Annotated in this window: 108 protein-coding genes, 2 tRNA genes and 3 pseudogenes (2 of these 113 cut by a window edge); 48 read left to right on the forward strand and 65 right to left on the reverse strand. The window is 61.7% G+C overall.

Annotation, left to right across the window (positions count from 1 at the left end; genetic code table 11):
• Positions 1-1378 carry the 5' portion of a dipeptidase gene (locus AC245Y_RS22800; RefSeq protein WP_026157532.1) on the reverse strand. Its footprint begins 11 nt before the window's first position, so the window shows 1378 of its 1389 coding nt (coding positions 1-1378); the start codon lies at positions 1376-1378; its stop codon lies beyond the left edge, outside the window.
• 214 nt (positions 1379-1592) lie between these two features.
• On the opposite strand from AC245Y_RS22800, the gene AC245Y_RS22805 reads away from it, so the two are divergent.
• Complete coding sequence (locus AC245Y_RS22805) at positions 1593-3932, forward strand: bifunctional diguanylate cyclase/phosphodiesterase (protein WP_012759679.1); 2340 nt, start codon at positions 1593-1595, stop codon at positions 3930-3932.
• A 118-nt stretch (positions 3933-4050) separates the two neighbouring features.
• Here the strand turns inward: AC245Y_RS22805 and AC245Y_RS22810 are convergent, their stop codons facing one another.
• Positions 4051-4467 (reverse strand): MarR family winged helix-turn-helix transcriptional regulator, encoded by a 417-nt coding sequence (locus AC245Y_RS22810; RefSeq protein ID WP_003544385.1) that lies wholly within the window; start codon positions 4465-4467, stop codon positions 4051-4053.
• Between the two features lie 544 nt (positions 4468-5011).
• Here AC245Y_RS22810 and polA point away from each other — a divergent pair.
• Positions 5012-8011 (forward strand): DNA polymerase I, encoded by a 3000-nt coding sequence (gene polA, locus AC245Y_RS22815; RefSeq protein WP_032996756.1) that lies wholly within the window; start codon positions 5012-5014, stop codon positions 8009-8011.
• A 254-nt stretch (positions 8012-8265) separates the two neighbouring features.
• Positions 8266-10611 (forward strand): DNA translocase FtsK, encoded by a 2346-nt coding sequence (locus AC245Y_RS22820; RefSeq protein WP_012759681.1) that lies wholly within the window; start codon positions 8266-8268, stop codon positions 10609-10611.
• Between the two features lie 35 nt (positions 10612-10646).
• On the opposite strand, the gene AC245Y_RS22825 is transcribed toward AC245Y_RS22820, so the two are convergent.
• The 15 genes from AC245Y_RS22825 to phnG all read right to left on the reverse strand — a co-directional run bounded on the left by AC245Y_RS22825 (position 10647) and on the right by phnG (position 23337).
• Positions 10647-11150 (reverse strand): GrpB family protein, encoded by a 504-nt coding sequence (locus AC245Y_RS22825; protein WP_017995680.1) that lies wholly within the window; start codon positions 11148-11150, stop codon positions 10647-10649.
• A gap of 19 nt (positions 11151-11169) precedes the next feature.
• Entirely contained in the window at positions 11170-11769 is a 600-nt protein-coding gene (gene phnN / locus AC245Y_RS22830; protein ID WP_017995681.1) for a phosphonate metabolism protein/1,5-bisphosphokinase (PRPP-forming) PhnN, read from the reverse strand.
• Positions 11766-12905, reverse strand: a complete 1140-nt coding sequence (locus AC245Y_RS22835; RefSeq protein WP_026157533.1) for an alpha-D-ribose 1-methylphosphonate 5-triphosphate diphosphatase — start codon at positions 12903-12905, stop codon at positions 11766-11768. Before AC245Y_RS22835 ends, phnN begins: the two co-directional genes overlap by 4 nt.
• A 13-nt stretch (positions 12906-12918) precedes the next feature.
• On the reverse strand, positions 12919-13614 hold the full coding sequence (locus AC245Y_RS22840) for a DUF1045 domain-containing protein (RefSeq protein WP_017995683.1): 696 nt from the start codon (positions 13612-13614) through the stop codon (positions 12919-12921).
• A gap of 140 nt (positions 13615-13754) precedes the next feature.
• Positions 13755-15098 carry a phosphonate ABC transporter, permease protein PhnE gene (phnE, locus tag AC245Y_RS22845; RefSeq protein WP_017995684.1) on the reverse strand — a complete coding sequence of 448 codons (1344 nt, stop codon included), beginning with the start codon at positions 15096-15098 and terminating at the stop codon, positions 13755-13757.
• Between the two features lie 7 nt (positions 15099-15105).
• Positions 15106-16065 carry a phosphonate ABC transporter, permease protein PhnE gene (gene phnE / locus AC245Y_RS22850; protein ID WP_012759686.1) on the reverse strand — a complete coding sequence of 320 codons (960 nt, stop codon included), beginning with the start codon at positions 16063-16065 and terminating at the stop codon, positions 15106-15108.
• Positions 16066-16193: 128 nt separating this feature from the next.
• Positions 16194-17099 carry a phosphonate ABC transporter substrate-binding protein gene (phnD, locus tag AC245Y_RS22855; RefSeq protein ID WP_017995685.1) on the reverse strand — a complete coding sequence of 302 codons (906 nt, stop codon included), beginning with the start codon at positions 17097-17099 and terminating at the stop codon, positions 16194-16196.
• Between the two features lie 86 nt (positions 17100-17185).
• Positions 17186-18031, reverse strand: a complete 846-nt coding sequence (gene phnC / locus AC245Y_RS22860; RefSeq protein ID WP_032996508.1) for a phosphonate ABC transporter ATP-binding protein — start codon at positions 18029-18031, stop codon at positions 17186-17188.
• A 117-nt stretch (positions 18032-18148) separates the two neighbouring features.
• Positions 18149-18766: a DapH/DapD/GlmU-related protein gene (locus AC245Y_RS22865; protein ID WP_017995687.1), complete on the reverse strand. Its 618-nt coding sequence runs from the start codon at positions 18764-18766 to the stop codon at positions 18149-18151.
• On the reverse strand, positions 18763-19470 hold the full coding sequence (gene phnL, locus AC245Y_RS22870; RefSeq protein WP_003544411.1) for a phosphonate C-P lyase system protein PhnL: 708 nt from the start codon (positions 19468-19470) through the stop codon (positions 18763-18765). Before phnL ends, AC245Y_RS22865 begins: the two co-directional genes overlap by 4 nt.
• A gap of 26 nt (positions 19471-19496) precedes the next feature.
• Entirely contained in the window at positions 19497-20273 is a 777-nt protein-coding gene (phnK, locus tag AC245Y_RS22875) for a phosphonate C-P lyase system protein PhnK (RefSeq protein WP_003544413.1), read from the reverse strand.
• Entirely contained in the window at positions 20270-21145 is an 876-nt protein-coding gene (locus tag AC245Y_RS22880; protein WP_012759691.1) for an alpha-D-ribose 1-methylphosphonate 5-phosphate C-P-lyase PhnJ, read from the reverse strand. Before AC245Y_RS22880 ends, phnK begins: the two co-directional genes overlap by 4 nt.
• Positions 21142-22248, reverse strand: a complete 1107-nt coding sequence (locus tag AC245Y_RS22885; protein ID WP_017995688.1) for a carbon-phosphorus lyase complex subunit — start codon at positions 22246-22248, stop codon at positions 21142-21144. The genes AC245Y_RS22880 and AC245Y_RS22885 overlap by 4 nt, the downstream gene beginning before the upstream one ends.
• A 4-nt stretch (positions 22249-22252) precedes the next feature.
• Positions 22253-22861 carry a phosphonate C-P lyase system protein PhnH gene (phnH, locus tag AC245Y_RS22890; protein WP_017995689.1) on the reverse strand — a complete coding sequence of 203 codons (609 nt, stop codon included), beginning with the start codon at positions 22859-22861 and terminating at the stop codon, positions 22253-22255.
• Positions 22861-23337: a phosphonate C-P lyase system protein PhnG gene (gene phnG / locus AC245Y_RS22895; RefSeq protein ID WP_017995690.1), complete on the reverse strand. Its 477-nt coding sequence runs from the start codon at positions 23335-23337 to the stop codon at positions 22861-22863. The genes phnH and phnG overlap by 1 nt, the downstream gene beginning before the upstream one ends.
• 118 nt (positions 23338-23455) lie before the next feature.
• On the opposite strand from phnG, the gene phnF reads away from it, so the two are divergent.
• The gene (gene phnF, locus AC245Y_RS22900) at positions 23456-24193 is read left to right on the forward strand and encodes a phosphonate metabolism transcriptional regulator PhnF (RefSeq protein WP_017995691.1); all 738 of its coding nucleotides are present in this window, start codon (positions 23456-23458) and stop codon (positions 24191-24193) included.
• A gap of 39 nt (positions 24194-24232) precedes the next feature.
• Here the strand turns inward: phnF and AC245Y_RS22905 are convergent, their stop codons facing one another.
• The 6 genes from AC245Y_RS22905 to mepA form a co-directional block, all read right to left on the reverse strand.
• Entirely contained in the window at positions 24233-24868 is a 636-nt protein-coding gene (locus AC245Y_RS22905) for a 2,3-bisphosphoglycerate-dependent phosphoglycerate mutase (RefSeq protein WP_012759696.1), read from the reverse strand.
• Positions 24869-24889: 21 nt separating this feature from the next.
• Positions 24890-25714 carry a 4-hydroxy-tetrahydrodipicolinate reductase gene (gene dapB, locus AC245Y_RS22910; protein WP_017995692.1) on the reverse strand — a complete coding sequence of 275 codons (825 nt, stop codon included), beginning with the start codon at positions 25712-25714 and terminating at the stop codon, positions 24890-24892.
• 15 nt (positions 25715-25729) lie between these two features.
• Positions 25730-27517, reverse strand: coding sequence for an ABC transporter ATP-binding protein (locus AC245Y_RS22915; RefSeq protein WP_017995693.1), 1788 nt, complete (start codon positions 27515-27517; stop codon positions 25730-25732).
• Positions 27518-27667: 150 nt separating this feature from the next.
• On the reverse strand, positions 27668-28693 hold the full coding sequence (locus AC245Y_RS22920; RefSeq protein ID WP_017995694.1) for a glucokinase: 1026 nt from the start codon (positions 28691-28693) through the stop codon (positions 27668-27670).
• Between the two features lie 17 nt (positions 28694-28710).
• Positions 28711-29091, reverse strand: coding sequence for a methylglyoxal synthase (locus AC245Y_RS22925; RefSeq protein ID WP_017995695.1), 381 nt, complete (start codon positions 29089-29091; stop codon positions 28711-28713).
• Positions 29092-29218: 127 nt separating this feature from the next.
• The gene (mepA, locus tag AC245Y_RS22930; RefSeq protein WP_017995696.1) at positions 29219-30295 is read right to left on the reverse strand and encodes a penicillin-insensitive murein endopeptidase; all 1077 of its coding nucleotides are present in this window, start codon (positions 30293-30295) and stop codon (positions 29219-29221) included.
• A 312-nt stretch (positions 30296-30607) separates the two neighbouring features.
• Between mepA and AC245Y_RS22935 the strand changes: the two genes are divergently transcribed.
• The 7 genes from AC245Y_RS22935 (at position 30608) to pncB (ending at position 39355) form a co-directional block, all read left to right on the forward strand.
• Positions 30608-32440, forward strand: a complete 1833-nt coding sequence (locus tag AC245Y_RS22935; protein WP_017995697.1) for an extracellular solute-binding protein — start codon at positions 30608-30610, stop codon at positions 32438-32440.
• Positions 32441-32590: 150 nt separating this feature from the next.
• Positions 32591-33679, forward strand: a complete 1089-nt coding sequence (locus tag AC245Y_RS22940) for a microcin C ABC transporter permease YejB (protein WP_017995698.1) — start codon at positions 32591-32593, stop codon at positions 33677-33679.
• Entirely contained in the window at positions 33679-34827 is a 1149-nt protein-coding gene (locus AC245Y_RS22945) for an ABC transporter permease (protein WP_012759704.1), read from the forward strand. The genes AC245Y_RS22940 and AC245Y_RS22945 overlap by 1 nt, the downstream gene beginning before the upstream one ends.
• Positions 34824-36461, forward strand: a complete 1638-nt coding sequence (locus tag AC245Y_RS22950) for an ABC transporter ATP-binding protein (RefSeq protein ID WP_017995699.1) — start codon at positions 34824-34826, stop codon at positions 36459-36461. Before AC245Y_RS22945 ends, AC245Y_RS22950 begins: the two co-directional genes overlap by 4 nt.
• Before the next feature lie 8 nt (positions 36462-36469).
• Positions 36470-37429 (forward strand): 2-hydroxyacid dehydrogenase, encoded by a 960-nt coding sequence (locus tag AC245Y_RS22955; protein WP_017995700.1) that lies wholly within the window; start codon positions 36470-36472, stop codon positions 37427-37429.
• Between the two features lie 87 nt (positions 37430-37516).
• Positions 37517-37864 carry a hypothetical protein gene (locus AC245Y_RS22960; protein ID WP_017995701.1) on the forward strand — a complete coding sequence of 116 codons (348 nt, stop codon included), beginning with the start codon at positions 37517-37519 and terminating at the stop codon, positions 37862-37864.
• A gap of 186 nt (positions 37865-38050) precedes the next feature.
• Positions 38051-39355 (forward strand): nicotinate phosphoribosyltransferase, encoded by a 1305-nt coding sequence (pncB, locus tag AC245Y_RS22965; RefSeq protein ID WP_012759708.1) that lies wholly within the window; start codon positions 38051-38053, stop codon positions 39353-39355.
• Here the strand turns inward: pncB and AC245Y_RS22970 are convergent.
• The 3 genes from AC245Y_RS22970 to AC245Y_RS22980 form a co-directional block, all read right to left on the reverse strand.
• Entirely contained in the window at positions 39337-39576 is a 240-nt protein-coding gene (locus AC245Y_RS22970; RefSeq protein WP_012759709.1) for a CrpP-related protein, read from the reverse strand. The two genes, pncB and AC245Y_RS22970, sit on opposite strands and share 19 nt — an antisense overlap.
• A 413-nt stretch (positions 39577-39989) precedes the next feature.
• Positions 39990-40199 (reverse strand): KTSC domain-containing protein, encoded by a 210-nt coding sequence (locus AC245Y_RS22975; protein ID WP_012759710.1) that lies wholly within the window; start codon positions 40197-40199, stop codon positions 39990-39992.
• 242 nt (positions 40200-40441) lie between these two features.
• Positions 40442-40975: an RBBP9/YdeN family alpha/beta hydrolase gene (locus tag AC245Y_RS22980; protein WP_017995703.1), complete on the reverse strand. Its 534-nt coding sequence runs from the start codon at positions 40973-40975 to the stop codon at positions 40442-40444.
• 127 nt (positions 40976-41102) lie between these two features.
• On the opposite strand from AC245Y_RS22980, the pseudogene AC245Y_RS22985 reads away from it, so the two are divergent.
• Positions 41103-41577 (forward strand): annotated as a pseudogene (locus tag AC245Y_RS22985) (Lrp/AsnC family transcriptional regulator).
• A 103-nt stretch (positions 41578-41680) separates the two neighbouring features.
• On the opposite strand, the gene AC245Y_RS22990 reads toward AC245Y_RS22985, so the two are convergent.
• Positions 41681-41770: transfer RNA gene (locus AC245Y_RS22990), tRNA-Ser, on the reverse strand.
• Positions 41771-41999: 229 nt separating this feature from the next.
• Here AC245Y_RS22990 and AC245Y_RS22995 point away from each other — a divergent pair.
• The 9 genes from AC245Y_RS22995 to deoA all read left to right on the forward strand — a co-directional run bounded on the left by AC245Y_RS22995 (position 42000) and on the right by deoA (position 50686).
• On the forward strand, positions 42000-42317 hold the full coding sequence (locus tag AC245Y_RS22995; protein WP_003555860.1) for a hypothetical protein: 318 nt from the start codon (positions 42000-42002) through the stop codon (positions 42315-42317).
• A 295-nt stretch (positions 42318-42612) separates the two neighbouring features.
• The gene (locus AC245Y_RS23000; RefSeq protein ID WP_012759713.1) at positions 42613-43605 is read left to right on the forward strand and encodes a BMP family lipoprotein; all 993 of its coding nucleotides are present in this window, start codon (positions 42613-42615) and stop codon (positions 43603-43605) included.
• Positions 43606-43693: 88 nt separating this feature from the next.
• Positions 43694-45205: an ABC transporter ATP-binding protein gene (locus tag AC245Y_RS23005; protein ID WP_012759714.1), complete on the forward strand. Its 1512-nt coding sequence runs from the start codon at positions 43694-43696 to the stop codon at positions 45203-45205.
• Positions 45206-45212: 7 nt separating this feature from the next.
• Entirely contained in the window at positions 45213-46316 is a 1104-nt protein-coding gene (locus AC245Y_RS23010; protein ID WP_012759715.1) for an ABC transporter permease, read from the forward strand.
• A gap of 10 nt (positions 46317-46326) precedes the next feature.
• A complete protein-coding gene (locus AC245Y_RS23015) occupies positions 46327-47298 on the forward strand; it encodes an ABC transporter permease (protein ID WP_012759716.1) in 972 nt (323 codons plus the stop codon).
• 1 nt (position 47299) lies between these two features.
• Positions 47300-47689 carry a cytidine deaminase gene (locus tag AC245Y_RS23020; RefSeq protein WP_003544464.1) on the forward strand — a complete coding sequence of 130 codons (390 nt, stop codon included), beginning with the start codon at positions 47300-47302 and terminating at the stop codon, positions 47687-47689.
• Positions 47686-48486 (forward strand): purine-nucleoside phosphorylase, encoded by an 801-nt coding sequence (locus tag AC245Y_RS23025; protein WP_012759717.1) that lies wholly within the window; start codon positions 47686-47688, stop codon positions 48484-48486. The genes AC245Y_RS23020 and AC245Y_RS23025 overlap by 4 nt, the downstream gene beginning before the upstream one ends.
• 114 nt (positions 48487-48600) lie before the next feature.
• Positions 48601-49377 carry a deoxyribose-phosphate aldolase gene (deoC, locus tag AC245Y_RS23030; protein WP_012759718.1) on the forward strand — a complete coding sequence of 259 codons (777 nt, stop codon included), beginning with the start codon at positions 48601-48603 and terminating at the stop codon, positions 49375-49377.
• Between the two features lies 1 nt (position 49378).
• Positions 49379-50686, forward strand: a complete 1308-nt coding sequence (gene deoA, locus AC245Y_RS23035) for a thymidine phosphorylase (protein WP_012759719.1) — start codon at positions 49379-49381, stop codon at positions 50684-50686.
• A gap of 6 nt (positions 50687-50692) precedes the next feature.
• Here the strand turns inward: deoA and AC245Y_RS23040 are convergent, their stop codons facing one another.
• The 7 genes and pseudogenes from AC245Y_RS23040 to AC245Y_RS23070 all read right to left on the reverse strand — a co-directional run bounded on the left by AC245Y_RS23040 (position 50693) and on the right by AC245Y_RS23070 (position 56246).
• A complete protein-coding gene (locus AC245Y_RS23040) occupies positions 50693-51262 on the reverse strand; it encodes a TIGR02281 family clan AA aspartic protease (protein WP_017995705.1) in 570 nt (189 codons plus the stop codon).
• 125 nt (positions 51263-51387) lie between these two features.
• Positions 51388-52017 (reverse strand): uracil phosphoribosyltransferase, encoded by a 630-nt coding sequence (gene upp / locus AC245Y_RS23045; protein WP_017995706.1) that lies wholly within the window; start codon positions 52015-52017, stop codon positions 51388-51390.
• Positions 52018-52110: 93 nt separating this feature from the next.
• On the reverse strand, positions 52111-53079 hold the full coding sequence (locus AC245Y_RS23050; protein WP_012759722.1) for an adenosine deaminase: 969 nt from the start codon (positions 53077-53079) through the stop codon (positions 52111-52113).
• Entirely contained in the window at positions 53076-54296 is a 1221-nt protein-coding gene (locus AC245Y_RS23055) for a phosphopentomutase (RefSeq protein ID WP_017995707.1), read from the reverse strand. The genes AC245Y_RS23050 and AC245Y_RS23055 overlap by 4 nt, the downstream gene beginning before the upstream one ends.
• Positions 54297-54505: 209 nt before the next feature.
• Positions 54506-55087: a TadE/TadG family type IV pilus assembly protein gene (locus tag AC245Y_RS23060; RefSeq protein WP_020487053.1), complete on the reverse strand. Its 582-nt coding sequence runs from the start codon at positions 55085-55087 to the stop codon at positions 54506-54508.
• A pseudogene (locus AC245Y_RS23065) lies at positions 55087-55720 on the reverse strand (TadE/TadG family type IV pilus assembly protein). The gene AC245Y_RS23060 and the pseudogene AC245Y_RS23065 overlap by 1 nt, the downstream one beginning before the upstream one ends.
• Before the next feature lie 115 nt (positions 55721-55835).
• On the reverse strand, positions 55836-56246 hold the full coding sequence (locus tag AC245Y_RS23070) for a pilus assembly protein N-terminal domain-containing protein (protein WP_017995710.1): 411 nt from the start codon (positions 56244-56246) through the stop codon (positions 55836-55838).
• Between the two features lie 380 nt (positions 56247-56626).
• Between AC245Y_RS23070 and AC245Y_RS23075 the strand changes: the two genes are divergently transcribed.
• The 10 genes from AC245Y_RS23075 (at position 56627) to AC245Y_RS23120 (ending at position 66380) form a co-directional block, all read left to right on the forward strand.
• Positions 56627-56815, forward strand: a complete 189-nt coding sequence (locus AC245Y_RS23075) for a Flp family type IVb pilin (RefSeq protein ID WP_003555874.1) — start codon at positions 56627-56629, stop codon at positions 56813-56815.
• Positions 56816-56940: 125 nt separating this feature from the next.
• Positions 56941-57453 (forward strand): A24 family peptidase, encoded by a 513-nt coding sequence (locus tag AC245Y_RS23080; RefSeq protein WP_017995711.1) that lies wholly within the window; start codon positions 56941-56943, stop codon positions 57451-57453.
• Between the two features lie 110 nt (positions 57454-57563).
• A complete protein-coding gene (gene cpaB, locus AC245Y_RS23085) occupies positions 57564-58379 on the forward strand; it encodes a Flp pilus assembly protein CpaB (protein ID WP_012759728.1) in 816 nt (271 codons plus the stop codon).
• A gap of 10 nt (positions 58380-58389) precedes the next feature.
• Positions 58390-59889 (forward strand): type II and III secretion system protein family protein, encoded by a 1500-nt coding sequence (locus tag AC245Y_RS23090; protein ID WP_012759729.1) that lies wholly within the window; start codon positions 58390-58392, stop codon positions 59887-59889.
• On the forward strand, positions 59886-60641 hold the full coding sequence (locus tag AC245Y_RS23095) for a CpaD family pilus assembly protein (RefSeq protein ID WP_017995713.1): 756 nt from the start codon (positions 59886-59888) through the stop codon (positions 60639-60641). Before AC245Y_RS23090 ends, AC245Y_RS23095 begins: the two co-directional genes overlap by 4 nt.
• A 14-nt stretch (positions 60642-60655) precedes the next feature.
• Positions 60656-61933, forward strand: a complete 1278-nt coding sequence (locus AC245Y_RS23100) for a CpaE/TadZ family protein (protein WP_012759731.1) — start codon at positions 60656-60658, stop codon at positions 61931-61933.
• Between the two features lie 132 nt (positions 61934-62065).
• Positions 62066-63535 (forward strand): TadA family conjugal transfer-associated ATPase, encoded by a 1470-nt coding sequence (locus tag AC245Y_RS23105; RefSeq protein ID WP_017995714.1) that lies wholly within the window; start codon positions 62066-62068, stop codon positions 63533-63535.
• A 5-nt stretch (positions 63536-63540) separates the two neighbouring features.
• Positions 63541-64548, forward strand: coding sequence for a type II secretion system F family protein (locus AC245Y_RS23110; protein WP_012759733.1), 1008 nt, complete (start codon positions 63541-63543; stop codon positions 64546-64548).
• A gap of 15 nt (positions 64549-64563) precedes the next feature.
• Positions 64564-65550 (forward strand): type II secretion system F family protein, encoded by a 987-nt coding sequence (locus AC245Y_RS23115; RefSeq protein WP_012759734.1) that lies wholly within the window; start codon positions 64564-64566, stop codon positions 65548-65550.
• A 197-nt stretch (positions 65551-65747) separates the two neighbouring features.
• Positions 65748-66380, forward strand: a complete 633-nt coding sequence (locus AC245Y_RS23120) for a LysE family translocator (protein ID WP_012759735.1) — start codon at positions 65748-65750, stop codon at positions 66378-66380.
• Between the two features lie 48 nt (positions 66381-66428).
• Here the strand turns inward: AC245Y_RS23120 and AC245Y_RS23125 are convergent, their stop codons facing one another.
• The gene (locus AC245Y_RS23125) at positions 66429-67265 is read right to left on the reverse strand and encodes a tetratricopeptide repeat protein (protein WP_012759736.1); all 837 of its coding nucleotides are present in this window, start codon (positions 67263-67265) and stop codon (positions 66429-66431) included.
• Between the two features lie 144 nt (positions 67266-67409).
• On the opposite strand from AC245Y_RS23125, the gene AC245Y_RS23130 reads away from it, so the two are divergent.
• The 3 genes from AC245Y_RS23130 (at position 67410) to AC245Y_RS23140 (ending at position 70191) form a co-directional block, all read left to right on the forward strand.
• Positions 67410-68801, forward strand: coding sequence for a leucyl aminopeptidase (locus tag AC245Y_RS23130; protein ID WP_017995715.1), 1392 nt, complete (start codon positions 67410-67412; stop codon positions 68799-68801).
• Positions 68802-68971: 170 nt separating this feature from the next.
• On the forward strand, positions 68972-69322 hold the full coding sequence (locus AC245Y_RS23135) for a MarR family transcriptional regulator (RefSeq protein ID WP_003544522.1): 351 nt from the start codon (positions 68972-68974) through the stop codon (positions 69320-69322).
• A gap of 11 nt (positions 69323-69333) precedes the next feature.
• Positions 69334-70191, forward strand: coding sequence for a C40 family peptidase (locus AC245Y_RS23140; RefSeq protein WP_017995716.1), 858 nt, complete (start codon positions 69334-69336; stop codon positions 70189-70191).
• Here AC245Y_RS23140 and AC245Y_RS23145 read toward each other — a convergent pair.
• The 12 genes from AC245Y_RS23145 to AC245Y_RS23200 form a co-directional block, all read right to left on the reverse strand.
• Positions 70184-71575: an amidase gene (locus tag AC245Y_RS23145; RefSeq protein ID WP_017995717.1), complete on the reverse strand. Its 1392-nt coding sequence runs from the start codon at positions 71573-71575 to the stop codon at positions 70184-70186. The two genes, AC245Y_RS23140 and AC245Y_RS23145, sit on opposite strands and share 8 nt — an antisense overlap.
• A gap of 36 nt (positions 71576-71611) precedes the next feature.
• Positions 71612-72475: an ABC transporter permease gene (locus AC245Y_RS23150; RefSeq protein WP_017995718.1), complete on the reverse strand. Its 864-nt coding sequence runs from the start codon at positions 72473-72475 to the stop codon at positions 71612-71614.
• A gap of 3 nt (positions 72476-72478) precedes the next feature.
• The gene (locus tag AC245Y_RS23155) at positions 72479-73426 is read right to left on the reverse strand and encodes an ABC transporter permease (RefSeq protein ID WP_017995719.1); all 948 of its coding nucleotides are present in this window, start codon (positions 73424-73426) and stop codon (positions 72479-72481) included.
• A gap of 274 nt (positions 73427-73700) precedes the next feature.
• Positions 73701-75230, reverse strand: coding sequence for an ABC transporter substrate-binding protein (locus AC245Y_RS23160; protein WP_017995720.1), 1530 nt, complete (start codon positions 75228-75230; stop codon positions 73701-73703).
• A gap of 149 nt (positions 75231-75379) precedes the next feature.
• Positions 75380-76300, reverse strand: a complete 921-nt coding sequence (locus AC245Y_RS23165) for a LysR substrate-binding domain-containing protein (protein WP_012759744.1) — start codon at positions 76298-76300, stop codon at positions 75380-75382.
• Positions 76301-76414: 114 nt separating this feature from the next.
• Positions 76415-77410, reverse strand: a complete 996-nt coding sequence (locus AC245Y_RS23170; protein WP_012759745.1) for a P1 family peptidase — start codon at positions 77408-77410, stop codon at positions 76415-76417.
• Between the two features lie 228 nt (positions 77411-77638).
• A complete protein-coding gene (locus AC245Y_RS23175) occupies positions 77639-77833 on the reverse strand; it encodes a hypothetical protein (RefSeq protein WP_003544544.1) in 195 nt (64 codons plus the stop codon).
• Positions 77834-78354: 521 nt separating this feature from the next.
• Positions 78355-81276: an aminotransferase gene (locus AC245Y_RS23180; protein WP_017995721.1), complete on the reverse strand. Its 2922-nt coding sequence runs from the start codon at positions 81274-81276 to the stop codon at positions 78355-78357.
• A 113-nt stretch (positions 81277-81389) separates the two neighbouring features.
• Positions 81390-82274: a formyltetrahydrofolate deformylase gene (gene purU / locus AC245Y_RS23185; RefSeq protein WP_012759747.1), complete on the reverse strand. Its 885-nt coding sequence runs from the start codon at positions 82272-82274 to the stop codon at positions 81390-81392.
• Positions 82275-82489: 215 nt separating this feature from the next.
• Entirely contained in the window at positions 82490-83509 is a 1020-nt protein-coding gene (locus AC245Y_RS23190) for an acyltransferase family protein (protein ID WP_017995722.1), read from the reverse strand.
• A 159-nt stretch (positions 83510-83668) separates the two neighbouring features.
• Positions 83669-84961 carry a hypothetical protein gene (locus AC245Y_RS23195; protein WP_017995723.1) on the reverse strand — a complete coding sequence of 431 codons (1293 nt, stop codon included), beginning with the start codon at positions 84959-84961 and terminating at the stop codon, positions 83669-83671.
• 2 nt (positions 84962-84963) lie between these two features.
• A complete protein-coding gene (locus tag AC245Y_RS23200) occupies positions 84964-86013 on the reverse strand; it encodes a glycoside hydrolase family 5 protein (protein WP_017995724.1) in 1050 nt (349 codons plus the stop codon).
• A gap of 134 nt (positions 86014-86147) precedes the next feature.
• On the opposite strand from AC245Y_RS23200, the gene AC245Y_RS23205 reads away from it, so the two are divergent.
• Both AC245Y_RS23205 and AC245Y_RS23210 read left to right on the forward strand, forming a co-directional pair.
• A complete protein-coding gene (locus tag AC245Y_RS23205; protein ID WP_017995725.1) occupies positions 86148-87761 on the forward strand; it encodes a GumC family protein in 1614 nt (537 codons plus the stop codon).
• 59 nt (positions 87762-87820) lie between these two features.
• On the forward strand, positions 87821-88153 hold the full coding sequence (locus AC245Y_RS23210; protein WP_017995726.1) for a hypothetical protein: 333 nt from the start codon (positions 87821-87823) through the stop codon (positions 88151-88153).
• A 330-nt stretch (positions 88154-88483) separates the two neighbouring features.
• Here the strand turns inward: AC245Y_RS23210 and AC245Y_RS23215 are convergent, their stop codons facing one another.
• Positions 88484-89242, reverse strand: a complete 759-nt coding sequence (locus AC245Y_RS23215) for a cephalosporin hydroxylase family protein (RefSeq protein ID WP_012759754.1) — start codon at positions 89240-89242, stop codon at positions 88484-88486.
• Positions 89243-89274: 32 nt separating this feature from the next.
• Positions 89275-90423, reverse strand: a complete 1149-nt coding sequence (locus AC245Y_RS23220) for a DegT/DnrJ/EryC1/StrS family aminotransferase (protein WP_017995727.1) — start codon at positions 90421-90423, stop codon at positions 89275-89277.
• A gap of 285 nt (positions 90424-90708) precedes the next feature.
• Between AC245Y_RS23220 and AC245Y_RS23225 the strand changes: the two genes are divergently transcribed.
• Both AC245Y_RS23225 and AC245Y_RS23230 read left to right on the forward strand, forming a co-directional pair.
• The gene (locus AC245Y_RS23225; protein WP_012759756.1) at positions 90709-91461 is read left to right on the forward strand and encodes a cephalosporin hydroxylase family protein; all 753 of its coding nucleotides are present in this window, start codon (positions 90709-90711) and stop codon (positions 91459-91461) included.
• A gap of 81 nt (positions 91462-91542) precedes the next feature.
• A complete protein-coding gene (locus AC245Y_RS23230; protein ID WP_017995728.1) occupies positions 91543-92121 on the forward strand; it encodes an acyltransferase in 579 nt (192 codons plus the stop codon).
• Positions 92122-92129: 8 nt separating this feature from the next.
• On the opposite strand, the gene AC245Y_RS23235 is transcribed toward AC245Y_RS23230, so the two are convergent.
• The 8 genes from AC245Y_RS23235 to AC245Y_RS23270 all read right to left on the reverse strand — a co-directional run bounded on the left by AC245Y_RS23235 (position 92130) and on the right by AC245Y_RS23270 (position 98349).
• Positions 92130-92279, reverse strand: coding sequence for a hypothetical protein (locus tag AC245Y_RS23235; protein WP_157628347.1), 150 nt, complete (start codon positions 92277-92279; stop codon positions 92130-92132).
• Between the two features lie 76 nt (positions 92280-92355).
• On the reverse strand, positions 92356-93594 hold the full coding sequence (locus AC245Y_RS23240; protein ID WP_017995729.1) for a glycosyltransferase family 2 protein: 1239 nt from the start codon (positions 93592-93594) through the stop codon (positions 92356-92358).
• Positions 93591-94133, reverse strand: coding sequence for a dTDP-4-dehydrorhamnose 3,5-epimerase (gene rfbC, locus AC245Y_RS23245; protein ID WP_017995730.1), 543 nt, complete (start codon positions 94131-94133; stop codon positions 93591-93593). The genes AC245Y_RS23240 and rfbC overlap by 4 nt, the downstream gene beginning before the upstream one ends.
• Complete coding sequence (locus tag AC245Y_RS23250) at positions 94130-95365, reverse strand: class I SAM-dependent methyltransferase (RefSeq protein ID WP_017995731.1); 1236 nt, start codon at positions 95363-95365, stop codon at positions 94130-94132. Before AC245Y_RS23250 ends, rfbC begins: the two co-directional genes overlap by 4 nt.
• Positions 95362-96426, reverse strand: coding sequence for a CDP-glucose 4,6-dehydratase (gene rfbG, locus AC245Y_RS23255; protein WP_017995732.1), 1065 nt, complete (start codon positions 96424-96426; stop codon positions 95362-95364). The genes AC245Y_RS23250 and rfbG overlap by 4 nt, the downstream gene beginning before the upstream one ends.
• Positions 96417-97190: a glucose-1-phosphate cytidylyltransferase gene (rfbF, locus tag AC245Y_RS23260; protein ID WP_026157534.1), complete on the reverse strand. Its 774-nt coding sequence runs from the start codon at positions 97188-97190 to the stop codon at positions 96417-96419. Before rfbF ends, rfbG begins: the two co-directional genes overlap by 10 nt.
• A gap of 549 nt (positions 97191-97739) precedes the next feature.
• On the reverse strand, positions 97740-98024 hold the full coding sequence (locus tag AC245Y_RS23265) for a hypothetical protein (protein WP_017995735.1): 285 nt from the start codon (positions 98022-98024) through the stop codon (positions 97740-97742).
• Between the two features lie 238 nt (positions 98025-98262).
• Positions 98263-98349: transfer RNA gene (locus tag AC245Y_RS23270), tRNA-Leu, on the reverse strand.
• 169 nt (positions 98350-98518) lie between these two features.
• Here AC245Y_RS23270 and AC245Y_RS23275 point away from each other — a divergent pair.
• Positions 98519-98938 carry a BA14K family protein gene (locus tag AC245Y_RS23275; RefSeq protein WP_017995736.1) on the forward strand — a complete coding sequence of 140 codons (420 nt, stop codon included), beginning with the start codon at positions 98519-98521 and terminating at the stop codon, positions 98936-98938.
• 9 nt (positions 98939-98947) lie between these two features.
• Here the strand turns inward: AC245Y_RS23275 and AC245Y_RS23280 are convergent, their stop codons facing one another.
• On the reverse strand, positions 98948-99241 hold the full coding sequence (locus AC245Y_RS23280; protein ID WP_003544579.1) for an Rdx family protein: 294 nt from the start codon (positions 99239-99241) through the stop codon (positions 98948-98950).
• A gap of 203 nt (positions 99242-99444) precedes the next feature.
• Between AC245Y_RS23280 and AC245Y_RS23285 the strand changes: the two genes are divergently transcribed.
• From AC245Y_RS23285 to AC245Y_RS23295, 3 genes are all read left to right on the forward strand, one after another.
• Positions 99445-100221 carry a type 1 glutamine amidotransferase gene (locus tag AC245Y_RS23285; protein WP_017995738.1) on the forward strand — a complete coding sequence of 259 codons (777 nt, stop codon included), beginning with the start codon at positions 99445-99447 and terminating at the stop codon, positions 100219-100221.
• 11 nt (positions 100222-100232) lie between these two features.
• Complete coding sequence (locus AC245Y_RS23290) at positions 100233-100781, forward strand: sugar O-acetyltransferase (protein ID WP_017995739.1); 549 nt, start codon at positions 100233-100235, stop codon at positions 100779-100781.
• 183 nt (positions 100782-100964) lie between these two features.
• On the forward strand, positions 100965-101417 hold the full coding sequence (locus tag AC245Y_RS23295; protein WP_026157535.1) for a GFA family protein: 453 nt from the start codon (positions 100965-100967) through the stop codon (positions 101415-101417).
• A 1-nt stretch (position 101418) separates the two neighbouring features.
• Here AC245Y_RS23295 and AC245Y_RS23300 read toward each other — a convergent pair whose 3' ends face one another.
• From AC245Y_RS23300 to tenA, 3 genes are all read right to left on the reverse strand, one after another.
• The gene (locus AC245Y_RS23300; RefSeq protein WP_245274034.1) at positions 101419-101658 is read right to left on the reverse strand and encodes a type II toxin-antitoxin system CcdA family antitoxin; all 240 of its coding nucleotides are present in this window, start codon (positions 101656-101658) and stop codon (positions 101419-101421) included.
• Between the two features lie 202 nt (positions 101659-101860).
• A complete protein-coding gene (gene lepA, locus AC245Y_RS23305; RefSeq protein WP_012759770.1) occupies positions 101861-103693 on the reverse strand; it encodes a translation elongation factor 4 in 1833 nt (610 codons plus the stop codon).
• Positions 103694-103769: 76 nt separating this feature from the next.
• Positions 103770-104468: a thiaminase II gene (tenA, locus tag AC245Y_RS23310; protein ID WP_026157536.1), complete on the reverse strand. Its 699-nt coding sequence runs from the start codon at positions 104466-104468 to the stop codon at positions 103770-103772.
• A gap of 136 nt (positions 104469-104604) precedes the next feature.
• Here tenA and AC245Y_RS23315 point away from each other — a divergent pair, with 136 nt between their 5' ends.
• Positions 104605-105171, forward strand: coding sequence for a helix-turn-helix domain-containing protein (locus AC245Y_RS23315; protein ID WP_026157537.1), 567 nt, complete (start codon positions 104605-104607; stop codon positions 105169-105171).
• Positions 105172-105195: 24 nt separating this feature from the next.
• Positions 105196-105714, forward strand: coding sequence for a GNAT family N-acetyltransferase (locus AC245Y_RS23320; RefSeq protein ID WP_017995745.1), 519 nt, complete (start codon positions 105196-105198; stop codon positions 105712-105714).
• 15 nt (positions 105715-105729) lie between these two features.
• Here the strand turns inward: AC245Y_RS23320 and AC245Y_RS23325 are convergent, their stop codons facing one another.
• Positions 105730-106341 (reverse strand): HAD-IA family hydrolase, encoded by a 612-nt coding sequence (locus AC245Y_RS23325; protein WP_017995746.1) that lies wholly within the window; start codon positions 106339-106341, stop codon positions 105730-105732.
• A 133-nt stretch (positions 106342-106474) separates the two neighbouring features.
• Here AC245Y_RS23325 and AC245Y_RS23330 point away from each other — a divergent pair, with 133 nt between their 5' ends.
• The 3 genes and pseudogenes from AC245Y_RS23330 (at position 106475) to AC245Y_RS23340 (ending at position 109068) form a co-directional block, all read left to right on the forward strand.
• Positions 106475-107500 (forward strand): histone deacetylase family protein, encoded by a 1026-nt coding sequence (locus tag AC245Y_RS23330; protein ID WP_017995747.1) that lies wholly within the window; start codon positions 106475-106477, stop codon positions 107498-107500.
• Between the two features lie 9 nt (positions 107501-107509).
• Positions 107510-108084, forward strand: a pseudogene (gene recX, locus AC245Y_RS23335) (recombination regulator RecX).
• A gap of 72 nt (positions 108085-108156) precedes the next feature.
• Positions 108157-109068, forward strand: a complete 912-nt coding sequence (locus AC245Y_RS23340) for an EamA family transporter (RefSeq protein WP_017995749.1) — start codon at positions 108157-108159, stop codon at positions 109066-109068.
• A 45-nt stretch (positions 109069-109113) separates the two neighbouring features.
• Here the strand turns inward: AC245Y_RS23340 and AC245Y_RS23345 are convergent, their stop codons facing one another.
• A complete protein-coding gene (locus AC245Y_RS23345; protein ID WP_003544609.1) occupies positions 109114-109581 on the reverse strand; it encodes a group III truncated hemoglobin in 468 nt (155 codons plus the stop codon).
• A gap of 226 nt (positions 109582-109807) precedes the next feature.
• Here AC245Y_RS23345 and mbfA point away from each other — a divergent pair, with 226 nt between their 5' ends.
• Positions 109808-110791 (forward strand): iron exporter MbfA, encoded by a 984-nt coding sequence (gene mbfA, locus AC245Y_RS23350; RefSeq protein ID WP_012759778.1) that lies wholly within the window; start codon positions 109808-109810, stop codon positions 110789-110791.
• Between the two features lie 162 nt (positions 110792-110953).
• Here mbfA and AC245Y_RS23355 read toward each other — a convergent pair whose 3' ends face one another.
• Positions 110954-111553: a transglutaminase-like cysteine peptidase gene (locus tag AC245Y_RS23355; protein WP_012759779.1), complete on the reverse strand. Its 600-nt coding sequence runs from the start codon at positions 111551-111553 to the stop codon at positions 110954-110956.
• A 165-nt stretch (positions 111554-111718) separates the two neighbouring features.
• Positions 111719-112467, reverse strand: the 3' portion of a protein-coding gene (locus tag AC245Y_RS23360; protein WP_017995750.1) for an alpha/beta hydrolase. The gene runs 85 nt beyond the window's last position; the window shows 749 of its 834 coding nt (coding positions 86-834); the start codon falls outside the window, past its right edge; the stop codon is at positions 111719-111721.

Genomic DNA, 112467 nt, shown 5'->3' on the forward strand with positions numbered 1-112467 from the left:
GCGCCTGAAGAATCCGCACCCAGGAGCGGATGCCCTTGTGGTAGGAGACGAGTTCGTATTTCTCGTTCGGCGAGTGGATGCGATCATCGCTGAGGCCGAAGCCGACGAGCAGCGATTCCATGCCGAGCATCTTCTGGAAATCTCCGACGATCGGGATCGACCCACCCATGCCGATGACAATGGCGGGTTTCGGCCACTCGTCGGAAAGCGCGTTCTTGGCCTTGGTCAGAACAGGTGAATCATAGGAGAGGTGGATCGCCGGCGAGCCGCCATGCGGATGGAACTCGACCGAGCAATCGGCGGGAATCTTCGCGCTGATATAGCTGCGGAAGGCCTCGCGAATGGCGGCCGGATCCTGCGTGCCGACGAGACGGAACGAAACCTTGGCCGAAGCCTTGGCGGCGATCACCGTCTTGAAGCCTTCGCCGGTATAACCGCCCCAGATGCCGTTGATTTCGGCGGTCGGCCGCGCCCAGGTGAGTTCCAGCACCGAACGGCCCTTTTCGCCGGATGGAATGGAAAGGCCGACTTCGCCGAGGAAGCTCTCCGCGGTCTTGCCGAGCGTCTCCCATGACGCCTTGATGTTTTCAGGCGTTTCCTCGACGCCTTCATAGAAACCGTCAAGCGTAATGCGGCCCGTCTCGTCATGCAGGCCGGCAAGAGCCTCGACGAGAATATGGATCGGATTGGCTGCCGCGCCGCCGAAGAGACCGGAATGCAGGTCGCGGTCGGCGGCCGTCACGACCACTTCCTCGCCGACGAGGCCGCGCAGCGCTGCGGCGATCGCCGGCGTGTCGCGGTCCCACATGCCGGTATCGCAGACCAGCGCATAATCGGCCTTGAGCTCGGCGGCATTGGCTTCGAGGAAGGGCTTCAGGGACGGCGAGCCGGACTCCTCCTCGCCCTCGAAGAGGATGGTGACGCGGCAGGGAAGCGCGCCGTTGATCTCCTTATAGGCCCGGCAAGCCTCGACGAAGGTCATCAACTGGCCCTTGTCGTCGGAGGTGCCCCGGCCGGTCAGGATCTTGCGGCCCTCGCCGACATCCTTGATCGATGGCTCGAAGGGGTCGTTTTCCCAGAGTTCGATTGGGTCGACCGGCTGAACGTCGTAATGGCCGTAGAAGAGAACATGCGGCGCATCGGCGGACGCGCCAGCATGATGGGCGACGACCATCGGATGGCCTGGCGTATCGCGCACCGAGGCCATAAAGCCGAGCGTCCCGAGATAAGCGACGAGCCATTCCGCAGCCTTTCGGCATTCGGCTTTATAAGCGGGATCGGTGGATATCGACTGGATCCGCAGAAGCTCGAACAGCTTGTCGAGGCTCGATGGAAGGTTCTGATCCGCGCGCGCAAGCACCTGACGTACATCGGTCATTTTCGACTCCTTTTTGAAATTCGGCCGGACGATAGACCAAACCAGAAAGGCAGGCGAGGCGGAAAAACAAAAAATCGGCGGCGCGAAAGACCGGCGGGGCATAGACTAATATCAAGAAGATTTGCTGGATAATATAAACGAGAATTCTAATTCAATTTACCGTTATTTAGCATAAGCTAAATAGCCTGACCGAATTCAGCTGTGCGAGGGGCAGATGTTTTCGGTCATTACATGTATTCGGGACAACCACGATTGGCGACTGGTGCTTGCGGCGGCCGCCGTCTGCCTGGTCGGCGCTATGGCGGCTATGCTGCTGCTTTCCCGTGCCCAGGAATGCGATGCCGGGCGGCGCAAGCTCTGGATCGGCGCCTCGGCCTTCGCTTTTGGCACCGGCGTATGGGCAACGCACTTCATCGCGATGCTGGCCTATGACGGCGGCATGCCGATCGGCTACCAACTGGGCCTGACGACGCTTTCTTTCCTCCTGTCGGTTGTCGGTTCGTGGGCGGCGATCCTCGTCGCTTCGGAAAGCCGCGGCAGGTTTTCTCGTATCCGCGGCGGGGTCCTGATGGCGCTCGGCATCGCCTCCATGCACCTGACCGGCATGCAGGCGATCGAAACGCAGGCGGTCATCCTTTATGATCCCTTCATGACGCTGAGTGCGGTTCTCGCAGGAGCGCTGTTGTCGAGCGCCGCCTTCCACACCTTTTTCCAATTGAAGGGACTGCGGCGGCTCCTCGCCTCGTCAATCACTTTCGTCCTTGCGATCTGCGCGCTCCATTTCATCTCGATGGCTAGCATCACGCTCGTGCCGGATCTCGGGAAAGAGGTTCCGGCAACGGTGCTCGACGCCAGCCTGCTTGCTGCGATCGTCGTGGTGGCGGCAACGATGCTCATTCTGATTGCGCTCGCCGTGGTCTTTGTCGAAAGCCACCTGACGGATCTGAGGGGGCTCGCGAATGCCTCGCAGGAAGGGCTGCTGATTCTGCGGGAAGGCCGGATCATCGATGCCAATGAACGCTTCCAGGGGCTTTCCGGCTGGAAGCTTGCCGGTCTTGCCGGTAAGGCGCCCTCGGCTGTTTTGACCGCTGTTCAGGGGACTGGGCAGAACAGATCCAGCGAGACGCTGCTCAACACCAGGAACGGCAGGGAGATCGCCGTCGAAGTGACCACGAGCAGGATCGTCTATCGCGGGCATAATTGTGAGGTGCTGGCGGTGCGTGATCTCACCGAGCGCAGGCAGGCCGAGGAGATGATCGAGCATCTCGCCCACCACGACGTGCTCACCGATTTGCCGAACAGGTCGCTGTTCGATACCCGCATCCGGCAGGCACTGCAGATGGCCGAACGAAAGAACAGCGAGGTTGCCCTCTTCTATCTCGACCTCGATCGCTTCAAGGCCGTCAACGATATCTTCGGTCATGCTGAAGGCGACCGCATTCTCCGTAAGGTCGCCTCGATCCTGCGCCGCGTGGCCGATGAGAGCGATACGATCGCCCGCCTCGGCGGCGATGAATTCGCCATCATTCAGCTCGCCGGGCAGCAGCCGGCGGCGGCGCAAAAGCTTGCGGCTGATATCCTCGGCGAATTCGCCGCCGAGATGGACACGGCACGTGACCCGACCGCCGTCGGCGTCAGTGTCGGCATCGCACTCTATCCCGCGGATGGCATGGCTGCTGAAGAACTCTGCAACAATGCCGATACTGCACTCTACCGCGTCAAGCATGACGGTCGCGGCAAGGTCTGTTTCTTCGACGCGGAAATGGATAAGGCGGCACGGAACCGCCGCCAGATCGAAAGCGAACTGCGCCATGCGATCGTCCGCAACCAGATCCATGTCAGCTATCAGCCGATCCTCGATGCGCTGAGCGGCGAGATCGGTGGCTACGAGGCCCTGATGCGCTGGAACCGGCCAGGTCACGGCTTGACCGAGCCCGATATCTTCATCCCGATCGCCGAGGAAAGCGGCTCGATCGTCCAACTCGGCGAATGGGTGTTGCAGCAGGCCTGCAGGGAGGCTGTGCGCTGGCCGCTGCCGTTGATGATCGCCGTCAATCTCTCGCCGGTGCAATTCATGCTGCCGAACCTCTGCGAGCGGATCGAGGCGATTCTCGCCGAAACCGGGCTTGCGCCCAGCCGGCTGGAGCTGGAGATCACCGAGGCGGCCCTCATTCGCGATCGCGACCGGGTAATGACGACGCTGCTGCGGCTGCACAAGCTCGGTGTGCACATCGTCATGGATGATTTCGGCACCGGTTTTTCCTCGCTTTCCAACCTGCGTTCATTCCCTTTCGACAAGATCAAGGTCGACCGCAGTTTCACCGGCGTGCTGGAACATGATGCGGCGGCGCGCTCGATCGTGCGCGCCATCATCGGCCTTGGTCATAGCCTCGGCATGCCTGTCGTGACGGAGGGCGTGGAAACCGAGATGCAGCGCCGGATCGTCGTCGAGGAAGGCTGCACGCAAGTACAGGGCCTTTTACTCGGCAAGCCGGATATCGAGCCGAGCATCAAGCTTGCCGCCCACGAAAACGTGCTGACCGCGCAGATCTAAACCGGCGTGCCGTCGCTGCGACGCGCACAGGGTGCTGGCGAGTGATCTTACAGCGCCGCGCGTCTTTTCAGACGCGCAAAGGACGCTGTCGATTCCGATTTAAGGAATTATGCAGTGGTCAGAGCGCCTTGGCGTTTTCCAGAAGCCGGCGGATATATTCAAGCGTCAGCTCGCGTTCGAAAACCCGGAAACCTTTAAACAGCGCAAGATCGGCCTCACGCGCGGTCTCAATCGCCTCGGCCTCCATGGCGCGCGCCCTCGGCGTCAGGAAGAGCAGTTGCGCCCGCTTGTCGGATGGATGCGGCCGGCGCTCGATCAGCCCGTCGCGGACCATGCGCGAAAGCGTATTGGCCATGGTCGCCTGCTCGATATCGACTCGCTCGAGAAGCTGTTTCTGGGTCAGCCCGTCCTCGGCCCAGAGTTCCAGCAGAATGGGGAACTGGCCCGGAGAAAAACCGAGCCCGACCGCGCGCTGGTGCAGCGAGCGGGCAAAACCCTTCGCCAGCTGGCTGGCAAGGTAGGCTCCCGAATCCATGCGGTTAAATCCCATGATTGCAAATTAGGCTCAAAACCATGCCGGAGACAATGCAACAAATCGCATACGATGCTCCTAAACATGCAAGCCGTGATGATAATTGCGAGTGCCTGGAAAAACAAAAGTCGCCATGGCCTGGAGGTTGGCCATGGCGACTTTAAAGTGGGGACAAAGGCCCGGAGAGGGGGATAAGGCCTTTGTCCAAGCCTGACGCGGCGGGGGACAAGCCGGTAATCAGACCCGCGACGCGATCAAGCGCCGGTGACATGGATTTGTGGCTCAGAATGTGGTTTTTCAAGGGAGGGCGATCGTTACAAATCGGTAACAGTTTGGTGAGCCAGAATTCCTGCCGCACAATTCCTGAGATCGGAATCGATGGAAGGATAAAATTATGCAGCAAAGCCAAGTGCTCAGCGTCCTTTGCACGTCCGAAAAGACGCGCGGCGCTGTGTGACGCTCCGAGCGCCATAAACCTTTTCGCGCGCCGAACTTTATGCCGAACTCCATATGGACCTCGTCCCATGCCCGCGCTATCCATGCACGCATGAAAAAAGGCGATCACCTCTTCCTAGTCGATGGTTCCGGATTCATCTTCCGGGCGTTTCATGCATTGCCGCCGCTGACCCGCAAGACCGACGGCCTGCCGATCGGCGCCGTGTCCGGTTTCTGCAACATGCTGTGGAAACTGCTGAGGGATGCGCGCAATACCGATGTCGGCGTCACGCCGACACATCTTGCCGTCATCTTCGATTATTCCGCCAAGACGTTTCGCAAGGATCTCTACGACGCTTACAAGGCGAACCGCTCCGCCCCGCCTGAAGAGCTCATCCCGCAATTCGGCCTTATAAGAGAGGCGACCCGCGCCTTCAATCTGCCCTGCATCGAGACCGAAGGCTTCGAGGCCGACGACATCATCGCCACCTATGCCCGCCAGGCCGAAGCGACCGGCGCCGATGTCACCATTGTCTCCTCCGACAAGGATCTGATGCAGCTCGTCAGCCCCAATGTCCATATGTATGACAGCATGAAGGACAAGCAGATCGGCATTCCCGATGTCATCGAGAAATGGGGCGTGCCGCCGGAAAAGATGATCGACCTGCAGGCGATGACCGGCGATTCAGTCGACAATGTTCCCGGCATTCCCGGCATCGGTCCGAAAACCGCCGCCCAGCTGCTCGAGGAATACGGCGATCTCGATACGCTGCTCGAACGCGCCACCGAGATCAAGCAGGTCAAGCGCCGTGAGACGATCCTCGCCAATATCGACATGGCCAGGCTCTCGCGCGACCTCGTGCGGTTGCGCATAGACGTGCCGCTCGATCTCGATCTCGACGCGCTGGTGCTGGAACCGCAGAACGGTCCGAAGCTGATCGGCTTCCTCAAGACGATGGAATTCACCACGCTGACGCGCCGCGTCGCCGAAGCCTGCAATTGCGATGCCGGCGCCATCGAACCGGCGATCGTCCGTGTCGAATGGGGTGAGACGGCCCGCGGCCCGGATCTCGATGCGGCCGCGCCCGAGCCTGTTGCCGGCGGCATCCCCGACGTTTCCGGCGAATCCGTGCCGGTGCCGCCGCGTGCAAAGGCGAAGACCGCGGTCGAAGGCGCCTTTTCGCCCGCCGATCTTGCCAAGGCGCGGGCCGAGGTCTTTGCGACGCTGCCCTTCGATCATTCGGCCTATGTCACGATCCGCGACCTGGCGACACTCGACCGATGGATTGCCGATGCACGCGTCACCGGCCTCGTTGCTTTCGATACCGAGACCACGTCGCTGGATGCGATGCAGGCCGAACTTGTCGGCTTTTCGCTGGCGATCGCCGACAATACCGCCGATCCCACCGGCACGAAGATCCGTGCCGCCTATGTGCCGCTCGTCCACAAGAACGGCGTCGGCGATCTGCTCGGCGGCGGCCTTGCCGAAAACCAGATCCCGATGCGCGATGCTCTGCCACGACTGAAGGCATTGCTGGAGGACGAAGCGGTTCTCAAGGTCGCCCAGAACCTGAAATACGACTACCTGCTGTTGAAGCGCTACGGCATCGAGACCAGGAGTTTCGACGACACGATGCTGATCTCCTACGTGCTCGATGCCGGCACCGGCGCGCATGGCATGGACCCGCTCTCGGAAAAATTCCTCGGCCATACCCCGATTCCCTACAAGGACGTGGCCGGCAGCGGCAAGGCGAACGTCACCTTCGATCTGGTCGATATCGACCGCGCCACCCACTATGCCGCCGAAGATGCCGAGGTGACGTTGCGCCTCTGGCTGGTGCTGAAGCCCCGGCTGGCGGCGGCGGGATTGACCAGCGTCTATGAACGGCTGGAGCGGCCGCTATTGCCGGTGCTGGCGCGCATGGAAGCGCGCGGCATCACCGTCGACCGGCAGATCCTGTCGCGCCTCTCCGGCGAGCTGGCCCAGAGTGCAGCAAGGCTGGAGGACGAGATCTACGTGCTGGCCGGCGAGCGTTTCAATATCGGTTCGCCGAAGCAGCTGGGCGATATCCTGTTCGGCAAGATGGGCCTTTCCGGCGGCAGCAAGACGAAGACCGGCCAATGGTCCACCTCCGCCCAGGTGCTCGAGGATCTGGCCGCCGCCGGTTTCGAATTGCCGCGCAAGATCGTCGACTGGCGCCAGGTCACCAAGCTGAAATCCACCTATACCGACGCGCTTCCGGGTTACGTTCACCCCGAGACAAAGCGGGTCCACACCTCCTACTCGCTGGCATCGACGACCACGGGACGCCTGTCATCGTCCGAGCCGAACTTGCAGAATATTCCGGTGCGCACCGCAGAAGGCCGCAAGATCCGCACCGCCTTCATCTCGACGCCCGGCCACAAGCTGATCTCCGCCGACTACAGCCAGATCGAACTGCGCGTGCTTGCCCATGTGGCCGAAATCCCGCAGCTGACCAAGGCCTTCGAAGATGGCGTCGACATCCATGCCATGACGGCGTCGGAAATGTTCGGCGTGCCGGTGGAAGGCATGCCGGGCGAGGTGCGCCGCCGCGCCAAGGCGATCAATTTCGGCATCATCTACGGCATCTCGGCCTTCGGGCTTGCCAATCAGCTTTCGATCGAGCGTTCGGAAGCCGGCGACTACATCAAGAAGTATTTCGAGCGTTTCCCCGGCATCCGCGATTATATGGAAAGCCGAAAGGCCATGGCGCGCGACAAGGGTTATGTCGAAACGATCTTCGGTCGCCGCATCAACTATCCCGAAATCCGCTCTTCCAATCCATCCGTGCGTGCCTTTAACGAGCGTGCGGCGATCAACGCGCCGATCCAGGGCTCGGCTGCCGACGTCATCCGCCGGGCGATGATCAAGATAGAGCCGGCGCTTGTTGAAGTCGGCCTTGCCGATCGCGTCCGCATGCTGCTGCAGGTGCATGACGAACTCATCTTCGAGGTCGAGGACGAGGATGTCGAAAAGGCGATGCCGGTCATCGTCTCGGTCATGGAAAACGCCACCATGCCGGCGCTGGAAATGCGCGTGCCGCTGAGGGTCGATGCCCGCGCCGCCACCAATTGGGACGAGGCGCACTAAAGCATGTCGCGCAAAACTGTGCGGCGGTCTTTGCGACAACGACTTGCGCGGAAATAAAGCCTAAAGCGCGAGGAGCGATCAGAGCACCTCCCCAAAATTGGCAAAGATTTTTCTCACTGCCAGAACTCATTGAAAGTGCAGCGATTTATCCCAAGGGGGCGTATCGGAACGATACGGCAGGAAGGAACTTATTAACCTTCCTTTTCTATCCCGGTAGGGTCGTAATTTGCAAAGCATGAGTGAGTAGCGGACGCATGCGTTTTCCTAGAACCAATTTGACGGATGCCGGAGATTTTTCCAGCGAGATTGAAACGGACCTTCCGGAGGAAAACCCAGGGGAGAAGCCGGCGGCACCCATCTGGCAGAGCAACTTTTCCCTCGCGCCGAATGTGCGTTTCACCCGCACGCCGGAAACGCTGATCAGCAGGCGGCGTGCGCCGAATGAGCCCGTTCGCGATGATTCGCAGATTGGACAGCAGGCAATACGGATAGAGCCGGTTGCCGTCGACGTGCCGTTCGATATCTATCTGCCGGAGCCGGACGAAATTTCCGCAGCACCGCACAGGATCGAACTGCAGCAGTCACCTTTGCTTGATGAGGCCGGCGCGCCGGCTTTCCGCGCCAGCGCCGAGCTTTCCTCCATTTCGGATTTCGCCTTCTGGGAGGTTATGGCCTTCGAAGAGGCAGAGCCGGTTCGCGCGCCGCCGTTGATATCGTTCCCGAAGACCGAGACCTCGCCCGAATCGATCACGTCGCTGTTCCGGATTATGGAATGGCGCCCCGGCCGGCCGGCCCCCGCTCCCGTCGTCTCCCGCCCGGCCCCGCAGCCCGCCGCGGTCTCCGTGAAGGTTGCCGCGCGCCCTGCGGCCGCCCCGTCCCTGGAAAAGCCCAGGCGCATTATTGTCGAGGCACCGGTCATGCTGGCACCTCAGGCTGCGCCAGCCACTCAGGTCGCGCCAGCCCCTCAAATTGCATCAGCCCCTCAGGCAGCGCCGGCGCCGCAGCGCACGCCGCCCGTCGCCGCGGTCCTGCCGTCGCCGCGGCTGGCCGTGAGGCCCGAAAGGATCGACGCATCCGGCTATGAATTCCCGCCGCGTGCCCTGTTGCAGGAACCGCCGGAACGCCTTGGCGAGATCATGTCGCAAGAGACGCTGGAGCAGAATGCCGGGCTTCTGGAAAGCGTGCTGGAAGATTTCGGCATCAAGGGCGAAATCATCCATGTCCGCCCCGGCCCTGTCGTCACCCTCTATGAATTCGAGCCGGCGCCGGGCGTGAAATCGTCGCGCGTCATCGGCCTTGCCGATGATATCGCCCGCTCAATGTCGGCGCTCTCGGCTCGCGTTGCCGTGGTGCCCGGCCGCAACGTCATCGGCATCGAACTGCCGAATGTCACGCGCGAAACCGTTTATTTCCGCGAGATGATCGAGAGCCAGGATTTCGAGAAGAGCGGCTACAAGCTGGCGCTCGGCCTCGGCAAGACCATCGGCGGCGAGCCTGTCATTGCCGAGCTCGCCAAGATGCCGCATCTGCTTGTCGCCGGCACCACCGGTTCCGGCAAGTCGGTCGCCATCAATACGATGATCCTGTCGCTGCTCTACCGCATGACGCCGGAACAGTGCCGCCTGATCATGGTCGACCCGAAGATGCTCGAACTGTCCGTCTATGACGGCATCCCGCATCTGCTGACGCCAGTCGTCACCGATCCGAAGAAGGCGGTCATGGCGCTGAAATGGGCCGTGCGCGAAATGGAAGAGCGCTATCGCAAGATGTCGCGCCTCGGTGTCCGCAACATCGACGGTTACAACGATCGCATGGCACAGGCCCGCGAAAAGGGCGAGACCATCCATGTCATGGTCCAGGTCGGCTTCGACAAGGGCACCGGCACTCCGATCGAGGAAAGCCAGGCGCTGGACCTGACGCCGATGCCTTATATCGTCGTCATCGTCGACGAGATGGCCGACCTGATGATGGTCGCCGGCAAGGACATCGAAGGGGCGATCCAACGCCTCGCCCAGATGGCGCGCGCCGCCGGCATTCATCTGATCATGGCGACACAGCGTCCGTCGGTCGACGTCATCACCGGCACGATCAAGGCAAACTTCCCGACCCGTATCTCCTTCCAGGTGACCTCGAAGATCGACAGCCGCACCATTCTCGGCGAACAGGGCGCCGAGCAGCTGCTCGGTCAGGGAGATATGCTGCATATGCAGGGCGGCGGGCGGATTTCCCGTGTCCACGGTCCTTTCGTCTCGGATGTCGAAGTCGAAAAGGTCGTTGCCCATCTGAAGACCCAGGGCCGCCCGGAATATCTCGACACCGTCACCGCCGATGAGGAGGAAGAGACGGAAGAGGAAGAAGCCGGCGCCGTCTTCGACAAGAGCGCCATGGCCTCGGAAGATGGCAACGAGCTCTACGAGCAGGCGGTCAAGGTCGTCATGCGCGACAAGAAATGCTCGACTTCCTACATCCAGCGCCGCCTCGGGATCGGCTACAACCGCGCCGCCTCATTGGTGGAACGCATGGAAAAGGAAGGTCTCGTCGGCCCGGCCAATCACGTCGGCAAGCGCGAGATCGTATCGGGACGGGGCGACGGCGAGTAATCGCCGGCGGCCAGGGCGTCTGACGGATTCCAGTTTTACGTCCTTAACGCGGCCAGCCGAACCGTCTCGCTGACAAACGTGGTCTTTCCGCCGGTGTAAAAATCCCAATCACCGCCTGCCTCCGCAGCCAGCCGGCGTTTCAGCTCGGCATAAGCCTTGGCTCTCTCGGGGTGAACCCTGAGATAATCGCGAAACAGAATGCGGTCTCGATGCGCGCAATTATTGGGTCCGCAAAGATAGAGCTTGAAGCCATAGCCGTCATGATCGCGGGTGAAGGCCCATCGTTGCTCTCCGGTATCGCCGTGGAAGACGAAGTCGGCAGCGCGCACGATCTCGATCGCCGCTGGCAGAAAGGCGTCTGATATCATCACGGCAGCAAGGTCGATCTTCGGCTTGGCCGGCAGGCCAGGCACCGACGTACTGCCGATATGATCGATGGAAAGTAGGTGGTCACGGAGCAAGGCGCAGACCTCGGTGCTGATCTCGGCAAACAGCCGCGGCCAGGAAGGATCGTAGTCGACCACCTTGATGGCGCGCATGCCCTTCCTCTCGATCTGTTCAGGGCGCCTTGGTCAGCAATCCGTCGAGGATCTCGATCATCTTCTGCTCGGCCTCTTCGAGCGAGCCGCTGTTGTCGAGTTCGGTCACGTCGTATTCGCCGCGCACCGTCAGCGGTCCGCGGGCGAGCCGTGCCATGATGTCTTCATGTGTCTCGCGTCCGCGCGCCTCCAGCCGGCCGGCGAGCACTTCGGGGCGGGCGGTGATGTTGATGACCTTCAGGTGCGGGAAGGCGGCCTGGAACCGGTGAAGCGCCGAGCGTGAACCGTTGGCGACGACAATGTGACCTCGCGACAGCGCCACCGAAACCTCGGCCGGAATGCCGTATTTCAGGCCGTGCGCCTCCCACCAGACGGCGAAGGAGCCCGATTGCTCCATGGCGGCAAAACCTTCGAGGGAGACGGAAAGATGGTCTTCGCCGCCGGCGTCACGGTGACGGGTAATGACGCGGCGGACGAAATGCACATCGTCGCGGCCCTTGAAACGCCGGGCCGCGAGGTTCATCAGCGTGTCCTTGCCGGCGCCGCTCGGTCCGACGACGACGACCATGATGCCGCGCTCGGCTCCGGCTCCTGCGTGGGGTTCGTGCGACATCGTCATGCGACACGGCGTCCCTGGCGCCATACGGAGCGTGTCACCGGCACGCCGTGCGAACGGTGGACGCGGACGAGATCGGCGCGCAGCCCCGTCGCGATCCGGCCGCGGTCATCGAGGCCGACGGTGCGGGCGGGCGTCGACGTCACCATGGCGATCGCCTTCGGCAGGCTGATGCTCTCGACCTCGTCGGCGAGGATGAACGGCGCATGCAGCAGGCTGAGCGGTACGTAGTCGGAGGAAAGCACGTCGAGCACCCCCATCTCGGCAAGGTCGCGGGCGGCGATATTGCCGGAATGGGATTTGCCACGCACGATGTTCGGCGCGCCCATCAGCACGCTCATGCCATGTCCGTGCGACGCCCGGGCGGCGTCGAAGCTGGTCGGGAACTCGGCCAGGCGCACACCGTTGTCGATCGCCTCGTCGACGTGCGAGAGCGTCGCATCGTCATGGCTTGCCACGGTGATACCGCGCTCGGCGCAGACCTTGGCGATGGCGTTGCGGTGTGGCGTCGAATTACGCGCCGATTCTGCCTGGCGCTTGGCGACGAAACGGGCGAAGGCCTCGTCGCTGAGGCCCCGCTTCTTCTGGTAGTAGAAGATATATTGATCCATCGTCTGGAACTGACGCTGGCCGGGCGCATGATCCATCAGCGAGACGAGCCGCACATGCCGGTCGTTTTCGAAGTCGGCGAAATGTTCGAGCACATTGTCGGCCGAGACCTCGCAGCGCAAATGAAGCAGGTGCTCGGCACGCAGCCTGCCTTCCGTCTCTGCCGACTGGATGGCATCGGCCATCTCGCGCATCTCGCCATGTTCGAAGCCGCCGTCCTCGTCCGCACCCATGCGCAGGCAGTCGAACACCGTGGTAATGCCTGAGGTGACGATCTGGGCGTCATGCGCCTGGATGGCGGCGGTCTTGTTCCAGCGAATGCCGGGGCGCGGCTGATAATGGCCTTCGAGATGATCGGTGTGCAGCTCGACGAGGCCGGGAATGACGTAGTCGCCTTCGAAATCTTCGCCGGCTACCGAGTTACCCCCGGAGATGTCGGCGATCTTCCCGTCGCGGATGAGGATCGAGCCCGAGAGGATGTCGTCCTCGAGAACGATGCGGGCGTTGGAAAACACGGTCTCTTTGCTCATGTCGTCAGGTCTTTCAGCTTTTGGCGCCGGCAAGCGGCAGCCAGGAATGAACTTCGAATGGCGCACCGCGCGTCTCCTCGATGAAGACGGCAAGGCCGGAAATCGAAAGCGGCCGGCCGGTGAAATCGGCAAACCGCTCGGTCAGGATCGCTTTCATCACTGCGGCGCGTGTCTCGGGCACTTGGCCGCTCAGCGTCATGTGAAAGCCGAAATCCTCCATGACGTAAGGATAACCCCAGCGCTGCAGATGGGCGCGCTGGCTGTCGCTGAGCTTCTCCGGATTGCGCCGCGCCATATCGGCCTCGGAAAGCGCTGCGCGGAACGGTTCGAAGGACCTTACCACCTTCGCGGCGAAATCCTGAAGAGGTTGATGAAGAGAACCGGGAACGAGGGCAAAAAAACGGCCGAGCTGGCCAAGTACGAGTTCAGGAATCTCGAAGGCTTGCGTGCGCTGGGCAAAATCCTCGGCAACGGTCATGAGATCTTTCTCGGTGACGGAAGAGGCGAGCGAAAAGGGCGCCTTGATCGTGGCATGAAAGCCGTAGCGGCGGGGGTCGGCGGTCAGCTCGAACTGTTCTGCAGCACCCAGTTGCTCATATTCCGGTGCCGGATAGGTCTCGCCGGTGAAAGCATTGCGGCCGAGCCAGAGCGAGGCCGCGCCGGTCAGGGGATCATCCTTCGGCGGCGAGAAATAGAGAGCGTAGCGCAAGGCTTTTATCCTGGAGATCGTCCAAACGGGGAGGGCACTGTGCAGTGATTTGGCGGCGAACCGCAAGCAGGCTCCCGGCTAAAAGATTTCCGTGACAGAATGATGATGGCGGCAACGCCGACACTGCTTTGACGGATGGATCAGTGGGCTTTCGTGCCCATCAGCCGGTGGCGCAACGCGTTCGAGGCGGTGTCGAAAATGAAGACGACGATCAGGATCAGAATGACCATGTAGGCGACGTTTTCCCAATTGGCATTGGTGCGCATGGCCTCCCACAGTTTGAGGCCGATGCCGCCGGCGCCGACAGCGCCGATAATAGTCGCGCCGCGCACGTTCGATTCCCATTGGTAGAGCGTCTGGCTGACGAAGACGGGAACGATCTGCGGCATAATGCCATAACGATGCACGAGCACGGTCTGAGCGCCTGTTGATTTGATGCCTTCCCGCGGCTTGTTGTCGATATTCTCGAGGCCTTCGGAATAGAGCTTGCCGAGCGTGCCGGTCTCGGTGAGGAAGATCGCACCGCTGCCGGCAAGCGGGCCGGGCCCGAAGGCGCGCGTCAGGAACAGCGCCCAGATCAGCATGTCGACCGAGCGCAGGAAATCGAAGAAGCGCTTCAGGATCTGGTTCAACAGGCGGTTCGGCGTGATGTTGCGCGCTGCCAGGAAGGCGAGCGGGAAGGCGGTAAGCGAGCCGAGCAGCGTGCCGAGGAATGCCATGACGATCGTCTGGAAAAGCTTGGTCCAGACGTCGCCGTGCTGCCATTCGCTGTTGTTCCAAATATCGTCGAAGGCGAGCGACAGGTTGGATTGGTCGGGCTTGATGCGCGGACCGGAGACGATGAGGCTGACGACCTCGCCGACCGGCTTGTCGAAGAAGGATGATTGCGTGTCGAAGATGAAATTCGCCCAGCCGATGAAACGTTTGCGGATCTTCACCCGGTCGACGGAAATGCTGACATTGCCGGCAAAGCCGAGATCGGCCAGCACGTTGTCGTCATAAACAGTCATCCAGCCGGGCACGGGTCCGACGACTTTCGGCGCACCGCTCGAAACGTCCACCGGGACGCTGACGCCATGCGCGGTCACGATCGTCTCGCTCTTCGAGACGGTGACGCTGCGGCTGGTGCCGCTGATCGAAACGGTGATGCTGCCGTCGGGGTTGTTGACCAGCCAGTCCGGATGCGGATTGTCGCCGAGCGGCGAGAAACGCGGATAACGGATGTCGATCGAGCCGTCATCCTCGATGCGGAATTCCGGCTGGACATCGTAGCTCACCCATTGGCAGAGATAGATGCCGACGCGCTCCCAATGCGCTTCGGCGAAAAGCTTGGGCAAGTCGAAGAACCAGACGGCATAGAGGCTGTAGAGCAGCGTTGCGATGAGGATCATCAGCCCGCCGAAACGCTGGCGGAACGACCGGTGGAAATATTCCGGATAGCGCGTTTCTATCTCGTGCATGCGGTTTGCGTCGATCACCGTCATGGCGGCCTCAATGTTGCAGGAGGAAGGCGTGCTCGCCGACAAGGCGGCGGCGCAGCCATGCGGAGAACTGGTCGACGGCGACGATCGTCACGAACAGCAGGAGAACGAGCGCCACCGTCTTGGCGCCGAAGCCGCGCGAAATCGAAAGCTTCAGCTCCTCGCCGATGCCGCCGCCGCCGACGGCGCCGATGATGGTCGAGGCGCGCACGTTGATCTCAAGGCGCAGCAGCGCATAGGAGGTGAAATTCGGCAACACCTGCGGCAGGGCGGCAAAGCGGATACGCTCCCACCAGTTGGCGCCGACGGCCTTCATGCCCTCATGCGGCTTCATGTCGATATTCTCGGCCACTTCGTAGAAGAGTTTTCCGAGCGCGCCGATCGTGTGCAGGGTGATGGCGATGATGGCGGCGACCGGCCCGATCGACAGGATCGCCGAAAACAGCCCGGCAATGACGATTTCCGGGAAGGCGCGCAGGAATTCCATCAGCCGCTTGGTGACGATGCGCAGCGGCCATGAATTTGTCAGGTTGCGAGCGGCAAAGAAGCTCAAGGGGACGGCAAAGACGAAGGCGATGATGGTCGAAATCAACGCGACGTTGATCGTGACGATCATTAGCTCGAAATATTCGGGAATGTAGAAGGCGCCCCAGACATAGACGCGGCCCCTGTCGAAATTGAATTCCTCGCCGCCCTTGTCGTTGACGCTCGCTATATCAAACAGCGCGCGCCAGACGTCGTGCCAATCCTTGGGGATGAGCCAGCTCAGGAAGTCGAAGAGATGCGGCAGGCGGTCGAAGAAATGGCCGGCATTGCTCTCATCGGCGAAGCGGACAGAGCTGACGAAAGCCGCAATCAGGATAACCAGGCCGAGAACGGTATAGAAGCGGCGCTTGGCGACCATCCGGTCCCAGGCGGTGCCGATCTCCTTGGTGCTCTGCATCTGCGGCTGTGTATTGGCAATAGTCATCAACGCCTCGCCTACTGCGCAATTCAAAGTGCTTCAGCGTCCTTTGCGGCTCTCGAAAGGACGCGCACAGTTCTAGTCACAAGATAAAGGGCGGCCGTTTCCGGCCGCCCTGCATTCGAAAAACCCCATCAGCCGCCGATGGCAGCTTTGCGGACGTCGACGACGGCATTGTAGAAGTCGTGCTTGACGGGGGCGTAACCCTTGTAGTCGCCGCCTTCGACAGCGGCGAAGCACTTGTGGTCCTTTTCCGGCAGAGCCGTGAAGAAGGCTGCAAGCTTCGTCTGCCACTCTTCGCCGAGAGCGTTGCGAACGACGAGCGGGCCGTTCGGGATCAGCGGCGAACGCCATACTTCGACCAGCTTGTTCGGATCGACGGCGCCCTTGTCGACTTCCTTGCGGAAGGTACCGGAGGTGTAGCCGTCCTTGAAGTCGCCGATGCCGGAGCTATCGTCGACGGCAATGTCGACCTTGCCGTCATAGGCAGCGAGAAGGTTGTTCTCGTGGCCGCCGTTGAACTGGGTCGAGGCGAAGAACTTGTCGTTCGGCATGCCCGTGTCCTTCGGGATCTGCGTCAGCGGAACGAGGTAACCGGAGGTGGAATCAGGATCGGCGTAGCCGAGCTTCTTGCCCTTGGCGTCCTTGATGGACTTGATGCCGGAGGACTTCAGAGCGAGGCCGATCGAGTAATAGCCCGTCGAGCCGTCCTTCTGCTGCGTCGTCAGGATCGGCGTGACAGCCTTCGGCTCCTTGATGTAGACGGCGGCATAGCCGGAGGCGCCGAGTTCGGCGAAGTCGAGCGTGCCACCGAGCAGGCCCTGGATCACGCCGTCATAGTCGGCGGCCGGGAAGAGCGAAACCTTCTCGAAGCCGAATTCCTGTTCCAGGTGGTCGGCAAGGCAGGCATAGTTGCGCAGGCGGTCGGTTTCGTTTTCGCCGCCGAGGATGCCGATGCGGAATTCCTTGAGGTCTGCAGCGTGGGCAGCGCCGGCGAGCGCGAAGAGCGCCGTTGCCGCAAAGAGTGCTTTCTTCAACATGTTCTCTCCTATTGACCGGTGTCCCCGGCCTTCCCGTTACGAAGAAGTGTGCCCTTGACGCGGGCGCTCGATCGCGGCTGCCTCTCTCAGAGGCCGGCCAGCGCCAGCGGCTGTGTGCCGGCGGATTGATTGTCTGCCCGCTCAGGGGCGATATTGATTGATGTCGAGGTCACCGTTTCATCGATGCCGGCGCCGTCCTTGTCCGTCCCGTAGATCTCCTTCACCGCTTCGGCGGTCAGTTCCGCGGGCTTGCCGTCGAAGACGACGCGGCCGCCGGCCATGCCGACGATGCGCTCACAATAGTTGCGGGCGGTGTCGAGCGTGTGAAGGTTGGTGATGACGGTGATGCCCTCGCGCTCGTTGATGTCGCGCAACGCATCCATGACGATCTTGGCGTTCAGCGGGTCGAGAGAGGCGATCGGCTCGTCGGCGAGAACCATTTTCGGGTTCTGCAACAGCGCCCGGGCGATCGCCACGCGCTGCTGCTGGCCGCCGGAAAGCGTGCCGGCTGCCTGCAGCGCCGTCTGCTCGATGCCGAGACGTTCGAGTGCCGCGATGGCATGCACACGTTCCTCGCGGGTGAAGATGTTGAGCAGGCTCATCAGCGTCGAGCGGTGGTTGAGGCGGCCGAGCATGACATTGGTGAGAACGTCGAGGCGCGGCACCAGGTTGAACTGCTGGAAGATCATCGCGCAGTCGCGCTGCCAGTTGCGCAACGCCTGGCCGCGAAGCCCGGAGACCTCGACACCGGCGAAATGAACGGAGCCGGAGCTCGGCTCCTGAAGGCGATTGATCATGCGCAGCAGCGTCGACTTGCCGGCGCCGGAGCGGCCGATGATGCCGACCATCTGGCCCTGGGGAATGGCGAGCGTGACGGAATCGACGGCGAGCTTTTTTCCGAAACGACGTGTGACATTCTTCAGCTCGAACATCATGCTCTTCCCTTGCGATCCAGGCTTTGGTCAGCATCGCATTAGTCCCGCTTGATGAACCTCGCATGTCGTTTTTGTGTAAGTCCTGTCACAATTCTCCGCCCCTATATCGGGGGTTTAACCGTGGTAACGGGACAGGAAATCTTCCGCGTTCAGGTTGCGGAAATCCTGGAGTGCCTGGCGCAGCCGGTCGTGCTCCCAGTCCCACCACGCAAGCCTGTCCATCCGTTCGCCGACCTCTCTTGGAAAGCGCTCGCGGATGAGTTTGGCCGGTACGCCGCCGACGATCGCATAGGGCGCGACGTCCTTAGACACGACGGCGCCGGCTCCGATCACCGCGCCGTTGCCGACGTTGACGCCGGGCAGGATCGTCGCCCCGTGGCCTATCCAGACGTCGTTGCCGATCGTCACGCGGTTTGCCCGCCGCCAGGCGAAGAAGTCCGTCTCCATGTCGCCGTCCGGCCAGTAGTCGGCGGCGCGATAGGTAAAATGATGCAGCGTCGCGCGCCAGGTCGGACGGTTGGTGGCGTTGATGCGCACGGCGGCGGCGATATTGACGAATTTGCCGATCGTCGCACACCAGACGGAACCATCCTGCATGATGTAGGAATAGTCGCCGAACGTGGCCTCGCTGATGCGGCAGCGTTCGGAAACCTCGGTATAGCGCCCGAAGGTGGAATCGCTGACGGTTGCCGTCTCATGAAAATAGGGCTCGATACCCAGCTTGCGGCTCATGCGGCGATCTTTCTGGGTGAGAATTGCTGGACGTCGAGGATGCGGTCGGCGACGGCTTCGCGCACTTCTTCGTCGTGGAAGATGCCGAGAAGGGCCACACCCGCCTTCTTCTTTTCCGCGATCATGCCGACGACGACGGCGCGGTTCCTGGCGTCGAGCGAGGCTGTGGGTTCGTCGAGAAGCAGGATCGTATGCTCAGTGATGAAACCGCGCGCGATGTTGACGCGTTGCTGCTCGCCGCCGGAGAAGGTGGCGGGCGGAAGCTGCCAGAGCGTTTCCGGCAGATTGAGCCTGGCGAGCAGGGCGCCCGCCTTTTCCCGTGCCGTGACGGCGTCCTCACCGCGTGCCACCAGCGGTTCGGCAACCACGTCGATCGCCGCGACGCGCGGCACGGTGCGCAGGAACTGGCTGACATAGCCGAGCGTATTGCGGCGGACGTTGAGCACGGTGCGCGGATCGGTGGAGGCGAGATCGACGATGCGTCCGTCGTGGCGGATGAGGATCTGGCCGGTGTCGACGGCATAATTGCCGTAGATCATCTTGAGCAGCGAGCTCTTGCCGATGCCCGATGGGCCACCGAGCACGACGCATTCGCCCGATGCGACCGAGAAGGCGACATCGGAGACGACGGGCAACTTGATGCCATCGCGCAGATGCATGGTGAAGCTCTTCGAGACTTCGGAAACGACGAGGGGCGTTGCCATGATTTCTTCTTCCTTGGTTTTGGGCCTCAGACTTGCAGGATCGAGGAGACGAGCAGCTGCGTATAGGGTTCGCGCGGGTCGTCGAGCACGCGGTCGGTGAGCCCGTGTTCGATGACGTAGCCGTCCTTCATCACCATCATCCGGTGCGAAAGCAGGCGGGCGACGGCGAGATCGTGGGTGACGATGATGGCCGAGAGGCCGAGATCGTTGACGAGGCCGCGCACGAGATCGAGCAGGCGCGCCTGCACCGAGACGTCGAGGCCGCCGGTCGGCTCGTCCATGAAGACGAGGCGCGGGCCGGTGACGAGGTTGCGGGCGATCTGCAATCGCTGGCGCATGCCGCCGGAAAAGGCGCGCGGCTGGTCGTCGATGCGGTCGGCGTCGATCTCGACGCGTTCGAGCCAGTCGATCGCTGAAGCGCGGATCTTGCCGTAATGCCGGTCGCCGATCGCCATCAACCGTTCGCCGACATTGGCGCCGGCAGAAACGGTCATGCGCAGGCCGTCTGCCGGGTTCTGATGCACGAAGCCCCAGTCGGTGCGCATCAGGAAACGTCGCTCGGCCTCGTTCATGCGGTAGAGATCGCGGTAGCTGCCGTCGCGCATGTGATATTCGACGCTGCCGGTGCTCGGCAGCAGCCGGGTGGAGAGGCAGTTGAGCAGCGTCGTCTTACCGGAGCCGGACTCGCCGACGATGGCGAGCACTTCGCCGGGCCAGAGCTCGAAGGAGACGTCGCGGCAGCCGATGCGGTTGCCGTAGAATTTTGAAACGTCGTGAACTTTGAGAAGCGGGGTATCACTCATTCTGCAGCCTCCCGGGCCAGCATCTCGCCGGCATGTCCGTGCGCGCGGCGGTCTTCGCAATGATCGGTGTCGGAGCAGACGAACATCCGCCCGCCCTTGTCGTCGAGAACCACCTCGTCGAGATAGACTTCCTCCGCACCGCAAAGGGCGCAGGGTTTATCGAAACGCTGGATATCGAAGGGATAATCCTCGAAATCCAGGCTGACGACGTCGGTATAGGGCGGAACCGCATAGATGCGTTTCTCGCGCCCGGCGCCGAAGAGCTGCAGCGCATCCGACATATGCATCTTCGGATTGTCGAATTTCGGCGTCGGCGACGGGTCCATGACATAGCGGCCGTGGACCTTCACCGGATAGGCGTAAGTCCGTGAGATGCGGCCGTTATGGGCGATATCCTCGTACAGCTTCACATGCATGAGGCCGTATTCTTCGAGAGCGTGCATCTTGCGCGTCTCGGTTTCGCGCGGCTCGAGGAAGCGCAGCGGCTCGGGGATCGGCACCTGGTAGACGAGCACCTGCCCGACCCCGAGCTTTTCTTCGGGAATGCGGTGGCGCGTCTGGATGATCGTCGCATCCTTGGTATGCGTCGTCACCGCGACATTGGCGACCTTCTGGAAGAAGGCGCGGATGGAAACGGCGTTGGTCGTGTCGTCGGCGCCCTGGTCGATGACCTTCAGCACGTCATCGGGTCCGATGATCGAGGCCGTCACCTGCACGCCGCCGGTGCCCCAGCCATAGGGCATCGGCATTTCGCGCGAGGCGAAGGGCACCTGGTAACCCGGAATGGCGATCGCCTTCAGGATGGCGCGGCGGATCATCCGCTTGGTCTGTTCGTCGAGATAGGCGAAGTTGTAGCTGGCCAGATCGGTCATTCGGCGGCTTCCTTCATGTCTTCGCCACCGTTGCGGGCGGCTTCGAATTCGCGGCGCATACGGCGGACGAGATCGAGTTCGGCCTGGAAGTCCACATAATGCGGAAGCTTCAGGTGCTCGACGAAGCCCGTCGCCTGGACGTTGTCGGAGTGTGAGATGACGAATTCCTCATCCTGTGCCGGTGCGGTGATATCCTCGCCGAGCTCTTCGGCGCGAAGCGCCCGGTCGACCAGCGACATCGCCATCGCCTTGCGCTCGCTCTGGCCGAAGACCAGGCCGTAGCCGCGGGTGAATTGCGGCGGCGCCTTGGCCGAACCCTTGAACTGGTTGACCATCTGGCATTCGGTGATCTGGATCGTGCCGAGCGAGACGGCGAAACCGAGTTCCGGCACGTCGAATTCCACCTCGACGTCGCCAATGCGGATTTCACCGGTAAAGGGGTGATTACGGCCGTAGCCGCGCTGGGTGGAATAACCGAGCGCCAGCAGGAAGCCCTCGTCGCCGCGGGCAAGCGCCTGCAGGCGCAGATCCCGGGTCATCGGAAATTCCATCGGCTCGCGGGTCAGGTCGCCGATCTCGTGATCTTCCGGCATGTCGCCGTCGGCCTCGATCAGGCCTTCCTCGCCGAGGATTTCGGAGACGCGCATGACGCGGCCGGTCTCGGCGGCGCGCTGAGCGGGCGTCTCGACCGCCTCGTCCGAAAGCAGCGAGGGATCGAGCAGGCGGTGGGTATAGTCGAAGGTGGGCCCAAGAAGCTGGCCGCCCGGCAGATCCTTGTAGGTCGCCGAGATGCGGCGTTCGATCGTCATATCAGCGGTGTCGAGCGGCTTCGAATAGCCGAAACGCGGCAGCGTCGTGCGGTAGGCGCGCAGCAGGAAGATCGCCTCGATCATGTCGCCGCGTGATTGGCGGATGGCGAGGGCTGCGAGTGTGCGGTCGAAAAGCGAAGCCTCGGCCATGACGCGGTCGACGGCGAGCGCCAGCTGCGCCACGATCTGTTCGATGCCGATCGCCGGTAGCGCACGGTCGCCGCGGCGGCGGTCGGCGAGCAGGCGATGGGCATTGGTGATGGCAGCCTCGCCACCCTTGACGGCAACATACATGAGCTCAGATCTCCGTTGCTGTGATCTTGGTGGTGCGCGGCAGGCAGAGGAAACGTTTGCCCGCCGTCAGCACGATGTCGACGCCGCGCGGGAAGAGCGCACGGTTCTCGGTCCAGAGCCGCAGGAAGGTCTCCGGCAGGCCGATAGGCGCGATCTCCGTCACGCTCTGGATGCCTGGGCCTATCAGCGCCAGCCTGCGGCCGCCTTCGAGTTCGGCGAGTTCGATGATGAGGGTCGTCGAGCGGTCGGGATATTCCTGCGTGCCTGATGCAAAGAGACCGAAGGAGGAAAGGGCGGTGCCGGCCTCGGTGAAGGCAAAACGCGCCTCGGCCTTTTCGCTAGTCAACGACGCGCCGGTGTGGAAGCCGAGCCACTCCGGCACAGCGGATCTCGCCAGTCCCTGGGAAAGCCAGACGGGCGTGTCGTGGTCGCAAAGCGTCAGCGCGATCGTGCCGGCGGCGATGCCAAGCGGTGCCGGCGGAGCGACATCGGGCTGAACGGTCTGGATCGTGCCGGGGCGGGCCATACCGTCCATCAGCATCTTGAAGACGCTTTGGGCATGAAAGACCGGCTCGGCAAAGCCGCCGGTCAGAGCTTCTGTCTTCAGACCCATCAGTTGTCTCCCCGCACCATGGTGAAGAAATCGACGCGGGTTGCCGCCGTCTCGTCCGCCTTGCGGCGTTCGGCATCGGCGATCCGCTCAGTGATCGGCAAAAGCAGGGCCTGTTCGACGAAGTCCTTCGTCGCTTCCTCCTGCCAGAGCGCGTCGAAGATCGCCGCAAGCCTGGCCTTTTCGCGGTCGGTGCCGAGCGCCTGCGCATGGCCGACCGAGCCGGAGCCAAGCCGGACCGTCGCCCGCGTCACGGTCACTTCGCCGAGATTGAAGGGAGCGCCGCCGCCGCCGATGCGTCCGCGCACCATCACCAGCCCGGTCTCCGGTCCGCGCACCTGATGGACTACAGGCTTTTCCGGCAGCGCATCGAAGACCGCTGAGAGTTCGCTGCGCTCCGCACGCGCCAGCAGATCGGCGGCGCGTTTGCGCCCGGATGCCGTCTGTGACGCAGGGGCTTTGCTGTCCGCTGATATCATCGCCGCTTCCCTTTAAATGTCTATTGATATAGACAACTATACAAGATACATTTAGCTCTAAATCGATGTCGTGACAAGCGTGTGACATCGTCGGCGTGAAATAGCGGGTAGGGGTGGAATGGCGGGATTGAAGCAGGTGCAAAGGCAAACCGGCGTGGCGCTATGGCGCCAGATCGCCGATCGGATTCGCGAGGCGATCAGCAGCGGGACCTATGACGAAACGGGAATGGTGCCGCCGGAAACCATGCTGGCGCTGCAATTTGGCGTCAACCGGCATACGGTGCGCAGCGCGCTGGCGGCGCTGGCGCAGGAAGGTATCGTCCGTGCGGTACAGGGTCGCGGCACCCTGATCGAGCGCAAGGAGCGGCTGAATTTCCCGATCACGCGGCGCACGCGTTTCACCGCCGGCATCGGCGATCAGGCGCGTGAAATGCGCGGCCTTCTGCTCGATGAGGCAAAGGAGGAAGCGAGTGCCGAGATCGCCCGCTGGCTGGGCCTGAAGCAAGGAGATCAGGTGATCCGCCTGGAAACGCTGCGCCAGGCAGACAAGCGGCCGGTTTCAAGGGCGACGAGCTGGTTTCCCGCCGAACGCTTTGCCGGTATCGGTGCGGCTTACCGGACGGCGGAATCGATCACCAAGGCTTTCGCCGAACTCGGCCTGCCGGATTATGTCCGGGCGACGACCGAAGTGACGGCCGCCCATGCGAGTGCAGCCGATATGGCCGACCTCGAACTCACTCCCGGCGCGATCCTGCTGATCGCCAAGGCGATGAATACCGATCTTGAAGGTGTGCCGGTGCAATATTCGATCAGCCGCTTCGCGGCCGACCGGGTACAGTTCACCATCGAGAATTGAGCGCCTTTCCCCGCCGAAGCGGGGAAAGATCAGCTGAGATCAATGTGCGCCGGACATGTCGCCGAGCACTTCCTTGGAAGCGACGGTGGAATCCGCCTTCAGCGTGTAGACCATGGGCACGCCGGTGGCGAGATTGAGGGCGAGCACGCCTTCTTTGCTCAGCTTGTCGAGCACCATCACCAGCGAGCGCAGCGAATTGCCGTGTGCGGCAACCAGCACCTTTTCGCCTCTGAGGACGCGCGGCAGGATTTCGGTGAGGTAGTAGGGCCAGACGCGGGCGCCGGTGTCGCGCAGGCTTTCACCGCCGGGAGGCGGCACGTCATAGGAACGGCGCCAGATATGCACCTGTTCCTCGCCCCACTTGGCGCGTGCATCATCCTTGTTGAGGCCGGAGAGGTCGCCGTAGTCGCGCTCGTTCAGCGCCTGGTCTCGGATCGTCTGGAGATCGGGCTGGCCGACCTTGTCGAGGATGAGCTTCAGCGTGTGCTGCGCGCGCACCAGCACCGAGGTATAGGCGACGTCGAATTTAATCCCGTATTCGGCGAGCGCAGCCCCGCCTGCATTAGCTTCCTGGACGCCGAGCTCGGTCAGATCGGGATCCTTCCAGCCGGTGAAGAGATTCTTCAGGTTCCAGTCACTCTGGCCGTGGCGAACGAGGACGAGGGTACCGCTCATGAATATGCCTCCGTAGTATCGTTATGAGGAAGAAAGCCCGAGCACGTCGAGCATGGAATAGAGACCCGGCTTCTTGTCGCGTGCCCAAAGGGCCGCCTTGATGGCGCCACGCGCGAAGATAGAGCGGTCGGCCGCACTGTGCGATAGGGTGACGATTTCACCTTCGCCGGCAAAAAGCACGGAATGCTCGCCGATGACGGAGCCGCCGCGCAGCGTCGCAAAGCCGATCGTGCCCGCTTCACGGGCGCCGGTATGGCCGTCGCGCACCCGGACCGACTTCGCGGCCAGATCGATGCTGCGCCCCTTTGCCGCGGCCTCGCCGAACAGAAGGGCGGTGCCGGAAGGCGCATCCACCTTGTGCTTGTGGTGCATTTCCAGGATCTCGATATCCCAGTCATCAGGATCGAGCGCACGCGCTGCCTGCTCTGCGAGCACGCTGAGCAGATTGACCCCGAGGCTCATATTGCCCGACTTGACGATGCGGGCATGGCGGGCCGCTGCGGCGATCTTGGCATTGTCGTCGGGTAAACAGCCCGTCGTGCCAATGACATGGACGATGCGGGCCTGCGCGGCGAGGCCTGAGAATTCTACTGTTGCAGCGGGCGAGGTGAAGTCGAGCACGCCTTCGGCATCGAGAAAGGCATTGAGCGGATCGTCGCCGATGATGACGCCGGTCGGGCCGAGACCGGCGATCTCGCCGGCATCCTTGCCGACGAAGGGCGAGCCGGCACGCTCGACCGCGGCATGTAGCGTGACACGTTCGATGGAATGGATGAGCCGGATCAGCGTCTGCCCCATGCGTCCGGCTGCGCCAACTACCACCAGTTTCATCGCAGCATCGCTCATGTCAGTCTCGCCAGGTCAGTTTGAATCGGAGGCCGAAGGCCTCTGCAGATTGTTGAGGCGAGCGTAAAGACCGTCGCTGACCTTCGCAAGCGTCTCGTGATTGCCTTCCTCGACGACGCGGCCCTGCTGCATGACGACGATCTTGTCGGCGCGCACCACGGTCGAAAGCCGGTGGGCGATGACGACGACGGTGCGTCCGCTCATCGCTTCGTCGAGCGCCTTCTGCACGGCTGCTTCGGATTCGGTGTCGAGGGCCGAGGTCGCCTCGTCGAGAAGCAGGATCGGCGCATTGCGCACCAGGGCGCGTGCGATCGACAGCCGCTGGCGCTGGCCGCCGGAAAGCGTCACGCCGTTTTCGCCGACCGCCGTCTCGTAACCCTGCGGCTGTGCTGAGATGAAGTCATGCGCATAGGCAAGCCGCGCCGCTTCTTCCACCTCGGCATCGGTCGCTTCCGACCGGCCATAGCGGATATTGTCGCGGATCGTGCCCTCGAACAGGTAGGGCTGCTGCGAGACATAGGCGAGCTGCTGGCGCAGCGACTTCTTGGTGATGTGGGCGATGTCCTGCCCGTCGATGAGGATCTCGCCCTCGCGCGGATCGTAGAAGCGCGGAATGAGGCTGATGACGGTGGATTTGCCGGCGCCGGAGGGACCGACAAGTGCGGTGGTCGCACCGCCCTCGGCGATGAAACTGACGCCGCTGAGCACGCTCTCATTGCCGTAGGCGAAGGACACATTGCGGAATTCGATCCTTGCCTGCGTCACCGTCAGCGGCCGGGCATCCGGCAGGTCGCGCTGGCGCGGTTCCATGTCGAGCAATTCATAGATCATCCGCGCATTGACGACGGCGCGCTCCATCTGCACCTGCAGGCGGGCAAGCCGGCGGGCCGGATCATAGGCAAGCAGCAGCGCCGTGACGAAGGAGAAGAAGGCGCCTGGCGGCACATTGTTATAGATCGAGCGGTAGGCGGCATAGGCAAGCACGCTGGCGACGGCAAAGCCCGCGAAACTTTCCGTCAGAGGAGAAGTGCGTTCGGAAAGCCGGGCAATCCGGTTCGCCCGGCTTTCGGCGCCCTTGATGAGTTTGTTGACCTTGCCTTCCAGTTCTTCTTCCATCGTGAAGGCTTTCACGATGGCGATACCCTGGATCGTTTCCTGCATGGCGCCGAGAACGTGGCTGTTCAGATGCACGGCCTCGCGCGTCGCCGAGCGCAGCCGCTTGGAAACATAACGCAGCGCATAAAGCAGCGGCGGGGCCATGATGAACACGGCAAGGCTGAGCAGCGGATCCTGGAGGATCATCACGGCGAGCAGCGAAACGAAGGTCAGCAGGTCGCGCACTGTCGAGGTGATCGTCAGGTTGAGCACGTCGCGGATGCCGCTGACGTTCTGGCTCACCTGCGCGGCGATATGGGCAGAGCGCGCCTCGCTGAAGAAGCCGACCGAAAGCGTCATCAGATGCGCATAGAGCCGGCGCTGGTAGCGGGCGACGATATCGTTGCCGACCTTGGACAGCGCCACCGCCTGACCGTAGCTCGCAAAACCGCGCAGCACGAAGGCGATGAAGATCGAAAGACAGATGATCCAGACGACGTCGGCGCGCCGATTGGCGAAGGCCTCGTCGATGATCGCTCGCATGATCCAGGCGGTGAACGCCGTCGAAAGCGCCACCACGATGAGGCAGGCGATCGCAAAGACATAGCCCCACAGATGGTCGCGGCCGTTTTCAGCGATGATGCGCTTCAGGATGCCGGTTACGGTATCGCTGCTGACGCTCTGCGTTCTGCTTTCCGCCGCTTCCAAAAATGAGGTTTCCTGTCTCGGACCAAGCGCCCCGCGAAGGCGACGCGCACATTTGCCGGGGTCTATAAAGAGTTGGGAGCGGTTTGGCTAGAGCGCCGCGCGCCCGGATAGGACGCGCCAAGGACGCTCTATTTGCTTTGCGTGCCGGGCCTAACGGCGCCAGCGGCGGCCCTCGGTCGAGACGCCGAAATTCGCCGGCATGCGCGCATAGGAGGAAAGCCCAGCGAGCGCTGCCAGCGGATGCGTCACCACATAGGTCGGGATGGTGCGAAGCAGCGCCGTATGCGGTGCCTTGTCCTCGAAGGCGATGCGGAATTCCGGTCTCTTTAGCGCCGGGATGATCTTCTGCGAGATGCCGCCGGAGAGATAGACTCCGCCGCGCGCCATGAACACCATCGCCATGTCGCCCGCCACGCGGCCGAGATAGGTGGCAAACAGCGAGACAGTCTCGATGGCCGCCTTGTCGCTGCCGGCAAGCGCGTGCGAGGTGATGTCGGCCGGATCCTTCATCGTCGGCTGGATGCCGTCGACAATGCAGATGGCATGGTAGAGGTTGACGAGGCCGCGGCCGCAGAGGATCTGCTCGGCCGAAACGCGGCCTTCGATCGTCTCGATATGCGGGAAGATGTCATAGTCGCGCTTACTGCGCGGTCCGAGATCGACATGGCCGCCTTCGCCGGGAACCGGGATCCAGCTGTGCTGGGCATGCACGAGCCCGCCGACGCCGAGGCCGGTGCCGGGTCCGAGCACGACGCGGGAGGCGATCATGTCGCCGGTGGCGTCGCCGATGCGCTCGCGGTTTTCATCCGAAAGCGCGGCGATCGCCAGCGCCTGCGCCTCGAAATCGTTGACGACGAGCACATCCTCTATGCCGAGGCCCTCGATCATCGTCTTCGGCCGCACCACCCAGTCGCAATTGGTCAGCGGGATCTCGTCGTCGCTGATCGGGCCGGCGACGGCGAGGATCGCCGAGCGCGGCTGCACGGCGGTCTTGTCGAGAACGCCTTGCTGGATCGCTTCGTCGATCGTGGCGAAATCCGCCGTGCGCACGTTCGGAAACTGCTTCGGCTCGGCATAGGCATCGCTCAGGACGGAGAAGCGGGCATTCGTGCCGCCGATATCGCCGATCAGGATCGGGAAAGGCATCGGAGCGGTGCTGTTGTTCAGTTTTGGCATGGCCGGTTCCGTGCTGATCAGGCTTCGAGTGTGGGAAGAAGTTTTATAGCGGTCGCGTGGTTGAGCGCCATCGGAATATCATAGACGATCGCCAGCCGCATCAGCGCCTTCACGTCGACATCGTGCGGCATCGGCGTCAAAGGGTCGACGAAGAAGATCAGGGCGTCGACCTCGCCGGTCGAAATCAAGGCGCCGATCTGCTGGTCGCCGCCGTGCGGCCCGCTTTTCAGCCTGGTGACGTTGAGGTCGGGGGCAGCGTCGAGCACGCGCCCGCCGGTGGTGCCGGTGGCGACGATCTTCCAACGGGAGAGAACGTCCCTGTGGGCGCGGGCGAAATCCGCCATATCGTCTTTCTTCTGGTCATGCGCAATCAATGCAAGGCATTTGCCGCCGGCCATCAACCTCTCCGCCCGAACAATTCAATCGATTTGACCGCTTTATACCAAGAATTTCCGATTTGAAAGACAGCGCATTCGGGGTCTCCGTCCCCGGGTTTGGTCTGAAGGCGCGGTCCCATGACCTCGATCATTGTATCGCCGGCTTGTCGTTCGGAACCGGGCCGACATCGGGCAGAGCGCCATCGGCGTCGGCGGCAGGCGCTGCGGCCGGCGCGGCGGTGAGTGCGCTGGCGGCGGAAGGTCCGCCATAGGTGGCGGCCTGCATCGAGGCGGCGGAAGTAGCATCGAGCACGGCGGCGCAGGCCTTGGGCAGGTCGGAGACCATCATCTCGCGCGGCGGCTGCGGCGGCTTGGCGCCGGGCTTCGGCGGTTTCGGCGGTGCCCAGGGCGCCGGCGTGAACCACCAGGCGAGTGACTTGTCGCAGCCGTCGCCGGCAACGACCGGGGCCTGCGGCGTGCATCCCTTGGCTCCTGGCGGGCACTTGATGCGGATGTGGAAATGCGAGTCATGGCCATATTCCGGCCGGAGCTTGCCAAGATTGGTGCGGTCGCCGGTCCACGTATCGCACATCTTCTTCTTGATCGCCGGATTGACGAAGATACGCTCCACCTCGGGATAGCTTGCCGCCAGCATCAGCAGCCGCGCGTGCGACTGCGTCCACACCTTGGGGTCGACGGTCAGGAACTTGCCCTTCTGCAGCATGGTGGTGAAGGGCAGATCCTGGCGCTCCTCGGCCGTCATGCGGCGCGTGGGCATCGGCGTAAACCAGATGTCGGCATCAAGACCGATCTGGTGCGAGGCATGGCCGTTCAGCATCGGCCCACCACGCGGCTGCGCAATGTCGCCGACGAGAATGCCCGGCCAGCCGGCATATTTGACCCCGTCCTCAGAAAGACGTTCGAGCAGCGCGATCATCGCCGGATTGCCCCAGCGGCGATTGCGCGAAAGTCGCATCGCCTGCCAGGTCGGCCCATCGGTCGGCAGCGCCACCGCACCCGTCATGCAGCCCTTTGCGTAAAAACCGATCGGCTGTGCCGGTCCCTGCGTCGGCAGGCCGACGGCGCCGAATTGCCCCTTGGCGCTGCCCGGGCTCGGCGTCTTCTGCTGGGCGCCGACGTCGTCGGCGGCAAGGCTTGCGCCGATTGCGCCGGCAAGCGTCAGTTTGCCGAATGTCCTGAAAGCCTGAGCGAAGCCGAAAGCCATACTGTTCCCTTGAACCGCTGCCGAAGTGATTTGCGATCGAACCTATCGTGAAAAGCAATTTAGGTGAATCGATGTTTTGGCTGGCGGTGCGGGCAAGCGGTGGTGGCGGATTGCCGCATCGTCGGTGCCGCCGCCTACGATCCCTCGTCGACGAGTTGCGCCGCATGTTGCGAAGGCGGCTCGCAGAGGCGACGCCGTGAAAGGTCCCGATGGCTCAAAATTGCGCGCGCCCGGCAAAAGCCAAACTCTCTCCTGTTTTTCGCCGGTATTTTTCGTATTGTCGAACCCATCAATAATCAGGGGAAAGCGTGAATGGCGGCTCTGTGGTCGAAGATCGGTTTGTTTCTATCGCTTGCGGGTGCTCTGGCGCCAATGTCGGCAACGGGTCAGGACCAGCCCTTTCAGATCGGAAGCTCGGTCATCAGCGAGATGAAGTACAAGCCGGGTTTTGCGCATTTCGACCACGTCAATCCCGATGCACCAAAAGGCGGAGACCTGCGCCTCTCCGCAAGCGGCGCCTTCGACACCTTCAACCCGCTGCTTGCCAAAGGCCAGGCGGCAGTGGGCCTGACGCTCGTTTACGACACGTTGATGAAGCCCGCCGACGACGAGCTGCTCGTCTCCTACGGTCTGCTTGCCGAGGGATTGTCTTTTCCCGCGGACGTCTCGAGCGCGACCTTCCGCCTGCGCAAGGAAGCAAAATGGGCGGATGGTCAGCCGGTCACGCCGGAAGACGTCATCTTCAGTCTGGACAAGACCAAGGAATTAAATCCCCTCGCCTCGAACTATTACCACCACGTTGTCAAAGCGGAAAAGACCGGCGAGCGTGACGTCACCTTCACCTTCGATGAGAAGAACAACCGCGAACTGCCGAATATTCTCGGCCAGTTGATGGTCGTGCCGAAGCATTGGTGGGAAGCGCCCGGACCGGATGGCAAGCCGCGCGACATTTCTAAAACGACGCTGGAGCCCGTGATGGGTTCGGGGCCGTACAAGATCGCTTCCTTCTCGCCTGGCGCAACGATCCGTTATGAATTGCGTGACGACTATTGGGGCAAGGACCTCAATGTGAATGTCGGCCAGAACAATTTCCGCAACGTCAACTACACCTATTTCGGTGATCGGGATGTCGAGTTCGAGGCCTTTCGCGCTGGCAACAGCGACTACTGGCAGGAAACCACGGCTGCCCGCTGGGCGACGGGATATGATTTTCCCGCGGTGAAGGAAGGACGTGTCAAAAAAGAGGAGGTTGCAAACCCCCTGCGCGCCACCGGCATCATGCAAGCTCTCGTGCCCAACATGCGACGTGACCTCTTCAAGGACATCAGGGTCCGCGAGGCGCTGAACTACGGTCTGGATTTTGAGGAGCTGAACCGCACCGTTGCCTTTAATAGTTACAAACGCATCGACAGCTATTTCTGGAATACCGAACTCGCCTCCTCCGGCCTGCCGCAGGGTAAAGAACTGGAAATTCTGCAGGGCATGAAGGATAAGGTTCCGCCCGAAGTCTTCACCACGCCCTATACCAATCCCGTCGGCGGCGATCCGCAAAAGAGCCGCGACAACCTCCGCAAGGCGATTGCGCTTTTCAAAGAAGCCGGCTGGGAGCTCAAGGGCAATCGCATGGTCAATACCAAGACTGGCCAGCCGATGAGTTTCGAGATCCTGTTGTCTAGCCCCATGCTGGAGCGCTGGGCGGTGCCCTATGCCAACAATCTCAGGAAAATCGGCATCGATGCGCGGATCCGGACAGTCGATGCGTCGCAATCTGTCAATCGTGAACGCAGCTTCGACTACGATATGATCTGGAATGTCTGGGCGGAGACCATGAATCCGGGCAACGAACAAGCCGACTATTGGGGATCCGGTTCGGTCAATCAGCAGGGTTCCCGCAATTATGCCGGCATTGCCAACCAAGCCGTTGATGAGCTCATTCGCATGATTATCTTCGCGCCGAACCGCGGCGAGCAGATCGCAGCAATCAAGGCCATGGATCGGGTCTTGCTTGCAAATCACTACGTCATCCCGCTGTTCTACCGCGATACCTATAACATCGCCTATTGGAACACGGTCACGCATCCGGCCGAGTTTCCGGCCTACAGCCTTGGCTTCCCCGATGCCTGGTGGTCGACCTCGGCAAAATGAGCGGGCTTGCAATGCAGGGGCCCTCGGCTCCAAATGGCACGAGCGAATCACGACAAGCCGGCAGGGCCGGCAAGGGAAGGCTGACGGATTGAGCGGCATGAGACTGGACGGCAGGCAGACAGGAAAAACATTGCCGGAGGCTGAAGGCTGATGGGCGCCTATATCCTTCGCCGCCTGCTTCTGATGATCCCGACCATCGTCGGCATCATGGCGATTTCCTTCATCGTCATCCAGTTCGCGCCCGGCGGCCCCGTCGAGCAGGTGATCGCCCAATTGACCGGTCAGGCCGACAGTGCCGACCAGCGCCTGTCTGGCGGTGGCGATCTTCTCAGCGGCGGCGGCAGCGATGAAGGCTCGAAATATCGCGGTGCCCAGGGGCTCGACCCGGAACTGATCGCCAAGCTCGAAAAGCAGTTCGGCTTCGACAAGCCGCCGCTGACCCGTTTTGGCGAGATGATGTGGAATTACATCCGCTTCGATTTCGGCGAGAGTTTCTTCCGCAACACCTCCGTGCTCGAACTCGTTAAAGAAAAGCTGCCGGTGTCGATCTCGCTCGGCATCTGGATCCTGATCTTCTCCTATGCCATTTCCATCCCGCTCGGCATCCGCAAGGCGGTCAAGGACGGATCGACCTTCGACGTCTGGACGTCAGGCGTCATCGTCGTCGGCTATGCCGTCCCGAGCTTCCTGTTCGGCATTCTCCTGATCGTGCTCTTCGCCGGCGGCTCGTTCTACGACTGGTTTCCGTTGCGTGGCCTGGTCTCCGACAATTTCGACCAGCTTACCTGGTGGCAGAAGCCGCTCGACTATTTCTGGCACCTCACTCTGCCGCTGATCTCGCTTTCCCTGTCCGCCTTTGCGACGACGACGCTTTTGACCAAGAATTCCTTCATCGAGGAGATCAAGAAGCAATATGTCGTCACCGCCCGCGCCAAGGGCCTGAACCAGCGGCAGGTGCTCTATGGCCATGTCTTCCGTAACGCCATGCTGATCATCATTGCCGGTTTTCCCGGCGCCTTCATTTCCGCTTTCTTCACCGGCTCGCTGCTGATCGAAAACATCTTCTCGCTCGATGGCCTCGGCCGTCTCGGCTATCTCTCGGTCATCAACCGGGATTATCCGATCGTCTTCGCCACGCTCTACATCTTCTCGCTGCTCGGCCTCGTTGTCAGCCTGGTTTCCGACCTGATCTACACCTGGATCGATCCGCGCATCGATTTCGAGCGGAGGGATGTCTGATGGACGCCGCCGCAAATCCCGCTGTCACGACGCCCGTCAAGCCGCCGCGCAAAGGCCTGCTCTCGCCGACCAACATTCGCCGCTGGCAGAATTTCCGCGCGAACGGCCGCGGTTACTGGGCGCTGTGGCTGTTCATGGTCTTGTTTATCCTCAGCCTGTTTGCCGAGTTTCTCGCCAACGACCGGCCGATCATCGCTTCCTACAAGGGCGAGATCCTGTTCCCTGTCCTCGTCGATTATCCCGAGGAGAAGTTCGGCGGCTTCCTGGCCGAAACCGACTACCGTTCCTCGGTCATAACGGACGAGATCAATGCCAATGGCTGGATGATCTGGCCGCCGATCCGCTATTCCTACCGCTCGGTCAATTCCAACATTCCGCATTCGGCCCCCACCGCTCCCTTCTGGCTGATGACGAAGGAGGAGCGTTGCGCCGGTTATCCGCAAGGGGTGAACGATCCGGATTGCACCCTCGGCAATCTCAACTGGCTCGGCACTGACGACCAGGCGCGAGACGTGCTGGCGCGCGTTATCTACGGCTTTCGCATATCGGTGCTCTTCGGCCTGGTGCTGACCATCTGCTCGGCGGTCATCGGCGTGACGGCCGGTGCGGTGCAAGGCTATTTCGGCGGCTGGACAGATCTGCTGTTGCAGCGCTTCATCGAGATCTGGTCGTCGATGCCGGTGCTCTACATCCTGCTGATCATCGCCGCACTCCTGCCGCCCGGCTTCTTCGTGCTGCTCGGCATCATGCTGCTGTTCTCCTGGGTCGGTTTCGTCGGCATCGTGCGCGCCGAATTCCTGCGCGCCCGCAATTTCGAATATGTCCGCGCCGCCCGCGCGCTCGGCGTCAACAATCGCACCATCATGTGGCGGCACCTGCTGCCGAACGCCATGGTCGCGACGCTGACCTTCCTGCCCTTCATCCTCTCCGGCTCGATCACGACGCTGACCTCGCTCGATTTCCTCGGCTTCGGCATGCCGCCGGGCTCTCCCTCGCTCGGCGAGATGATCGCCCAGGGCAAGACCAATCTGCAGGCGCCGTGGCTCGGGCTGACGGCCTTCTTTGCCATGTCGATCATGCTTTCCCTGCTGATCTTCATCGGCGAAGCCGTGCGCGATGCCTTCGATCCGAGGAAGACGTTTCAATGAGTGACATGACAGAACCGCTGCTTTCCGTCCGCGATCTCTCGGTTGCCTTTCATCAGGGCGGCGAGACTTCGCTCGCCGTCGATCACATCTCCTTCGATATCGCCAAAGGCGAGGTCGTGGCGCTCGTCGGCGAATCCGGCTCCGGCAAGTCGGTCTCGGCCAACTCGATCCTGCGACTTTTGCCTTATCCCTCGGCAAGCCATCCCTCCGGCGAAATCCTCTTCAAGGGTAAGGACCTCTTGAAGGCGTCGGAGCGGGAACTGCGGGAAGTGCGCGGCAACGACATCACCATGATCTTCCAGGAGCCGATGACCTCGCTCAATCCGCTTCATACGATCGAGAAGCAGATCGCCGAGATCCTCGCCCTGCATCAGGGCCTTACCGGTCAGCCGGCGCGTGAGCGCGTGCTGGAATTGCTGAACCAGGTCGGCATCCGCGAGCCGGAGAGGCGGTTGAAGGCCTATCCGCATGAACTGTCAGGCGGCCAGCGCCAGCGCGTCATGATCGCCATGGCGCTCGCCAACCGGCCGGAATTGCTGATCGCCGACGAGCCGACCACCGCCCTCGACGTCACCGTGCAGGCGCAGATCCTCGAATTGCTCCGGCAGTTAAAAGCCGTCCACGGCATGTCGATGCTGTTCATCACTCATGATCTCGGCATCGTCCGCAAATTCGCTGATCGCGTCTGCGTCATGACCAAGGGCAGGATCGTCGAAACCGGCACCGTCGAGGACGTCTTCGCCAATCCGAAGCATGACTATACCCGGCATCTCCTTGCCTCCGAACCGCGCGGCGAGCCGCCGCTCGCCGATCCGTCGAAACCGATGGTGATGGAAGGTTCGGATATCCGTGTCTGGTTCCCGATCAAGGCTGGGCTGATGCGCCGTGTCGTCGATCACGTCAAGGCGGTCGACGGCATCGATCTTTCGCTGCGCGCCGGCCAGACGCTCGGCGTCGTCGGCGAATCCGGCTCGGGCAAGACCACGCTCGGCCTGGCGCTCACCCGGCTGATTTCCTCGCAAGGGCGGATCGCCTTCGTCGGCAAGGACATAGCTGGCTATTCATTCAATGAGATGCGGCCGTTGCGCAACCAGCTGCAGGTCGTCTTCCAGGATCCCTACGGATCGCTCAGCCCCCGCATGTCGGTCGGCGATATCGTCGCCGAGGGGCTGAAAGTGCATGAGCGCTCCCTGACTGCAGAAGAACGCGACCAGCGTGTCTGCTGGGCGCTGGAGGAGGTGGGTCTCGATCCGCTGACCCGCTGGCGTTATCCACACGAATTCTCCGGCGGCCAGCGCCAGCGCATTGCCATCGCCCGGGCCATGGTGCTGAAGCCGCGCTTCGTCATGCTCGACGAGCCGACCTCCGCGCTCGACATGAGCGTCCAGGCGCAGGTGGTCGATCTCCTGCGCGATCTGCAGAAGAAGCACGACCTTGCCTATCTCTTCATCAGCCACGACCTGAAAGTGGTGAAGGCGCTCGCCAACGACGTCATCGTCATGCGGTTCGGCAAGGTGGTGGAGCAGGGCCCGTCAGCGGACATCTTCCGCGCGCCGAAGGACGATTACACCAGGGCGCTGATGGCCGCCGCTTTCAACATCGAGGCGGTGCCGACGCTCGCCGTGCAGCAGTAAAGAAGATCATGCCCGCAAGCCCTCCCGTTCTCGTCGATATCAAGTTCAATCACGAAGGCGTCGCCCGCGTGCTGAAGACGGCCTTTGCCGACCGCGGCAGCATCAATCTCGCCGATCCGGCCAATCAGGCACCCGATCTCCGCGCGGTCGAATACGCGCTTCTGTGGAAACCGGATGCCGACCTTTTCGCGCGGGCGCCGAACCTGAAAGTGATCTTCTCAGGCGGCGCCGGCGTCGACCACATCATCGGCATGGCCGGCCTGCCCGAGATCCCAATCGTCCGCTTTGTCGACCGCAGCCTGACGACCCGCATGAGTGAATGGGTGGTCATGCAATGCCTGATGCATCTGCGCGGGCAATACGCCCATGACAGCCACCAGCGGCAACGTGAATGGGCCAAGCTGATCGCGCCGGAGGCGGCTGAGGTGACGGTCGGCGTCATGGGTCTCGGCATTCTCGGGGAGGATGCGGTCGCCAAGCTGAGAGTGATTGGTTTTAACGTCATCGGCTGGTCGCGCAGCCGCAAACAGATCGACGGCGTCGAAACCTTCGACGCCAGCGAATTGGACAGCTTTCTCGCAAGCACCGACATCCTCGTCGGCCTGCTGCCGTTAACGCCTGAAACATCAGGCTTCTATGACGCCGGGCTGTTTGCGAAGCTGCGCCGCAACGGTGCGCTCGGGCAACCGGTCTTCATCAATGCCGGCCGCGGTAAGAGCCAGGTCGAGGCCGATATCGTTTCCGCCATCCGTAACGGTATCCTCGGCGGCGCTTCGCTCGATGTCTTCGAGGCGGAGCCGCTTGCATCAGACAACCCATTGTGGGACTTGCAGAACGTCTTCCTCACGCCGCACGACGCGGCCGTCTCCGAAGAAAACGCGCTGTTCCGTCATGTCGAGACGCAGATCGCCCGTTTCGAGCGTGGCGAGCCGCTGCAATTCATGGTCGACCGCGCCGCCGGCTATTGAGCTTTCGGAACCTTCCAGACAGTCACCCGTTTCCTTTGCGGAAATTCTTGCGGCCGGCGAGGCCGGTTAAGACAGCGGAAGGAGACGATGATGGCGCATCAGACGGAAACACGCTGGGAAAAGTCCGACGGCAAGCTTCACAAGGAAGAGCTGATCCCGCCCGTGAAGGCAAGGCAGGGACGCACGGGCTATCGCATCCTGACGGTGCTAATCGTCGCGCTGGTGCTTGCTTTCGTGGTGTGGATACCGGTCGAGATTTGGGGTAAGCGCGAGGCGAACGAGGTGGCGCCGCAGCAGCCAGGCCAGCAGCTTCAGTCGCAGCAGCCCGCTCCGGCCCCCGCGCCGGCGCTACAGAATGGTACTGCCGTTCCAACCGAAACGCCGAACACCACGCCGGCCGCTCCGAATGTGGCGCCCGCAGCGCCGGCCCAGTAATCGTGAGCAAAACCATGTTCCCGTCCCGCCGCCACACTGCGGCGGGACGTTTATTGTTTTGTCTGGACTTTGTCTGCTGATTTTTCGATAAGAAGGCGCACGAGCCGGTTCGTGCGCCGGCCCGGAACTTGGTAATACCCGGGATTTTGGCAGCACCTGACCGGAGTGGACAGGGGCAGGAATTTCATGGCCAGGACCGATATCGCAAGACGCGTCTACAATCACGCCTGGAAACTCGATCCGATCATCCGCAGCCTGATCGATACCGACTTCTACAAGCTTTTGATGCTGCAGATGATCTGGAAGCTTTATCCTGATGTGAACGCATCCTTCACCCTCATCAACCGCACCAAGCGGGTGCGTCTGGCTGACGAGCTCGATGAAGGCGAATTGCGCGAGCAGCTCGATCATGCCCGCACGCTGAGGCTCTCCAAGAAGGAGATGATCTGGCTTGCGGGTAACAGTTTCTACGGCCGCGCCCAGATCTTCGAACCGGAATTCCTCGCCTGGCTTTCCAATTTCCAGCTGCCCGAATACGAGCTGTCGAAGAAGGACGGGCAATATGTGCTGGATTTCCACGGATCGTGGAAGGAAACCACCATGTGGGAAATCCCGGCGCTTGCCATCGTCAACGAGCTGCGGTCGCGCTCGGCGATGAAGGCGCTCGGTCCCTTCACCCTCGATGTGCTCTATGCCCGCGCCAAGGCGAAGATGTGGTCGAAGGTCGAACGGCTGAAGGAATTGCCGGGCCTGCGCATCTCCGATTTCGGCACCCGCCGCCGCCACAGTTTCCTCTGGCAGCGCTGGTGCGTCGAGGCACTGAAGGAAGGCATCGGCCCGGCCTTTGCCGGTACAAGCAATGTATTGCTGGCGATGGATTCCGATCTCGAGGCCGTCGGCACCAATGCCCACGAGCTGCCGATGGTGGCCGCCGCCCTTGCCGAAACCGATGAGCAGTTGCGCAACGCGCCCTACAAGATCCTGCGTGACTGGAACAAGCTCTATGGCGGCAACCTTCTGATCGTCCTGCCGGATGCCTTCGGCACCGCCGCCTTCCTGCGCGATGCGCCGGAATGGGTCGCGGACTGGACCGGCTTCCGCCCGGACAGCGCCCCGCCGATCGAAGGCGGCGAGAAGATTATCGACTGGTGGAAGAAGATGGGCCGCGATCCGCGCCAGAAGCTGCTGATCTTCTCCGACGGCCTCGATGTCGACGCCATCATCGATACCTACCGGCATTTCGAAGGCCGCGTGCGCATGAGCTTCGGCTGGGGCACGAACCTGACGAACGATTTTTCCGGCTGCGCGCCGATCGAGATCTCCGGCCTCAACCCAATCTCCGTCGTCTGCAAGGTCAGCGACGCCAACGGCCGTCCGGCGGTGAAGCTCTCCGACAACCCGCAGAAGGCGACCGGCGACCCGGCCGAGGTCGAACGCTACCTGAAATTCTTCGGCGCCGAGGACAGGATTGATCAGACGGTTCTGGTGTAGGTCTGGGCCAATGTGCCGCTATCCCGGGGCATATTGATGTGCCCCGCCATCGCATCCTCGATCGACCAACCGAAGCGCCAGGCGTCGAACATCGAGTACCATTCCTGAAAATCAGTGATCGGCAGGATATCCGGCTTCGACATCGGATTGTCGGCCAGGCTGCGGCCACGCGCACGATCCCGTGCGCCACGCTCCTGCATCTCAAGCAGATTCTCGAACATCATTACCCCCGTCTTTATCCCGATTTATGCAATCATGCTAATAAAGCATTGTCGAGTCCGGATGCGGCAATTCGGGTTGTTCACAGGATTAGCCCCAATTCGCTAGTTGAGGGGATGATGAGGTCGCAGCCGTTCCGGGGCATTTCATCAGACAAGCAGAGCATGGCGGCGTCCGAGAGCCGTCCATGCCTTTCACCATCACGGTCCACTAGCACCCGTGACGGGGAGGCTCGACTTCCTGGCTGGGGTCCGCCGCCGAGCCTCCCGGCTGGCCGACCTTAAACAGGCCGGCAGCGCCGACAAGTTGCCGCTTTCCGGCAGAGGCGATCCAACCCAGATGATATCGAGGGCTAACAGCCGGTTAATATCCACCGGCCATGTCCCGATTTCGCACAAGCTATCCTTCGGGTTTTTCAGGCTGCCAATCTGCGAAACCGGGTTCTGATCCGGTCGAGATAATAATGGCCGGGAGACGGCGCCACCGTCATCGCATGCACTTCCGAGGAGGGAACACCTGCAAATAGACGTTCCTCGCCATTCTTGAAACAAATCCTGAGCCGTCCGTCTTCCTGGCTGAAATAGACGGATTTGATGATCTTCGACTTTACCGAAAGTTCTTCCACCTGTTTTACCTCTGTTTTTGATTTTGGCAGACGGTAAACCCAAACGTGCAAAGACGCGGTGAAGCCGCATGGTAAAAATTCAGGAATCTTTCGACGCTTCAAACCTCGTAGCGCCATCGGAGCGATGGGTTCGAGAGCCTCGAACGCACGCTTGCGAGCGGAGCATTTCGTTGCTCCGTCTCGACGCATCCAGCACAGGCAACGGCCCGTTGAGCCATTTGATAGTGAACTCGAAAACAAGATCAACCCCGATCAGATCTTGCCAATCCGGCGGAGAACGCCGTCAGCAAGGCCTTTCCCTGGCCCCAGTCCTCAAGGCCGCTTTGCCCGTTGATATGGCCGAAAGGACCGATCGCGACAAGGCCGCTGTCCCACAGATCCGCTCGCGCATGCGCATGGTCGAGCGTGCCGAAGGGATCATCGGCGCTTGCGATGATCAGAGTGGGGAAGCGCATCTTTTGCGATGGCGCGTCTGCGAAGCCGGCCGCCTCCGCAGGGAATGACGCTGACTGCGGATCCGGGACCGCCACAAGAAACGCTCCGGCAACGGCAAGCGAAGAAACCTGCTGCCAATGAGCGACCAGCAGACAGGCAAGGCTGTGGGCGACCAGCAGGGGAGGCGTTGCCGACGCGCCGACGGCGCGCTCCATGGCTGAAATCCAGTCCGCCAGGTCGGGTTTTTCCCAATCGGCTGGTTGAAAACGCCGCATGTCCGGGTTCGACCTTTCCCAGCGTGTTTGCCAATGAGCCTCGCCCGAACCGCCAATCCCCGGCAATATGATGATGTCCTTCTGTCTTTTCCTCTGATCATCCGTGCAGGTGAAAATGGTGCATTTTCATTTGCTTCGGAATAAATGATCATCGGAAAACCGCGTCCCTCTCCGATGATTTCAAGGTGATCCCATGGCTTTTCAGGAAAACAATCGGGTACTGCTCGATCCAACCGATATTTCAATTATCGAAGCGATGCAGGAAAATGGACGCATTGCGATTTCCGAACTCGGTCGACGGGTCGGGCTCTCTCAGCCGGCAGCATCAGAACGCGTCAAGCGGCTGGAAGACCGCGGCATCATTGTCGGTTATTCCGCCCGTATCGACCCCACCGCTTTGGGAATCGGAATGATGGCGGTGCTTCGCTTGCGCACGACGCATGAGCATATCAAACCCTGTCTGAAACAGTTCGCGGAGATGCCGCAGGTCATGGAAGTATTGCGCCTCACCGGAGAGGACTGTTTTCTTTTGAAGGTGCTGGTTCCGTCGCCGGGAGAGCTGGACGATCGTTGACACGATCGCGCGTTTTGGAGCCGTGACGACATCTCTGGTGTTGCGCGGCGAGAATCCGAAGCCGATTGGACGCGCCCTGCTGCAGCGAGTTTGAGACTATGCGGACGACCGGCTTGTTCTATCGAAGCGTGCCGCCAAAAATGCTTCCGCGTCCCGCTCTCGATACGGTTTGAATCAATATTGAAAAACGAGGGATATGGCGGACAGGGTGGGATTCGAACCCACGGTACGCTTTCACGTACACACGCGTTCCAGGCGTGCGCCTTAAACCACTCGGCCACCTGTCCTTTTTTTGGCGTTCGCGCCCGGATAGGAGCAAATCGTCGGAACGGCGCGATATATACCGATGAATTTTTGTCGATCAACCGAAATCTAACAGTTTTTTGACTTCTTGCGATAAAACTCGCCTCGGCCACTCCATTGTGCTTCACCTCATCGACGACTATGTAATTCTCTAAGGTGGAGAATGGCGCGGCCGGCCGGAATTGTCCGGCATATCGAGCGTCGGAGGAATTGATGCGTTTCCTGTTGCGTCTGGCGAGTCTTGTCGCGCTTGCGGCGGCCGTTATTGCCGGGACCATCGATTCGATCCAATCGGTTGCGGCGTCCTCCGTGGTGATGACGCCGATCTCCGATGCCTGGCAGGATGTCAGCCCGACAACGCTGACGTCACTGCAATCCTCCCTTTCCTATTATATCCACCCGCGGTTCTACACCGTCATCTTCCAGTGGCTGATGCTCCAGCCGGCCTTTGCCGTTTTCCTGGTGATCGCGCTGCTTCTGTGGATGATCGGCTACAAGAAGCCGCCGGTGGCCGGTCGCTTCACCGCATAAAAAACGCAGTTAATCCGGTTGGCTGTCACCCCTCTGCTGCGTCGGCATTTGCCGCCGGATTGGCTAGAAAATCCGCATTCTGATGGAGAGAATGTCCAAAAATCAGCCCCGAAGAGCTGATTTTCGGCAATCGCTGCAAATCTTTACCAGCTGAAAAATTTCTGGTGAATTTTTCCGTGAGCCATGCAAGGATGCACGCAGCCAGGCCTCCGGGGGGAGGTCGGTGGTTCCGCAGACATGCCCGAAAAGGGCTTGCGGGAGGACCCCTAACGAATAGCAACAACAGGGCTGCACAATGAAAAAATCCCTTCTCACTCTCTTTGCCGTGGCTGCCATGTCGACGACGGCGCTTGCTGCCGACGTCAAGCCGGCGCTGGTTTACGGCACCGGCGGGAAGTTCGATAAGTCCTTCAACGAGGCGGCCTATAACGGCGCCGAGAAGTTCAAGGCCGAGACCGGCATTGCCTATCGCGACTTCGAGCCGACGGGCGACACCCAGGGCGAACAGGCCATCCGCAACTTCGCCAGCCGCGGTTTCAATCCGGTGGTTGCCGTTTCCTTTGCCTGGACCTCGGCCATCGAGAAGGTTGCAGCCGAATTCCCCGATACCAAGTTCATCATCGTTGACTCCGTCGTCGACAAGCCGAACGTCCGCTCGGTTGTCTACAAGGAAGAAGAAGGCTCCTACCTCGTCGGCGTTCTCGCCGGCATGGCGTCGAAGTCGGGCAAGGTCGGCTTCGTCGGCGGCATGGATATTCCGCTGATCCGCAAGTTCGAATGTGGCTACGAGCAGGGCGCACGTTCCGTCAAGGCCGATATCGAGGTCTTCCAGAACATGACCGGCACCACGGGCGCTGCCTGGAATGACCCGGTCCGCGGCGGCGAGCTCACCAAGAACCAGATCGACCAGGGCGCCGACGTCGTTTATGCGGCAGCCGGTGCCACCGGTCTCGGCGTTCTGCAGACGGCTGCCGACAACAAGAAGCTGTCGATCGGCGTCGACTCCAACCAGAACTATCTGCATCCGGGCTCGGTCCTGACCTCGATGGTCAAGCGCGTCGACCTCGCCGTCTACAATGCCTACAACGACACCAAGAACGACAAGTTCACCGGTGGCGTCCAGGCGCTCGGCGTCAAGGAAGACGGTGTCGGCGCTGCGATCGACGAGCATAACAAATCGCTGATCACGCCGGAAATGCAGGCTGCTGTCGACAAGGCCAAGGCCGACATCATCGCGGGAACCGTCAAGGTTCACGATTACACCTCGGACAGCGCTTGCCCGAAGTGATCCGCGCCCGAATGTGATCGACGATTGAGATCGGGCGTATGGCGGAGGGGATTTTCGCCATACGCCCTTTTCTTACTTGGAGTCTGCAGTGACAGATAAGCCCGCTATCGAGCTTGTCGGCATCGACAAGAAATTCGGTGCCGTCCATGCCAACAAGGACATCAACCTTACCGTTGCCAAGGGGACGATCCACGGCATCATCGGCGAAAACGGCGCCGGCAAATCGACCCTGATGTCGATCATTTATGGTTTCTACCATGCCGACAGCGGCGAGATCCGGGTCAACGGCAATCCCGTCACCATCCGCGACAGCCAGGCGGCCATCGCCACCGGCATCGGCATGGTGCACCAGCACTTCATGCTGGTCGACAATTTCACGGTGCTCGAGAACATCATGCTTGGCGCGGAAGGCGGCATGCTACTGGCCAGGGGCGTCGCCTCGGCGCGCGCCGAGCTCAAGCGGCTGGAAACGGAATATGGCCTGGAGGTCGATCCCGATGCGCTGATCGAGGAGCTGCCGGTCGGCCTGCAGCAGCGTGTCGAGATCCTAAAAGCCATGTATCGCGGCGCCGAGATCCTGATCCTCGACGAGCCCACCGGCGTGCTGACGCCGGCGGAGGCCGATCACCTCTTCCGCATCCTCAAGGTACTGCGCGACCAGGGCAAGACGATCATCCTCATCACCCACAAGCTGCGCGAGATCATGGCGATCACCGATACGGTCTCGGTCATGCGCCGCGGCGAGATGGTCGCGACCCGCAAGACGTCGGAAACGACGGTGGAGGAGCTCGCCGAGCTGATGGTCGGTCGCCGTGTGCTACTGCGCGTGCAGAAGGGCGAGGCGAACCCGCAAGCCGCCGTCCTGTCCGTCCGAAACCTTACAGTCAAGGACAATCGCGGCGTCACCATGGTCGACAACGTCTCCTTCGACGTGCGCGCCGGTGAAATCGTCGGCATCGCCGGTGTCGCCGGCAATGGCCAGTCCGAATTGCTGGAGGCGATTGCCGGCATCCGCAAGCCAACCTCCGGCGAAATCCTTCTCGACGGTCAGACGATCGACAAGGCCGACCCTGCCCGCCTGCGTGATCTAGGGCTCGCTCATATTCCAGAGGATCGTCACCATATGGGCCTGGTGCTGAAATTCGAGGAATATGAAAATTCCGTGCTCGGTTATCATCGCCGCCCGGCCTACAGCAAAGGCCCGCTGCTCGATCTCGAAGCGATCCGCAAGGATGCGATGGAGAAGATCGAGAAATATGACATCCGCCCGCCGAACCCGCGGCTGAAGACGGCGAATTTCTCCGGCGGCAACCAGCAGAAGATCGTTGTCGCCCGCGAGATCGAACGCGATCCGAAGATGCTGATCATCGGCCAGCCGACACGCGGCGTCGATATCGGCGCCATCGAATTCATCCACCGCCGGATCATCGAAATGCGTGACGCGGGCAAGGCGATCCTGCTCGTCTCCGTCGAACTCGATGAAATCCGCTCCCTTTCAGACCGTATCCTTGTCATGTTTGCCGGCCATATCGTCGGCGAGAAGACGCCCGATGCCGGTGAACAGACCCTCGGCCTGATGATGGCCGGCATTGCCGCGTGAGGCCTTTATGAGCACCGCTTCCGTTCCGCTACCAAACTGGATCAACTACGGCCTTATCCCGCTTTTGAACCTCACTGTCGCCTTCCTGATCTCCGGCTTCGTCGTCTGGCTGATCGGCGAGAGCCCGCTCGATGCGCTGTCGCTGCTGATCCAGGGTGCGCTCGGCAATGGCGAATTCATCGGCTTCACGCTGTTCTACGCGACGAGCTTCATCTTCACCGGCCTTTCCGTCGCAGTGGCAATCCATGCAGGTCTCTTCAACATCGGCTCCGAAGGCCAGGCCTACATGGGCGGCCTCGGCTGTGCTTTGGTGGCGCTTTCGCTCGATAATTACGTGCCATGGTATGTGACGATGCCGGTTGCGGTGGTCGGCGCTGCACTCTTCGGCGCGGTTGCCGCCTTCATACCGGCATGGCTTCAGGCAAAGCGCGGCAGCCATATCGTCATCACGACGATCATGTTCAACTACATCATCGCCTCGCTGATGAACTACCTGCTGGTGCACGTATTGATCGTGCCCGGCAAAATGGCGCCGGAAACACGCACATTCCTCGAGGGTGGGCAGTTGCCGAAGCTAACATGGCTGATGGAAATATTCGGGACAAAGCTGGGTGCTGCCCCGTTGAATGTCTCTTTCATCATTGCGCTGGTTATGTGCTACGTCGTCTGGCTCTTAATCTGGCGCACGAAACTTGGCTTCGAGATGCGCACGCTGGGCGTCAGCCCGACAGCTGCTTCATATGCCGGTATTCCCTACGCACGAATCGTGATGATCGCGATGATGCTCTCCGGCGCGCTGGCCGGCATGATGGCGCTGAATCCGGTTATGGGCGCCTCCGCGCGCCTGCAGGTGGGATTCGTCGGCGGCGCCGGCTTCGTCGGCATCGCCGTCTCGCTGATGGGCCGCAATCATCCGCTTGGCATCATCCTGGCGGCAATCCTCTTCGGTATCCTCTACCAGGGCGGCGACTGGATCTCCTTCGAAATGCCGAATATCACCCGCGAGATGATCCTCGTCATCCAGGGTCTGGTTATCCTCTTTGCCGGCGCGCTGGAATATATGTTCCGGCCGGCAATGGTGCGCCTCTATCAGCAATTCAAGCGCGGTTAAGGAGCGGGCGATGGACTATTACGACATCTTTATCAGCGTTCTAGCCTCCACCATCCGCCTGTCGATACCGCTGATCTTCACCGCCCTTGCCGGTCTGTTTTCGGAACGTGCCGGCATTTTCGATATCGGCCTCGAGGGCAAGATGCTGGGCTCGGCCTTTGCCGCCGCCTGCGTTGCCTATCTCACCGATTCGGCCTGGCTCGGCCTCGGTGCCGGCATCCTCTGCTCGGTGGCGCTGAGCCTGGTGCATGGCTTTGCCTCGATCACCAACCGCGGCAATCAGATTGTCTCCGGTGTCGCCATCAACTTCTTCATCGCCGGTATCACCATCGTGCTCGGTCAGGCCTGGTTCGGCCAGGGCGGACGCACGCCGCAGCTGGCGCCGGAGTCGCGCTTTGCGCCGATCATCCTGCCGGGCGCCGATGCTGCCCGCGACATACCGATCATCGGCCCGCTCTATGCCAACGTCATATCGGGCAACAATGTCCTCACCTACCTCGCCTTTCTCGCCGTGCCGTTTTCCTGGTGGGTGCTTTACCGCACACGTTTCGGCCTGCGGCTGCGCGCCGTCGGCGAAAATCCGGGCGCGGTCGATACGGCCGGCATCTCGGTCGCCTGGCTGCGTTACCGCGCCGTCATGTGCGCCGGCATCCTCTGCGGCTTTGCCGGCACCTATCTGGCCATCGCCCAGTCCGCAGCCTTCATCAAGGACATGTCGGCCGGCAAGGGCTATATCGCGCTCGCAGCTCTCGTCTTCGCCAAGTGGAAGCCGGTACCCGTCATGTTTGCCTGCCTACTCTTCGGCTTCCTCGATGCGCTGGCAAATTTCATGCAGGGCAAGCAGGTGCCGCTGATCGGCGAAGTGCCGGTTCAGGTTTTCCAGGCGCTGCCCTATGTCTTGACCTGCGTCCTGCTTGCCGGCTTCATCGGCGTCGCGACCCCGCCGAAAGCCGGTGGCGTGCCCTATACGAAGGAGCGTTGATATGTCTCACGATCTGTTCGAAGCCGCCCGCGGCGCCATGGCCTTTGCCCATGCGCCCTATTCGAAATTCCCGGTCGGCGCGGCGATCCGCGCCGAAGACGGCAAGGTCTATACCGGCGCCAACATCGAAAATCTCTCCTTCCCGCAAGGATGGTGCGCCGAGCCGACGGCGATCGGCGCGATGATCATGGGCGGCGCGAAGAAGATCGTCGAAATGGCGGTCATTGCCGAGAAACTGCCGCTCTGCCCGCCCTGTGGCGGCTGCCGTCAGAAGATCTCCGAATTCGCCTCCAAGGAGACGAAGATCTACCTTTGCGATGAAGCGGGCGTCAAGAAGACCATGACGATGGAAGAGCTTCTTCCCTTCAGCTTCGAGACTGAACTCGGATGAAGGCGACGGTCAACCTGCTCGCGGCACTGCTCGGCGGGATCAAGCCGCGCCACGGCATCGTCCTCGGCTCCGGTCTCGGATCCCTCGTCGGTGAGCTGGACGGCGCCGTTCGTGTTCCCTATCGCGACCTGCCGGGCTTTCCCGTCAGCGCCGTCTCCGGACATGCTGGCGAAGTCGTCGCCGGCCGCCTCGGCGGCGTGCCTGTCGTCATGCTCTCCGGCCGCGTGCATTATTACGAGAAGGGCGATGCCAACGCCATGCGCCTGCCGATTGAGGTGCTGAAGGCGCTCGGCGTCGAAGCGCTGATCCTGACCAATTCGGCCGGATCGCTGCGCGACGACATGCCGCCTGGTTCGGTGATGCAGATCACCGACCACATCAACTATTCCGGCATGAACCCGCTGATCGGCGAGGAAAGCGATCACCGTTTCGTGGGCATGACCAACGCCTATGATGCCGGGCTTGCCGCAGCGATGCAGAGGGCAGCGGCAAAGCTTAAAATCGAGCTGGCGCAAGGCGTCTATATGTGGTTCTCCGGCCCAAGCTTTGAAACGCCGGCCGAAATCCGCATGGCGCGCATCCTCGGCGCCGATGCCGTCGGCATGTCGACGGTGCCCGAGGTCATTATCGCAAGAATGCTGGGCCTGAGGGTTGCAGCCGCCTCCGTTATCACCAACTATGGGGCAGGCATGACCGGCAATGAGCTCAGCCATGAAGAAACCAAGGACATGGCGCCCATCGGCGGCGCCCGTCTCGCCGCCATCCTGAAAGACATGATTGCGGCTGGAACAGGATGATTTTAGGCCGGGTCGGCCTAAAATCTAAATCCTGTTCTACATTAAGGAGTTAGAGCATGATGTCGTCCGAAAACCGCTCACACTTTTCGGCATCATGCTCTAGAGGAAGCGAAGATGAATAGCCATTCCAACCGGGAGACGGCGGCTGTCGCCCTTTCTCTTCTCGATCTCACCAATTTGAGGGATGATTGCACCGAGGCGCAGATCGACGCGCTCTGCGCCCGTGCGCAGACGCCCTACGGCACTAGCGCCGCGATCTGCATCTGGCCGCGGTTCGTCGCTCAGGCCCGCAATATCCTTGGCACTGGGCACGCCGTGCGTATCGCGACCGTCGTCAACCTCCCTTCCGGCGATATGGAAGTCGCCGATGTCGCCGCTGAAGCCCGCGAGGCGATTGCCGATGGCGCCGATGAGATCGATCTAGTCATCCCCTACCGCAAGCTGCTGGCCGGCAATGAGAAGGCGGTGACCGATATGGTCAAGGCCGTGCGCGCCGAATGCGCTGGCCCCGTTCTTCTGAAGGTCATCATCGAGACTGGCGAGCTGAAGGATGCGGCATTGATCCGCCGTGCCTCCGAACTCGCCATCGAAGCTGGCGCCGATTTCATCAAGACCTCCACCGGCAAAGTCGCCGTCAACGCGACGCTCGAAGCCGCCGACATCATGATCCGCGCTATCCGCGAAAGCGGCCGCAAGGTCGGCTTCAAGCCGGCCGGCGGCATCGGCTCGCTGAGCGATGCCGCACTCTATCTGAGCCTTGCCGAAACCATCATGACACCGGACTGGGCGATGCCGTCGACGTTCCGCTTCGGCGCTTCCGACCTGCTCGACGATATCCTGGCGGTTCTAAGTGGAACGCAGTCGGCACCGGCTGCAGCGTCGAGCTACTGAAATGATTCCGCAGGAGATCATTCGGCGTAAGCGCGATGGCGACGAACTCGCCGCCGCCGATATCAGCTCCTTCATCGCGGCACTCGCTGCCGGTCGATTGTCGGAAGGCCAGATCGGCGCATTCGCCATGGCCGTTTGGTTCAAGGGCATGTCGCGGGCCGAAATCGTGGCCTTGACGCTGGCGATGGCCGATTCCGGTGACAGGCTGCAATGGGCCGATATCGACCGCCCGATCGCCGACAAGCATTCGACCGGCGGCGTCGGCGACAATGTTTCGCTGATGCTGGCGCCGATCGCCGCTGCCTGCGGCCTCGCCGTTCCGATGATCTCCGGGCGCGGCCTCGGCCATACCGGCGGCACGCTGGATAAGCTCGAATCCATTCCCGGCTATCTGATCACCCCGGATGCTGACCTGTTCCACAAGGTCGTGAAGGAGGCGGGATGCGCCATCATCGGCCAGACCGGGACCTTGGCGCCCGCCGACGGCAGGCTCTATGCCGTGCGCGACGTAACCGCCACGGTCGATTCCATTCCCCTCATCACCGCCTCGATCCTCTCGAAGAAACTTGCGGCGGGGCTCGAGACGCTGGTGCTCGACGTCAAGGTCGGCAATGGCGCCTTCATGGCCGATCGCGGCCAGGCGGAGATCCTCGCGCAGTCGCTGGTCGAGGTGGCCAATGGTGCAGGCGTGAAGACCTCGGCCCTGATCACCGACATGAACCAGCCGCTCGCCGACAGTGCCGGCAACGCGGTCGAGATGCGCAACTGCCTGGACTTCCTGGCAGGCAGGAAAAGAGACACGCGGCTTGATATCGTCGTTTTTGCCTTCGCCGCCGAGATGCTGGTGAAATCCGGTATCGCCGCTTCGCCTGATGAAGCTGAAGGAATGGCGCGGCGGGCCTTGTCGTCGGGAAAGGCGGCGGAAGTCTTCGCGCGTATGGTATCGATGCTCGGCGGCCCGGCCGATCTCATCGAAAATCCCGACCGATATCTAGTCAGGGCGCCTGTGGAAAAGCCTGTCCCGGCCGCCCGGTCCGGCTGGCTTGCCGGCTGCGATGCGCGCGGTGTCGGCATCAGTGTCATCGACCTTGGCGGCGGAAGACGCCATCCGGCGGCCCGGATCGACCATCGCGTCGGCTTTTCCGAACTCCTGCCGCTTGGCACCCGCGTAAACGCGGGCGAACCGATCGCGCTGGTTCATGCTGCTGACGAAGCCGCGGCGGAGCGGGCGGCTGCGGCACTTGCCATGCATTACCGCATCACCGAGGACAAGCCGGAGCTGACACCGGTGATTGCGGGCCTGATCTGACGCGGTTTACTGCTTGAGGCTGAGCGAACCGTCGGCGACGGAATAGGAGGCGAGCTTCTGCAGGAAACTCATGCCGACCAGCGTCGTCGTCAGCGCATTGTCCCTCAGGACGAAGGCTTCGACATCGCGCACGCGAATGCCGCCGATTTCGACCCGGTCGAGTGTCACATGCGCGGCCTTCGTCTGGCCGTTCGCAGTGTTCACCCCGTAACGGAAATCGAGTTGGTTGGCGGTGAAGCCCAGCCGGCGGGCCAGCGTCTCGTTGAGCGCCACATAGGTGGCGCCGGTATCGATCAGGCCCTGCACCGGCTTGCCGTTGATCTTGAAGCTGCCGGTATAGTGGCCCTGCGCATCGGCCTGCAGCCGGATCGCATTGCTGCCAGAGACGGGCGCGGGTACTGCGGCCTCATCGCTTTCGGTCGATACGTAATTGGCGGAGAGAGCGTCAGCAGGCTGCTGGCTGGTGCTTCCGAAGAAGGAAGGCACCTGTGTGGCGAGCACCGCGGCGATGCTGGCGAATAGGACGGTACGCACGAGCATGAAACAGAAATCCTTCCTGTATAAACCCGGCATCATGCAGGGCCTCATGCTTCAGGCTTCCTAAACCTCAAGTGCTGATAAGTTGCTAATATCGACGACAAAAGGCCCGGCTTGAACCACCGGGCCGCAAAGTCTTTCGATTTGGTAAAAGAAGGTTGAAATTACTTGGTGCCGTACATGCGGTCGCCGGCATCGCCGAGACCGGGCACGATATAGCCCTTCTCGTTGAGATGGCTATCGATCGACGCGGTGAAGACCGGAACATCGGGATGCGCGGCGCGAAAGTTGCGGATGCCTTCCGGGGCGGCAAGCAGGCAGAGGAAGCGGATATTGTGGGCGCCGCGTTCCTTGAGCTTGTCGATTGCCGCGATCGAGGAATTGCCGGTCGCAAGCATCGGGTCTACGACGATGATCAGCCGCTCGGCCACGTCCTCCGGCGCCTTGAAGTAATATTCGACCGGCTGCAGCGTCTCGTGGTCGCGGTAGACGCCGATATGCGAGACGCGGGCGGACGGCACGAGATCGAGCATGCCTTCGAGCAGTCCGTTGCCGGCGCGCAGGATCGAGGCGAAGACCAGCTTCTTGCCCTCGAGGATCGGCGATTCCATCGTCTGCAGCGGCGTCCCGATCGTTTCCATCGTCAGTTCGAGATCGCGGGTGACCTCGTAACAGAGCAGCGTCGAGATTTCGCGCAGCAAGCGCCGGAAACTTCCCGTCGATGTCTCCTTGCGCCGCATGATGGTGAGCTTGTGCTGCACAAGCGGATGATCGATGACTGTGACGCCGTCCATGGGGAAGCCTTTCATTCTTTCTATCGAATGTTTCTTTCACGGAAATCGGCCAGACCGCAAGAGTGGCGGCCAATCTTCCCCAGCCTCTCGCCCTCAAATTCGGGCGAGCAGGGCCTTGCGTGTCTCATCGTCGACGAAGGCGGCTTCGATCGCCGTGCGCGTCATGGCATCGATCTCGGCGTCGCTGAAACCGAAGGTCCCGGCGGCAAGTTCGTATTCCCGCTTGAGCGAAGTATGAAAGAAAGGCGGATCGTCCGAGCTGATCGTCACCCGGACGCCCGCGTCCTTCAGCCGGCGCAGCGGATGGGAGGCGAAATCCGGAAAGACCCCGAGGGCGATATTGGAGCCCGGGCAGATCTCGAGCACGGTGCCGAGATCGGCAAGCCGTTTGACCAGATCGACATCCTCGATGGCGCGCACCCCGTGGCCGATGCGCGAGGGGCGCACCGCATCGAGCGCATCGGCGACGCTGAAGGCGCCGCAGACCTCGCCGGCATGGATGGTCAGCCCGAGGCCGGCCTCGCGGGCGATATCGAAGGCGCGGGCATAATCGGCGACGCGCCCCATGCGCTCCTCGCCGGCAAGATTGAAGCCGGTAATCAGGGGATTGCCGGCCTTTGCCGCATATTCGGCAGCACCAATCACGCTCTCCGGACCGAAATGCCGCTCGCCGGTGACGATCAGCCGGGCCTCAATGCCGTTCTTTTCCCTGGCCCGCCGGATGCCTTCGCAGATACCGGATATATAGGCATCGGCGCCGAGCCCGATGCGCTTGCCGTGGTCGGGCGAAACGATGAGCTCGCTGTAGATCGTATCGATGGCGGCGAGTTCGTCGAGATAGGTTTCGGTCAGAAGCGCATAGTCCTCCTCGGTCTTGTAGACCTCGGAAACCTTGTCGTAACATTCGAGGAAGCTTGCGAAATCATGCCAGACATAGGCACCGTCGCGAAGCTGTGCGCTGATGTCGACGCCATATTTCTGCGCCTGCGCTGCGGTCAGAGCCGGCGGTGCTGCACCCTCCAGATGGCAGTGCAGTTCGACCTTCTTCAAATGCGATGTCACAGAAAACTCCTTCCGTGCGGCCCGGCCGGGATGCCGAGATGCCGGGCGATGCTCTCGCCGATATCGGCATAGCTGCGGCGCACGCCGATCGAACGCGACCGGATGCCGGGGCCATAAGCGATGACAGGCACACGCTCGCGCGTATGGTCCGTGCCGCGCCAGGTCGGATCGCAGCCATGATCGGCGGTGAGCACGACGAGATCGCCGGGCTTCAGTTTCTTGTGGACTTCAGGCAAGCGCGCATCGAAGGCTTCGAGTGCGGCTGCATAACCCGGCACGTCGCGGCGATGACCGTAGATCATGTCGAAATCGACGAAATTGGTGAAAACGAGATCGCCGTCCCCAGCCTCGTCGAGCGCCGCGAGGGACGCATCCATCAGCGCCTCGTTTCCGTTCGCCTTGACGACCCTGGAAATGCCCTGATGCGCGAAGATGTCGTCGATCTTTCCCACAGCATGCACATGCCGGCCGTGCTCGATCAGCCGGTCGAGTAGCGTCGGCTCCGGCGGCACCACGGAGAAGTCGCGCCGGTTTCCCGTGCGCTGGAAAGTAGAGGCGGACTGGCCGATAAAGGGCCGGGCGATGACACGGCCGATATTGTAGGGATCGAGCAGCCCCCGGGCCAAACGGCAGAAGGCGAGCAGACGATCGAGGCCGAAATGCTCCTCGTGCGCCGCGACCTGAAAGACGGAATCCGAAGAGGTGTAGCAGATCGGCTTGCCGGTGCGGATATGGTCTTCGCCGAGCCGGGCGATGATCTCCGTTCCCGAAGCATGGCAGTTGCCGAGGATGCCGGGCACGTCAGCCTCCCTGCATAGCGCCTCGATGAATTCGGCAGGAAAGGCGTCGCCCTCTATCGGGAAATAACCCCAATCGAAACTGACCGGTGTTCCCGCGATTTCCCAATGACCCGACGGCGTATCCTTGCCGCGGGAGATTTCGGTGGCGGCGCCATAAATGCCGTAGACCTTTTCCGGGACGGGCATGCCGGGCGGAAACCGGCCGGAGGCGGATCGCGCGATCTGCATCAGCCCGAGTTCCGACATGTTGGGCAGGGAAAGCGGCCCTTCGCGCAACCCGGCGCGGTCTCCGGCTCCGGCTGCGCAGAACTCGGCGATATGGCCAAGTGTATCGGCGCCCTCGTCGCCATAGGCCGCCGCATCCGGCGCTCCGCCAATGCCGAAGGAATCCAGAACGAAAAGAAAGGCACGCGCCATTTAACACCCGAGAAAGCCGATCGCGGCCTCTGCAATATCGGAGGCGGCTGAGATCCAGCCATATAATGCTGCGGCCGGCTTGGCAAATTACAGCGCCGCGCGTCCTTTTCAGACGCGCAAAGGACACTGTAACACTTTGAATTGCTGCATAACTCTCTAATCGATTTCGTTTAGGGAGTTATGCAGCAGAGAAGAGCAGGAGGCGGTCGTCAGCAGTCGCCGCAGGGGATCGAGTCGCCTTGCCGCTGGCGATAGAAATAACTGCGGCTGATGGTGATCGTGCGCATGCCATCCGGCATGAAGTTCGGGGCGAACAGGAACATCCTATAGGGGATGCTGAGCTCGGTGCGGACCAGGAAACTGTTCGCCGTCTTCATATCGGACGGCACATTGCTCACCGCGGCGTTCTTGGCATAGGGCACCGTCCCATCCTGCGCCCAGGACCAGAGCACCTTCGCATTGGCACCGGCATCGATGGTGATCCCGGTGATCTTCAGCGTCAGCGACGTGGCGTTGTAGGGCACAAAGATCGCCGTTGCGACCGACGGCATCTGCGCGAGCGCGCTCTTGGTGACGGATTGCTGCTGGGTGACGAGGTCGGCCACCGTTCCTGCGGCGCGTGTCACGCGCTTGCTGACGCTGAGGCCGACCGTGATCTCGAAAGCGCCGATATAGAGCATCACGAGCACGGGAAAGAGGATCGCGAATTCGATCGCGCCGGCGCCCCTGCGGTCGCGGGCCAGCCGCCGCGCCGTCAGGACCAGTCTGGTGAACGGGTTGCGCAACGCCATCATGGATATTGCTCGTTCTGGAAGGCCGCGGTCGCGACGATCAGATATTGCCGCGGCATCGAACCGTCGGAGGGACGTATCGTGGTGATATAGGGCCGGACCAGATCCGCGGTGATTTCCCAGCGGTAATAGGCGCGCAGCATGTTGATCGTGCCGGCGCCGCCCGGCGCATATTTGAAGGCCGCGGTGTTGATGTCGGCATATTTGTCGGTGGAAAGCTTCGGGATCGTCGTCGGAATGGCCGAAAAGGTGCTGAACGTCTGCACATCCACGTAAAGCTTGCTCGGCGTAGCGACTTCGCTCGCCGAGCAGCGGATCAGGATCGAGATCTCATCGCAGAAAGCCTGGCGGAATTGCGCCTGGTTCATGTCGGTCGTGCGGCCGATTGTAGGTGATCTGCCCGGTTCGCATCCGGCGGCTCATCGTATCGACGGCATTGGAGACGAGTTCTTCGGCGGCGAAGGCGACGAAAGTTTCGAGGATTGCGAAAATCACCAGGAAATAGGGAATGGCGAGCAGGGCGAATTCGATCGCCGCAGCGCCGTCGCGTGAGCGGGCGAGACTGCGAAACCGTAAGAAGCGGAACGGCGCAACAGCGCGCCCCTTATCCGTCTGCTGATCGATTGTCATCATTGCCTGGACCCGAGCGACATTCTCAGTCGTCAGACTAAGGTCCGTTCGTTGATTTTCCGTTTCACCCTGACACGACGATTTTAACGAATCGGCGAACAAGCTGAAGGCAAGTCACTCAGGGCGAGGCGGTCGCGGTAGCCGCTTGCTGCGCATGCTGCTCGCAGTTCGGCGTGCAGGACAGCACGGAGCGCTGGGTCTGCCGGTAGACGCGCACCGTATTGCCCTCGTCGATCGACACCAGGATGCGTTCGTCGAGGATCGCATTGCCGTCGGCATCGAGAAGTACCAGATTGGTGGTGCCGAAGCTGCGTCCTGTGAGCACGATGGTCTTGGCGTCGGCGACCGTCGCATCGGCGACTGCGGCATTGCCGACAATCACCTTGCTGACGGGGCGGTCGAGCTTCAAGACGCGCGCGTGATCCATATAGACGCGCAGCATGTCATCGTCTGCGGCCCCGGAAACTCCCGAAATACCGAAAACGGCGATCATGCCGGCAAAGAAAATGGTTTTGCCGCTCGATGACATTGGGTCCTCTTTCACGATCACAGCGCAATATCCGCATAGAATGGAAAAAAATGGTGAACGAAGCCTTAAGCCTACCGCTCTGTTCCAGGATGAAGCGCAATGCTCCGATTTGGTACGGTCCCTGGGCCGCGCACGCCTCGGTTGGAGGTGGAATTTGTGCTATTTCCGGATGAATGCAGCGGTTATATCCGGAATATTGTTAAATATTGAGGTAAGTGCGTAAGAAAATACTGACTCTACAAAGGCCTGTTGTCTCGTTCACATGTCGTTAACTCTTTTCCTTAAGCCGATGGAAACGGCCATTCGCTAGGTTGCAGTCATCCGATCAACGGCAAACAGTTGGCGGACGTGCTGAACATCAACTGGAGTTAGGAGTTACCATGACCAAGCTTTTTAGCCGTTTTCTGAAGGACGAATCCGGCGCGACCGCAATCGAATACGGCCTGATCGCCGCCCTCATTTCCGTAGCGCTCATCACCGGCGCAACGAGCCTCGGCGGCAAGATCGGCAACACGTTCAACGGCTTGAGCACCAAGATGGACAGCTCTGTCACCGCAAGCGGCGGCTGAGCTAGCTGCCGCCTAGCGGCGTCCGCGCAATACCGGCCGGATCTGCTCCGGCCGAACTATCCGAGCGGGCTCACAGGCTGAACGGCCGTGAGCCTTTTCGCATCTCGTTACGATCGGGTATACGCATGATCGCAGCTTCAGTCTTCGTGATACTGCCACTCTGCCTCGCCATGGCGGCTTTCTCGGATCTCTTCACCATGACGATCCCGAACCGCATTTCCGTGATCCTGATCGCCTCTTTCCTCGTTCTCGCGCCGTTCTCCGGCTTGGGACTGGAAGTGATCGGCATGCATCTTGCCGGCGCCGCCATCGTCTTCAGCGCCTGCTTTGCTCTCTTTGCATTCAATGTGATGGGCGGCGGAGATGCCAAGCTGTTGAGCGCCACCGCGCTCTGGTTCGGTCTGAATGAATCGCTGCTTTTCCTGATGACCGATGTCGCCGCGATCGGCGGTCTCATCACCTTGCTCATCCTGCTCGTGAGAACGCAGTCCAATACCATCCTCGCCATCGGGCTACCGGTGCCGAACTCGGTCCTGCTCGCCAAGAAGATCCCCTACGGCATCGCGATCGCGATCGGCGGCTTCATGGCCTTCCCTTCCTCGCCGCTGTTCCTGGCGGCGCTGGAAAGCCTGAAATAACGGCATTTTAAATGCCCGTTAACTTAAAATGTAAGCGTTCCATTAACCATAATTATACCAATTGCTGAGCATTCTACAGGGCGAACATATCGTGCCCTGAGGAATGATCGATGAAACCGGCTCGCCTTATAATCCTAGCTGTCGCCGTGGTGGCAGCCGGCCTCGCCGGCCTCCTGGCAATGCAAATGGCGGGCAGCGGCGGTGTCGTCACCCAGGTCCGCTCGGTCGTCGAGAAGGAACCGACCGTCAACATCCTCGTCTCGAGCGGCAATCTGTCGGTCGGCGCAAGGCTGGATGACCAGGCGGTGCATTGGATGGCCTGGCCGCAGGGCGGCGTCGTTCCCGGCCTCATCACCGAAACCGACAAGCCGGATGCAATCAAGGATCTGCAGGGCGCCGTCGTGCGTCTGCCGATCTTCGAAGGTGAACCGATCCGGCCGGAAAAGATCGCCGATTCCAGCAGCCGCATCCTCTCCTCGCTGTTGCCGGCCGGCAAGCGCGCCGTCGCGACTGAGATATCGGTGGCAACGGGCGCCGGCGGTTTCATCCTGCCGAATGATCGCGTCGACGTCATCATGGTCCGCAAGGGCGCGGAGGCCGACAAGCTCATCACCGAAACCGTGCTGAGCAATGTCCGCGTCCTCGCCATCGACCAGCAGATCCAGGAAAAGGACGATGGCTCGAAATCGGTGGTCGGTACAACCGCGACGCTCGAGCTCACGCCCGATCAAACGAAGGTTCTTGCCGTCGCCCAGCAGATGGCGGACCGGCTGTCGCTGGCGCTGCGCTCGGTCGCCGATGCGCAGGAGCAGGATACCAGCGCCGCCGACTATCTGCTGAGCGGCGACAACGGCAGTGCGATCATCCAGGTCATCAAATCGGGCGCCATCGTCACGGATGCGGGCGCCGCGCCGAAGGCGGAGTAAGGACGTGCAAATGGGCAATTCAACGCGGCGCGCCGGACCTCTCCTGACAGGTTGCCTTTCGCTGGCAATCGGCGCCTCTGGTATGGTGCCGGCCTCTTTCGCCCCACTCTTCGGTGCAGGCGAAGCGCGCGCCGATTCCGATAGCCTGGTCCGGATCTCGCAGACCGGCTCCAATGCCCATCGCCGGCTGAAGCTCGGGCTCAACAAGGCCGTCGTTGTCGATCTGCCGGAGGATGCGCATGATATCCTCGTCTCCGATCCGACCATGGCTGATGCCGTGACCCGCACCTCGCGGCGCATCTACCTGTTCGGCAAGAAGGTCGGCCAGACGAATATCTTCGTCTTCGGCGCCGGTGGACAGGAGATCGTCAATCTCGACATCGAGATCGAGCGCGACGTCTCCGGCCTCGAAGTCAATCTCCGCCGCTTCATTCCCGACTCCAACATCAACGTCGAAATCGTCTCCGACAACATCGTGCTGACCGGCACCGTGCGCACGCCGCAGGATGCCACACAGGCCGCCGATCTGGCACAGGTCTTCCTGAAGGGCGGCGAGGCGACGACCAGAACCGAAACGGCATCCGGCACCGGCGGCGACAGCTCTGTGGCGCTTTTTGCCGAAGGTCGCCAGAGTTCGCAGGTCGTCAACCTGCTGCAGATCGAGGGCGAGGACCAGGTCACCCTCAAGGTGACGATCGCCGAGGTCCGCCGCGAGGTGCTGAAGCAGCTCGGCTTCGACAATCTGGTTTCCAATTCTTCCGGCATGACGGTCGCTCAGCTCGGCAGTCCCAGCGCCGACAGCGCCGCGTCGACGGTCGGTGGCGGTCTGGCGGCGCTCTTCAAGAGCTCGATCGGCAAATACGACATTTCGACCTACCTCAACGCGCTGGAACAGGCCAAGGTCGTCAAGACGCTCGCAGAACCGACGCTGACGGCGATATCGGGCCAGGCCGCGACCTTCAATTCCGGTGGCCAGCAGCTTTATTCGACGACCGACAGCGACGGCAATGTCACCGTCGTACCGTTTAACTACGGTATCAGCCTCGCCTTCAAACCGGTCGTGCTGTCATCGGGCCGCATCAGCCTGCAGATCAAGACCAACGTCTCCGAACCGGTGGCCGGCAGCGGCAACGCCACCTATCAGCGCCGCTCGGCGGAAACCTCGGTGGAGCTGCCTTCGGGCGGCTCGATCGCGCTCGCCGGCCTTATCCGCGACAATGTTTCCCAGACGATGGGCGGCACGCCCGGTGTCTCAAAGATCCCGCTACTCGGGACGCTCTTCCGCCAGAAGGGTTTCGAGCGTCAGGAAACCGAGCTCGTCATCATCGCCACGCCCTATCTGGTGCGCCCGGTGGCGCGCAACCAGCTCAACCGGCCGGACGACAATTTCAGCCCTGAGAACGACGGTGCGACCTTCTTCCTCAACCGTGTCAACAAGGTCTATGGCCGCCGCGAGGCGCCCGTTGCAGACGCGCAGTTCCACGGCTCGATCGGGTTCATCTACAAATGAGCGGGGCACGATCGGCAGCAATGGCAGAAAACAGAGATCAGGCGATGGCCCATATGATTGCGACGACACCCCGCTTCGGAATCTCGAAGGCGTTTTTTGCGATGGCCGCCATGTCGATGGCAATCCTTTCCGGATGCGCCGGCCCGCATGACCAGCTGACGACCGGCGGCATTCCGGACGATTACCGCGCCCGCCACCCGATCATCGTCACGGAGGCGGAGCAGACGGTGGATATACCTGTTGCCTCCACCGATCGCCGCTTGACCATCGCCCAGCGCGACCTCATCCGCGGCTTTGCGGCAAACTATATCTCGCGCGCCTCCGGGCCAGTTTACGTGCTGTCACCGCAAGGCTCGCCCAATTCGGCGGCCGCCTATCAGCTGCGCAATCAGGTTCGTGCCGAGCTGACATCGAGGGGGATCGCAAGCTCGAAAATCGTCAACACCTCCTATGCCGCTGCCGGTCCCGGCGATGCGGCGCCGATCCGGCTGAGCTTTACCGGCACCACCGCGGTCACCACGCAATGCGGTCAGTGGCCGAAGGACATTTCGAACGATTTGACCAACCAGAATTACTATAATTTCGGCTGCGCTTCGCAGAACAACCTTGCCGCCCAGATTGCCAATCCGGAGGATCTGGTGGCACCCCGCGGCATGACCCCGATCGACGCACAGCGACGCAACAATGCCATCCAGGAATACCGCACGACGACATCGACAATCGAAGATGTCGGCAGCGACAGCAGCTTCTGAGGCGGAACGGGACGATGAGCGCGATCGAATACGAAATCAAAAACCCCAGCGAGCTTCGCAACGCCGAGGAGGCGGTGCGCATGGCGGATCTGGAAAACATGCGGCCGTTGCCGCGCATCTCCGTCCACGCCTTCTGCGAGAGCGAGGTCCTGCAGCATGTCATGGAACGCTGCGCCAATGATCGGCGCGTGGCGAAAGTCAGCATGCGCATCACCAGCGGCGGCATCGCCGCTGCCGCCAATATGTTTTCCGGCGCCCCGACGCCGAACCTCATCATCCTCGAGACCAAGGCGAATGCCGCGAACCTGCTCGGCGAACTCGCACCGCTCGCCGCCGTCTGCGATCCGACGACCAAGGTCGTCATTATCGGCTATTACAACGATATCGGGCTTTATCGCGAACTCATCCGCAACGGCATTTCCGAATATATGGTCCAGCCCGTCGCCATGCCCGATATCCTTGCGGCGATGGCCTCGATCTTCGTCGATCCGGAAGCCGAGCCGCTTGGCCGCAGCATCGCCTTCATCGGCTCGAAGGGCGGCACCGGCGCTTCGACCATCGCGCATAATTGCGCCTTCGGCATTTCCAATCTCTTCTCCACCGAGACGATCCTCGCCGATCTCGACCTGCCTTATGGCACGGCGAACATCGATTTCGACCAGGATCCGGCCCAGGGCATCGCTGAAGCGGTCTTCGCACCCGATCGTCTCGACGAGGTCTTCCTCGACCGCCTGTTGACGAAATGCTCCGAGCATCTGTCGCTGCTTGCCGCACCCTCGCTGCTCGACCGTGCCTATGATTTCGACGGCCAGGCCTTCCAGCCGGTGCTCGATGTTCTGCAGCGCAGCGCGCCCGTCACAGTGCTCGATGTCCCGCATGCATGGTCGGAATGGACGCGCTCGGTGCTGTCGAGCGTCGACGAGGTGGTCATCGCAGCGGTTCCCGATCTCGCCAACCTGCGCAACGCCAAGAATATGCTCGACGCGCTGCGCAAGATGCGGCCGAACGACCGGCCGCCGCATCTCATCCTCAATCAGGTCGGCATGCCGAAACGGCCGGAAATTTCGCCGTCGGATTTCTGTGAGCCGCTGGAGATCGATCCGATCGCGATCATTCCCTTCGACATCCATCTTTTCGGCAACGCCGCCAACAGTGGCCGGATGATCTCGGAAGTCGACCCGAAGTCGCCGACGGCGGAAACCTTTTCGCAGATATCGCACATCGTCACCGGCCGTGTCGCGATCAAGAAGGCGAGGAAGGGCGGCCTGCTGGGCCTCCTAAAGCGCAAGTAGACGATGAGCAATTCCAGCAAAAGCGGGAAGCGGCTTTGCGTCCGCAATTGCGTGAAAACGAACAGATAGAGCATTTCCATGACTCGGAGAGATCGGGAAATGCTCTAGAACGAGCAGATTGGATCGAGTGGCATGTTTGGAAAACGCGGAAATGAGGGTTCCGGAAAGGTCGGGGGGGCGATTGCTCCTCCGCCGCCGGCTCCGGCCGCCGCCCCTGCGGCCTCTTCCCCCTCCATTCTGGTCGAACCCTCGCGCGAGTCCGCACGCCAGCAGGTGCCGCCGATGCAGACGCCGCAACGCAAGCGCCCGGCCCGCACCGATGAATATTACGACACCAAGGCGCAGGTCTTTTCCGCGCTGATCGACACGATCGATCTCTCGCAACTTTCCAAGCTCGACGGCGAAAGCGCCCGCGAGGAAATCCGCGACATCGTCAACGACATCATCACCATCAAGAACTTTGCGATGTCGATCTCCGAGCAGGAAGAACTGCTCGAGGATATCTGCAACGACGTCCTCGGCTACGGCCCGCTGGAGCCGTTGCTGGCGCGCGACGACATCGCCGACATCATGGTCAACGGCGCCGGTCAGACGTTCATCGAAGTCGGCGGCAAGACGATCGAATCGGAAATACGCTTCCGCGACAATGCACAGCTTCTCTCGATCTGTCAGCGCATCGTCAGCCAGGTCGGCCGCCGCGTCGACGAATCGAGCCCGATCTGCGACGCCCGCCTGCCGGATGGCTCGCGCGTCAACGTCATCGCGCCGCCGCTGTCGATCGACGGGCCGGCGCTCACCATCCGCAAGTTCAAGAAGGACAAGCTGACCCTCGATCAGCTCGTCCGTTTCGGCGCGATCACGCCGGAAGGTGCAACCGTGCTGCAGATCATCGGGCGCGTGCGCTGCAATGTCGTCATTTCAGGCGGCACCGGCTCGGGTAAAACCACGCTTCTGAACTGCCTCACCAACTATATCGACAGGGACGAACGCGTCATCACCTGCGAGGATACGGCCGAACTGCAACTGCAGCAGCCGCATGTCGTGCGTCTCGAAACGCGCCCGCCGAATATCGAAGGCGAGGGCGAGATCACCATGCGCGATCTCGTCAAGAACTGCCTGCGTATGCGTCCCGAGCGCATCATCGTCGGCGAAGTGCGCGGACCTGAAGTTTTCGACCTGCTGCAGGCGATGAACACCGGTCACGACGGTTCGATGGGCACCATCCACGCCAACACACCGCGCGAATGCCTGAGCCGTATTGAATCGATGATCGCCATGGGGGGCTTTACCCTGCCGGCAAAGACGGTGCGCGAGATCATTTCCAGCTCGGTCGACGTCGTCATTCAGGCGGCACGCCTTCGCGACGGTTCGCGCCGCATCACCCAGATCACCGAGGTGATCGGCATGGAAGGCGACGTCATCATCACCCAGGACTTGATGCGCTACGAGATCGATGGCGAGGATGCGAATGGCCGCCTGATCGGCCGGCACATGTCGACCGGCGTCGGCAAGCCGCATTTCTGGGATCGCGCCCGCTACTTCAACGAGGAAAAGCGTCTTGCCGCCGCCCTCGACGCGATGGAAGCGAAAACGAAGGAATAGGCGAGATGTTCGGGTTCGATCCGATAGTATTGGCAATCGTCGTCCTCGCCGCCGTCTCCGCGGCGGCGGTCGCCTATGCCCTGTTGTTTTCGAAGATCGAGGCCGACAAGAAATCGGCAAGCCGCATCAATCGCGTCAAATCGGCCGAAAGCGACCGGGTCAAGGTCAAGGCTGCCCGTGACCGGGTGCAAGAGCTGTCGAAGCGCCGTAAATCGGTGCAGGACAATCTGAAGGATCTGGAAAAGCGCCAGCACGAAAAGACCAAGAAGACCGTGTCGATGAAGGCGCGGCTGGTGCAGGCCGGCCTGACGATCACGGCGGCGAAATTCTATCTCATCAGCGCCGTCTTCGCCTCCATGCTGCTTCTCGTCGCCTTGGTCGTCGGCGCATCGTGGATGGTCATGGTCGGTATCGCCGTCGTCGCCGGTCTCGGCCTGCCGCGCTGGGTCGTTGGCTTCCTGATCAAGCGCCGCCAGACCAAGTTTTTGAACGAACTCCCCAATGCGCTTGACGTTATTACGCGCTCAATCAAATCGGGCCTGCCGCTCAACGATGCGATCCGCCTTATTGCCACCGAAGGCACCGAGCCTGTCAAGAGCGAGTTCCTGCGGGTGATCGAGGCGCAGCAGGTAGGCCTGAGTATCCCCGACGCCTGCGCGCGCATGACGATCCACATGCCGCTCCAGGAAGTCAACTTCTTCGCCATCGTCATCGCCATCCAGTCGCAGGCCGGCGGCAATCTGTCGGAAGCGATCGGCAACCTCTCCAAGGTGCTGCGTGAGCGCAGGAAGATGAAGGCCAAGGTCCAGGCGCTCTCGATGGAAGCCAAGGCGTCGGCCGTCATTATCGGGGCTCTGCCCTTCATCGTCGCGACGCTCGTCTACATGACGTCGCCGAACTACATGATGATCCTTTTCACCGATCCGCGCGGCCATTTCATCATGGGTGTCTCGGCGATCTGGATGTCGATCGGCATCTTCGTCATGCGCAACATGGTCAATTTTGACATCTAGCCGGAAGGACGCACCATGTCGCAGGATCTTGCCGCAACGCTGACCAATCCGAGCATGCTGATCGCCCTCTTCGTCGCGATTGCCGTCTTCGCCACTTTTTACACGATCGCCATTCCCTTTTTCGAGCGCGGCGATTTGAACAAGCGCATGAAGGCTGTTTCCACGGAGCGCGAGCAGATCCGTGCCCGCGAACGCGCCCGCATGAACACGGAAACCGGCGCCGGCAAGGCCTCGCTCAGGAACCAGAACAACCGCTCGGTCCGTCAGATCGTCGAGCGCTTCAACCTGCGCAAGGCGCTGGTCGACGAAAACACGGTCAACAAGCTGCGTGCCGCCGGCTTCCGATCGGAGAATGCGCTGAATACCTTCCTGGTGGCGCGTTTCCTGCTGCCTTTCCTGTTCCTGACGCTTGCCGCTGTCTGGGTCTTCGGCCTCGGCAATCTCGCCGAAAAGGGCACGCCGATCCGCCTCTTCGCCGTCATCGGCGTCGGTTATCTCGGCTTCTACGCGCCGAATATCTTCATCTCGAACCGCATGGGCAAGCGCCAGCACTCGATCAAGCGCGCCTGGCCGGATGCGCTGGACCTGATGCTGATCTGCGTTGAATCCGGCATCTCGATCGAGGCCGCGATGCGCCGTGTGTCGGAAGAGCTCGGCGAGCAGTCGCCGGCGCTTGCCGAGGAGATGGTGCTGACCACGGCCGAGCTTTCCTTCCTGCCGGATCGCCGTGCGGCGCTCGAAAATCTTGCCACGCGCACCCAGATCGAGCTGGTTCGATCGGTGACTCAGGCGCTGATCCAGGCCGATCGCTACGGTACGCCGGTTGCACAGGCGCTGCGCGTTCTTGCCCAGGAAGGACGCGACGAGCGCATGAACGAGGCGGAAAAAAAGGCTGCCGCCCTGCCGCCGAAGCTGACGGTGCCGATGATCCTGTTCTTCCTGCCGGTGCTGATCGCCGTCATTCTCGGTCCGGCCGGCATTCAGGTGGCAGACAAGTTCTGACGGTTGCGCCGGCGCCGGAAAGCGGATGCCGCTTTCGGCAGAAGACGATGTTGCCTCAAAGACCGTCGGCCGATCCGGAGCCTTCAAACATGCGTGACCAGCACCGGCATAGCTGGTAAACGGGACGGACGACCATCGGCAAGCGGATGCAACCGCAGTGCCCCTGGCGCGCGTTCAATCCAAAAGAGAGGTCTCCGATGTCTTCTGCGGGCATTTTCATCAGCATCTTGGCAGCCTTGGCGGTCGGCGCGATGAGCCCTGGGCCGAGCTTCGTCGTCGTCTCCAGGATCGCCATCTCGCGTTCCAGGCTGGATGGCCTTGCGGCCGCACTCGGCATGGGCGCCGGCGGTGTCGTTTTTGCCGTGCTGGCGCTTGCCGGGCTGACGGCGCTGCTGTCTCAGTTCGAATGGCTCTATGTCCTGCTAAAGATCGCAGGCGGCGCCTATCTCGTCTATATCGCCGTCAATATCTGGAGGAGTGCCGGTCAGCCGCTCGAAGTCTCTGACACCGTCAACGGCAACCGCGCGCTGAGATTGAGCTTCATGAATGCGCTGCTGACCCAGCTCAGCAACCCGAAGACCATCATCGTCTATGCCAGCCTCTTTGCGGCACTTCTGCCGAGGACGGTGCCGCTCGATCTCATCGTCGCGCTGCCGCTCGGCGTCTTTGCCGTGGAGGCGGGGTGGTATTCGATCGTGGCCTTCGCCTTTTCGGCCCGCCATCCGCGGCGCCTCTATCTTGCCGCCAAGGGCTGGATCGACCGGGCCGCTGGTGCCGTCATGGGCGGCCTGGGTTTGCGTCTCATTCTTTCAGGCCTGAGCGCCCGCTAAGATCAGGATCTGTCTGAAGGCGTAAGCCTTTCCGACGACATGATTCGGTCAGTTGGTGTTGCTGTCGCCTGCTGCTTGCGGCGTCTTGTCCTTGGCGGCGAGTTTCTGCCAGGAATTCTGCTGCGAGAGCATGCCTCTGAGATAGGCGACATTGGCATCGGCCTGCTGCGGCGAAAGTTCGCGCCGGGCTATCTGCTCGGCTTCCGGGAAACGCCCCTGTAGGCCGACGACCAGGGCAAGGTTCTGCCTGACGCGGCTGTCGGCAGTCGGCTGGCTGGCGGCGGAACGCAGGTAGGTTTCGGCCGTGCGCAGATCGCCGGTCAGCACGTAGGACATGCCGAGGTTGGAAAGGATGGAGGGCTCGTTCGGCTGGATGTCGAGCGCGTCGCGGTAGCGCTGCCGGGCATCACTTGCCCGGCCCATCTGGTCGAGGATCGCGCCCTGGGCGGAGATCAGCTTCCAGTCAGGACGGTCGGGCGTCTGGGCGCGGCCGATCGTGTCGAGCGCCTGCTGAAACTGGCCGGCCGCCGCCTGCGCCTTGCCGTAGGCGGCCAGCACGTTGCGGTCGGCGGGATTGGCGATCGCCACCTGCTGCATGACGGCGAGCGCCTGCGTGTCGCGACCGTTCATGCGCAGCAGATTGGCGTAGTTGACGCCGGTGACGGGATCGCGCGGGTTCTTTTCATAGGCCTGGCCGAGCCGGTCCGTCGCTGAGCGCAGCTCGATCGCGTCCATCTCTTCGACCGGCTTGGTGAGTTTCGGGACCGAGCCCGTTGTCATCCGGTCCTTGGTCGTCGAGCAACCGGCGAGTGCCAGGACGAGCAGCGATGCCGCAGCGCCCTGCAGGATACGATTCGTGAATGTGGTGGTGAGCGAGGCAGGCATGGCGCGTTCCTGGATTCCGAAATCGGCGCCTGACCTCGAAGCGGAACAGGGAAAGGTTTGACGCGTAATCTTCGCTCCAGCAATAGTCTGTTAACCCTAACAGACCGTTAAGGAACGATTCCTTGCGACCGCCGAAGGACAATCATGGCCCCCTATCAGTTTATCGAGAGACCGACTCCTTTCAACACGAAGGGCGGTTCGACGCTGCCGATCTTTGCCGTTACGCCTGCCCATATCGAGACCGGCACGATCGATCCGATCGCGCTCAATTGGGCGCGCAGGGCAGGCTACAAGGCCGAAAGCGGGTCGCTGCTGCTGATCCCGACGGCCGAAGGCCATCTCGGCGGCGCGCTTTACGGCCTCGGCACCAATCCATCCGAGCAGCCTTACATCACCGGCAGGCTCGCCCGTGCGCTGCCGGCCGGCGACTGGCACATCGAGACCGCGCCGCTGACGGCAAATCGCCTGGCCCTCGGCTTTGGGCTCGGCAGCTACCGTTTCGACCGTTACAAATCCGAAAAGTCGCCGGCGGCGACGCTGATGATCCCCCGCGATGCCGACGCAGCCGATATCAAGCGCCAGCTTGCCGGCGTCTTTCTCGCCCGCGATCTGATCAATACACCGACGAACGACATGGGGCCGAACCAGCTCGAGGCCGTTTTCCGTGGCCTGGCCGAACATTACAAGGCTGAGATATCGGTTATATCGGGCGACGACCTGCTCAAGCAGAACTTTCCGCTGGTCCATACCGTCGGCCGCGCCAGCGCCGATGCGCCGCGCCTGCTTGAGCTGCGCTGGGGCAAGAAGGGTCATCGCAAGGTGACGCTCGTCGGCAAGGGTGTCTGCTTCGATACCGGCGGTCTCGACATCAAGCCTGCCGCCTCGATGCTGCTGATGAAGAAAGACATGGGCGGCGCGGCGAATGTCATGGGGCTTGCCCTGATGATCATGGACGCCAAGCTGAAGGTCGATCTGCGCGTTATCGTTCCGGTCGTCGAAAACGCGATCTCGTCCAATGCCTTCCGCCCCGGCGACATCTACCGGAGCCGCAAGGGCCTGACCGTCCAGATCGACAATACCGACGCTGAAGGCCGGTTGATCCTTGCCGATGCGCTTGCCTATGCCGACGAGGAAGAGCCCGAGCTCTTGATCAACATGGCGACGCTGACCGGCGCTGCCCGCGTTGCGCTTGGCCCGGATCTCCCGCCCTTCTTCACCGACGACGCCAATCTGGCGCATGACCTGACCGAAGCAAGCCTGGAAACCGATGATCCGCTCTGGCGCCTACCGCTCTATTCCGGCTACGAAAAGGATATCCGCACCAAATTCGCCGATCTCACCAATGCGCCGGCCGGTGGCATGGCGGGGGCGATCACCGCGGCCCTCTTCCTCAAGCGTTTCGTCAGCAAGGCGAAGAGCTGGGTGCATTTCGATATTTTCGGCTGGGCTCCGTCCGAACGGCCGCATTCGCCGGGCGGCGGCGAGGCACAGGCGATCCGCGCACTCTTTCACCATATCCGCGAGAGCCTGCGCTGACGCCATCCGCAGAAAAGCGTTGAGGCGCGCCGCGTGTTCACGCGTTGCGCCTCGCTGCCGATCGTTAAAATTTTATTCACCTTGCCGGACAGCAATTTCCAGCGCCTCTTGCATGTCCACAGCAACTGCCGGAAAATGGAACGTTAGCGTAACGATCTTCCGGAGGGGCCGTGCCGATCGAACTGACCGCCTCGCAGGCGCTGGGGCTCTGGCATGGCGCGGCGCTCGATCAGGTCCGCCACGATGACCGCGATTTGACGTTGCGTCAGATGGCGATCCTGCTGCATATTTATCTGGTGCCGCCGCCGCACACGGTGCGCGGGCTTGCCGCCACGCTTGATGTCACCAAGCCGGTCATTACCCGCGCCTTGGATACGATGGGTGAGATGGGCCTGGTCGATCGTGTGCGTGACGATGCCGACCGGCGCAACGTGATCATCAAGCGCACCGTCGGCGGTGCGCTCTACCTGGAAAAGCTCGGCGATCTCATCCGAGATCAGGCTCGCCGGCTGCCGATCTGAAAGGAATGCGAATGACGATGCTCGACCGCCGCCTGCATGCTTACAGGTCTGATCTCGCGGAAGCGGGGCTCGAAGGCAAGGTTGAGGCGTCACGTTTTACGGAAGGCGCGCCGGCGCGTGTCGCCGTTCCTGTCCTGGCCGTGCGCCCTGAACCGGACCTTGCCCGCGGAATCGATACCGAACTGCTTCTCGGCGAGGATGTGACGGTTTTCGATCGCGCCGGCGGCTGGTGCTGGGTGAAAGCCGCTTCGGACGGGTATGTCGGCTATGTCAAGGCAGACGCGCTCTTGGAAGGCCGGCCGGCGCCGACCCATATCGTCACCGTGCAGCGCACCTTCCTCTATCCGGAACCGGAACTGCGCAAGCCCCACCAGGCCATCCTGTCGATGGGAAGCCGCGTCCACGTCGCCGGCGAGGCGGAGGCGCGCGGCAATCGCTATGTCGTGCTCGAGGACGGAACTGCGATATTCGCCAAGCACGTCCAGCCGATCGGCGCGCTCGATGGCGCCGATTATGTGGAGATCGTCGCCCGTTTCCTGGAAACGCCCTATCTTTGGGGCGGGCGTTCCGGCCTCGGCATCGATTGCTCCGGCCTCGTCCAGTTGGCGATGCTGATGACAGGCAGAGCTGCGCCGCGCGATACCGACCTGCAAGCGGCAGGCCTCGGCCAGCCGATCGATCGCTCCGAAATCCGCCGTGGCGACCTGGTCTTCTGGAAGGGCCATGTCGCCGTCTTCGAAGATCCGGAAACCATCCTGCACGCCAACGGTCATAGCATGACGGTGGCGCGCGAGAATTTCGCGGCCGCGGTCGAGCGCATCGGCTGGCTCTATGAGCAACCGACCGGCTATCGCCGCCCGATCAACTGATCGGAGGCTGCGGCCAGGATCTCACTCCGCCCGTCCAGTCCTCGAAGGCTTTCGACAGTCTCAGCACCCGCATGTCGTCGAAGCGCGGCCCGACGATCTGCAACCCGATCGGCATGCCCGATCGGGAGAAACCGCAATTGATCGAGGCGGCCGGCTGCTCCGACATGTTCCACGGCACCGTGAAACCGATATGCTCAAACGGCAGGGCCGGATCATTGGTCGGAGATGCCCATTCGGCCGGATAGGAGATGATCGGATTGGTCGGCGAAAGCAGGGCGTCGACCTCGGTGAACAGCCGTCCGCAGCTCTTGCGCATCTCGATCGTCTGATTGAAGCCCTTGACCGCATCGACGCCGCTGATGTCGGCGCCGCCCGTCGCCCAATCCCTGATATAGGGCAGGATGCTGTCGCGCCTGTTGTCGTCGAGATCCGCGATATCGCCCCAGAACCGGGACCGCCAGAAATTGTCGAGGCCATCCAGCATCGCGCGGGTTAGCACCGGCTGGACCGATAGAATGGTCGCGCCGGCCGCCTCGAACTGTTTCGCCGCCGTTTCGACCGCGGCCCTGATCTCGTCCTCCACCGCAAGGCCGCAGCCGGCATCGAGCATCAACCCGATTTTCATGCCCGACAGGTCGATGTCGAGATCCATCCAGTTGAAATCGTTCGGCGGCAGGCTGGTGCCGTCGCGCCAGTCAGGGCGTGACAGCGTCGCCATCGAAAAGGCCGCATCTTCGACGGTGCGCGCCATCGGCCCGACGCAGCGCCCGACATAATAGGGATCGGCCGGAATGCGTCCATGGCTCGGTTTGAAGCCGAAGATGCCGGTCCAGCCGGCGGGAAGGCGCACCGAACCGCCGATATCGGTGCCGATATGCAGTGGTCCGTAGCCGGCCGCCGCCGCTGCAGAAGCCCCGGCACTCGATCCGCCGGGATTCTGCGTGGTGTTCCAGGGATTGCGGCTGAGAGGATGAAAGCTCGAAAGCCCGGAGGAAAGCATGCCGTAATCGGGGCAGGTGGTCTTGGCGAAGATCACCGCGCCATCTTCCCGCAGCCGGGCGGCGGCCGGCGCATCGGCGTCCGCGGGCCTCAGTTCCACCGCCCTCGTGCCTGATGGCACCGGCTGGCCCTTCGTGGCGATCAGTTCCTTCAGCGTCACCGGGATGCCGTCGAGGGAGCCAAGCGTTTCTCCCTTCGCCCAGCGCTCCGTCGACGCTTTCGCCTGCGCGCGCGCCGATTCCGGATCGTAGAGGTAGAGTGCCGAAATCGACGGCTCCCAGGCTGCTATATGATCCTCGAGAGACAGCCAGTATTCCAGGGGGGAGAGGCTCTTATCGGCGAAGCGTTGCCTGAGTTCGCGGATGGTAAGGTCGGTTTCGGTCATGGCATAGTCTTTCGGGCTCTTCGTCTTGGGAGGACATCAGCGGCTTGCCTCGCGCGGGTCGAGCAGATCGCGCAAACCGTCGCCGAGCATGTTGAAGCCGAAGACGGTGAGCGCGATGGCAAGACCGGGCAGGATCGCCAGCCAGGGGGCGAGCGCCAGATAGGTTTGCGCATCGGCAAGCATCCGGCCCCAGGTCGGCGCCGGCGGCGCCATGCCGAGCCCGAGGAAGCTAAGACCCGCTTCGGTGAGGATCGCCAGCCCCAGCTGGATCGCGCCATGCACGATGATCTGGCTGATGATATTCGGCAGCACATGGCGCAGCGAAATGGTCAGTCGCGTATTGCCGATGGCGCGCGCCGCCGTCACATAGTCGCGGCTCCAGGCCTGCAGCGAGGTCGCGAGTGTGACGCGGGCAAAGACCGGGATCATGAAGACGGCAATCGCCGTGATCGCGGTGAACCGCCCTGGCCCGAGAAAGGCGCCGAGCATCATGGCGGACAGGATCGGCGGCAGCGCAAAGATGACATCGCAGATGCGCATCAGCAGGGCTTCGAAAGGACCGCGGATCGCCGCCGCCGAAATACCTGATATCGAACCCAGCGTCCCGCCGATCATAACCGCTGTGATGGCGATTGACAGTGAATTCCAGCAACCTGCCATCAGCATCGAAAGCACGTCGCGGCCGAACTGGTCCGTGCCGAGCAGGCCGAAGGCAAGCGGCGGCTGCAGCTTGTGGATGATCTGCATTTTCGCCGGCGGCAGCGGCGTCCAGACGAGCGACAGCAGCGCGACGGCGACCAGCAGCCCGATGATCACAGTCCCTGAAATCAGGTTCATTCGCCGGCTAAGTCTAAAGATCCGGCGGCGGCTGGCAATGGCGGTCGATGCGATCGGTACCATGTTTCAGGCCGCCTTTCTCATCCTGGGATCAATCGCCAGATAGGAGAGATCGACGATGAAATTCATCACGATGACAAGGCCTGCGAAGAATAGCACGACATCCTGCATGACGATGACATCGCGCTGGGAGAGCGCCTGCAGCGCGAGCCGTCCGAGGCCGGGAAGGTTGAAGACGTTTTCAACCAGCACCGCGCCGGCGACGAGAAAGGTGAATTGCAGCCCGATCATCGTCAGGATGGGGATCAGCGCATTCGGCACGATATGCCGCCACAGCACCGCACTGCGGGAAAGCCCCTTGGCGACGGCAGTGCGGGCAAAATCCTCGTGCATCGTGTCGAGCACCGCTGAGCGCGCCACCCGCGTCAACACACCCGCCTGCGGCATCGCCAGCGCGACGGCGGGCATAACCAGCGCCTGCAATGCCGGCAGCAGGCCGGCGCCCCAGCCCGGGAAGCCACCGGCCGGCATCAGCCCGAGCATCGTCGAAAACAGGATGATCAACAGCAGCGCCACCCAGAAGGCGGGCACGGCGATGCTGATCTGCGAAAACAGCGTCGCCATGATGTCGAAGACACCGCCGCGGCGCGAGGCGGCCAGCACGCCGAGCGGCAGGGCAATCGCCACCGAAAGCACGATCGCCATCAGCGCCAGTGGCAGCGTTACCGCCAGCCGCTCGACGATCAACCCCGCGACCGGTACGCCATAGGTCAGGGAATTGCCGAGATCGCCTGATAGCACGCCGATCAACCATTGCCCGTAACGCAGCAGCAGCGGCTGCTCGAGGCCGAGACTGTGACGCAGCGCCGCAAGCGTCTCCGGCGTTGCCGAGGTGCCGAGCATGATCGAGGCGGGATCGCCTGGCAGAAGGTCCATGACGGCGAAGATCAGCAGCGAGACGACGACGAGCGTGACGATGAGACCGGCGAAGCGGCGGGCGAGGAGTGGGATCATGCGTGCCACGCTTTCGATGTGGCCTGGCGGCTCCCCCGCCCGCCCTCATTCCTGTGCTCGTCACAGGAATCCAGCCACGGGGCGTCTGCGCCGTGAATAACTCTCATGCGATGAGTAGCTGGTTCTCCCGCGCCCAAGGACTTGGGCGCACTGGATTCCTGTGACAAGCACAGGAATGAGGGAGCGAGAGGTTCGCGTGAGTCGACCATATCCGACTGTTCTGCTTCCGGCGCCAAGGCCATCACCTCATCACATCGCGCCTGACCTACCCCTCTCACTCGTCCCAGGAAACACCAGTCAGCACGTTGGAAGGGATAGGCTCGTTCTCCCACAGGCCCTTCAGCTTCTTGTCCCAGACGCCGAGTTTCGGCATGACGAAGAGGTAGAGCGCCGGCACGTCCTCGGCGAGGATCTTCTGCGCTTCGCCATAGATCGCATTCTGCGCGGCGGGATCGGTCGTCTCCTGAACCTTCTTCATCAGCGCGTTGAAAGCGGGGTTCTTATAATTGAAATAATAGGGATCGCGCGCATAGATGTCGATGTCGAGCGGTTCGGCATGGGCGACGATCGTCATGTCGAAGTTGCGGTCCTTCATGATGTCCTGGACCCATTTCGCCGGAAATTCCGTCGGCTCGATATTCATCGTCACGCCGATCTCGGCAAACATCGCCTGCATCACCTGGGCGCTGCGCGGCGCATAAGCCATCTGCGGCGATTTGATCGTGAAGGTGAAACCGTTGGGGTAGCCTGCTTCGGCAAGCAGCGCCTTCGCCTTCTCGACGTCGTAAGGCAGCACGCTTGTCATGTCCTGATAGCCCGGATCGTTCGGCGTGTAGTGGCTGCCGATCGGCGTGCCGAGGCCCGACCATGCGCCGTCGATCACCGTCTTGCGGTCGATCGCCATCATCAGCGCTTGGCGGACGCGTTTGTCGTCGAACGGCTTCTTGGCAGTGTTCATGCCGGCAACGACCTTGAGCTCGGTATTGCCGATCTTGGTGACGAGCCTCGCATCGCCGTCGAAAGAACTCATCAGCTCAGGCGCGGCAAATTCCGGAAAGGCATCGAGATCGCCGGATTTCAGCGCTGCCGCCTGCGCCTGCGGATCGGCGATGAAGCGGAAGGTCACCTTGTCGAGCTTGGCGGCCGCATCCTTGTTCCAATAATCGGCATTCCTGGCGAGTTCGACCTTGTCGCCCTTCGCCCAACTGGCGAAACTGAAGGGGCCGGTCCCCACTGGCGTCGTCTTGTCGTCGGCAGCCGTCTTCGGTGCGACCATCACAGAGGCTGGCCAGCCGAGCCAGTAGATCAGGCTGCCGGTCGGCGCAGAGAGATGCAGCACCAGCGTTTCGGCATCCGGCGTATCGATCGAGGCGATCGAAGCGAAGAAGCGCTTCTGCGGATTGACCGAATCGGCGCCACGGGCACGGTCGAGCGAAAACTTGGCGGCAGTGGCATCGAAGGCCTCGCCGTCATGGAATTTGACGCCGGTCTGCAGCTTGAACGTATAGGTCAGGCCATCGGGAGAGATCTCCCAGTTTTTTGCCAGCTGCGGCTGGATCTTGCCGGACTGGTCGATCGTCACCAGCCCTTCGAACACGTTCTGCCAGGTCACCTGGCCGATCGCGACCGGTGCTGCGATCGTCGGGTCGAGACCGGCCGGCTCGACGCTCATGCCGAGATTGAGGGTAGTCTTTGCCGCCTCGGCCGGCGTCATCGCCGTCATCACCAAGCCGGCCGAAAGTGCGGCACCGAGCGAAAGCCGCCGGGCGAAACGCGCTGAAGGCGCAAGCGAAAACTTGATCATCATGTTCCCTTGTCTGGCCACGCTGCGATGGCAGGCCCTTTTGCGAATAGAGTGGCACTATGTCAGTGCACACACAATGACGATTTTGTGTGCTCAGTGTAGCCGAAAAAGCTACACCGCAAATCCGCGGGCAATGCAAGCTCGAAGCGTCAGTCTTTCGTCTCGGCGGCACGGCTCGTGCGCTCGCGCATGAACCTCTCGATGAAATCGAGGAGTTTCGTCGCCGCGAAAGACAGCTGCCGGTCCGGCGCGACGCAGAGATCGACATGGGTGCGGATGCCGGTCTTGCCGGCGAGCGGAATGGCAAGGAGCTGACGCGCTTCGATCTCACGGCGGACGGTCAGTGCTGGCAGCAGCGTGGCCGCAGCCCCGCTAAGCACGAGTTCCTTCAGCATTTCGAGCGAGCTGGTGACGAAGACGGGATCGAGGCTCAGCCCTTCCTTCTCGAACAGCGCGTCGAAGGCCTGGCGGAAGCCGAAGGATTGATCCGGCAGCGCCAATGCGTAGTCGGCAAGCGTCCTTAGCGGGATCTCGGCATGCGCGGCGGCCGGATGCTGCGGCGTGGCGATGAGATCATAGGCGATCTCGGAGCGTAGCCGCACCTTGGTGCCGGACATCGGTGGCGCAAACAGCGTCACCGCAATATCCGCCTCGGCGCTGTTGACGGCATCGACCGCCTGCCGCGCGCTGGTGATCGTCACGGTAAAACGCAGCTTCGGATATTTCAGGCTGAATTCGGCAAGCGCCGGCGCCAGCAGATTGGCGACGGTGGCGCCATTGGCATAGATGCTGACACGGCCGCGCTGCAGGCCCTTCAGGTCTTCGATCAGCTGCTGCACATGATCGAGCTCGCGCAACGTCCGGCCGGCGCGGGCGGCAAGCAGTTCGCCGGCGGCCGTCAGCTTGACGCCGCGGGCGCTGCGTTCGACGAGCGGCGCGCCGAAATGATATTCGAGGTTCTCGATCTGCCGGCTGATCGCCGTCGGCGCGACATTGAGGTTCTCGGCCGCCTGGCGCATCGAATTGGTCCTGACCAGCTCGTCGAAATACATCAGCGCCCGGATCTGCATTCACGTCTCTCCGCCATTCGGCACGTTGGGGTTCCGGTTCCGACCCTAAAGCATGTCGCCCAAAAGTGCGCAGCGGTTTTGGGACAACGACATGGATAAAAACAAAGATCTCAGTCAACGACCATTCGGATAGCGGTCGCGCCATGCCATTTGCGCGCCCTCGACCGGAAGGGCGGTCGCCGCGTAGACGCCACGGGCGATCGCCCGCGCCATGACGATGGTCGCAAGGTGGCAAAGCTCCATCAGGCTCGCCATGTCGTCTCTTCGATGCTTGGCCGTCGAAGCGGCAAAGACGGTATCGCCGTCGAGTGGCAGGTGCGCTGGCAGCAGTGCCCTGGCAAGGCCGTCATGGCCGGCGAGCGAAAGCCTGTGCGCCTCGGCCTTCGTCAGCTGCGCGTCGGTCACCACCGCGCCGATCGTCGTTGCCGGCGTGTTCATGCCCTTGAGCCGCATCCGGTGGTCGGCCACATCAGGCATGCCGAGCCCGCCGAATTCCGCGTCTTTTTCGAAAGGTGCTGCCCAGAAATGCGGCCCGTCGCCGATCGTTGCGGAGCCGAGCGCATTGACTGCGACGATCGCCGCGATGCGATGCCCGGTGCTGCTGACGGCGCTGGCCGAGCCGAGCCCGCCCTTGACGGTGGCCGTCGTCGCCCCTGTGCCTGCACCTGTCGTGCCGAGCGCGAATGTGCCCTTGGCCGCAGCCTGCAGTGCCGTATAGCCCATGTCGCGATAGGGGGAGTGAAGGCCCCAATCCTTGTCGCCGCCATTCAGCAGGTCCATCAGGATCGCCTGCGGCACGATCGGGATGCGCACCGACCCGACGGCAAAGCCGCGGCCGCGCTCGCGCAGGCCCGCCTGCACGCCGCCGGCGGCATCCAGCCCGAAAGCCGAGCCGCCGGAGAGCACGAAGGCATCCACGGCATTGACGGTCATCGACGGATCGAGCAGGCCGGTGTCGCGCCCGCCCGGCGCACCGCCGAGCACCGTGCCGGATGCGACGGCCGGTTCGTCGAAGACGATGACCGTGACGCCGGAACCGAGCGCAAGGTCGGTCGCATGGCCAATGGAAAGACCTTCGATATCGGTGATGAGATTGAGAAGATCGGGCAAGGGCGGATCCTTATGCGGGAAGGCGGCCGGTAGGACTGTACTGCATAATTTCTTAAATTGGAATCGATTTAAGGACAAAATTATGCAGCAATTCAAAGTGTTACAGCCTTTGCGCGTTGATAAAGACGCGCGGCGCTGCAATGCCCTCAAAAAACAAGACCGGCCCCATGTGGCGGGACCGGTCGGACATCGGGAAAAGCCGCGAATGCTAATCGCGGCCTCATGCCCTCAGGCATGAAGCGGCTTCGGATGACGGCGGGTCATCAGGTCATGGATGGCTAACCGCACCTCATCGGGCGAGCCGAAACGCTGCTCGTCGAGGTCGTGGACATGAAATTTCACGGCGATGAACTTCAGCCGATCTTCATCGGGAATGACGATCCCGACGGGAACGCCTGCATATTCGATAACTTGCTTCTTCATAGATAGAACTCCTGCCGCGCGACATGCGCAGCCATGGCGAATTGACTTGTCTGGTACCGTTGAAAGGAGGACGAACGTCACATTCGACAGTTCGGGCGGGAGAGGGCGCCCGGACGGTCATTGCCAAGCACAGATCGCCCAAGGAGATCGGCGAGAATATCGATGTCTATCATGCTCGTTCCTTGTGTTGGCGTTGCACTTGAGTGGTCCCGGTAGAGCCCGGGGCCGGTGAAGGCTGTCTTCTATAATCCACTAACTTGGTAGAGATTATCTGATAGCCTGTCAGAAACATATTCCGAAACGTGTCAAAATATCGACGATCCGAAAAAATTCATTCCGTCACAGCCCGAACTTACAGAAAGAAACATATCAGCTCTTCGTTAAATTCGCATGACAGAATCGAACTTCGATCGATCACAGCGGCAGACATAAGAAGCCTTGCTGTATGAGGCAATGCCCCGTTTCATTAAAAATCGAAATGCCTCGAAATGACCGATTTGGTTAATGCTGGAAGCCCTGTGTCACCAGCCTTCTTCGAGCACCTTCTCCAGCATGTCCGCGAAAAAATCCGCGCTGTCGATGCTGAGGCAGAGCGGCGGTTTGATCTTCAGCACATTTTGGTGATCGCCGGTCGGCTGCATGATGACGCCGAGGTCGAGAAGCCGGTCGCAGATTGCAGCCGTCTCTTCCGTCGCCGGTTCCAGCGTCGTTCTGTCGCGGACGAATTCGAGTCCGAGATAGAGGCCCATGCCGTGCACGGCGCCCGCAATCGGATGGCGGTCGATCAACGCGGCGAGCCGCGCCTTCAGATGATCGCCGACCGTCCGGGCATTTTCCTGCAGCTTTTCCTCGGCCATGATGTCGAGCACCGTCATGCCGGCGATGCAACTGACGGGGCTGCCGCCGGTGGAGGAAAAGAAAGTGCCCTCCTTCTCCAGCGATTGCGCAATCTCCCGCGTGGTGATGACGGCGCCGAGCGGATGGCCGTTGCCCATGCTTTTGGCGACGGTGATGATATCAGGCACGACGCCCTGCTGCTCGAAGCCCCAGAAATAGTGCCCGAGCCTGGCATAGCCGACCTGCACTTCGTCGGCGATGCAGAGGCCGCCGCGAGCGCGTACCTGCGCATAGAGCTCCTTGAGATAGCCTTCCGGCAATGGAATGCCGCCGGCATTGCCGTAGACCGATTCGGCGATGAAGCCCGCAAGGCCTTCGCCCGCAGCATCTATTGCCTCCAGCACCGGCGTCGCCATGCCGAGATAATCCGCTGCCGTATCGGGACCACGGAAGTCGCCGCGATAGGTGTTCGGCGAAACGATGGTATGCACCCAGTCCGGCCGGGTGGTTGGTGCGTGCGGATTGTCGGCGATCGAGGTGGAGACGGCGTCGCTCGCCGCTGACCAGCCATGATAGGCTTCGAGCAGGCAGAGCATGTTGCGCGCGCCGCTATGGGCTTGCGCCAGCCGAAGCGCCAGATCGTTCGCTTCCGAGCCGCTGTTGACCAGGAAGACCGCATCGAGCCCATCCGGCGACAGGGCGGCGATGCGTTCGGAAAATTCCGTGATCGCGGCGTAGTGAAAGCGCGAATTCGTGTTGAGCCGCAGCCATTGCGCGCTGATCGCCGCCGCGAGCTTGGGATGGCCATGGCCGAGAATGGTGACGTTGTTGACCATGTCGAGATAGGCGCGGCCCTCGACATCGAACAAATGCTCCTTCCAGCCGCGCTCGATCTGCGGCGGCGCCGCATAATAATTCTTCTGCGGCCTTGCGAGATGCGCCCGCCGCCTGGCGAAGAGTTTGGCGGTTTCAGGTTGCGGCGCATCCGCTTGCGGGCTGAGAAGCAGCGAAGGCGAAGGGCAGAGCACCGACCAGGCCGCCGCCGTGCGCGGCGTCGCAAAAAGCGGCGGTTCGAGACCGGCGACGCTGCAAAGCTGGACGCGCAGCCCGCCGAGCGACGACGCCTCTCCGAAAACAGTGCCGAGCGAATCGCCGGCGGCGATCTCGGCTCCATCCTCGACGGAGAGGTCGAGCCCATCGAGATGCAGGGTCATGTTGTCGCTGGCGAGCGTCAGATGCTGGTCCTTCCAGCCGATGCGGCCGGCAAAGGGCGCGGCAATCGCGCTGCCTGCGGCAAGGCATATGTCGACATGCAGAGCGCAGGTCGCCTGTCCCTTCGCGGTTCCCGCGCGGGAAAGCCGATATTCGCCGTAGCGCGTCGCTGCCGTACCGTTTTCGGTTGCCATGCGGGCAAGCAGCCGCCAGTCCATGTCCGTATTCAGCCAGTTGCCGGCGGAAAAATGCGGGCTCCGTACCCCAAGATCGACATAGGCGATCCCGGCGGGATCGATGTCAGGCAGCAACGGCAGCCATCCCGATGTTTCCGGCGCGGTGACATCTACGCCGGCTGCCTTGAGGATCGCGGCTTCCATGAGATCGAAGGGAACCGACATCGCCGTATCGAAGATCGCCCGCTCGCGGTCGAGACTGTCGCGGACATAGTCATTGTCGGGATCGACCGAAATCTGCTGCTCGCCGCTGGCGACGAGAATGACCGCGCGTGCGACGATCAGCGGCCAGAGCGCCTTCAGTTCCTCCTCGCTCAGCGGATAGATCGCCTGATAGGCGGTGACGGCGGGCAGAATATGAAAGGGGTCGCCATCGGCCTGATGCAGCAGCGAAGCGCAGGTGACGGCGAGATCGCCGACCAGCCAGCCGCGGATGATGTCGCCGAAATCGATCACCCCGTCGGGGATGATATGGCCATGGGCGTCACGGTGGCCGACGACATTGTCGCCGGTGACGTCGTGATGCACGGCCTGTAGCCGAAGCGCCGGCGCCAACGGCTGGATGCGGCGGACGGCCATCACCATGGTCTTGGCGATCCGGTCGCGCGCCGCACTGTCGGTGATGGCCGAAAGCAGCTGCACGGCAACGGGACCTGCCCGTCTGAGATCCCATTGCAGGCTGCGGTCGAGACCGGGATGGTTGAAATCGGCAAGCGCCTGCGCCAGCCTGGCGCAGAGCGCGCCCAGCGCCGCCACGGAAGCCGGCGCTAGATAGGTCAGCTCCGTCAGCCCCTCGCCTTCCAGATATTCCAGCAGCCGGACCTGATAGCCCTGCCCGCGCACGGTAAGGACGACGATCTCCCGCCCCTCATTGGTGGGGATCACCTTCGGAACGCGCGGCGCATCTTGCCGGCTTTTGAGGTGACGGATCGCCGCATTCTGTGCTTCGAGCTCACGGATATCGTAGGCGGCGTGGCAGATCTTCAGGACGTAGCGACCCCTCTCGCTATCGACGCGATAGTTTCGATCCTGCTGGCTGCCGAGTTCGGCAAGCGTGCCGGATAGGCTGTAATGAGCAAGGAGGATCTCTTCCGCATCAGTGGCGGTCACATCGGGGCGCGGCAGCGCCATGCGATCAACAAGCGCCTCGTCGGTCATGACACCCCTCCCGCAGCATGATTCGATTACCTATTGAATGAGATAATCAAGTACTTGCCGCTGGCAGGCAACGGGGATTGTCGTTTGCCAGCAAAAGAGATGCAGGGCTGCGCTCAGCCCATGCGTTCGGAGGCGTAGCCGCCGGGGCTTGCCGGGAAGACCACGGTGCGGTTGCCGTTCAGGAAGGTGCGGTGATGGATATGCGCATGGATGGCGCGCGCCAGCACCTGGCTTTCGACATCGCGGCCGATCGAGACGTAGTCGTCGGGCGACTGCGCATGGGTGATACGCGCCGTGTCCTGCTCGATGATCGGGCCTTCGTCGAGATCGGCGGTGACGTAATGCGCCGTCGCCCCGATCAGCTTCACGCCGCGTTGATAGGCCTGCTTGTAAGGGTTGGCGCCCTTGAAGCTCGGCAGGAAGGAATGGTGGATGTTGATGATCTTCCCGGACATCTTCTGGCACATCGCATCCGAAAGCACCTGCATGTAGCGCGCCAGCACGATCAGCTCGGTGCCGGTCTGTTCGACGATATCCATGATCTGGCCTTCAGCCTGCAGTTTGTTCTCCTTCGTCACCTTGATGTGGTGGAAGGGAATGTCGTGGTTGACCACGACCTTCTGGTAGTCGAAATGGTTGGAGACGACGCCGACGATATCGATCGGCAGGGCGCCGATCTTCCAGCGGTAAAGCAGGTCGTTCAGACAATGGCCGAAGCGCGACACCATCAAGAGCACCTTCATGCGGGCACTGCCGTCATGGATCTCGGCATCCATGGCGAACCGCTTGCAGATCGGCTCGAAGCCTTCCTTGAGTTCGGCAAGCGGCACGCCTTCCTCGGAGATGAAGCTGACGCGCGTGAAGAACCTGCCGGTATCGAGATCGTCGAACTGCGAGCTGTCGACGATGTTGCAGCCCTTGTCTGCCAGATAGCTCGAAATCGCCGCCACGATGCCGCGCGTCGATTTGCAGGATACCGTCAATACGTAACTTGTCATGTCTTTCCCTCTTCCCTCTCCAAGGCCGCCGCCGTGCTTAGATCAAAGCCCGGACCGCGAACAGGCCGGCGCACTTTCATTCATGCGACAAATTGCAAGAGAAACCATCACCTTTGCGCAAGTTCTCTCATTGCCAAGTCTGAAGCTTAGGAGAAGTTGCGCGAAAAACTGTACCGTCAGCGCCGCTTGGATGCGTAATCTCGCCTTCTAGCGTTTTAGGCCGGCGGCCGGCTCGCCACCGCAACCTTCCGGCGGCGCGGCGAGGTGATCTCATGGATGATCGCACCGCCGATCGACGAGAGCACCAGCGAGAGCATCACGAAGAGCACCGGCTGCTGCAGGATGCCGATCGGCAGACGGTCCGCGGCGACCCTGAGAAAAGCCAGGGTGAAGGCGTGGGTGATATAGATGCTATAGGAGCAGTCGCCGAGATAGTTCAGCCATCCCACTACCGGCAGCCTGGAAAAATCGATGGAGATCGCGCCGTAGACGATGAAGATCGCCGGGATTCCCCAGGCATAGAACCGGCTTTCCGGTGGCATCAGCGCCTCGTTGATGAACAGAAACGCAAAGCCCATGGCAAGGGCCGCCCAAGCCCAGCGGTTCGGCAGAAGCACCTTCTGTCCGTAGAGCCAGCCGAGCACGACACCGGCGAGAAACTCCAGCATGATCGGCTCGCCGTAGAACCGGGTCACCGTCGTTTCCGGCAGCAGCCGGCAGGCAATCAGGATGACGGCAAAGACGGCAAACATCGCCGGGATGCGCCGAACTTCCTGTAGCGGCAATAACAGCGCGAAGACGAAGTAGAAGAACATTTCGTAATTCAGCGTCCAGCCGGGAACGACCACCGGCGTGATCGTGCTCGGATCGGCAGGATTGCTCCATGGCAGGAAGAACAGCGAGGCGATGAGATGCGGCAGGTCGAACACCGTCGATTTCAGCAATGATGGAGCGACCAGCGCCACAGTCGCCGAAAATAGCGTCGCCAGCCAGTAGAGCGGCACGATCCTCTTGATGCGTCGGCGGGCGAAATCGATCGGGCTCATCGCGCGTCCGCTCGTCGTCAGCCACATGACGAAGCCGCTCAGGACGAAGAAGATGTCGACGCCGGTTTCGCCATAGATGAAGGCGGTGGCATCGATCGCGGGATTGACCTTGGCAAGCTGCAATACCGCGTGGAAATAGACGACCATCAGCGCCGCGATGGCGCGCAGATATTGAAGCTGGACAAGCATCGAGCGTCTTGCTCCCCAGAGCATGATGCCGAAAAGTGTGGGTGGTTTTCGGACGAAATCATGCTCTATTTCTTTGATTTAGAACAGGATTCAGACTTTAGGCCAATCCGGCCTAAAATCATCCTTTTCTAGGGCTCGCGCGGACAGGCGCCGCTGCGGTCAACTCAATACATCTGCCGGACGACCCTGCCGGATGCGCGGGCTGTCATGGAAGCGCATATATCCGACGACGAACCAGAGGAGACCGGCGATCTTCATCGAGAAGACCGCGGTTCCCCCGATCATCATATTCAGAAAAATGAAAAGAGAAAGTGAATGGGCGCAGCGCCGCTGTGCCGCCGTGCGCCCGGCGGGAAAGAGGCAGACGAACAGCCACAAGGCGATGACGCCGAAGATTGTCGCCGCGTAGATCAGGTAGACATAGCCGCTGTCGGCGAATTCGGCGACCCGGTCGACCGAAAGCCCGAGGATGGCAAGCGGATCGAGCTCCATGATCTTCTTCATCGTCAGGTTGATGCGGCCGGTGAAATTGTCGCCCGTCGCATTGGGTTTCATCACGTAGACGAGGAAGCCGGCGGCGACGATCAGCGGCATCAGCGCCAGATTGAAATTCTTCGGGATCTTCGGAAAGACGAAGTAACCGACGATGCAGGCACAGCAGAAGATCAGCATCGTGCGCGTGTCGTTCGTCACCAGGATCAGCACGGCCGTGCCGACCATCAGCAACCGGTCCCAGCGGCCAAGCCTCTCCCACATCGAAATCAGGTAGACCGCGATCACGCCGCAGAAATTGGCGAGCGACACCTGCTCGAGGAAGATCGAGGAGGAACGGTGGTCGATGATGCCGAAGGAGAAGCGCTCGGGAAAGCCGAGCGCGTTCTGGAAGAGGCCCGTCGTATTGTAGCTCAGCGGCAGCAGCCCGCGCGTATTGGCGAAATAATCGGACGGGTGGACGATGCTGACATAGAACGGCACGCTGACGATCTCGAAGATCAGGAAGATCATGACGGCAAGACTTGCCCAGCGAAAGGCGAGCTTCATCGTTTTCTCGTTGCTCCAGCCGCCGAGCCCGGTAAAGCAGAAGATGATCAGCACGTTGCGGAAGTGATCGATGAACAGCATGCGGTTGAGCACGCTGACATAGATGGTCACGACGAGCGTGAACAGCAGGAACAGGAAGGCCGGCAGATCGGTCTCGTAGATCCCCTTGTGCAGGATATAGATGATGGCGCTCGCCATGATCAGGCCTTCGCTGGCGGCGACATGCGTCATCGAGAGCGGCACAATGTTGTGGTTGATGAAGGCGAGAATGCCGTTGTAGAGCACGGAGAGCAGCCCGAGCCAGAGCACCGTATGATCGGTGCGCGATGCCCTGCCGGCGGCATCGAGCCGGTTGCCGGCGACAGTGCCGGCTACAGTGAATGTCGCTGTCCTCTGATCGACGACCGCCATGCTCATTTCCCCGCGGGTTTGACGGCGGAGCAAATGCCGGCACCGGCTTTTGCCGCCTCGGCAAGAAGCCGCATCTGCGGCCGCTCAGGGCCCTTGCGCGGCTGGACGTTGAACGGCTCGTCCGCCGGCCACCAATCGCCCGCCGCCCAGTAGGACCAGCCGAGCCACACATCGCTATTGCCGGACATGGTGGCGTAGATTTCGGTCAGCCCGCTCATGCAGTCCTTGTCGGTGGAGGCGCCAAATTCGCCGAGAAAACCGCGCTTGTGGTTCTGCTTCAACCAGGCGGTAACGCCGTTGATCGCCGCGACCGCGGCGGACGCACCTTCACAGGTCGGATGGGTGCCGGAGGAATCGGCATCGAGATACTGGTGGACCTCATAGGCGTAGAAATTGAGCGGATCGCGCACACCGAGCATCACCGTGCCGTTGGCGCCGCCGATCACATCCTTTTCCCAGCTGCCCGCGCCGCTCCAGGCGGTGCCCGGCACCAAGATGAGGTTGCGCGCGCCGACAGCGCGGATGCTGCGGATCGCCGCATTGGCCGCATCCAGCCAGTCGGTCGCCTTGATGTCGTGCGGTTCGTTCATCAGGCCGAAGAGAACGCCGTCCTGATTGGCGAATTCGACGGCGAGCCTTGCCCAGAAGTCACCGAAGGCGGCATCCGTCGCCGGCGCTGTGCCGACCTGGGTCTTGTCGTAATAGCCGAAATTATGCGGGTCGAGCAGAACCGCCATGCCGTGCTTGCGGATCAGGCCGACCGTATCTTTGATCCGCTTGAGCTCATCCTCGTCGAGCCGCCCGCCGAGTGCGGGCTGCAGCCGCTCCCAGCGGAAGGGCAGCCGGATAATCGTCATGCCCTTCTTGGCGAAATAGCCGATCGTGTCTTCGCTCGGGTAGGTGTAGTTGGTGCCGTAGATGCCGCCGCGCTCGCCATATTCACCGCCGGACAAATTGACGCCGCGGTAGCAAGGGGCCTCAGCTGCAAGGACCGGCGACGGGGTGAGAGCGGCCGCAAGCAGCAGCGCTGTCAGATGTCGTGTCGTCCTCATGGCATCCTCGCAATCGCGGCAAATCGCAACGTCGGCGTCGCTGACGTTATTTTAACGGTCCGTTAGCTAAGAATTTCTAAAGTATCGGCACCTCGGCTTCAGTCTTTCACGCTGGGCGGGACACGAGTGCGCGTATGAACCAGTATGACAGGAACAGGATAAGCCGGCTCCCTGGCTGGCGCAGTTTTGAGCCGTCTCAGACTGCGCCGGAAGGCGTGGGCATGCGCAGTCCCGTCGTCCGCCCGGATGATTTCGTCCGGCCATCGCCCGAACCTGCCCCGCCCCCCTTCGTGCCGCCGGCAAGCATTGCGGAAACCCGCCAATATGAGCGTCCGGCACCTCAGCCTCAGCCTGCAAGACAGCCTGTCGCGGACGCGCCGCCGAATGCAGAGTCCGCGCCGGCCGCACCGCTTATCGACCTCCGCTCCAGTATCGCCGCGATCTGGAGCCGGCGACTGATCGTGCTGGGTTTGGCGCTTCTCGGAGCCCTCGCCGGCGGGGCGGTGGCGCCGCGCATCGCCCAGAAATTCACCGCCATCAGCAGCCTCTATTTCGATCCGCGCCAGATCGGCCTTGCCGATGCCGGCGCGCAATCGTCGGGTCCCTCGCCGGAAATGATCTCGGCGCTGATCGACAGCCAGGTGCAGATCCTGACCTCGGGCAATGTGCTGCGCCGCGTCGCCGAAGCCATGAAGCTCGACCAAGATCCCGAATTCACCGGCGGCCGCACGGATGGCGCCGCCGTGATCGGCACTCTGCAGAAGGCGTTGGTCATCACCCGTGAGGCCAGCACCTATGTCGTCTCGCTTGCCGCCACGACCAATGATCCCGATAAATCCGCAAGGCTTGCCAACCAGGTCGTCACCTCCTTCACCGAGGAGGAGAACAGCGCTTCGAACGGCATCTACGAAAATACCTCGTCGACGCTCGACGGACGCCTCAACGACCTGCGCCAGAAGGTGCTGGAGGCCGAGCAGGCTGTCGAAACCTTCCGCGCCGACAACGACATGGCCGCGACCGAGGGCAACCTGATTTCCGATCAGCGGCTCGTTTCGCTGAACACGATGCTGGTGACGGCACAGGAAAAGACCATCCAGGCAAAGGCGCGCGCCGATGCCGTCGCCAACCTCCGCGTCGAGGACATCGTCGCCGGCAACCAGGCGGAGGGCGGCGTCACCTCGCCGCTCGTCAGCCTGCGTCAGCAATATGCCACCCAGGCCGCCGCCGTCGGCAGCCTCGAAAGCCAGATGGGCACGCGTCATCCGCGCCTGCAGGCCGCCCGCTCCTCGCTGCAGAGCATTGGCGGCGAAATCAAGGGCGAATTGCAGCGTCTCGTCACCTCGGCAAGGGGCGAATACGAGCAGGCAAAGGCCGCCGAGGACAGCATCGCCAAGGAACTTGCCGTGCAGAAGGCGTTGCAGGCGAGTACCTCCGACAAGCAGGTGGAATTGAACGAATTGCAGCGCAAGGCGACGGCGGCGCGCGATATTTACGAGACGGTGCTGAAACGCTCTAGCCAGACGAGCGAGGAGCAAAACTTCAACCGGAGTAACATTCGCGTCATTTCGCCGGCCGAGCCGCCGGTCAAGGGAGACGGTCCCGGAAAGACGATTCTATTGGTTGCCGGCGTCATCGGCGGTTTTCTCGCCGGTTTCGTCGTCGGCGCTGGCTTTGCGATTCTCGCCGGCCTCTTCAGCCATCCCGTCATCAGAAGTTATTTCAGGAAGTCTCCCGCTGCGGCCGCTTGATGACGGTCGTCGGTTTTCCTACATCGGGGAAGCGGCCTATTGCCGGCAGGAGAGTTCCCATGCGGCCAATGATGATGCTTCTGATATTGCTCGTTGCCGTCTCGAGCCTCGCCCCGGCGTCCGCCTTTGCCGTCGACTGGACGAAATCCGTCGATTCGGGCGTTCAACCTCTTTATCCCTACAAAGGTCTTCCCGGCGTCAAGGCGCAGCCGGACAAGAAGGAAGAGGAATCCTACAATTGCCGCACCGAAACCGTGCAGATCCGCCGCCGCTATGACGAGATCTTCCGTTCGGGCGGCATGCCGACGCTGATGTATGTCTGCGAACGCGACGGCTTCATCTCGATGGACGACAAGGTTCCGCTCCGCGGCCACTATCAGCCGGTGCAGTGAGGGGTTTCAGGCGGTCAGCAAAGCCGATGGATGCGCCTGTCTGAAACATTCGATCGGAAGCTCCATCCTGAGATAGTCGAAGCCGGCATTCGCTTCCGATCGATCGACGATCGAATACTTGACCATGCCCTCTTCCTCCGCGCGCCGCAGCGGCAGGCTTTCGGCTGCCGCAAAGCCCAGCCGCTTTTATAGGCCGATCGCTTTTTCATTGTGGCAGAAGACGTGCAACGCGGCGGTTTCGACCCAAGTCGGAGCCGTCTGGCCGGATCCGACTTGTCCTTGAGACTGACGATATCGACCTGCGCCATGAACGACTATCCCTGATTCCGCTCACGCCTTGCGGCAGACACAGTAGCCGCCCGGAGAGGAGGACAGCACGAGCTTGCCGTTCAGAACCGGATCGACTTCGAAGCGGTCGGTTTCCGCCAGATAGTCGGTGACGGCCTTCAGCGGCTCATTGCCGCGCAGCCATACCTTGGAGCGCTTTGTGAAGGCCTGTTCCTCGGTCAGGTGGCCGATGAACGTGTCGGCGACGACGAGGTAGCAGCCTTCCGTTACCAGCGGACCGTAGGCGCGGCATTCCGCCAGAACATGCTCGTAGGAATGGTCGCTGTCGAGCACCACCATCACCCGGGCCCCCGGCGGGATCTCGGCCTTCACGGCGGCAAGCACGTCGTCGTCGACCGAACCGCCCTGGATCATCTTGATGCGGCTCGACATCGGATGGGATTCGATCGACTCGCGATTATGGGCGCGGATGTCGATGTCGATGCCGACAACCTTGGCCGCGTCGTTGCCCATGGCGGCGAGGATCGACGCCATGAAGATCAGCGAGCCGCCGCGCGCGATGCCGGTTTCGATGATGACATCGGGCTTGGTCGCCCAGATGACTTCCTGGGTCGCCAGGATATCGACCGGAAGCTGGATGATCGGTACGCCCATCCATGACCAGAGATAGGAATAGTCGAACTTGTCGAGCCCGATCAGTGTGTTCAGCGATTGTTGGAAACTTGCCTCATCCTTGCCGAGCGCAAGCGACATTTCCCGCTTGTGGGCTTCGAATTCGAGACGATCGTCCTTCGTGGTCATGACTATTCTTTGTCCTTCGCTGTAGGGCTGTCTTAGACCGACTGCCGCAATGCTGTGCTGTTGTGATAGATCCGCCCGGCCGCCACATCGAGCAGCGTTGCCGCCACCCGGTCGATATCGGCTTCGCTCATGTCGTGATAGCTGGGCAGGTTGATCGCGCGGCCCGGAATGCTCCAGGCGTTCACGTTCTGTGGCCGATCCTCAAACATGGAGAGGCTGGAGAGGGGATAGAAGAAGACGCGCGCGTCGATATTGGCGGCCTCGAAGGCCTGCTGCATCATCTCGCGGGTGGTACCCGTCGACGGATGAAAGACTGCGGTCGGCATCCACGCACCGTTGATCGTGCCGCTATATTCCGGGTTCATCGAGATGCCGGGCAGGGCGGAAAGCCGGACCATATAGGCCGCGAGGATCTCCCGCTTGCGGGCGACGAGCTCTTCGATGCGTTCGAGCTGTGCGCAGCCGATGGCAGCCTGGATGTTGGACATCTTGTACTTGAAGCCGATCTCGTCGGGCCAGAACTGCTTGGTTTGGCCGCGAGCCCGGCCGTGATTGCTGAGCGTCAGCACCCGTTCGTAAAGCGCGGCGTCGTTGGTGACGAACATGCCGCCTTCGCCCGTCGTCAATGTCTTTGTGCCGTGGAATGAGAAAGTGCCGAAGGCGCCCATCGAGCCGGCGCGGCGGCCGTGCCAGACGGAGCCGACCGCTTCGGCCGCATCTTCGATCACCGGAATGCCCGTCCGCCTGCTGATCTCCAGCAGTGCGTCCATGTCGCAGAGATTACCGTAGAGATGCGTGGCGATGATGGCCTTCGTCTTCGGCGTGATATGGCGCTCGACCTCGCCCGGATCGATGCACCAGGAATCCGGCAGCACGTCGACGAAAACCGGCTTGGCGCCGAGATGGACGATCGGCGAGACGGTGGCGACCCAGTTGGTGTCAGCGAGGATCACTTCGTCGCCTTCGCCGACGCCGAGCGCGGCCAGGCCCATGTGCATGGCGCCGGTGCAGCTCGAGGTCGCGATGGCGAAGCCGCTGCCGAGATAGGTCTTGAAGTCGCGTTCGAAGCGGTTGATGTAGTCGTAGCAGTGTGCGCCCCAGCCGGTCGCTGCCGCATCTGTGGCATAATCGGTTTCAAGCTGGGTGATGGAAGGCTTGGTGTAGAAGATCCTGTTTGTCATGCCGCTAATTTCTGTTGAATTGAAATCAAGACGCAGGCGCCCGCCACGACGCTAGTTTTCGAAGCTGGCGCGAGGCTCACATGATGATGTGCCGGGCGAGATCGTGCTCGTGGAACACGAGATTGGGCAGTTAGCCCGAGTGCTACGCTGTTGGCCGTGATCGCTCCAGCCTCACATAAGGTTCCGATGAAAGATGGAAAATGAGACATTTGTGCCCGCTTGCCCTTCGCAAGGACGTCCGCCGCAAATGCGCCACATGTTCAGGTAGGAAGGTTTGTAAAGTTCATGACCACCAAGGATGATAGGCAGGAGTTCGAGGCCAGCAAGCGCGAAATGAGCCTCGCTCTAGGTCGTGACACGGATGTCTTCCGTCAGACGCTCGACACTCTGGTGAGCCTGGACAAATACGACTATTCCTATCTGTGGTCTTGGATGGGCATGCCAATCATCCAAATGCCCGCCGATGTGATGGCCACCCAGGAAGTTATCTGGGCCACCAAGCCAGACGTGATCGTTGAGACGGGCGTGGCGCGTGGCGGATCGATGATCTTCCAGGCTGCCATGCTACAACTGATTGGCAAGGGCAAGGTGGTAGGCGTAGATATCGACATTCGCGCCCATAACCGTCAGGCGATCGAATCCCATCCGATGGCGCATCGCGTCGAACTGATCGAAGGGCCATCCACCTCCGCCGAAACCATGGCGAAGGTCAAGGCGTCTATCCCTGAAGGGGCCTCGGTCATGGTCATTCTCGACAGCGATCATAGCAAGGCGCATGTACTGGATGAATTACGCAATTACGCGCCGCTGGTGACGGATGGCCAGTATCTCGTCGTTGCCGATACGATCCTTGGCCGTTACGAACCTTCCCAGGTTCCGACCAAACGCTCCAAGGTTCTCTTGCCTGGCGATGAGCCCCTGGTTGCCCTCAATGATTACTTGCAGGAAACGGATCGTTTCGAGTTGGATACCATCATCAATGGAAAGCTCGTTCTCTCCAGTTCTCCGGGCGGCTATCTTCGATGTGTGCGGTCCTAAGCATGCCATTGATGCGATCAAATCAAAAATTCTCGTCGATTAGTCGACGTACTTTGGGTCGACGGAGTATGGAGGTATCGGATGCATTTAGGTTCGACATTTTACGACGAGACTGAACTGAGATCCCTGCCGTTCCGGCATCTTGGGTCGAACGTAAAGATTAAAAGAACCGCCGGACTTTTTTTCGTGGAGAATATCTCCATCATGGATGACGCGCGGATCGATGATTTCACCATCATTGTGGCAAGTAGGGAACACGTTGAGATTGGATGTAATGTGCACATCGCGTCACAATGTTATATATCTGGGAGTGACGGCTTCGTCATGGAGGGCTTTTCGGGTTTGGCACCAGGTGTCAAAATCTACACCTCAAGCGATGACTACACGGGTGAAAAGATGACCAACCCGACTCTGCCGCGCCATCTTATTGGCGGCCCTGCTGGGAAAGTCGTCCTCCGCAAACATGTGATTATCGGCTCCAACTCGGTCGTTTTGCCTAAGGTAACAATTGAGGAGGGAAGTTCTGTAGGTAGCCTATCTCTCGTAAATAAGTCTCTCCCTGCATGGGGAGTATACGCTGGTATCCCCGTCAGGCGTTTACGCGATAGATCTCAAAATCTTCTGATCCTTGAGAAAGAACTGCGAGCATCACAGGCCTGATAGGCAAGCTATCGCCCCGCAGAGCGTGATCCACGCGCTGAAGCGGTCGAGATTGTGGACGGCAACCTCGCGCCCCAGCCGGTGGCGGCGGCATCGGCAGCATAATCCGTTTCGAGCTGGGTGATCGAAGGCTTGGTGTAGAAGATCCTGTCTGTCATGCCGCTAATTTCTGTTGAATTGAAATCAAAACGCAGGCGCCCGCCACGACGCTAGTTTTTGAAACTGGCGCGAGGCTCACATGATGATATGCCGGGCGACATCGTGCTGGTGGAACACGAGATTGGGCAGGTAGCCGAGTGCTACGAAATACTCCCGGTCGTTGTCGGCGCTGACGAAGACGGCGGTGCTTTCCAGCGGACTGTCGCTGAGTTTCACTGTCACCTTCACCTTTTCGCTGAGGCCGAGTTCGCGCATCAGGCCTTCGAGCGCGGTGATTTCCGGGAAACCGCCGAGAAGCAGCGTATCGACGCCGATTGCCGAATTCACTTCGCTCACCAGCGTCTGGATGGCGACCATCAGGGGCAGCCTTTCACGGAAACTGCGAATTTCCGGGTGGTCGAGCATCCCGCCCCACATGATGCGGGTATAGAGTTCATAGGCCTTGATGAAGTTCTTGCGCTCCGCCCAGAAGCGAAAGGCGACCGCCATGCGATTGAGAGTGAAGATCTTGCACATCTCGTCATACTTGAGATGCGTCTCGGGCGTCAGGTTCAGCGCCCCGCGCCTGGCTCCCGTATAGAGAAAATATTCAAGCCCGCCGCGATAGCGATCCCAGCTCGTCATGACGTCGTTGGTGCCTTCTTGCGGACGGTCGCGGACGATCGCCGAATTGGCGATGGAACGGTAGAACGGGCGCTGCAGGAAGGAGACCGCGCCCTGATCGAGGAAATGCGCAAGGAACGGGAACGGATAGAAGCAGAATTCCCGCGGGATCCAGGCCGACCGCAGGGTCGACGAGCGGTAGATCGCGATTTCCGGAAAGATGTGGCGTTCGCAGATATACTGGAAGACGTCGCCGAAACTTCCCTGCGGAAACTTCCGATCCTCGTTGACATTGTAGAACTTCGTGATGTCGGTTTTGGCGACTTCGTCGTAGAGGAACCACGGCGCATGGGCGCAGGTCACCTCCTGATTGTTGTCGAGATATCTGATGGTTTCGGCCACCGCATCGGCAATCAGGATGTCATCGTCGGCGAGATAGATGAGGTATTCGCCCTTGCCGAGGCGCAGAGCGCTCGTGACGTTTGCCGCGGCGCCGGCATTGGTTTCACGCTTGTAGTAGCGGATCGGCAGCCCGCGGGCGATGAATTCCTCGACCACCTGCTGCGTGCCATCCGTGGAGGCATTGTCACAGATCACGATTTCGAAGGGAAAGTCGAACTTGTAATCGTTCTCGCAGTAGGTCAGCGCGTTTCTGAGATAGGCTTCGCGGTTATAGGTCGGGATGCAGATGCTGAGTTTGATACCGCTCAAAGGCTTGTCTCCTGGCCGTAGCTGTCAAGCGCGGCGTCGCGCTCGCTGATGATGCTCGGCGTGAACGGCCAGGCGATGGAAAAGGCGGGATCGTCCCAGCGGACGCCACGGGCAAGTTCCGGCACATAGGCTTCCGACATCTGGTAGAAGAGCTCGCAATCATCCTCGAGCGTCAGGAAGCCGTGCGCGCATCCGGCAGGTATGTAGAAGGCGTTGTGATTGATGGCATCGAGCTCGACGGAGGCCCATTTGAGATAGCTCGGCGAATCCGGCCTCAGATCAACAGCCACGTCGAATACCCTGCCGCGCGTGGCGCGCACCAGCTTGATCTCCGGCCGCGGTTGGGCTTGGTAGTGCATACCGCGCAGCGTCCCGCGCTTGTGGTTCTGCGAGATATTGCACTGCGGGTAGACGGGGACGAGACCTTGCGCCGCAAAGGTCTGCGCGTCGAAGGTTCGTGCGAACATTCCCCGGTCGTCGGAGCGCGCGTCGACTTCCACGACAAAGGCGCCCGAAACCGCGGTCGGAAGGAATTTCAACCGAGCACCGTCAGTTCCGGCACGGCGACCGCGAAGCGTCCCCCCCAGGCACCGACCCTGCTGTTGGCCGCAACGACCTCGTTCTTGATGTTCCAAGGCAGGATGAGCACGTAATCCGGCTGCGTTTCGTCCATCTTCTCCGGTGCGTAGATCGGCAGCTTGCTGCCCGGCAGAAAATGTCCCTGCTTGTGCGGATTGCGGTCGACGACATATTCGATGAGGTCGGTGCCGACGCCGCAGAAATTCAGCAGCGTGTTGCCCTTGGCGGCAGCACCATAAGCGGCGACCTTCTTGCCGCTGCGTTTGGCTTCCGCGAGGAAGGCGAGCAGCCCATCCTTGATCGGCGCTACGCGGCTCTGGAAAGCCTCGTAGGTCTCGACCTTGTCGAAGCCGGCGGCGGCCTCATCGGCGCGGACCTTGGCAAGACTGTAGCCGATTGCGTGAACCATGGACGTTGCGCGGCAGGCAAGCACGCGGAGACTCCCGCCATGGGTCGGCAATTCTTCCACGTCAAAGATCTTGAGGCCGTGCGCCGCGAACACCTTTTCGACGGCGAGCAACGACAGATAGTAGAAATGCTCGTGGTAGACAGTGTCGAACTGGATATTTTCCATCAGCCGCAGAAGGTGCGGGAATTCAACGCTGACGACGCCGTCCGGCTTCAGCACAGCCGAAAGCCCGCCGACGAAATCGTTGATGTCAGGCACATGCGCCAGCACGTTGTTGCCGATGACAATGTCGGCGGCAAGGCCGCGGGAGACGAGATCGGCAGCGGTTTCCTTGCCAAAGAAGCGCGCTTCCGTGGGAACGCCGATCTGCCGTGCCACTTCCGCAACGTTCTCGGCCGGCTCGATGCCGAGCACCGGCACGCCGGCTTCGACGAAATGCTTGAGGAGGTAGCCGTCATTGCTCGCCACCTCGATCACCTGCGATGTCTCGCTGAGACCGAAGCGCTTGCGCGCCATGATCGTAAACTGTCGGGCATGCTCCACCCAGCCGTCGCTGTAGGAGGAGAAATAGGCATAGTGGCTGAAGATATCCTCCGGCGGAACGAAGGCATCGGCCTGCACCAGCCAGCATTCAGAGCAGACGAAGGCGCGCAGCGGATAGGAGGGCTCCGGCTTGTTGAGCTGCTCTTCCGTCAGATAGGCGTTGGCGAGCGGCGTCGAACCCAGATCGACGAAACGATGCTTCAGCGGAGCGTTGCAGAACCGGCAATTGTGCGCTGTCATGATACTGTTTCCTCATATGCCGCGATCTGGCCGAGCGAGAAGGCGCGCATGTCTACGCCCTCGCGGTTGGCCTTGTACCAGGCGGCAGTCCAGTCGATTGTCTGTTGCAGGCTGAGCCGCGGGCGCCAGCCGATGGTGTCGAGCGCAAGCGCCGAGCTCAGCGTCAGCGCCGGAGCTTCCGGCAGATGTTCGCCGGGCGCAAGCCGCCACACGTCTTCGACGCAGTGCGCGCGTCCGAGCGCTTCGGCGAGTTCGGAAACAGTGGCGAAGCTTTCGGGATGCGGACCGAAATTCAGTGCATCCGGCAGATCCCTGCCGCGCTGCTGCGTCAGCACCTCAGCGAAGCTCAGATAACCGCCAAGCGGCTCCAGCACATGCTGCCAGGGGCGGATCGCCGCGGGATAGCGCAGCATGATCGGTTCACCGCCTTCGAAAGCGCGGATGAAATCCGGGATCAGCCGGTCCTTCGACCAGTCGCCGCCGCCGATGACATTGCCGGCGCGGACCGTGGCGAGCCTGAGATCTCGCCCTTTGAAGAAACTGTCGCGGTAGCTCTGGCAGACGAGTTCCGTGCAGGCTTTTGAATTGCTGTAGGGGTCCTTGCCACCGAGCGTATCGGTCTCGACGAAGGGTATGCCGCTGCCGTTATTGGCGTAAACCTTGTCGGAGGTGATGACCAGCACGGTCTTGACGGAGGGCGTCTGCCTGACCGCGTCGAGAACATTGGCCGTTCCCATGACGTTGGTCGAAAAGGTCTCGGCCGGGTTCTCATAAGAGCGCCGCACCAGAGCTTGCGCCGCCATATGGATAACGATCTCTGGCTCGAAACGCCTGGAGAGATTAAGAAGCGCCTCGGCGTCGCGGATATCGACGATGTGATGGCTGCGATCGTCCCAGGGAGCGAGCTTGCGATAGAGCGATGGTTCGGTCTCGGGCGCCAGCGACACCGCGGAAACCTCGGCGCCGAGCCGCTCCAGCCACAGGGAGAGCCACGATCCCTTGAAGCCGGTATGTCCGGTCAGGAAAACCCGCCGCCCATTCCAGAAGTCCGTCAGGCCCATAGCTTCCACGGTGCCTTTCCGGAACTCCAGAGCTCCTCGAGCTGGTTGCGCTCGCGGAGTGTATCCATCGGCTGCCAGAAGCCATCATGCTTGAAGGCGGCGAGCTGGTTGTTGGCGGCGAGCCATTCCAACGGTCCGGCTTCCCAGATCGTGTCGTCGCCCGGGATGAGATCGACCACCGAGGGGTCGAGCACGAAGAAGCCGCCGTTGATGCGCTGGCCGTCGCCCCTCGGCTTCTCGATGAAGGAGGTGATGTACTGTCCCTCGATATTCGTGGCGCCGTAACGTCCGGGCGGAGTGACCGCGCACATCGTCGCCTTCAGGCCATGTCTGCGATGGAAAGCGACCTCGGCGGCGATATCGATGTCGCCGACGCCGTCGCCATAGGTCATGCAGAAGGGTTCGCCTGGCGTCAGATGGTCGCGAATGCGCCCGAGACGGCCGCCGGTCATCGAATGCATGCCGGTATCGACCACGGTCACGCGCCAGTTCGGTCGTGTGCCGCCGTGATAGTTGATGCTGTTGGAGGCGAGGTCGACGGTGATGTCGTTGTGGTGCAGAACAAGGTTTACGAAATATTCCTTGATCAAATAACCCTTATAGCCGGCGCAGATGATGAAATCATTGAGCCCGTGATGAGCATAGATGCTCATGATGTGCCAGAGGATCGGCATGCCCCCGATTTCGACCAGAGGCTTGGGTCGGATACTGGTTTCCTCGGCAAGGCGCGAGCCAAGGCCACCGGCAAGAATTACGACTTTCATCCCAAGCGAACTCCAGAGTGTCTCGTCAAGCTCCGGCAGACCGCCCTCGGAGCCATCCGGGCTCTCGACAGGCGGAACGGCCGTATGTTCATCCTTGCCCCGGTATCCGATTTCGTTCTTGTGCGAGGCTTGCGGGGGTGTCGGAACGGGAGCCGCGCGTTTCGCAGGCCGTGCGTTGAGCAATGGAGCAGCTTGCCGTTCGGCACATCCCGTTCGGCCGAAGGCACGTCCTTCCAGTTTTACGAGGAGCGCCAAGCGGGCGCAATTGATCCGACCAGAAGCGGCCGATCCTGATAGTAAAGCGTCAGATAGCCGGCCGATTGCCCCCGGGCAAAGGCCCGGCGCGTCGGCGGGAAGAAAAAATCCCACTTCGGAATCCCGAAATTCCCCCGCTTCGGGATTCCGAAATTCGACGCCTTTCGCGGGCTGTCGCCGTGGAGAAACATCCAATGATTTCAATCCCGCAGCCAATTTCGGGATTCCGAAGTGCTATATAGATTATGGTGGGAGTCCCCCCGCGCCGCCAAACCTTGGCCGGATCGTGTGCGGTTATGCCTCCAGACGAAGCTGGAGGGAAGCGTCGTCTGCCTCGACGACCTTGGGCTTACGCTTTGTTGCCGCACGGCGTGCTGGCTTGGTGGTTTTCGGCCGAGTGTCGGAGCCGAGCTCGTCTGCCTCGGAGCTGGGCACCAACAGGCCGACCGCAGGCCCCGTAGCGGCTACCTCAATGACCGGCTTCGGCTTCGGCATTTCAATGGCCGGCTTGGCAGCTGACACCTCGCGGGCCTTTATAGGCTCGGGGGTGCTGGCTGGGGTTGTGGCGAATCGGATCATCAGCAAAACTCCATCTGTTCGCTTTATGTTCGCATTTGGGAGTGAGGGAGTCAATGCAGGCCAGCTATCAAGAGCGGCAGGAATAAACATCTAGAAATGAGGGCTTCGGAGAGATCTTGGGAGCTATTGAGCGAACAAGCCCTTGAGCGCATCGCGATTGGCCTTTGTTGCAAGGCACCTGCGCAACTCTAGTTGGAAAGGCTTAACTCCTTGATCTTGGTAGTGATCAAGAATGGAATGGTGCCCAGAAGAGGACTCGAACCTCCACACCCTTTCGGGTACCAGCACCTGAAGCTGGCGCGTCTACCAATTCCGCCATCTGGGCGACGGAGAGCGATGTAAGGGGGTGGCTCCTGACTGTCAACTGGGTTTTTGAAGTTTTTCTGACAGTTGGCGAGAAAGCCGCTGATCACATGGGCGGGAGTGGCGCTAGGCGGGGCATAGCGCTTCGGTGGTCACGCCCTATATAAAGGAAATATCGAAAGGAATGCCACATGCCTATTGCTCGTACGCTTCTGCTCGCCAGTCTTTTAGCTCTTCTATCGCCCGCAATCGCCGGGGCCGATTCGCTGAAGCTGGGCAAGCCGGGGGTCGGGCCGCTGAACACGGGATCGACGCTCTGCGATTTTCGCGGTTGCTTCGGTTTCGGGCCGCAGCAATGGCATCGCCCCGCCTATGTCCAGCCGAACTACCGTCCACGCGGCGCGGGGCCAACCTATTACCGGCCGGGCGCTGCCGGGCCGCCGCAGCTGACTTATGATCCGCCGCCGGTGCAAAGAGTGCAGCCGAAAGTGCGCGACATGAATAGCCATGCCGCCTGGTGCAGCAACGAATACCGCTCCTACAATCCGCGGACCGACCGTTTCCTCACCTATGAGGGCATCTACAAGACCTGCCGCTCGCCCTATCGCTGAGCCGCGTGGTTAGCTTTCGAGCGAGGCGCGGTCGACGTGGCCGAGATCGCGGCCGGGCTCGACGATGTCGCGGACCCGCTGTTTCAGCTCCTTCGGCCCGGGAAAACCGCCGTCGCGCTTGCGCTCCCAGATCAGATCGCCATTGACGCGGATCTCGAAATTGCCGCCGGTGGCGGGGATCAGCGCCACTTCGCCGAGGCTGTCGGAAAAAGTATGCAGCAGCTCCTGCGCCATCCAGCTGGCGCGCAGCAGCCAGTTGCACTGGGTGCAGTAGAGGATCGTGACGCGGGCTTTTTCGGTCATGGCGATGTCCTTTCGTTTGCTGAGATTTAAGCCCTGTGGCGCGTGCGCGCAATCGCCCTCGCAGAGCATGATGCCGAAAAGTGTGAGCGGTTTTCGGGCGACATCATGCTCTAACTATTTAATTAAGAACAGGATTCAGATTTTGGGCCGAACCGGCCTAAAGCCTCAATCCTGTTCTGGCGTCTTGCGCGCCGCCCTCCGCCATGGTCTCTTCCCGTGGTCGGCCATACCGGGAAGAACTTATGCGCGTCGCAGTCATCGAAAACATGCGGAATACCGGCCTCGGCGCGCTTGCCGCGGCCCTCGACGAGGCGGGAGCGGAGATCGAGTGGTTCCGGGTGTGGCAGGACGGCATCCTGCCGAAAGATATATCCGGCCATGACGCGCTGGTCGTTCTTGGCGGCGAGCAGAGCGCGCTGGATGACCAAACCCACCCCTATCTGCCGGAACTCGTCCGGCTCACCCGCCGCTTCGGCGATGCCGGCAAGGCCGTGCTTGGCATCTGCCTCGGCAGCCAGATCCTCGCCCGCGCCTATGGCGCCGACAATCACTTAGGAATCGCCCGCGAATTCGGCTGGCACGGGATCGGCGTCACCGCCGAGGGCCGGACCGATCCGCTGCTGTCGGCGCTTGGCGGCGAATTCACCATCTTCGAATGGCATGCCGATACGTTTTCCCTGCCTGAGGGCGCGGCGCGCCTCGCCTCGAGCCCCGTTGCAGAGAACCAGGCCTTCCGCATCGGCCGCGCCGTCTATGGCACCCAGTTCCATTTCGAGGCCGATTCAGCGGTCGTCGAACAATGGAAGGCCGAATTTCCCGACACGATCGCGCGCATTGCGCCGGGCTGGCTGGAGAACCATGCCGAACTGGCGGCAAGACATGGCGGAGCCGCCGATGCCGCGGGCCTTGCCATCGCGCGCGCTTGGGTCAGCCTGATCGAGCGGCAAGAGGTCGAAATGCTGTCGCAGGCCTCGGCGTGAGGGCCAATGCGATGCCCGCCAGCGAACGCGAAAAGATGGCGGCAGGCGAATGGTATTGCTGCCTCGATGACGAGCTCGATCTTTTGCGGCGGCAGGCGCGTGCCGCTGTCCACGCCCATAATACGCTGCCGCCGGACGAACGCGGCGCGATGGCGCCGGCCCTGAGGGCGCTCTTTGCGCAGGCAGCACTCGATGTCTTCATCGAGGCGCCGTTTCACTGCTCCTACGGCATCAATATCACTCTCGGCGAGCGCGTCTATTTCAATGCCGGCTGCACCATCCTCGATTCCGGCCGGGTGACGATCGGCGACCGCAGCATGTTCGGCCCCGGCGTGCAGATCTATTGCGCCGAGCATCACAAGGAGCCGGCACTGCGCAGCACAGGCATCGAGATCGCCAAGCCTGTCACCATCGGCAGCGATGTCTGGATCGGCGGCAGCGCTATCATCCTCGGCGGCGTCACGATCGGCGACGGTGCGATCGTCGGCGCCGGTGCGGTGGTAACAAGGGACGTGCCGGCCGGCGCAACCGTGGTCGGCAATCCAGCCCGCATCCGCTAGAGCAATTCCAGCAAAAGTGCGTAGCGGTTTTGCGTCCGGAATTGCGTGAAAACAACGAGATGGAGCATTTCCGTGATTCGGAGAAAACGGAAATGCGCTAGCGCCGGCAAGGCCGCCCATTCCGCGATGACCTCGACAGCGGCGAAAGCTCCGCTAGATCAGAAAGCAAAACGGGAGGACATCATGAGCGTTCGGAATTTACCCATGGAAGGCGGCTGCCGTTGCGGCCGGGTGCGATTGAAGATCAGCGCCCCGCCGCTGCTCACCATGGCCTGTCATTGCACGGGGTGCCAGAAGATGACATCGAGCGCCTATTCGCTGAGTGCGGCCATCCCCAGCGAAGGCTTCGAGGTCACGCAGGGCGAGCCGGTGATCGGCGGTCTGCATGGTTTCACGAAGCATTATTTCTGCCCGCATTGCATGAGCTGGATGTTCACCCGGCCGGAAGGCATGGACTGGTTCGTCAATCTGCGCGTGACCATGCTGGATGATCCGAGCTGGTTCACCCCTTTCATCGAGACGTGGACGAGCGAGAAGCTGTCATTCGCCGAGACCGGCGCGGTATACAGCTACACGGCGCTGCCGGAGATGGACGCCTATGAGGGGCTGGTGAAGGAGTATATGGGCAGGGGGTAAGTCAAAACTGCCTGTATTTCGCAAACGGCAAGCCATGCTTTGCGACATACTCATTTTGCTCCGCGATCGCCTCGGCGTTTTCAATTCGCCAAAGTCTTTCGCGTTCTTCGCGAGGCAGCGTTTCATCGTCGCTTGTTTTTTGATCGAAGGTCGGAGCTTTGCAGCCCCTTTCGATCTTGGAATGAGTGTTTGTACCCATCACCGATCCCGGTTTGCCAGTCGTTCGGCTTTCATCGTTCATCGCAGAATCCCCTCGGAGATAACTGTTGACGGAGCCTTAACCACGTCTCTTTCGTCATGCTCGGGCCTGTCCCGAGCATCTGCAGCCGTTTGATATGTAGCAGATCCTCGGCACAAGGCCGAGGATGACGGCGAACAAAGAGCGAGGCTCGTCAACATCTAAGGAGACCTACGTCTCCTCGTCAAAAAAGCTCTGCGAAAGCCTATTCGTCGCCCATCTTCAGCGCAGCGATGAAGGCTTCCTGGGGGATTTCCACCTTGCCGAACTGGCGCATGCGCTTCTTGCCGGCCTTCTGCTTGTCGAGCAGCTTGCGCTTGCGGGTGGCGTCGCCGCCGTAGCATTTGGCGGTCACGTCCTTGCGCAGCGCCGAAATCGTCTCGCGGGCAATGACGTTGCCGCCGATCGCCGCCTGGATCGGGATCTTGAACATGTGCTTCGGGATCAGTTCCTTGAGCTTCTCGCACATGTCGCGGCCGCGCTTTTCAGCTGCCGTCCGGTGCACCATCATTGACAGCGCGTCGACCGGCTCGCCATTGACGAGGATCGACATCTTCACGAGGTTGCCCTCGCGGTGGTCGGTCAGCGTGTAGTCGAAGGAGGCATAACCCTTCGAGATCGACTTCAACCGGTCGTAGAAATCGAACACGACTTCGTTAAGCGGCAGATCGTAGGTCAGCATCGCACGCGTGCCGACATAGGTAAGCTCGATCTGGATGCCGCGCCGGTCCTGGCAGAGCTTCAGGATGCTGCCGAGATAATCGTCGGGTGTCAGGATTGTCGCGCGGATCCACGGCTCGTGGATTTCCGAGATTTTGACGACATCGGGCATGTCGGCCGGATTGTGCAACTCGCGCTCCGTGCCGTCGGTCATAAACATCTTGTAGACGACCGAGGGTGCGGTGGCGATGAGGTCGAGGTCGAACTCGCGCTCCAGCCGTTCCTGGATGATTTCCAGATGCAGCAGGCCGAGGAAGCCGCAGCGGAAACCGAAGCCGAGGGCCGCCGACGATTCCATCTCGAAGGAGAAGGAGGCGTCGTTGAGGCGAAGCTTGCCCATCGCGGCGCGCAGATCCTCGAAATCGGCGGCATCGACCGGGAAGAGGCCGCAGAACACCACCGGCTGCGCCGGCTTGAAGCCCGGCAGCGCCTGGGCCGTCGGCCGCTTGTCCTCGGTGATCGTATCGCCGACGCGGGTATCGGCCACTTCCTTGATCGAGGCGGTGATGAAGCCAATCTCGCCGGGGCCGAGGCGGTCGATATTGACCATCTTCGGCGTCAGCACGCCGACGCGCTCCACCTGGTATTTCGCATCGGTGCCCATCATCCGCACCGTCTGGCCCTTGGTCAGCACGCCGTCGATGACGCGGACGAGAACCATGACGCCGAGATAGGCGTCGTACCAGCTGTCGACGAGCAGCGCCTTCAACGGCGCCTTTTCGCCGCCGGGGCTCTTCGGCGCCGGTAGCCTGTGGACGATCGCCTCCAGCACGTCGGGAATGCCGAGGCCGGTCTTTGCCGAAATCAGCACCGCCTCCGAAGCGTCGATGCCGATCACCTCCTCGATCTGTTCCTTGATGCGGTCGGGTTCGGCCGCTGGCAGGTCGATCTTGTTGAGGACGGTGACGATCTCGTGATTGTTGTCGATCGCCTGATAGACGTTGGCGAGCGTCTGCGCTTCGACGCCCTGGCTGGCATCGACGACGAGCAGCGAACCCTCACAGGCCGACAGCGACCGTGAGACTTCATAGGCGAAGTCGACGTGGCCGGGCGTGTCGATCAGGTTGAGAATGTATTTCTCGCCGTTGTTCGCCTGGTAATGCAGGCGCACGGTCTGGGCCTTGATGGTGATGCCGCGCTCGCGCTCGATATCCATATTGTCGAGCACCTGCTCGGACATTTCGCGCTCGGCAAGGCCGCCCGTCGTCTGGATCAGGCGGTCGGCCAGCGTCGATTTGCCGTGGTCGATATGGGCCACGATCGAAAAGTTGCGGATATGGGACAGCGGAGTGGTGGAATTGGTGCTCATGCGCGCCATATAGCAGCGCCGCCCCCTGCCGCAAAGCGGTAATTATCCTGCTGTTTACGCTATTTCGTCCTGTGCCGGGCGCCGATCAGACCGGCCACGTCTCCAGCCGCCAGGCCGAATCCCAGAACATCCATTCATATTGCGAGGCGCGCACGAAGACATCGGTCATTTGCGCCCGCTCCACCGGCGATGCGGCGCGGGCGGCGATGTCGGTCAGCGCGATCACTTCGCGGGCACCGGCGGCAAATTGCGGATCGCCATAGGTGTTGATCCAGGCCTGGAAAGCATTGCCTTCGATAGCAGGCCGGTTCTTGATCGCTTCGCCGACATGCCAGTAGATCCAGAAGCAGGGAAGGATGGAGGACAGCGCCACCGCGTAGGAGCTGTGATAGGCGGTGGCAAGCAGGAAGTTGGTATAGGCAAAGCCGGCAGGCGAGGGTTCGGCTGATGTGACGTCGGCAGACGTGATGCCGAACTGGGTGAGGAAGCCGGCATGCAGGCCCTGCTCGACGGTGATTGCCTTCTGTGCCGAACCGAGGAAGCGCAGGACCTGCGCATTGTCGGGTGCCTTGGCCGCGACGATCGCAAGGCATCGCGCATAATGCTTGAGGTAGAGCGCATCCTGCAGGATGTAATGGCGGAAAACCTCCGGCGGCAGCGTGCCGTCCGAAAGGCGCTGCAGCAGCGGCAAGGCCTCGATTTCAGCCATGATCGGCGCGATCCTGTCCCAGGCGGCAGCCGTGAAGCTTCCCGTCAGTTCCGTGCTCTGCTTGCTGGCGTCCATCACTCTCTCCTCGGATTGCGCCGCCATATATGGACGGCGTAGCGGCGAAAGCAAGGCACGTTTGGCCGCTTTTCGTAGCCACTTGATTCCATCATCGGATAATGTATTTCTCTTATAGTAGAAATTGGACTGGAAAATGGAACCGGAACTCGAACAGGCGATCGGCATCCGCATTCGCACACTGCGGCAGGAAAAGGCTCTCACGCTCGATGAGCTGGCTACGGCCTCCGGCGTCAGCCGGGCGATGATCTCGCGCATCGAGCGGGCGGAGGCGAGCCCGACCGCCTCGCTGCTGGCGAGGATCTGTGCAGCACTCGGCTTGTCGCTGTCGGCCTTCTTTGCGGAAGACGGGCAGGCCTCGCCGCTCGCTCGCAGGCAGGAACAACAGGTCTGGCGCGATCCGGAGACCGGTTATATCAGACGGTCTGTTTCGCCCGCGGGCACGGCTTCCGATGTCGATATCGTCGAGGTCGAATTCCCGGCCGGCGCCCGCGTCAGCTTCCCCCCGCATGCGAGCGCCCATGGCATGACGCAGCATATCTGGCTGTTCGACGGCGAGCTAGAGATGACGGCGGGTGAAACCGTCTACCGGCTGCGGCCGGGCGATTGCCTCTTCATGCCGGTCGGCGAGGGCCACGTCTTCCACAATCCCGGCAACGCACCGGCGCGCTATTGCGTCGTGCTCGATCGCGGCGGCCGATAACAGCTTTCATTTCAGGAGAACAGCATGCCTGCTATTCGTATCCTTTCCGCCGAGGAGGCCCGCGCCGCCATTCCGGCTCTTTCGCAAGTGCTTGTCGATTGCGTCGCGGGCGGTGCCTCCGTCGGCTTCATGCAGCCCTATGGGCCTGAGGACGCCGAGCCCTATTGGTGTGATGTCGCCGATGCCGTTGCCACCGGCGGCAATCTGCTACTGGTCGCTGAACTCGACGGCAGGATCGTCGGCACCGTCCAGGTGGGTGCCGCGCAGATGCCGAACCAGCCGCATCGCGGCGATCTGAAGAAGCTGCTGGTGCATCGCTCGGCCCGCGGCAGGGGGCTCGCCCGGCTGCTGATGGATGCCGCCGAACGCGAGGCAGCAAGCCGCGGCAAGACCCTGCTCGTGCTCGACACGGCAACCGGCAGCGATGCCGAGGCGATCTATCCGCGCCTGGGCTGGCAGCGCGTCGGCGTCATCCCCGATTATGCGCTGTGGCCGGAAGGCGGTTTCTGCGCCACCACCCTGTTCTACAAGCGGCTCGCCTGATTGCGCCGGCCCCGCTCAAGCCGGCCTGGCGAAGACCGGAAACGCGCCGCCGAGCGTCGCGCCCGCCGTCCATTGCGCGGCAGTCCAGCCGAATTGCCGCGCCGCTTCGATATTTTCGGCCATATCGTCGATGAAGGCGATTTCGCCGGGCAGCACGCCGGCCCGCTCGGTCGCCAGCCGGAAGAAATCCGGGGAAGGCTTGCTGTGTCCGAGTGCCGCGGAATAGATGATGTCGTCGAAATGCGCGTTAAGGCCGATCTGCTCCATCAAGTAACGTGCCCGCCTATGCTCCTGGTTGGTCGCCAGCAGGAGAGTGATGCCGCTTTGCCTGAGAGCGGCGAGTTCTTCCAGCAGATTGCGATCGAGGCGGGAATCGTTTTCGAACCAGTAGTCGATCAGCGTTTCGGCGCTGAGGTGCGGCGCGATCTTTACGAGAACGCCGGCGAGCCTCGGCTCCAGCGCCGCGCGGCCGACGATAATATCGCCCCAGTGCGTCTGGAAGAATTCCTGCTGCAGCAGGTCGAGGCGCAGGCCGAGATCGCGCTCGAGATAGGTGAAGTGAGGCAGGCCATCGATCGGGCGACCATGAATGAGCACGCCGTCGACATCGACCATCAGCACTTTCATGCGAAAAATTTCCTCGTTCTCAAAACACCGGCGAAGGTGGCGTCATTATTCCAGACGATCAAGGCCCCGCGCCGCTTTTTTGTCAGGGCCGAGCCGTGTAAATCTCCATTGTCAATCAAGGGCAGGATCTGAAATGCGCGTCATCTATTCCGAGGATCACAAGCTGCGCGATGCCAGGACGGAGCTGCACGCAGGCCAACTGGTGACGCCCTTCGAGGCGCCGTTTCGTGCCGAATGGATCCTGGCGGCGGTCAAGCAGGCGGGCTTCACCGACGTCGTGGCGCCCGATCCGCACGGACTGGAAACGGCTCGAAAAGTACATGATCCCGCCTATCTGGATTTTCTCGCCACGGTCTGGGACCGCTGGGTGGCGGCCGGTTTTACCGGCGAGGCGATCGCCAATTCCTTCGCCGTTCGCCGCACCAGCCAGCGTGTACCCGACAATATCGTCGGCGCGATCGGCCACTACGCCAATGCCGCCGATACCTCGATCACCAAGGGCTCCTACGAGGCGGCGATCGCTTCCATGCGCTGTGCTATATCAGGCGCCGACTGGCTGACGCAGGGCAATCGCTTCGCCTTCGCGCTCTGCCGCCCGCCCGGGCACCATGCCGGCATCGATCTCTTCGGCGGCTATTGCTTCATCAATAATTCAGGTGTCGCAGCGCAGCGGCTGCTCGATAGCGGTGCGAGGAAGGTCGCGGTGCTGGATGTCGATTTCCATCATGGCAACGGCACCCAGGATCTGTTCTATTGCCGCGGCGATGTCTTCACCGCCTCGCTGCATGGCGATCCCATGCAGGCCTTTCCCTATTTCCTCGGCCATGCCGACGAGGAAGGCGAGGGGGAGGGTGCCGGCGCCAACCGCAACTATCCGATGCCGCCGGGCACGCCTTGGGATATCTGGTCTTCGGCCCTTGCCGATGCGCTCACCCGCATCAAGACATTCGGCGCCGAGGCGGTCGTCGTGGCGCTCGGCGTCGATACCTTCGAGCGCGATCCGATCTCCTTCTTCAGCCTCACCTCGGACGATTTCACCCGCATGGGCGCGATGATATCAGCCACCGGCTTGCCGGTGCTCGCCTGCATGGAGGGCGGTTACGGCGTGCCGGAGATTGGCCTTAACGTCGCCAACGTCCTCAAGGGTCTGGAAGCCTGATCACCGCCGATGACCGACGAGACCGTTCCATCCGATATCCCGACATCCCGCATGCTGAGTTGGGCGCGCAACTCCGCTATCTATCGCCTGGAGCGACGGATGATGACGGAAAAGCAGCTGTTTGACGCCATTAGCCGCAAGGCGAAGGAGAAATTCGAGGATATCAGCGCGGCGCAACTCAAGGCCATCGCCGATTTCGCGGTCAAATTTGCCTATGACAACAAGGTGCTCGACGACAGCGCCTATGCGGAGATCAGCACGCGCTCTGCCGTGCGCGGCGGTAAATCGAAGCGCGCGATCGCCCAGAAGCTAGCTGCCAAGGGCGTCTCCAGCGACAAGGTCGAGGCTGCACTTGAAGAGGCTGACGATCTCTATGCCGCAGCGATATTTGCCCGCAAGCGCGCCTTCGGCCCCTTCCGCCGGGTCGAGCTTGACGAAAAGCGAAAGGCCAAAGAGCTTTCGGCTTTCGCCGCAACGGCTTCAGCTTCGATATCGGCAGGAAGATCTTCGACATGAGCTTCGAAGACGCGGAAGAGGTCATCCTCGCCGGCCGATCTTTGGTGCCTCAGCATCAGCGCTCTTGATCCCGGCATGAAAAGATTGAATTTGGTTCTCCCCCGTCTTCGGCTTAGAACCGCGCCAGGATCGGGGGCCACATGGACATCAAGAATATCGAGACCGGCACGGATGGCGCAGCCTTGATTGCGCAGCCGGGCGTATCGTCGGCTTCTGGCGGCTTGGCGGCCGGTGTCGCGATGTGCCTGATGTCGATGTCATCGATCCAGTTCGGCGCGGCACTGTCTTCGTCAGCCATTGCGACCTATGGCGTTGCCGGCGCCACTTGGCTGCGGCTTGCTTTCGCGGCGATCATCCTTGCCGCCGTCGTCAGGCCTTCGGTGCTGCGTTATAGCGGCGCCCAATGGCGGGCGACATTGCTGCTCGGCACGACGACGGCTGCCATGACGCTGTGCTTCTTCGCTGCGATCCAGCGGCTGCCGCTCGGCCTGGCGATCGCCATCGATTTCCTCGGGCCGCTCTCGGTCGCCGTCTTCGGCTATGGCCTGAGCTGGCGGCTTACCTGGCCGTTGATCGCTGCGGCCGGTATTCTCTTCCTCGCCCATGACGGCGAAGGCTGGGTCGGCAATTCCTCAGGCGTCCTCTTTGCCCTCGGCTCGGCTGTCGGATGGGCGGTCTATATCCTGCTGACGAAGAAGGTCGGCGCTGCCTTCAAGGGGCTGGAAGGCCTCTCCATGTCGCTGCTCGTCGCCGGCCTCGTCGCAACACCCTTCGGTCTGGCTGAGACAGGGGCCGCCTTCACAGTGAAGGGACTGGTCGAGGTTCTCGGCCTTGCCATTCTCGTGCCGCTCTTGCCCTATGCGCTGGAGATGGTGGCGCTGCGGCGCATGCCGTCGGCATCCTTCGGCATCCTGATGAGCCTCGAACCGGCGCTCGGCGCTCTCGCCGGCTTTCTCATCCTCGCCCAGCCGATGACCGCGCTGCAGATGCTGGGTACGGCGCTCGTCGTGGCGGCCAGCGCCGGCGCCACCGCCTCGGCGGCGAAGACCTAGAAAAGTGTCAGCGTTCTTTGGGGAACGCCGTCTCTATAAGATGGATCAGGCGGGTTTGCGGGCGGGATCGTCGAGCGCCGGATTGTAGAACAGCGACAGTATCAGGCTCTTGGCGATCCGCTCCGCCGTTGCCATGAACCAGGCCTTGGCCTCCGGCGTTGGCGCGATATCGTCAAGCGTTGCGGCAAACAGCGACAGCCACTTCGGAAAGAGATCGGGTGTCAGGTTCTGGACACCCGTATGCGCCTGCACCGGCTTGCCACCATAGGCGCCGCTGCGGAAGGCAACGGCCGACCAGAAGCTCTTCATTTTCGCCATATGCTCCGGCCAGCGCCCGGATAGCCTGGCGTCGAACACCGGGCCGAGATCGGGATGCGCGAGCACGCGCCCGTAAAAGGTCTCGACCAGCCTGTCGATGAAGGCCGCGTCGACGCCCATTTCCCGCATCTCCGCCTCCGCCCTTTCGCGGATCGCCGCGACATGGGCAGGGCGGCCCTGAATGTCATTGTCCATTCCAAAACCCCGGCGCCGCGTGATGCGGCGCCCTCTCATATAGGTATTTATGGCAGCGCGCCAAAGTCGTCCGCGCCGCTTGCGGCAATCTGTCAGCAGCCTGCGGCGCCGCGCGTTTTTTCGAGCCGCGCAAAAGGACGCTGTAGCACTTTGAATTGCCCCACGCACTTGACCGCCACCGCCGCGCTCTTTAGATTTAGAATAATTCTAAAAATTGGAGAAGATCATGCTGGCGCGGTTTTTCAGATCCTCGAAACGATCCTTCGAATCGCTGTCCGAGCAGGAGATCCTTGCCCTTGGGATCGCCTCCGAGGAAGACGATGCCCGCATCTATCTTGCTTATGCCGACAGGCTACGCCGCGATTTTCCGGCCTCGGCCAAGGTCTTCGAGGATATGGCCGAGGTCGAGGATACGCACCGAAAATCGTTGATCGAAATCCATCGCCAGCGTTTCGGCGAGCGCATCCCACTGATCCGGCGCGAGCATGTGCAGGGTTTTTACGAACGCAAGCCCGACTGGCTCAGGGCAAACCTTTCGCTGGATGCGATGCGGCAAGAAACCGAGGCGATGGAGGAGCAGGCCTATCGTTTCTATGTCGAGGCGGCAAAACGCACCTCGGACGCCTCGACGCGTGAGCTTCTCGGCGATCTCGCCCTCGCCGAACAGGGACATGAGGATATCGCCCGCATGCTAGGCGACAAACATACGCCCGAAGACGTCAAGCACGACGAGGACGCGACGGTGCATCGGCAATTCGTGCTGACCTATGTGCAGCCGGGCCTTGCCGGACTGATGGACGGCTCGGTCTCGACGCTGGCGCCGATCTTCGCCGCCGCCTTTGCCACCCAGGATACCTGGCAGACCTTTCTCGTCGGTCTTTCGGCCTCCGTCGGCGCCGGCATCTCGATGGGCTTCACCGAAGCCGCCCATGACGACGGAAAGATCTCCGGCAGAGGCTCGCCGGTCAAGCGCGGACTTGCCTGCGGCATCATGACGGCGCTCGGCGGCCTCGGCCACGCACTGCCTTATCTGATTCCGCATTTCTGGACGGCGACGATCACCGCTGCTGTCGTCGTCTTCTTCGAGCTCTGGGCCATCGCCTTCATCCAGAACCGCTACATGGAAACCCCCTTCCTGCGCGCCGCCTTCCAGGTGGTGCTCGGCGGCGGTCTGGTGCTCGGCGCCGGTATCCTGATCGGGAATGGGTGAGGAGCGGTCGGGCGCAGCCCGAGCAATCGATCCAGCGAATCGATTGCAGCGACGAACGCCCTGAGCCCAAAGCGAAGGGCCGGGAGACGGTGCGGCATCCCAAACCAACAAAACAAAAAGGCCGGCAAACCGCCGGCCTTTCCACATTCTCTATTGCAACTCTTACCGCAGCGCGCCGACCAGGACGTCGCGGCCGTTCTCGATGGTGACCCAGCGGCCGGCATTGTAGCTCGACTGGCGCTTGACGAAGGAATAGGGCGTCCCAAACCACGGCTTGACGTCGGAAGCGAGGTTGTCGAGCACGAAATCGCCCTCGGCGGTGCGCAGCGTCAGCACGGCATGGCCTTCGCCGTCCGGCTTGCGCACGACGGTCATCAGCAGGTCGGCAGCCGAAAAGCCGCGCTGGATCAGCATGCGGCGCTTCAAGAGCGCGAAATCTTCGCAGTCGCCGGCGGTGGTCGGATAGGCCCAGACCTCATCCTTGCCGTAGATTTCCTTGTCGGTCATCGGCGTGATCGTGCGATTGACCGTGGCGTTGACCGAACGCACGAGCGACCACTTCCCCGGGTTCATGGCGACCGGGCCTGCGTTGCGGTTTGCGCCGCATTCACTGCGGTGGATCTGACAGAAATCGTAGTGGCCGATCGGCTGTGAGGTGGCATTGCCCGTTACCATTGAAGCATTTCTGCTTGGGGCCGGTATGGCGGCCGTCGCCATCGCAAACACGGCCATCATGGCCACAAAGATACCCTTGATCCGCACGCCCGCTCTTTCCTTGCATCGCCCCTTATTTATTAACAAAGTGTTAATGGAGAGGGCCCAAAAGAGTCAATCGTTACTTCTTGGGAGGACCTTGCGACTCGCCGACATGGTTAAAATGCAACGGCTTGGGGACCTGCAGCAGGCGAATTTATCCGCCTCTGCCATTCAGGCGGGCATCTGCCTATTTGTTGATGAACGGATGATGCCTTTGACGGCACTCAGGAGAAGCGCGATATCGCCGGGGCGTGAAAGGCGATGGTCGCCGTCGCGGACGAAGGTCAGCACCACGTCGTCGGCGGGAAGATGTTCGACCAGTTTCATCGCATGCGCATGCGGCACGTCGGCGTCTTTCATGCCCTGGAGAATGTGCACCGGGCAGCCGGTTTCGATGATGCCGTCGAGCACCCGGTTCTTTCGGCCGTCCTCGATCAGCGCCCGCGTATAGATGTTGGGTTCCGGGCTGTATTGAGAACGCTCTTCGAAATAGCCGCGCTCGGCCAGCGATTTGCGCTCTTTCGCCTTGAGGTTCGGCTCGATCAGCTCCGAGGTGAAATCGGGCGCCGGCGCAATCAGCACCATGCCTGCGAGCTTTGGGAGCGTCACGCCGCCCTGCCGCGCAAGCTCCTGCGCCAGCCTGAGCGCGATCCAGCCGCCCATCGACGAGCCGACGAGGATCACCTGATCGGGCGCGACATGACGGATGACGGCAAGCGCCTCCTCCAGCCAGCGCGAGATCGTGCCCTCGCCGAAATTGCCGCCGGAAAGTCCGTGGCCGGAATAGTCGAGGCGGATGCAGGCGAGCCCAAGTTCCGCCGCCAGCCCGTCGAGTTCCACCGCCTTGGTGCCGCTCATGTCGGAGCGGTAGCCGGACAGCCAGACCAGCGCCGGCGCGCCATTGCCGGCCTGCGCCGGGC

The sequence above is a fragment of the Rhizobium sp. SRDI943 genome, from assembly GCF_057653695.1.

Excerpts from the sequence above, each read along its gene's own strand:
- AC245Y_RS22805 (WP_012759679.1), top strand. The coding sequence starts at position 1,593 with ATGTTTTCGGTCATTACATGTATTCGGGACAACCACGATTGGCGACTG.
- AC245Y_RS22810 (WP_003544385.1), bottom strand. The coding sequence starts at position 4,467 with ATGGATTCGGGAGCCTACCTTGCCAGCCAGCTGGCGAAGGGTTTTGCC.
- polA (WP_032996756.1), top strand. The coding sequence starts at position 5,012 with ATGAAAAAAGGCGATCACCTCTTCCTAGTCGATGGTTCCGGATTCATC.
- AC245Y_RS22820 (WP_012759681.1), top strand. The coding sequence starts at position 8,266 with ATGCGTTTTCCTAGAACCAATTTGACGGATGCCGGAGATTTTTCCAGC.
- AC245Y_RS22825 (WP_017995680.1), bottom strand. The coding sequence starts at position 11,150 with ATGCGCGCCATCAAGGTGGTCGACTACGATCCTTCCTGGCCGCGGCTG.
- phnN (WP_017995681.1), bottom strand. The coding sequence starts at position 11,769 with ATGACGATGTCGCACGAACCCCACGCAGGAGCCGGAGCCGAGCGCGGC.
- AC245Y_RS22835 (WP_026157533.1), bottom strand. The coding sequence starts at position 12,905 with ATGAGCAAAGAGACCGTGTTTTCCAACGCCCGCATCGTTCTCGAGGAC.
- phnE (WP_017995684.1), bottom strand. The coding sequence starts at position 15,098 with ATGACGGTGATCGACGCAAACCGCATGCACGAGATAGAAACGCGCTAT.
- phnE (WP_012759686.1), bottom strand. The coding sequence starts at position 16,065 with ATGACTATTGCCAATACACAGCCGCAGATGCAGAGCACCAAGGAGATC.
- phnD (WP_017995685.1), bottom strand. The coding sequence starts at position 17,099 with ATGTTGAAGAAAGCACTCTTTGCGGCAACGGCGCTCTTCGCGCTCGCC.
- phnC (WP_032996508.1), bottom strand. The coding sequence starts at position 18,031 with ATGTTCGAGCTGAAGAATGTCACACGTCGTTTCGGAAAAAAGCTCGCC.
- AC245Y_RS22865 (WP_017995687.1), bottom strand. The coding sequence starts at position 18,766 with ATGAGCCGCAAGCTGGGTATCGAGCCCTATTTTCATGAGACGGCAACC.
- phnL (WP_003544411.1), bottom strand. The coding sequence starts at position 19,470 with ATGGCAACGCCCCTCGTCGTTTCCGAAGTCTCGAAGAGCTTCACCATG.
- phnK (WP_003544413.1), bottom strand. The coding sequence starts at position 20,273 with ATGAGTGATACCCCGCTTCTCAAAGTTCACGACGTTTCAAAATTCTAC.
- AC245Y_RS22880 (WP_012759691.1), bottom strand. The coding sequence starts at position 21,145 with ATGACCGATCTGGCCAGCTACAACTTCGCCTATCTCGACGAACAGACC.
- AC245Y_RS22885 (WP_017995688.1), bottom strand. The coding sequence starts at position 22,248 with ATGTATGTTGCCGTCAAGGGTGGCGAGGCTGCCATCACCAATGCCCAT.
- phnH (WP_017995689.1), bottom strand. The coding sequence starts at position 22,861 with ATGGGTCTGAAGACAGAAGCTCTGACCGGCGGCTTTGCCGAGCCGGTC.
- phnG (WP_017995690.1), bottom strand. The coding sequence starts at position 23,337 with ATGATATCAGCGGACAGCAAAGCCCCTGCGTCACAGACGGCATCCGGG.
- phnF (WP_017995691.1), top strand. The coding sequence starts at position 23,456 with ATGGCGGGATTGAAGCAGGTGCAAAGGCAAACCGGCGTGGCGCTATGG.
- AC245Y_RS22905 (WP_012759696.1), bottom strand. The coding sequence starts at position 24,868 with ATGAGCGGTACCCTCGTCCTCGTTCGCCACGGCCAGAGTGACTGGAAC.
- dapB (WP_017995692.1), bottom strand. The coding sequence starts at position 25,714 with ATGAGCGATGCTGCGATGAAACTGGTGGTAGTTGGCGCAGCCGGACGC.
- AC245Y_RS22920 (WP_017995694.1), bottom strand. The coding sequence starts at position 28,693 with ATGCCAAAACTGAACAACAGCACCGCTCCGATGCCTTTCCCGATCCTG.
- AC245Y_RS22925 (WP_017995695.1), bottom strand. The coding sequence starts at position 29,091 with ATGGCCGGCGGCAAATGCCTTGCATTGATTGCGCATGACCAGAAGAAA.
- mepA (WP_017995696.1), bottom strand. The coding sequence starts at position 30,295 with ATGGCTTTCGGCTTCGCTCAGGCTTTCAGGACATTCGGCAAACTGACG.
- AC245Y_RS22935 (WP_017995697.1), top strand. The coding sequence starts at position 30,608 with ATGGCGGCTCTGTGGTCGAAGATCGGTTTGTTTCTATCGCTTGCGGGT.
- AC245Y_RS22940 (WP_017995698.1), top strand. The coding sequence starts at position 32,591 with ATGGGCGCCTATATCCTTCGCCGCCTGCTTCTGATGATCCCGACCATC.
- AC245Y_RS22945 (WP_012759704.1), top strand. The coding sequence starts at position 33,679 with ATGGACGCCGCCGCAAATCCCGCTGTCACGACGCCCGTCAAGCCGCCG.
- AC245Y_RS22950 (WP_017995699.1), top strand. The coding sequence starts at position 34,824 with ATGAGTGACATGACAGAACCGCTGCTTTCCGTCCGCGATCTCTCGGTT.
- AC245Y_RS22955 (WP_017995700.1), top strand. The coding sequence starts at position 36,470 with ATGCCCGCAAGCCCTCCCGTTCTCGTCGATATCAAGTTCAATCACGAA.
- AC245Y_RS22960 (WP_017995701.1), top strand. The coding sequence starts at position 37,517 with ATGATGGCGCATCAGACGGAAACACGCTGGGAAAAGTCCGACGGCAAG.
- pncB (WP_012759708.1), top strand. The coding sequence starts at position 38,051 with ATGGCCAGGACCGATATCGCAAGACGCGTCTACAATCACGCCTGGAAA.
- AC245Y_RS22970 (WP_012759709.1), bottom strand. The coding sequence starts at position 39,576 with ATGTTCGAGAATCTGCTTGAGATGCAGGAGCGTGGCGCACGGGATCGT.
- AC245Y_RS22995 (WP_003555860.1), top strand. The coding sequence starts at position 42,000 with ATGCGTTTCCTGTTGCGTCTGGCGAGTCTTGTCGCGCTTGCGGCGGCC.
- AC245Y_RS23000 (WP_012759713.1), top strand. The coding sequence starts at position 42,613 with ATGAAAAAATCCCTTCTCACTCTCTTTGCCGTGGCTGCCATGTCGACG.
- AC245Y_RS23010 (WP_012759715.1), top strand. The coding sequence starts at position 45,213 with ATGAGCACCGCTTCCGTTCCGCTACCAAACTGGATCAACTACGGCCTT.
- AC245Y_RS23015 (WP_012759716.1), top strand. The coding sequence starts at position 46,327 with ATGGACTATTACGACATCTTTATCAGCGTTCTAGCCTCCACCATCCGC.
- AC245Y_RS23020 (WP_003544464.1), top strand. The coding sequence starts at position 47,300 with ATGTCTCACGATCTGTTCGAAGCCGCCCGCGGCGCCATGGCCTTTGCC.
- AC245Y_RS23025 (WP_012759717.1), top strand. The coding sequence starts at position 47,686 with ATGAAGGCGACGGTCAACCTGCTCGCGGCACTGCTCGGCGGGATCAAG.
- deoC (WP_012759718.1), top strand. The coding sequence starts at position 48,601 with ATGAATAGCCATTCCAACCGGGAGACGGCGGCTGTCGCCCTTTCTCTT.
- deoA (WP_012759719.1), top strand. The coding sequence starts at position 49,379 with ATGATTCCGCAGGAGATCATTCGGCGTAAGCGCGATGGCGACGAACTC.
- AC245Y_RS23040 (WP_017995705.1), bottom strand. The coding sequence starts at position 51,262 with ATGATGCCGGGTTTATACAGGAAGGATTTCTGTTTCATGCTCGTGCGT.
- upp (WP_017995706.1), bottom strand. The coding sequence starts at position 52,017 with ATGGACGGCGTCACAGTCATCGATCATCCGCTTGTGCAGCACAAGCTC.
- AC245Y_RS23055 (WP_017995707.1), bottom strand. The coding sequence starts at position 54,296 with ATGGCGCGTGCCTTTCTTTTCGTTCTGGATTCCTTCGGCATTGGCGGA.
- AC245Y_RS23060 (WP_020487053.1), bottom strand. The coding sequence starts at position 55,087 with ATGGCGTTGCGCAACCCGTTCACCAGACTGGTCCTGACGGCGCGGCGG.
- AC245Y_RS23070 (WP_017995710.1), bottom strand. The coding sequence starts at position 56,246 with ATGTCATCGAGCGGCAAAACCATTTTCTTTGCCGGCATGATCGCCGTT.
- AC245Y_RS23075 (WP_003555874.1), top strand. The coding sequence starts at position 56,627 with ATGACCAAGCTTTTTAGCCGTTTTCTGAAGGACGAATCCGGCGCGACC.
- AC245Y_RS23080 (WP_017995711.1), top strand. The coding sequence starts at position 56,941 with ATGATCGCAGCTTCAGTCTTCGTGATACTGCCACTCTGCCTCGCCATG.
- cpaB (WP_012759728.1), top strand. The coding sequence starts at position 57,564 with ATGAAACCGGCTCGCCTTATAATCCTAGCTGTCGCCGTGGTGGCAGCC.
- AC245Y_RS23090 (WP_012759729.1), top strand. The coding sequence starts at position 58,390 with ATGGGCAATTCAACGCGGCGCGCCGGACCTCTCCTGACAGGTTGCCTT.
- AC245Y_RS23095 (WP_017995713.1), top strand. The coding sequence starts at position 59,886 with ATGAGCGGGGCACGATCGGCAGCAATGGCAGAAAACAGAGATCAGGCG.
- AC245Y_RS23100 (WP_012759731.1), top strand. The coding sequence starts at position 60,656 with ATGAGCGCGATCGAATACGAAATCAAAAACCCCAGCGAGCTTCGCAAC.
- AC245Y_RS23105 (WP_017995714.1), top strand. The coding sequence starts at position 62,066 with ATGTTTGGAAAACGCGGAAATGAGGGTTCCGGAAAGGTCGGGGGGGCG.
- AC245Y_RS23110 (WP_012759733.1), top strand. The coding sequence starts at position 63,541 with ATGTTCGGGTTCGATCCGATAGTATTGGCAATCGTCGTCCTCGCCGCC.
- AC245Y_RS23115 (WP_012759734.1), top strand. The coding sequence starts at position 64,564 with ATGTCGCAGGATCTTGCCGCAACGCTGACCAATCCGAGCATGCTGATC.
- AC245Y_RS23120 (WP_012759735.1), top strand. The coding sequence starts at position 65,748 with ATGTCTTCTGCGGGCATTTTCATCAGCATCTTGGCAGCCTTGGCGGTC.
- AC245Y_RS23125 (WP_012759736.1), bottom strand. The coding sequence starts at position 67,265 with ATGCCTGCCTCGCTCACCACCACATTCACGAATCGTATCCTGCAGGGC.
- AC245Y_RS23130 (WP_017995715.1), top strand. The coding sequence starts at position 67,410 with ATGGCCCCCTATCAGTTTATCGAGAGACCGACTCCTTTCAACACGAAG.
- AC245Y_RS23140 (WP_017995716.1), top strand. The coding sequence starts at position 69,334 with ATGACGATGCTCGACCGCCGCCTGCATGCTTACAGGTCTGATCTCGCG.
- AC245Y_RS23145 (WP_017995717.1), bottom strand. The coding sequence starts at position 71,575 with ATGACCGAAACCGACCTTACCATCCGCGAACTCAGGCAACGCTTCGCC.
- AC245Y_RS23150 (WP_017995718.1), bottom strand. The coding sequence starts at position 72,475 with ATGGTACCGATCGCATCGACCGCCATTGCCAGCCGCCGCCGGATCTTT.
- AC245Y_RS23155 (WP_017995719.1), bottom strand. The coding sequence starts at position 73,426 with ATGATCCCACTCCTCGCCCGCCGCTTCGCCGGTCTCATCGTCACGCTC.
- AC245Y_RS23160 (WP_017995720.1), bottom strand. The coding sequence starts at position 75,230 with ATGATCAAGTTTTCGCTTGCGCCTTCAGCGCGTTTCGCCCGGCGGCTT.
- AC245Y_RS23165 (WP_012759744.1), bottom strand. The coding sequence starts at position 76,300 with ATGCAGATCCGGGCGCTGATGTATTTCGACGAGCTGGTCAGGACCAAT.
- AC245Y_RS23175 (WP_003544544.1), bottom strand. The coding sequence starts at position 77,833 with ATGAAGAAGCAAGTTATCGAATATGCAGGCGTTCCCGTCGGGATCGTC.
- AC245Y_RS23180 (WP_017995721.1), bottom strand. The coding sequence starts at position 81,276 with ATGACCGACGAGGCGCTTGTTGATCGCATGGCGCTGCCGCGCCCCGAT.
- purU (WP_012759747.1), bottom strand. The coding sequence starts at position 82,274 with ATGACAAGTTACGTATTGACGGTATCCTGCAAATCGACGCGCGGCATC.
- AC245Y_RS23190 (WP_017995722.1), bottom strand. The coding sequence starts at position 83,509 with ATGCTTGTCCAGCTTCAATATCTGCGCGCCATCGCGGCGCTGATGGTC.
- AC245Y_RS23195 (WP_017995723.1), bottom strand. The coding sequence starts at position 84,961 with ATGGCGGTCGTCGATCAGAGGACAGCGACATTCACTGTAGCCGGCACT.
- AC245Y_RS23200 (WP_017995724.1), bottom strand. The coding sequence starts at position 86,013 with ATGAGGACGACACGACATCTGACAGCGCTGCTGCTTGCGGCCGCTCTC.
- AC245Y_RS23205 (WP_017995725.1), top strand. The coding sequence starts at position 86,148 with ATGAACCAGTATGACAGGAACAGGATAAGCCGGCTCCCTGGCTGGCGC.
- AC245Y_RS23210 (WP_017995726.1), top strand. The coding sequence starts at position 87,821 with ATGCGGCCAATGATGATGCTTCTGATATTGCTCGTTGCCGTCTCGAGC.
- AC245Y_RS23215 (WP_012759754.1), bottom strand. The coding sequence starts at position 89,242 with ATGACCACGAAGGACGATCGTCTCGAATTCGAAGCCCACAAGCGGGAA.
- AC245Y_RS23220 (WP_017995727.1), bottom strand. The coding sequence starts at position 90,423 with ATGACAAACAGGATCTTCTACACCAAGCCTTCCATCACCCAGCTTGAA.
- AC245Y_RS23225 (WP_012759756.1), top strand. The coding sequence starts at position 90,709 with ATGACCACCAAGGATGATAGGCAGGAGTTCGAGGCCAGCAAGCGCGAA.
- AC245Y_RS23230 (WP_017995728.1), top strand. The coding sequence starts at position 91,543 with ATGCATTTAGGTTCGACATTTTACGACGAGACTGAACTGAGATCCCTG.
- AC245Y_RS23235 (WP_157628347.1), bottom strand. The coding sequence starts at position 92,279 with ATGACAGACAGGATCTTCTACACCAAGCCTTCGATCACCCAGCTCGAA.
- AC245Y_RS23250 (WP_017995731.1), bottom strand. The coding sequence starts at position 95,365 with ATGACAGCGCACAATTGCCGGTTCTGCAACGCTCCGCTGAAGCATCGT.
- rfbG (WP_017995732.1), bottom strand. The coding sequence starts at position 96,426 with ATGGGCCTGACGGACTTCTGGAATGGGCGGCGGGTTTTCCTGACCGGA.
- rfbF (WP_026157534.1), bottom strand. The coding sequence starts at position 97,190 with ATGAAAGTCGTAATTCTTGCCGGTGGCCTTGGCTCGCGCCTTGCCGAG.
- AC245Y_RS23265 (WP_017995735.1), bottom strand. The coding sequence starts at position 98,024 with ATGATCCGATTCGCCACAACCCCAGCCAGCACCCCCGAGCCTATAAAG.
- AC245Y_RS23275 (WP_017995736.1), top strand. The coding sequence starts at position 98,519 with ATGCCTATTGCTCGTACGCTTCTGCTCGCCAGTCTTTTAGCTCTTCTA.
- AC245Y_RS23280 (WP_003544579.1), bottom strand. The coding sequence starts at position 99,241 with ATGACCGAAAAAGCCCGCGTCACGATCCTCTACTGCACCCAGTGCAAC.
- AC245Y_RS23285 (WP_017995738.1), top strand. The coding sequence starts at position 99,445 with ATGGTCTCTTCCCGTGGTCGGCCATACCGGGAAGAACTTATGCGCGTC.
- AC245Y_RS23290 (WP_017995739.1), top strand. The coding sequence starts at position 100,233 with ATGCCCGCCAGCGAACGCGAAAAGATGGCGGCAGGCGAATGGTATTGC.
- AC245Y_RS23295 (WP_026157535.1), top strand. The coding sequence starts at position 100,965 with ATGAGCGTTCGGAATTTACCCATGGAAGGCGGCTGCCGTTGCGGCCGG.
- AC245Y_RS23300 (WP_245274034.1), bottom strand. The coding sequence starts at position 101,658 with ATGAACGATGAAAGCCGAACGACTGGCAAACCGGGATCGGTGATGGGT.
- lepA (WP_012759770.1), bottom strand. The coding sequence starts at position 103,693 with ATGGCGCGCATGAGCACCAATTCCACCACTCCGCTGTCCCATATCCGC.
- tenA (WP_026157536.1), bottom strand. The coding sequence starts at position 104,468 with ATGGACGCCAGCAAGCAGAGCACGGAACTGACGGGAAGCTTCACGGCT.
- AC245Y_RS23315 (WP_026157537.1), top strand. The coding sequence starts at position 104,605 with ATGGAACCGGAACTCGAACAGGCGATCGGCATCCGCATTCGCACACTG.
- AC245Y_RS23320 (WP_017995745.1), top strand. The coding sequence starts at position 105,196 with ATGCCTGCTATTCGTATCCTTTCCGCCGAGGAGGCCCGCGCCGCCATT.
- AC245Y_RS23325 (WP_017995746.1), bottom strand. The coding sequence starts at position 106,341 with ATGAAAGTGCTGATGGTCGATGTCGACGGCGTGCTCATTCATGGTCGC.
- AC245Y_RS23330 (WP_017995747.1), top strand. The coding sequence starts at position 106,475 with ATGCGCGTCATCTATTCCGAGGATCACAAGCTGCGCGATGCCAGGACG.
- AC245Y_RS23340 (WP_017995749.1), top strand. The coding sequence starts at position 108,157 with ATGGACATCAAGAATATCGAGACCGGCACGGATGGCGCAGCCTTGATT.
- AC245Y_RS23345 (WP_003544609.1), bottom strand. The coding sequence starts at position 109,581 with ATGGACAATGACATTCAGGGCCGCCCTGCCCATGTCGCGGCGATCCGC.
- mbfA (WP_012759778.1), top strand. The coding sequence starts at position 109,808 with ATGCTGGCGCGGTTTTTCAGATCCTCGAAACGATCCTTCGAATCGCTG.